This is a genomic window from Bacteroidota bacterium (assembly GCA_016722375.1).
In the GTDB taxonomy this organism is placed as follows: Bacteria; Bacteroidota; Bacteroidia; order Chitinophagales; family LD1; genus Bog-950.
Genome location: JADKJG010000004.1, coordinates 115,344 through 230,686, shown reverse-complemented (window position 1 = coordinate 230,686; position 115,343 = coordinate 115,344). Strand labels below are relative to the sequence as shown.

Here is a 115,343-nt window from a genome sequence, read left to right as displayed (position 1 = left end):
TCTTTGCAGACTGGGTATTTGCTGCGGGGTTTCCGCATTTTACGGTAGATACTTTTGTCACCAAACCGAATGGTTCCAACTATGATGTGACGGTTTATATCCGTCAGCGGTCGTATCATGCTCCTCATTTCTATAATAACGTTCCTCTTGAAATCACTTTTATGGATGCCGACAGGAACAGTGTGACGAAGACAGCGAATGTAAGCGGCGCTTGCACGGTGTTTAATACGACGATTCCGATCAATCCGGTGTTTGCCGGTTCTGATTTAGAAGAAAAACTTTCGGATGCTATCACCGAGAATGCGTACACGCTGACGGCTCCAAGCACCGTTGGTTTTAAACATGGAAAGATGAGCGTGCGAGTGAATGCCATCAGCGACAGTTCGTTCTTGCGTATTGAACATAACTTCATTCCGGCTGACCCGATGAAAAATCCCATACCCGGTTTGCATCTTTCGCAAGAAAGATTTTGGAAAGTAGATGGCGTATTCAAGTCTGATTTTGATGCCAACGCTACGCTGACTTATGATGGTCGGGTGTATTCGCCCCCTACTTCTACGGGCACTTTTTATTCTGATGCTTTGTTGCTTACTAATTCAGAAGATAGTTTGGTGATGATGTATCGCCCTTCCTATTCTGCAGATTGGGCAATTGATACCGGCTGTAAAATTAATATCGCGAGTTCTACAACTGATAAATATGGTTCGGTGAATATCAACCACCTTAGAAAAGGAGAGTATGTACTGGCTATTTTCCAGGCCGACAAGGCAGATTCGGCTTTTGCGCTCAACTCTCCCGACACCTGCGCTCCGGTATTTTTAGCAAATGGCATTCAGACAATGGCAGACTTTGCTCCTATTCAAATATATCCCAACCCGGCCCGTGAACAATTTACTTTGGATGGCTATATGTCTGCCGCCGGAACGGTTGAGGTATTTAACCTGAATGGGCAGCAGATTTTTGAAGCGAATCTTCCAGCAGGTTTGTTAAACAAACAAATTCAAAGCAAGCATTGGGGTAATGGAGTATTCCTAGTGCGCATTCAAGATTCGAAACACCAAAGCCTGATGGAAAAGAAGATAGTAGTATTAGGCATGTAATCTTTTACCGGCCTTCCGGATTTGAAAAATCAAAAGCCCTTGCGAACATTTTCTGCAAGGGCTTTTGATTTTAAGGAGTAGGTTGTTGGTCTTCCGGTGTTGGTTCAATATAAAGAAAGTCCGGCAAAGGATGCAAAGGATGCAACTCAGTAAACTTTCTGACTTCCTTCCGGAAATGAGCAGGAGTTTTTCCGTCATATTTCTTAAAGAATCGCCCAAAGTAACTGTTGTCTTCAAAGTTCAACTCGAATGCGATCTCAGCAACCGTCAAGTCGGAATGAGCCAAAAGCCTTTTTGCTTCAATCATAATCCGGTCTCGAATCAGTTCTCCGGCGACCTTCCCTTTTGTTTTCTTGCAAATGGCATTAAGATAGTTTGGGGTAATAAAAAGTAGTTCTGCATATTCTGAAACAGCCTTCTTGGTCTTATAATGCTCCCGTACCAACTTTTCAAATTCGCTCACTCTATAATCAACCGATTCTGTACTTTTTTCGATAGGAAATGTCTGCTCATAAATTCTGGTGAGCTGAAATAAAATGATATTGAGCAAAGAGCGAATAATATTCAGGCTATAATTGGCAGGATTATTTTGTTCGTCCTCGATTCTTTTAAACAGCCCTATAAAGTATTTTGATTCTTCCTCATTAAGGTCTAAGTAGGATTGCTTTTCAAGGGTGTTATAAAACAAATAGTCGCGCAACTCAATATACTGAAGTGCTGCGGTAAAAAAATCGTTAGAGAACAAAAGTATAAACCCACTTACATCCTCCAATTCTCCCCAAGCATGTACCTGTCCGGGACTAATAAAAAATAGCCGATTGGGTTTTAATTCGAAAGATTCAAAATCTATTACATGATTACCCTTCCCGGCAGAAATGAGAAAAAGGGCAAAGTGATCATGACGGTGAAGTTCTCTGAGATGACCAATATTATTGTCGAAATATTCAAATCGGTGTAAAGAGTAATTTCCTTCACCACCTGAATCCTTTATATCGTTAATGCAATAGATAGGGATATCCTTTTCTGTCATTACACGTAACTAATTTTAAAATTAAACGGAAATCTAAATTGATTATCGTAGGGCGGGGGCATGGGCGAATTTAGAAATATTTAATGATAAATTCTACAGTTAACGTCGAACATACAGGGAGAAAAAGGATTCCTAACAAAAAAAAGGATGAGCGCGCGCGTTCCTGTTGATTATTTGGAGAAAAAACCCTTTGGAAACAAAAAACAGACGAGATCAATCAAAAAACATGATAATCCAACACTAATTTGATCACCTTCGATTAAAGATTTAGCACTCTTGTATTTGATGTTTCGGATTGGCGTCTAATTTATTCGGATGCGATGAAAGATATAGTTTCTTTTAGCGTGAATACCGAAACCCTATATCTGTATTTTGGAGGTAGTGAAAAGCGACTGATGTTTAGAAGGTAAGATTGCTCCTACGCATATTTCATTTCCCAAAAATCAAATAAAAATGCCCTGAAACAAATCTGTTTCAGGGCATTTATTTGAGGTCGGGAGCGGATTTGAACCGCTGTAGGAGCTTTTGCAGAGCTCAGCCTAACCGCTCGGCCACCCGACCATTTTTTTTAAGAGCGGCAAATGTAAAAAAATTACCGATGATAATGTCGCCTCGTAAGCAGATTATACCGATACTTCCGGCACACCTTTTTCCAGAGTTACAAAGACCCTATCCACGTGTCCTTTCAACGGGGGATTGTGTTTGCTGATCCGAACCTTTAGGTAATAGAGATGAGGATATTGGAGGCTCAACTTATCTATAATCCTTTGGCACACATGTTCTATCAAACGAGCAGGAACTCCCATTTCTTCTTTGACCGTTTTATAGACCTCTTCATAGTTGATCGTCTTTTTCAAATCGTCGTTGGCGGCAGCCTGGCTGTAATCTAATTGCATATATACATCTACCGAATATTTACCACCCAACACCTGCTCTTCTTTATGATAGCCGTGGTGCGAATAAAACTGGAGTCCTTCGAGCGCAATCAATCCCATTTTCAAAAATTTCGGCTAAAGTAATCAAGAGCAGACTATGAGCAATTCTTTTATTTTCGCCCGAAGACCAAAATCACGATTTTATGGAAGACAAATACCAGTTTCACGACTATTATCAGGTAGATGATTTGCTAACCACCGAGCATAAACTCATCCGCGAAACCATTCGCAACTATGTGAAGAAAAAACTTAGCCCCATTATCGAGGATTATGCGCAGCGCGCCGAATTCCCGAAACATATTGTGAAGGAATTGGGAGATATTGGTGCCTTTGGTCCCAATATTCCTGCCGAATATGGCGGAGGAGGAATGGATGAAATTTCGTATGGAATCATCATGCAGGAATTAGAGCGCTGTGATTCAGGCATTCGCTCTACCGCATCCGTACAAGGTTCGCTAGTGATGTATCCAATCTATAAATATGGTAGCGAGGAACAGAAGAAAAAGTATTTGCCGAAGTTGGCTAAAGGTGAACTCTTGGGTTGTTTTGGTTTGACCGAACCCAACCACGGCTCGAACCCCGGCGGCATGGAAACAAAATTTGAAGACAAAGGCGACCATTATTTATTGAATGGAGCTAAGTTGTGGATCAGCAATTCGCCCTTTGCAGATTTAGCGATTGTTTGGGCTAAAAATGAAGCGGGCAAAATTCAGGGACTGATAGTAGAGCGGGGCGATAAAGGATTCACCACTCCTACCACTCATGGCAAATGGAGCCTGCGAGCTTCGGCCACCGGCGAGTTGGTCTTTAATAATGTAAAAGTTCCAAAAGAAAATTTACTTCCCAATGTTTCGGGATTGAAAGGACCTTTGGGTTGTCTTTCTTCCGCACGCTATGGAATAGCCTGGGGAGCGATTGGCGCAGCGCTCGATTGTTATGACACAGCACTGAGATATTCTAAAGAAAGAATACAGTTTGGTAAACCAATTGGACAATTTCAGTTGCAACAAAAGAAATTAGCCGAGATGATTACCGAAATCACCAAAGCACAACTAATGGTTTGGCGTTTGGGGGTTTTGAAGAATGAAGGAAAGGCGACGGCGGCTCAAATCAGCATGGCGAAAAGAAACAGTTGTGAAATAGCATTGGATATTGCGCGCAACGCCCGCCAGATGCTGGGTGGCATGGGAATTACAGGAGAATATCCCATCATGCGCCATTCGATGAATCTCGAATCGGTTATCACCTATGAAGGAACACATGACATCCACCTCCTGATTACGGGTAACGACGTAACCGGATTGGACGCATTCAAATAAGCGGCGCTTATCGGAAATAAATAGGAAACGCACAAGGGGTGCGTAAGGATATTTTCATTTCGTTTATCTTCATGGAAATTTTGTTGTTGAAAAAATGCGGGGAACTGTTTGTGGAACGTTTGGAAATTAAGATACAAAAAGGCTTTGTATTTGATTTTGAAAAGTGAATTTTTGTGGCCCCCCAAGAAAGAAAAAAATTAAAGAATCCCAACCCAGAAGATTGACAAGAAATGGCTGAACCGGTAGAAATAATAAAGAAATCCATCCTGCGGAAAAGTTCCGTAGAATCCAATGTTTTAGACTATGGCAAACTTCCGCCACAAGCGAAAGAGTTGGAAGAAGCCGTATTGGGTGCCGTGATGATTGAGGAGAGCGCAATCGATCCAATTATTGACATCCTAAAAGAAGACTCATTTTATGTAGATGCGCATCAAAGAATCTGGCGCGCCATCCGAACACTATTTAACAATCAATCGCCGATTGATTTATTGACGGTTACGGAGCAACTTAAAAAGAATGGTGAGTTGGATGCCGCCGGAGGGCCTTTCTTTGTAGCGCAACTTACCAATAAAATAGGCTCCGCCGCCAACGTGGAATATCACGCCCGGTTGATTGCAGAAAAATACATACAAAGACAACTGATTTCTACCTCTACGGATATTATTAAGGATGCTTATGAAGACACAACCGATGTTTTTGAATTGCTTGATAAGGCTGAAAAAAATCTTTTCAGCATTGCAGAAAACAATCTGAAGCGTAATTCGGAAAAGATTGGCGATTTGTTAATGACGGAGTTGAAGGAGATTGATGTGCGCATGCACAACAGCGAAGACCACCTGAATGGTGTTCCCTCCGGCTTCTTCGATTTAGACCGGGCAACCGGTGGCTGGCAGAAATCGGATTTGATTATTGTCGCTGCTCGTCCGGCTATGGGTAAAACGGCCTTCACGCTGGCTCTGGCGCGCAACGCAGCGATAGATCACAAAAAGCCTGTGGCTATTTTCTCATTAGAAATGTCCTCGGCACAATTAGTGCAGCGTATGATCTCGATGGAAACACATATTCCTTCGGATAAACTGCGCCGCGGCAATCTGGAGGAATATGAATACCAGATTCTCACTTCCAAAATTGACCACCTGAGAAGTGCCCCTTTATTTATTGACGACACCCCGGCTATCAACGTTTTTGAACTTCGCTCCAAGTGTCGCCGCCTGAAACAGCAACATGATATTCAGATGGTTATCATTGATTATCTTCAGTTGATGAGTGGCAGCATTGATGGTAAAACCGGAAATCGTGAACAAGAAATCAGTCAGATTTCCCGCTCGTTAAAAGGACTGGCAAAAGAATTAGCTATCCCGGTCATTGCACTCTCTCAGCTTTCGCGTGCCGTTGAAACCAGAGGCGGTGATAAGAAACCCATCCTTTCTGACTTGCGTGAATCAGGAGCAATTGAGCAAGATGCAGATATTGTCATATTTCTTTACAGAGGTGAATATTATGGCTTAACTGAAGATACGAGCGGACAAAGTATCAAAGATGTGGCAGAGGTCATTATCGCAAAACATCGGAATGGTCCAGTGAAAACGGTGAGAACCCGATTCATCAATAAGTTTGCGAAGTTTGAAAACATAGATGAAATAGGCACTGCCGACCAATATATGGAAATTCAGGACGGTCAAGAAAAGAGAAAATTCAAACGGCTCCCCTCTCGAATGAATGAAGAATCCGAAGATGATACTACTTTTGAAAAACGGCACAAACCGGATGATTTTAAAGGAGATGAAGAAGTTCCATTTTAATCACTCTCGCTAACGATTAATAAACAAAAGTCTATTTTCTCTTGTGCTATTCTTTTCTACTTTTATACGAAACAACAGAGAGTGAAAGTAGTGCACCGGTCCATTCTATTGTTCTTGCTGATTTTGGTTTCTGCTTGCAAGCCTACCAAGTTTGTGATAAAAGACGGAAAGACAGCCGTAGAACTTAAACTCTTCAACGAAAGTCTTGATTTTTTGTTGAAGGAATTCAACGCGGAAAAAGATCCTATTAAACAACAGCCTAAAGCCTTTGCCGTTGCTGAGTCCTATCGAAAGTTTAATGATTTGGCGAACGCGGAAAAGTGGTATCAAAAATGCTTAGACCTGAATGGCGGGTCTCAGGCACTTTTCATGTTGGCAATGATGCAGAAACAGCAGGAGAAGTATGCAGAGGCTTATAATAATTTCGAAAAATTCCAACGCATCTCTTCCGGAGGTTTTGAGGGACGCAAACAAGCCAATCAATGTCGCGAAGCCTTAGAATGGAAAAAGGAATTTTCGCGTATATCAGTTACTAATATCGAAGCAATCAATTCTTCTGCTAGTGATTATTCTTTGCGTCCGTTTAAACCAAACCAATTTGTATTCTCTTCTTCAAGAGACCAAGCTACCGGCTCTGGTAGAGACGGCTGGACAGGAGAAAAGTTCAGTGATATCTTTGTCACCGAGTTAAAGGCAGGGAGTTTCACTCCTCCTACTTCTTTTGCAACCACGCTTAATACGGACGCTCATGAAAGTTCACCGACTTTCAGTAAAGACTTCAAAGAGATCTACTTTATCCGATGCAAGCCGGAGGATCAGAGCAATCAATTCTGTCATCTCTATTACAGTGCATTTAATAACGAACACTGGAACGAACCGGTACGTGTAGATGTGTTTCCCGATACGGTAAACGTATATGATCCATTCCTCTCTCCCGATGGAAATCTGCTGCTGTTGTCATCTGACGCACCTGGTGGTTTTGGAGGAACCGACTTGTATCTTTTCAATAAAATAGATACCGGTTGGAGCGCTCCCATCAATTTAGGCGGAAGTATCAACACTCCTGAAAGTGAGCGCTTTCCCTGGCTAGACGAAAAGTATAATCTCTATTTCTCTTCCAACGGTTTGCCGGGTATGGGTGGCTTAGATATTTTCAAATCTGCCAGAGTAAAAAACTCCTTCCGGGAACCTATCAATTTGAAATATCCCATCAACAGTGGTGCTGACGATTTCGCTTTTTATATTGATAAGTATAAACCGGATACTGAGAACGATACTATTCTTTTTTCTGGATATTTCTCTTCGTCCAGAGCGGGTGGAAAAGGAAAGGATGACCTATACCGCTTTGAGGAAAGGTGGTTAAATCTGTTTGTACTTAGGGGTAAGGTATTGGAAAAAAAATACGAAAATCCAGAGAACCCAGATAGCAAAGTATTGGGTTTGAAAACCCTTCCTAAAGCCAAGGTTGAATTAAAAATGGCTGATGAACGAATCCTAAATGCTGCTTTTTCAGATACAGGAGGCAATTTCATTTTTAGATTAGAAGCGGAAACAGACTACAAAATAACCGCTGGGAAGAATGGCTACTTCAGCAACAATACTTTAATCACCACCAAGGGAAAACGTAATAAGGATTCCACATACATTAATTTGTATACCCAGATTGAACTCGATAAAATTTTTACACAGAAGATGATTGTCATCCCCAATATCTATTACGATTATGACAAGGCCACTCTGCGCCCGGAATCAAAACTTGTGTTAGACTCCATCATGATTTTCTTCAAAGACAACCCGGACCTCACTATCGAGATAGGATCACATACCGACAGTCGGGGAAGTGATGAATACAATCAGAAACTATCGCAGGCGCGCGCACAAAGCGTGGTTGACTATCTAGTTGAAAAACAAATTCCAAAAGACCGATTGATTGCGAAGGGATATGGGGAGACTGCTCCTGTCAATCAATGCAGAAATGGCGTGAACTGTACAGAAGATGAGCACCAAAAAAATCGGCGCACCACCTTCAGGGTGGCGTCGGCTAAACTTAATCTGGAATCTATCGAACCCGAAGACATTAAAGTAGTACCAAAAGAATAAAACAAGTACTTATCCATAATATTTACTGGTGCTTTACTTAATCCTCTCTATTCTTTCTTCGTCGCTGTTGGTACTCGCCTTTAAGGTATTTGAGCGAACACGAACTCCAATTTTTCAAGCAATTGTTTTCAATTATTTGTCTGCCACTCTCTGTGCCTATCTTTTTCTCCCCAATAAATCATCTTTTGCCACCGGAGAAATCTGGACAAATTCTTGGTTGTCTTTCTCGCTGCTGCTAGGAAGTCTTTTCATCACTGTTTTCAATCTGATCAGTATTGCTACTGTCCGGTACGGAGTTTCAACGGCTTCGGTTGCAATGAAGCTTGGTTTGGTGTTTCCCGTGCTTCTTGCTTTTACTATTTACGGAGAAGAATTTAACTGGATGAAACTGGTAGGTATTTTGCTAGCCTTTGTGGCGGTTGTATTGTCATCCATTCGAGATGCTCCAATGCATCAAACGCACAAATCGTCCTTTGCAGTATTGCCATTTTTCATTTTTGCAGGAAGCGGATTATGTGACAGTTTAACCCAATTGGCTAATAAGAAATATGTGGCTCAAACCGGAATGGAGGAATTTTCATTTTTCCTCTTCGCCGCCGCTGCCACATTAGGTACGCTAATCTTCGCTTTTCAGTTATCCAGAAAAAAAACCTCTTTTCATTGGAAGAGCCTTGTTGGCGGAGTTGTATTGGGAATTGTTAACTACTTCTCTTTTCTTTTCATGCTCAAAGCATTGGCAACTGTTTCTTGGGGAAGTTCTGTGGTGTTTCCTCTAAGCAACTTAGGAACAGTCGCCTGTGCTTCGCTAGCTGGAATTCTAATATTCCGCGAGAAAATATCACTTACAAATGCCGTCGGATTGATATTCGCAGTTCTTGCTATTGCGCTGATAGTTGGAGCGCATTATCTATAGGGTACTATACCGCCTATGTTTTCATTATCTTTGTACAACGCTGCATGAAATACTTCGCACTGATTGTTTCTCTTATTGTTGGTCTAAATCTAAGCTCACAAAAAAATACACCATCGGGAACAATGACTGCCTATCGTCAACTTCCCTGTAAAAGCTCATTCGATCAAATTCATTTTGAGGGAAAAAATACTACTGAAACCATCCATCAGTTCCTACTTTCCTATTTGGCTACACTAAACGACGCTAGAAGTAATCTTGTTTTGAATTACCGTCACGAAAGCCTCGGTGGATATCACTATTCTTTCCACCAAACATTTTCAGGTGTTCCGGTCTATCAATCCGAAGTAAAGGTGAATACGAATAAGCAAAATCTAATCCTCTCAATTTTCGACAATTCATATTCTACACAAGGCTGGAGACTAAATACTGAAACAGCAAATGAACAATCCATTATAGCATTTCATCCTCGCTCTGGGGAACCAGTACTAGCCTATATACACCCTACAAGTCCATTTAAGGAAATCATTCAAACTGCTAATGAAATATTATACGAACGAGACACACGCATGTACAGCAGTGCCGTACCTGACTCAACCGTAAGCGGTAGAGTATTTAACCCCGACCCATTGACAACTGCCGGGAAGTTATACGACACCAATACAATATATAAGCATAATAACAATGCCAATGCCCCCTGGATTGAATCTCAATTACAAACCGTAAACTTCAAAACAAACTTTGACGGAGTAAAATTTACACTTGAAGGTCCTTATGTAATCATCAGCGATTTTGATACGCCAAATGTAGCACCAGCTACCAGTACACTTCCTCAATTTAATTATAGCCGACCCAATACAGGATTAGAAGACGTCAATGCCTTCTACCATGCCAACCGCTTCAGAGATTATGTAGCCGGCATGGGATTTACTTGTGCCAATGTACGTGTGAACATGGATACTCATGCTGCTTACGGTGCCGACCAGTCCTTTTTCTCATCCAGTCAGAGTCCGCCGCGTATTTACTTTGGAACCGGAGGCGTGCCTGATGCGCAGGATGCCGATGTGATTATTCATGAATATGGACACTTCATATCAGACAATGCTTCTCCGGCGAGCAATGTGGGATATGAACGCACGTCGCTTGATGAAGGTTTAGGAGATTATCTTGCTGCTGCATATTCCCGTAGCATCAATACTTTCAAAGAAGAGTGGGTATTCAACTGGGATGGTCATAATGAATTTTGGAATGGGCGTTTGGTAAATTCAACAAAGCATTATCCCAACGATATGAGTTATTCTAGTATTTACCGGGATGCGGAAATTTGGTCTTCTACTTTATTCCAACTGAACACAGATCTTGGTCGAGACATCATGGATAGGCTGATTCTAGAATCGCATTATAATTATGCCCAAAATATCTCCATGACTGATGCCGCACAACTGCTCATCAGCATGGATACCATTCTAAACAATGGCGCAAACTATTGTGCAATATTCAAAAGGTTGTATGAACGAGGACTTCTGGCTTTCCGTTCTAACCCTTGCGGTATTTCATCTGTCGGTGAATCTACCGATGGTTCCTCTGGTGGATTTCATTTCATTCAGGATGGATATTCTTTCACCCTTACTTCTTCTTCAGATGCTGGAGAACCCGTTCAAGTAGATATTTATTCGCTGGACGGCGCAAAACAATTATCTCATTCAAAGGATGCTTTCTTCTCAAACACTTATACCTATTCCAATCCCTTTTTATCTGCCGGGATGTATGTGGTCTATGTCCGCAACAAATATATTTCCGGTACTTTCAAATGGGTTAAAACCTTTTAATTATTTATGAGAATTCCTGATTCAGAACTACTAATAAACCCGGATGGCAGCATTTACCATCTAGATTTAAAGCCTGATGAACTGGCAGATACCATTATCACTGTGGGCGACCCCGCACGTGTAAAAGATGTAAGCAAGCATTTTGACTCTATTCAATATAAAGGCCACCACCGCGAGTTTGTAACGCATACCGGACTCCTCAACAACAAAAGATTGACGGTGCTTTCCACTGGAATGGGTACAGACAACATAGATATTGCCTTGAATGAATTAGACGCGTTGGTCAATATTGATTTTGAAAACCGCACCGTTAAGGAAGCCCTAACTTCATTAAATATCATCCGCCTCGGCACATCAGGTTCAGTAAATGAGGAAATAGAAGTGGGCAGCATTCTTATTTCCGAAGCAGCCATTGGCATGGACAATCTGATGCACTTCTATCCTCTTGAAAATTCTATTCAGGAAACCGTGTATCTCGAAGCCTTTGCAAGTTACATAAACCCGTACTTTGGAAAGATTAAACCCTATTTCGCCGGTGCAGGTACTAAACTGTTACAACGTTTTGAAAAGTATTTTCCAAAAGGCACTACCGTTACTGCTTCCGGGTTTTATGCGCCACAAGGAAGAAGATTGAGATTAGAGCCGGAGTTCGCTGATTTTGTATATACTCTCAACCGCTTTCATCATCCACATTTTCGTATTACAAATCTCGAAATGGAAACCGCAGGTATATACGGGTTGGGTAAGTTACTCGGGCATGAATGTCTTTCAGTCAACGCAATTATTGCCAACCGTATTAATCAGAAGTTCGCGCACAATCATAAAAAGTTAATAAACCGGATGATTGAGGAAGCACTGGAGATTATCACTACGGAGATTGCTTAACCTCCATATTGTTACTATTAATGGCTTCATTAACCATGTCGTAGAAAAGGCAGACAATAAAAGAGCCCGTGAATCATTATTTTTCACGGGCTCTTTATTTAATAAAATATAGAATAACTATTCAGCAGCTTCTGTTTCCGTGCTTTCTTCAGCATCGGCCTTAGTTTTAGTTGTCTTCTTCGTAACAGCTGCCTTCTTGGTAGTTCCGGCGCGACGAGTTCTTTTCTTAGGTTCTGCAGCTTTACCGGCGTTCTTGTTCTGCGTATATATCTCGTTGAAATCAACTAGTTCAATCATAGCCATTTCAGCCGCATCACCTGGACGAAAACCTGTCTTAATAATACGGGTGTATCCTCCGGGACGCTCGCCAACTTTAGGTCCAATGACATTGAACAGTTCTGTAATGGCATTCTTATCTTCCAACGAACTGAAAACCGTACGGCGGTTATGCGTGGTGTTTTCTCTGCTACGCGTAATCATCGGCTCTACATATCCTCTCAAAGCCTTGGCCTTAGCTAATGTAGTGAAGATTCTTTTGTGGGTTATAAGCGCCACTCCCAAATTCATCATCAGGGCATGACGATGGGCTGTTTTTCTGCCTAGGTTATTTACTTTATCTCCGTGTCTCATGACGTTCTAATTTCTATATTCTATTCAATGATTAATTCTCGTGGAGTTTGTATTTCTCCAAGTGCATTCCAAAACTCAATCCTTTTTCATGCAATAATGCTTCAATTTCCACCAAACTCTTCTTGCCAAAGTTGCGGAATTTCAACAAGTCGTTGGTATTAAATTGAACTAACTCTTCCAACGACTCTATTTTTGCCGCTTTCAAACAGTTGAAGGCACGAACCGAAAGATCTAAATCTTCAAGAGGAGTTTTAAGCAACTTGCGCATGTGTAGTAAATGCTCGTCCACCATTTCAGTTTGACCAGATGTTGGAGAATCAAAAGAAATATATTCATCCGTAATCAACATCAAGTGCTGAATTAAAATACGTGATGCTTGCTTCACCGCATCCTCCGGATGAATCGTTCCATCAGTGCTCACTTCAAGTACCAACTTTTCAAAATCCACGCGCTGTTCTACACGGAAAGGCTCTACAGCATATTTCACGTTCTTTACTGGAGTATAAATAGCATCTACCGGAATAAATCCAATAGGATGCTCTTTAGAGTTTTCATCAGCCGGTACATATCCGCGACCTTTGCTGATCGTCAATTCCAACTCTAGATTCACATTTCCTTCCATGTTGCAAATCACTAAGTCAGGATTTAATACCTGATAAACATTGGTATGTTTCTCAATATGCTCAGCACGGAAAGACTGTTGGTTTTTCAGTGCAATATATATTTTGTCGGTAGGGTTTTCATCATCCATCACCTTTTTCAAACGCACCTGCTTTAGGTTCAGCACGATTTCGGTCACGTCTTCAATAACTCCTTTGATGGTAGAGAACTCATGATTCACACCAGAGATTTTGATTCCGCTAATCGCATATCCTTCTAAAGAAGAAAGTAATACTCTGCGAAGCGCATTACCAATAGTTACCCCAAAGCCGGGCTCGAGAGGTTTGAATTCAAAAATTCCTTCAAAATCATTTGCCTTTTGGAGCGTGATTTTTTCCGGCTTTTGAAAATTTAAAATGGTCATAGTTTATCTGGATTTATTTTTTGAAAAATGATTAGCAAAAATCGGGTCAAAAATGCTTACTTGGAATACAACTCTACGATTAGCTGTTCATTGATGTTTTCCGGTATTTGTTCTCTTTCAGGAAATTCCAAAAAGGTTCCTTGTACATTTTTTTCGTCCACTACCAACCAGTTAAATTTCTTACCTTTTTTAGCAATGGCTTCCTGAACCACGCTCAGGTTCTTAGATCTTTCGCGAAGGCCTACTTTATCGCCGGGCTTTAAAGTGAAAGACGGGATACTTACCACCTGATCGTTTACCACCACGTGTTTGTGAGTGACTAACTGACGGGCCTGTGAACGAGAGGCAGCAAAGCCTAAACGATACAGCGTATTGTCTAGTCTGGCTTCCAACAACTTAAACAAATTGGTACCGGTTACCCCCTTCTTACGGGCTGCTTTTTCAAACAAGTTGCGGAACTGGCGCTCCAATAAACCATAAGTATATTTTGCCTTTTGCTTCTCCAACAACTGAATAGCATATTCAGAAGCTGTTTTTCGCTTCTTCGAAACACCGTGCTGCCCAGGAGGATAACTTCTCTTATCAAAGTACTTATCGCTACCAAAAATCGCATCCCCGAATTTACGGGCTATTTTGGTGGTAGGTCCTATATATCTTGCCATAATTGCTTACTCAATTTTCTTTTTAATTATTTATTCTGCGAACTGTCAACCGCTATCCGCCTACTTTTATACTCTTCTCTTCTTAGGAGGACGACAGCCGTTGTGAGGTATCGGTGTGGTATCATTAATAATGGTTACTTCAATACCACTAGTGAAGATGGTCCTCATAGCTGATTCGCGACCGCCACCTGGCCCCTTAACAAATACCTCTACTTTTCTTAAGCCTGCTTCATGGGCTACCTTGGCCGCTTCTGTACAAGCCATCTGCGCCGCATAAGGTGTGTTTTTCTTAGAACCTCTGAAGCCCACACGACCGGCAGACCCCCAACTGATGGTTTGTCCGCTCATGTTGGTAAAGGTGATGATGATGTTATTGAAAGTAGCATTGATAAAGACTTTGCCTTCAGAATCTACTTTTACAATCCTTTTTTTGGCTTTTGCCTTAGCTACAGCCGATTGTTGTTGTGGTGTTTGTTGTTTTGCCATCTTTAATGATCTGTCCTTTATTTATTATTTAGTAACCATCTTTTTGTTAGCGACGGTCTTTCTCTTACCCTTTCTTGTTCTAGCGTTCGTCTTGGTTCTTTGACCGCGAAGAGGTAATCCTTTTCTATGGCGAATGCCACGATAAGCACCTATATCCTGCAAACGTTTGATGTTTTGTTGAACATCTCCCCTCAATTCACCCTCCAGCTTCAGGTTATCGCCTATAAAGCGGATAATTCCGTTAACCTGCTCGTCATTCCAGTCCTTCACCTTAATGTTAATGTCGATACCATTAGACGTAAGGATTTTTTCTGCTGTGGTTCTTCCGACACCATATATATACGTAAGAGCTATTACTCCTCTTTTATTCTTCGGAAGATCTACACCTGATATTCTAGCCATTCTTTAATTTATTGGTTTGATTTAATGAATTATCCCTGACGTTGTTTGAACTTGGGGTTCTTTTTATTGATAACAAAAACTACCCCCTTGCGTCTAACAATCTTGCAGTCCACACTTCTTTTCTTTACTGATGCTCTTACTTTCATGACCCCTTTTTTTGTACTCTTTATTTATATCTGAACGTTATTCTTCCTTTATTCAAATCGTAAGCACTCATCTCCAACTTCACTTTGTCATCGGGAAGTATTTTGATATAGTGCATTCTCATCTTTCCCGAAATATGTGCTATCAATTCGTGTCCATTCTCTAATTTCACACGGAACATCGCATTGCTTAATGCTTCAATGATGGTTCCGTCTTACTCTATTAGGTCCTGTTTTGCCATTTAATCTTTGGGAATTCACGTACCCCTCCTAAAAAGGGAACGCAAAAATAGTAGTTACTAAGAGAGTTCCAAATATTTATTGACTATTTTTTAGCATTTTAAAGCCTTTTGTTGGAACTCACTATCCCTCTTGCTCATAATCTTATATGATAGATGGAAAATATATCGGGCATCTGCCTCCATCCCTCTCCAATTTCCTATTCCGAGGCACAAACATAAAAAAAAGGCGCTCCCCGAAATTGGGAGCGCCCGCAGCATGAAACAAATAAAAAGTGCTGCTACTCGATGCAAACGGCATCTACAGTCTCGCTGAAATCGCCAAAGTCAACATGGTTCCAGCCGCGCAAACGGAAATAGTACTTCTCTTGCGATTCAAGAAAAACATACTCTGCACCTGCCCGAAATCCCTCGATTACGATAAAGATGTTGTCTGAAATACCGCATTGGTACCAAATACCCGAACCAGGGTTAGTATTCACCTCCAGCAACATCACTTTAGCACCAGTCAACTTGGTCCAGGTCAGCTTCACCTTGGCACCGTGCAGCGCGGTGATCTTCTTGACCAAGGCCTGATCTGGAGCCACCGTTGGAGTGCCGGGTTTACGGGTTTCAAAACCCGCGCTCTCAATCATCTCCCGATTGCCATTGCTTTGCTTCTGGATGTCATAGCCAAGCAGGCGAATCATTTCGATGACCTCTGCCTCCACCACATCGCGTTGAAGAATCAGCAGATGATCTCCGCCTTTTGCGGCATCAATCAAAGCTTGCAACTGGTCTGCCTTCAATTGCAGATCTGCCAAGGTAGGATTCACCGTCGGAAAATTGACATTACCCGCCAGCTTCAAGAGGTGGAAGCGAACGCGCGCCAGCGTTTTTTCCGGACTGGTCAACTTTCTGAATGCATAAGTAATAGATACCAAGATGAATATAGGGCTAGACATTAAACCAAACATCGCCCCTTGTTTGCGTAATCTGTTTACGCGACATTTATTGCGCTCACGTCTCATTTTTAGTGAGCGCTTTTTTACCGTTTTCATAAAACATGTATTTAAAGATTAAAAATGAATGCCATCGAAGGCTGTGATTACTAGGTGCCTTTATCCTCCCACGTTTACAGTCGGAGAGCCATTAACCCGTTCCGGAGAATCCTATCGGAAGAATTAGTCCGGAAAATTTATTTGCTTCTCTGTTTCATAATCATTCATTTTGCGTTTAACCATTTGGCTCTTTCGTAGCTTACTGTATAAACGAAAAGCGTATTCAGATTATTGCATCCCTTGTGTCATTTAATTGTCATTTTTTTCGGGCTTATCCACCATGACAATTGCAATGCCAATTATGCAATTGCAACTACTTGAAATGTTTGGAGAGATGGGGGAATTTGTTTTATTGTCAGGTAATTGGGTTTGCAAACTCAAGCAAACACTTCAAAGGTGGTTGGATTTAGTTGGAAACTTAATCCAGTATCATAAATTGAACTTAGTCAAGCTTAACCGGAAGTTGATGCTTATCTCTGTATCGGGATATTTTGGTCGTGGTGCCGTCCTGATTCTCCCGCACTATCCAGCCGTGTTTTGCGTTGATGACATACCCGGCAATGCTCAATGCCTGTGCTGCGGCTAGGCGCACGGCGATACGAGACCTGCGCAACATTATTCTTGTGGTAAGGTACGCTTTAAAAACCTTTACTCTCATGTGGCTAAACTAGATAATTCTCTACAGCTGGATATTCTCCATAATCCATTCCTACAGAAATTAGCGCAACAAGTATGGAACTATAAGAGGGCTATAAGAGATTAATTGGCCGTTTTGGGATTTTGCCGACTAAATATGCACTTCAAGAAGTCCAAAATGCAATATTTGCATTTTACAGTCCAAATGTAATTTCTTCCAAAATGTATAATACAATACCCGAAGAGCTTAGAAAAATTGCGGTTGAGAAGTTATTTGCAACAAGTAACCTGCAAAATATTAGACAGGCATGGCAACCCGAAATAATGAACCTACTTGGCCCGAATTACAAAGAAAATGATATTCTAAACTTAGGAGATAATTTATCATATATCTTTCAGACAACAGGAGGGACTGGAAGGGGTCAAAGTTCTTTGTCCGGTGGAGGAAATGCGTGGGAATCGCTAGTTTGTTGGTATATAAATCTTTGTACTGTGGGAAGCAGAATTGTTGCTATAAAAAAAATGAGCTTGGTTCCTAAACCCATTCAAGACGCTATCACCGTAAACTATGGCAACATTGCCTGCAATACAGAATCAGATATAACACTGATTGTATTCCCAAACAGTGTCGAATACAATACTGAAATAGCTCAGTTGCAAGTAAGTGGGAATAATGGCCAGATAATACCACCTACGAAAAAAGGGAAGATAAATTTTGATTTGATCAACTATTTAACTGAAAGAGATTTCAATCAGCTTGAAATTGGCATTATTCAATGTAAGACAAATTGGAATGATAATGCACAGGTACCGATGTTGTGGGATATGATCTATTCTGCCAATGGTTTTCCAGGAAGAAATATTTCAATAGGGCGAAATGGATTTGCCATATCCAATGCTAATAGATTTACTTATTCTTTTGTTACAGTACCTTCAAATAAGAAAACAAATTTCAAAACAACATCGGTTTCGGTAAAACGAGTTACAAACCTATCAGGAGGAAATTATTGGGGCAAACCCACATCACCCAGTATAGCAAGGTCGTTAAAAGAGATTTTCACTAACAACTTTACTAACGGCTTCAGAACTGGAATTAGAACAGATATTAGAAGTGCCATTCCATTTTTGAACCCTACTGGTGTCCTTTCTTATTTTGGCCTTTAGGAAATATTTTTCAGAATTTCAGTGGCTACAGCTCTCGCCATCAAAGGCGGCACCGCATTTCCAACCAGTGTGAATTGCGGAACTTCTGTTTTGCGTTTATTGCCCCCGGTGGAACGTTTCCCCTGAAAAACAAAAGAATCATCAAAAGATTGTAGCCTAGCCATTTCACGAACGGTTAAAGCCCGTGGGCTGGAGTAGTGAATGTAATCATCAGGGATTGTCATAACCGTAGGACTTTGGCCACTAGGATTTAAGACATTGTAATTTCTCTTTTCCGAATCTAGACCTATTTGCTTCAATTTTTTCTTGGCAGCATCATAGTCCCCTTCTTTCAAAATCACTTCCAGCCGTCTAACGACATCTTCATTTTGCTTACTTGTTTTGTGGTTATGCAAGGGAACAATAAAGTGGGCTAACTGGCTATCTAACTCTTCAAAATTTCTTACATAAAATGGTTTTTTAGCATTAGCAAATCTGCCGTTTAATCTCCCTTGCTTCGACCATTCTGCGTAAGTCAGACCTTTGCGCTCATCCACTCTTCCGTCAGCAGTTCGCTTTTTTAACAGTGACAACATCTTCCCCGTTGTTCCATTATATTTTACCTTGAGGTCTACTTCTTCGTAATACTTTCTTTCATCGTCATTGTTTATAAAATCTAAGTCGTACAAAGCTTCAAAAACTGAAACCTTCTCGATTCCATTTACCGTGACGGGGATTTCCCTAATTAAACTCTGGTCTTTACGACAGCCGATAAAAAAAACTCGTTCACGGTTTTGAGGAACTCCATAGTTAGAGGCAAGGGCAACAAATGGTTTTTCAATATTGTAAAGACGGATATGCGATAAAATTTCTTTCAGTTCCCCCTCCTTTTTAGCCTTTGCTGCAAAAAACTGCAAGCCCTCCATACTTTCATCAAAAGATGAAACATAAATTTCTAACGCGTTAATTATTTCGTTGATTTCATTCTTGTATTGTACGGGGGGATTAAGGCTCTTAAAGGCCTGATTTATTTCCTCTATGATGCTCCCGGTTCGATTGACGTGAGGAAATTATCAAAGTATCCTACGAAAGAATCATTATCTAAATCGCAAAACGCCTTTTCCTGAATAGTTTTTTTCCTGATATATGCCAATTCCTTTGTTCGCTTCAATAAATTGAAGCCGTGTCTAATGGTGCTGATATGAACATCAGTTTTGCTCGTTTTATAATCTACTATTTGGGGTGTCAAAACCCTGAATTTGTTTTCGACATTTTGGATATATCGTTCTTTGTAACTTTCAATTTCTTTTTCCCCAGCGGTCTCAAATTGCAACCGTAAGCTATAGCATTCCAAAATAAAGGATTGCTTTTTCTCCGCTATTCTTAGACCAGCAACAAAGGAAATTATTTGATGAAATTCTTTGAGGTCGACAATTGACCGAATTTCCTGCAGAATCATTTCTTGAATCTTCCCTTCTTCCTTCGTTAGGATTCCCTTGACATTTTCCATGACAAAGTACTTGGGTCTTAACTGTCGAATGACTTTTAAGTAATGGGCGAACAAGTCATCCTTCTTGTCGAATTTTTTTCTCTTGCCAGCCAAACTAAAGCTCTGGCAAGGTGGACCTCCACAAACAACATCTACTGATTTGCCTTTTATTTTTGCTAAAAGGTTATCAAGAAAATCTGGCTCCGTAATATCTTGCCTTAAAAACTCAGCATCTAACCCCAATTGAAAATTATACCGGGCTAAATGGGTTAATTCGCAGTTTTCATTAATATCGCTGGCGAATAAAAAATCGTACAATTTGTGATTTGATTCCGCTTGTAAGAATCCTTCACTAAACCCTCCCGCCCCGGCAAACAAATCAATAAAAGTGACCAATTCTTTACCCTTTAGATAGTTGCTATCTTCCGAGACGATATTTACACTTGTGTTAACCTTCCTATCATTTACAAGGGACTGAATTTTTTCCTTTAATTTTTTATCCGTCAACTGGCTGTGAGGCGCGGTTTCTAAATGTCTTTCAATTTCTTGCTTTAAGAAACCCAAGAATTTATTTATTGATTTATGCCGATACTCAGTTTCTTTAACACATTGGTTCTTAATGCTCCAGTCCTTTTTCTTGATTTTTTCGCCAATAGCCACTTTTATTTGTACCTCCTTTTCACGCATAAACAAATGAATTGGGTACTGCCTGTTTTTATCGGCTTTATCGAGGTAGAATTTTACATTTATCATATTGCGGACATTTTTACGGACACGGACAAATTTACGGACAGATCTGATATATCCAAAAATTTGGAAAAAAATTATTTTTATAACAACCTAAATGCAAAAAGTTCTTAGTGATAATTCCCTACTTTCTCCTCATGAAAAAACAATTTACCATCCTTCTTTTTATCCTTTTCACCACCGACGCTCTTTTTGCGCAATCAGCCCCGCACTTAGTCAGGACAGTTAAAAGAAGCGACAGCACCATTTTCACTTATATGGAAGAGATGCCCGAATTTCTGGCCCGGATGCATTCTCATTGAACCACCTCACCTTTAGTCAAAACCACCCCTACTTATATTATTCCCCCCATTACTTATGGTAAACCAATGCTTATGCAATTGCACCACCCTCTTCCGCAATCAGCATCAATACCATTGTTATAATACAATGCCATCGCCGCAATGAGAACCAATGCCATTGTAATATATAACCGATACCGATGCAATCAGCATCAATGCCATTGTTATATGACATCGAGGTCAATGCAATCAGCATCAGTACCATTGTTATATGACTTCGATACCGATGCAATCAGCATCAATGCCATTTTTATATGACTTCGATACCGATGCGATCAGCATCAATACCATTGATATATGCATCTGCCCTTGGTGCAATTGCATGAAGGGCAGAGCAAATTGCATATAGGATGAAGTGATTTCAGGAGCTTATAAATCTCCTACTTTGTCTAATCCGTGAAAAAAGATTTCTTGCAGAGGTCACAGAGATGCAGCGCACGCTGATTATCGAATCTGTTTATAGTATATTCTATTTTCTCCGAGTGCTCGGTTACTCCGCGCAACTGAGTGAAACTGTATTTGGTTTTCTTGTTTTATATCCTTCTGAGAATTAAGAATACACAAATGAAGATTGCCTCAGATTTTCCATACTAGACTTCTTCGGAAAATCGGGTTTGTTTAATTTCCTCCCTCTACACTCCCTCCAGAGGGAGACAAATGGACGATTTTCCGAAGAAGTCTACTAATTGCTATGGTAAAAACTTGGCAATAACAGGCACAAAAAAAAGGCACCCTTTGCAGGGTGCCTTTTTAAGATTATTGTAATGAAATATTACTTGATGATTTCAGTTACCTGACCGGCACCTACGGTTCTGCCACCTTCACGGATAGCGAAACGAAGACCCTTTTCCATCGCGATAGGATAGATTAGTTTGGTAGTCAAGGTTACGTTGTCACCAGGCATCACCATTTCTACACCTGCAGGCATGGTGATTTCACCGGTAACGTCCGTAGTACGGAAATAGAACTGAGGACGGTATTGGTTGAAGAATGGAGTATGACGTCCACCTTCTTCTTTGCTCAATACGTACACTTCGCATTTGAATTCAGTGTGTGGAGTTACAGAGCCTGCCTTGCAGACAACCATTCCACGCTTGATTTGTTCTTTTTCAATTCCACGAAGCAGCAAACCAACGTTATCGCCAGCTTCACCTCTATCCAAAATCTTACGGAACATTTCAACACCTGTAACAGTAGAGGTTAGCGCTTTTTCGCCTTCTTTAGCCAATCCGATGATTTCAACCGGATCGTTTGAATTGATTACACCTCTTTCGATACGACCAGTAGCCACTGTTCCACGACCTGTGATAGAGAATACATCCTCTACAGGCATCAAGAACGGAAGGTCCACCATCCGCGGAGGAACCGGAATCCAGTTATCAACAGCATCCATCAACTCTTCAATCTTAGCCACCCACTTTGGTTCGCCATTCAAAGCACCTAAGGCAGAACCTTGGATGATAGGAATGTTAGCGCCGTCGAATTTGTAGAAAGTCAAAAGGTCACGGATTTCCATTTCTCCTAATTCAAGGAATTCCGGATCGTCCACCAAGTCAACTTTATTCATGAAAACAACAACTTGAGGCACCCCTACCTGACGAGCCAACAAGATGTGCTCGCGAGTTTGAGGCATTGGTCCATCGGTAGCAGCAACTACCAAGATAGCTCCATCCATTTGAGCAGCACCGGTCACCATGTTCTTGATGTAATCGGCGTGGCCCGGACAATCTACGTGTGCATAGTGACGTTTTGTCGTCGAATATTCCACGTGTGCCGTGTTAATCGTGATACCTCTTTCTTTTTCCTCGGGAGCATTGTCAATAGAAGAATAGTCTCTTACTTCTGCCAGTCCTTTTTTGGATAATACTGTAGTAATAGCAGCAGTCAAAGTGGTTTTTCCATGGTCAACGTGTCCGATGGTTCCGATGTTAACGTGCGGCTTGTCTTTAATGAATTTTTCTTTAGCCATTGTTATTGTTTTTAATTGTTGTTTTTAAAATTGTTTATTGTTGTTTACTAATACACTTTCCACTTATAGAGCCGTTGAAGGGAATCGAACCCGCGACCTCTTCCTTACCAAGGAAGTGCTCTACCACTGAGCTACAACGGCAGGCCCATTTTGAGTTTAGAATTTTGAAAAATGAATGTTTCATTCAACATTCAAAATCCTTAACTCATCTCTTCCTCTTGAGCGGGAGACCAGGTTCGAACCGGCGACCTACAGCTTGGAAGGCTGTCGCTCTACCAACTGAGCTACTCCCGCATTGTTAATTATGAATTGATGAGTTCTGAATGATAAATTTTATTCAGCACTCATCATTCAACATTCAGCATTCATCAAGTGGGGAGATCAGGATTCGAACCTGAGAACTCGTAAGAGGACAGATTTACAGTCTGTTGTCGTTGGCCACTTGACTATCTCCCCATTTAGGGTGAACTTATCAAAGAACTATTTTCTACTTCAATCCTTCTTTCCTCTTCCAAAAAAGAGGAAAGATTTTTATTTCAGAGCCAGCGGAGGGAGTCGAACCCCCGACCTGCTGATTACAAATCAGCTGCTCTACCAACTGAGCTACGCGGGCTTGTTTTAATCCCCAACCTTCCCGATTCACATCGGGATGCTCACTAAAGAGCTTCGCGGGGCTTGTTTTAACCTGCCTAAGCCCAACTTCAGGCTTCAAGTCTGATATATGAATGAACAACCGTTCTAAAAACGGAGCGCAAATCTAAACAGTTAATTGAATTATCAACAGGGAGGAAAAATATTTGAGTGATTTCAATTGTCAGGACTGTGGGGTAAAAAAAACGGCGCTTTCGGCGCCGTTTCTAATTATCTAATGTGCTTTTACTTTTTGTTTTTGCTTTTTGAGTTGTTGCGCGATGGTTTGCAAGGCTAAATCAGTGCTTTCTTCAAAGGTTTTTGAAGTTTTTGAGACAAACAATGTTTTGCCCGGTACATGCAGTTTAATTTCAACAATCTTATCCTTAATGCTTTGGTTGCTTTCCATCTTCAAAAAGACCTCTGCTTCGATGATTCGGTCGAAATAGGTTTCCAACTTGTCAAGTTTTTTGTTTACAAAATCTACGAGTTGTGTAGAGGCATCAAAGTGTACGGGACGAATTACTACGTTCATAATACATGGATTTAATTAGGTTAGAAAATACATTGACGATACTAAGATAACGAATAGCTCCTTATCATCTTGTATGTTCTACGTAAAAATTTAAAAAAATGTTACCACCAAGACGAAAATATTTAACTCAATAAAAAAAGGATGTCTTCCATTTGCTGGAAACATCCTTTTTTTAAAAAGTCAATAATCAGGTAGTTAGCTTTGCCTAATGCTTGGCTAATCTTTGAAGTTCTTCTTCTAAAATATATTCATCTCCATCTACATAGCCGGAATGGGAGTAAACTATTTTTCCGGTCGAGTCGGCCACCATTGTAAAGGGGACGCTTTGAATATTCATTTGCCTCTTTAGTTCTTGATTCACATCAAGCAAAACCTCATAAGGCAGGCGTTGCCCTTCAATATAGGGTTTAACTTTGGAGGCATTTCTGGAATCGTCAATGGAAACTGCAATAATCTGTACATTGTATTTCTTCTTCCAGTCGTCATACAGGTCGCTCATATTGTTCAGTTCCTTTTTACAGGGAACGCACCAAGTAGCCCAGAAACTCAATACAGTGATTTTTCCCGAATGGGCATAGTCGGCTACATTCACCTTTTTGCCATTGATGTCTGTGAGCGTTACCTCCGGCAGGGTCTTTGCTCCAATCACCTTCTCTATACCCTTTTTCGTGTCCTGTGCCTGAACAGAAAGACTCAAAATAAGTATGAAAAGAACTGCTATTTGTTTAAACATTGATTTGGTTTAGTTGCAAGGTTAGTCAACCTTTGTGTCAAAGGTAATATTGCAGGCGGAACTGTAACATTTTTTGTAAAATCATTCATTCGTATAATTTTACAGCCGTTACCTATTATATCGCTGATGCAATTTTATAAAATATTCGCACTTATCTTTTTTCTGGCCACGTGTTTGCCAAGCTATAGCCAATGGGGATATTTCTCAGGTTCTTTTCAGTCAAACACTAACTTTTTTATTCGTGATGAAAAAATCGGTGCTGCCAACATGCCTCATTATGATAACCTGAAAGTAGGAACCGATGCTTGGTTTAATCTGAACTACAATAACGATAAATTTGATCTTCAAACCGGCGTCCGCCTTGACTTCTTCTATAATTCTATTCTCCGGGTCCCAACTACTCCATATACCGGAGTAGGCGTCGGTAATTTCTTTATAAAGAAGAAAATCAAAGATCTGAGCATTACAGGCGGCTATATATATGACCAGATTGGCAGCGGCATTATCTATCGCACTTTTGAGGAAAGATCGCTAGGGATAGATAACGCTTTGGTAGGCGCCAAACTAGACTATGATGTAAAGGGTAAATTGAACCTAAAAGCATTTGCCGGTGTGCAGCGGTTGAAGTTTTCTTTTCAAAAACCCATCATTGTAGGGTTCAATGCCGACGGAAATTTTGCCATAAAGGATAAAGTCATTTTTCAGCCCGGTGTAGGCATTGTGAACCGCAGCATGAATCAGGAGAACATCAACTTGGTGGTTGCTACCATTGAAAGTTATGATACTATTGGAAGGTTTGTTCCTAAGTATAATACGTACGCTTTTACAGCTTATAACACGCTGACGTTTGGTAATTTTAGCTGGTATTTTGAAGGGGCTTATAAAACATCGGAAGCAATTAAGAAAGATCAGATTTATGCCGCCACCGATTCTTTGATTAACTCGCCGGGCAATTGTTTTTTCACCTCTTTAAATTATTCCCGCAAAGGTATCGGCGTTACCTTGCAAGTCAAGCGCACCGAAAACTTTTATTTGCACACAAATCCCAACCCTACAGAGGCGCTTTTTGATGGTATGATGAATTTTCTGCCACCGGTTTCACGACAAAATTCCTTGAGGCTTCCAGCACGATATTTCTCTCCTTCTCTTGAAAATCACGAACTTGCCTTTTCGGGAGAAGTAACCTATTCTCCTATCAATCAACTTAATCTGACTTTCAGTGGGTCTTTTATCCGAGATTTCGTTTTTAAAAAATATAATCCTTCAAAAGAGGTATTTTGGGGAGAGGGATTTTTTGCAGCGATTTATCGCCCTAACAAGAAGATTGAAGCGGAGATTGGCTTCCAATATGTTCGGTATAACAAATTCATCTACCGAAAAGAAGGGAAACATGACATCAACTGCTACACCCCCTTTGCTGAGTTCACCTATAAATTCACCAGAAAATCTTCACTGCGAGTTGAGTTGCAATACCAAAATGTGAAGAAGGATTATGGGCAATGGATGTATGGTTTAGTGGAGTTTAATATCGCACCGCATTTCTCATTTTCAGTTTCGGATATGTGGAACTTTCAACCCAACCCGGAAATCAATCCTTATGCTAACCATTATTATTCTGTTTTTGCAGGTTACACTATTGGCGCGCACCGCTTCACATTGAACTATGTGAAGCAAGTAGAAGGAATAGTTTGCACCGGCGGTGTGTGCCGTATTGAGCCGGCTTTCAGCGGAGTTAAGTTTGGAGTAAATTCAACTTTTTAAATCAATATCATGCTGAAAGCATTTTCTAAGGCTTCTATTTTTTCTCTGATTCTAATCATCTTGTTCCCTTCTTGTAAGGAAATAGGTCCCAATATTAATCTCCGTGGAAACGAAAATTCAATTTCGGATACTACTTATCTGGAGTCTCCGTCCCCATCGGCTGAAGATAAAAACGTGGTATTGGAAGAATTTACCGGAGTACGCTGCCCTAATTGCCCACAGGGACATCAAATCATTGAAACAATTAAATCTTCAAATCTGGGTAGAGTTATTTCCGTCAGTTTTCACCCTGTTAATTCTTTGGGAAACCCTTATCCTTTTAGTCCACAAAACTTTCAAAGTCAGAAAGCACAGACGATTTTTGACTATCTGGGACAAATCGGCTTGGAACCAGCAGCTTCAGTGGATCGTAAAGTCTATTCCGGTGAATCAAATATACTGACAGGCGCATCAAAATGGCCGGGCTATACCTCTTCTCAATTAGCTTTACCTACACCGGTCAATATTTCACTTGATAAGCTATACGATTCAGTTAAGAATGAATTGACCGTCATTGCAGAGTTGCATTATACCCAAACCATAACTGAATCCAACCGACTCACCATTCTTGTAACCGAAAGTGGAATGATAGCTCCGCAATTAAATGGCTCAACTATTGATACTTTTTATAGTCACCGGGACGTGATGCGCGATTTCATCACCAATATTCAGGGCGATGACTTGCCCGTGACACTTGAAAAGGGAAGGGTCATTCGTAAGGTATATAGTAAAACGTTAGACGCACTCTGGAAACCGGAGAATATGCGCATCGTTGCTTTTGTTCATGAGTTCCAAAACAGCAAAATAATTTACCAAGGAAAGGAAGTTGATATCAAATAAGGCTCTTTAATCCTTCTGATGCATTCCTTTCAATTTTCCTTTAGGAATGTATTATCCAAGCAGAGAAAATCCAAACCCTTAAGTTTTACAGTTAATCTTGATATAGACATTGGTCATTAAAGAAAGATATCCTTACGGGATACAAAAGAAGTTGTTGACAGAAGAGTTCCCGTAGTGGGTGAAGAGAAAGCGGTAGAAATAAAAAAAGCTCCGAAATCAATTTCGGAGCTTTTTTGTTTATGCTTTTCGGCAGAATTATTTCGCCTTAGCGAAACGCTTCATCAAACCTGATTTCAGGTTGGCTGCTTTGTTTTGATGGATATATCCTCTTTTTGCCATTTTATCAATAGCAGAAAACACGGTAGGAAGCGTTTTGATTGCTTCCGCATCTTTCTTCTCTGCGCGAATGTCTCGGATAGCATTACGCATGCTCTTAGCATAATAACGATTAAAAAGTCTGCGCTTTACGGTCTGACGGGCGCGTTTTTCTGCTGATTTGTGATTGGCCATTTCTTGTTTCTGTTTAAAAAAGGAGTGCAAATATAGATTTAACAGGCTATTTTCCAAAAACCACACAATTGTTTTGGCAAATATCAATCTACAAGGGTTTTGTGAGATTTTAATAATTAAACCTTTGCTTTTCACTCCTTATCTATCAAAAATCCAATTTTACATTGTTAGGTTTGCACGCTAAATAATCATAGACTTAACTATGGATACTTATTCCTTTTTGAGCAATGCTACTCCTGAATATATAGAGAACCTCTATCTCAAGTTCCAAAGCAATCCTACTTCGGTAGATCCAGAATTCAAAAAATTCTTTGAAGGCTTTGATTTTGCCACGCTCAATTATAACGGAAAGAAATCCTCCGTTTCGGCGGATGAACTGAAAGTATATCGGCTGATTGCTGCTTATCGCTGTAAAGGGCACTTGATAGCAGATACCAATCCTCTGAGGCCTCGTAAAAACCGCCGGGCAGAGTTAGATCTTTCTTATTTCGGATTAACGGAAAGCGACCTCGAAAGAAAATTTTCCGTAGGTGCTGAAATAGGTTTGCTCAATGCTACACTTGGAGAAATCCTCGGAAAGTTGAAGGCTCTTTATTGTAGCACTATTGGCTTTGAAATAGGTTACATCCGCCTGAAAGAGGAGATGGATTTTTTCCGCGAAAAAATAGAGCAGCGCGAAAAAATGATTCACTATTCAGTCGAGAAAAAGGAGCATATTCTTCGGATGTTGAACAAAGCAGTGTTGTTTGAAAAGTTTTTAGGCACCAAATATATCGGAGAGAAGAGGTTTTCGCTTGAAGGAGGAGAAGCAACTATACCGGCACTGGATGCCATTATTCGGTATTCTTCTTCTATGGGTGTCAAGGAAGTAATTTTTGGCATGGCTCACCGGGGCAGATTGAATGTATTAGCCAATATCATGTCTAAAACATACGAGGAGATATTTAATGAGTTTGAAGGAAACCAACAATTTGACATTACTACCGGTGACGGTGATGTTAAATATCACCTTGGTTTTGCTACCCAATATCCTGTCGGAGAAAATAAATCGGTATATCTAAAACTAATGCCGAACCCCTCACACCTTGAAGCTGTGAGTCCTATTGTCACCGGGTTTACCCGTGCCAAGGGAGACGTTATCTATAAATCCGACTTCAAAAAAATATTGCCTATCCTGATTCATGGAGATTCCGCTATAGCCGGACAGGGTGTAGTTTATGAAATATTGCAGATGGCCAAGTTGGAAGGGTACTGTACCGGCGGAACCATTCATTACGTAATCAATAATCAGATTGGATTCACCACCGATTTTGATGAAGCTCGGTCTTCTGACTATTGTACCTCAGTCGCAGCGGCATTTGAAGCCCCCGTGTTTCACGTGAACGGCGATGATATTGAGGCGGTAGTGTTTATTGCTGAATTGGCGGCTGAATACCGGCAGAAATTTGGCAAAGATGTCTTTGTGGATATGGTTTGTTACCGGAAATGGGGACACAACGAAAGCGATGACCCTAAGTTTACCCAACCGCTCATGTATAAGTTGATTGAAAAACATCTGAATCCTCGCGACATCTACTCTAAAAAGTTGGAAGATGATGAAACGGTAGATACTGAGATGGTTAAACGTCTGGAAAAGGAATTCTGGAGCGAGTTACAACAGAAGCTTGATGCAGTGAAGGAGCATCCCCTTCCTTACCAACATCAAATGAATGAAATAGCCTGGAAAAAACTTCGCCCGGCGAAAATTGAAGACTTTTTCGAATCACCTAATACTTCCATTACAAAAGAGGCTGTAAAGAAACTGATAATAGGATTAAATAAATTCCCGGATGGATTCACTCCTTTAAAAAAAGTAAAGAAGTATCTCGATGAGCGTAACCACCTAATGCAGGACGAAGGAAAGCTCGATTGGGCGGCGGCTGAACTACTCGCCTATGGAAGCATCCTTTTAGATGGGAATGATATTCGATTGAGTGGTGAGGATGTAAAGCGGGGAACATTTTCGCACCGCCACGCAGTGCTTTCTGATGAAAACACCGCCGAAGAGTATTGTCGCTTACGCGATCTCGCCGAGGATCAGGGGCATTTCTTCGTTTACAATTCTCATCTGAGCGAATATGGCGTGCTCGGTTTTGAGTATGGTTACTCTATGCCCAGTCCTGAACCTTTGGTCATCTGGGAAGCGCAGTTTGGCGATTTTGTGAACGGTGCCCAAATTGTAATTGACCAGTTCATCACTTCCGGAGAGAGCAAATGGCAGCGGAGTTCAGGATTGGTACTTTTATTGCCACATGGTTATGAGGGGCAAGGACCGGAGCATTCTTCGGCACGCCTAGAAAGATTTTTACAGCAGTGTGCCGAAATGAATATTGTCGTAGTCAATATCACCGACCCGGCCAACTTCTTTCATGCTTTGCGAAGACAACTGGCTTGGCCATTCCGAAAGCCGTTGGTTGTGATGAGTCCTAAATCATTGCTTCGCCATCCACGTTGTATTTCGCCAATTGAAAATGTATTGACTGGCGGATTCCAAGAATTAATCGTGGACAAGGCCGAAAGTGAAAAGGTGCGGAAAGTATTGTTTTGCACCGGCAAAATATATTATGACTTGCTGGCGAAGAAAGAGAAGGAAGACATAAAGGATGTAATCATTGCGCGTGTGGAGCAACTGTATCCAACCCCTCAAGACAAAATGATTGCACTGACTAACCAATATCCGGATGCGCAAGTTTGCTGGGTGCAGGAAGAACCGGAAAATATGGGAGCCTGGTATTTCATTCATGCCCGCCTTCACGACAAAATGAACATAAAGGGCATTGCCCGAAAAAATTCTGCTTCTCCAGCCACCGGGTTTAAAAAGGTACATGCGCAGGAGCAAGAAACTATTTTGAAAAGAGCATTTGAATAATTGACTCACCACTGAATAACAGAAAAGAAAATGACAGAAGTTAAAGTTCCCTCCGTAGCCGAAACTATTACAGAAGTAACCCTTTCGCGATATTTGGTGAAGGAAGGTGAATATGTTGAAATGGATCAACCTCTTTGCGAACTGGAAACAGATAAGGCATCACAGGAGATCCCCTCACCGATTGCCGGTACTGTGAAATTCGTAGCGAAAGAAGGAGCAGATTTAAAAATTGGTGCCGTGATTTGCAATATAGATGAAACTGCTGCCAAACCTGCTTCTGCACCAAAGGCGGAACCTGAACAGAAAAAAACCACTGCTCCAAAGAAAGAAGAGCCAATTAAATCAGAAGTCAAAATACAGCAATCAGAAAGTGTGAGCGGCTTTCCTTCGCCCGCTGCTAAAAAAATATTAGCTGAAGACGGACTGAAATCATCCGACGTGAAAGGAACAGGAATCAAAGGAAGAATTACCAAAGAAGATGCCATAGCTGCCGTCAGGAATAAAGCCAACCGCCCACAGCGCGAAGCGTTTAGCAGAAACGAAAGAACAGAAAAGATGAGCCGCCTCAGAAAAACAATTTCTGATCGTCTGGTGTATTCTAAGAATTCGACAGCAATGCTGACCACATTCAACGAAGTGGACATGAGCGCCATCAATAAGATTCGTGAAAAGTACGGTGACAAATTCAAAAAGCAGAATGAGGTGAGTTTGGGAATCATGAGCTTTTTTACTAAGGCTGCATGCCTGGCATTAGAAGCCTTCCCGGCGGTAAATGGCTATATCGAAGAGGGCAACCTTATCTACCATGACTACTGCGACATTTCTATTGCCGTTTCCACGCCCAAGGGATTGGTAGTGCCGGTGATTCGCAACGCTGAATCGCTTTCGATGGCAGAAACTGAAAAGAAAATAAAGGAGCTGGCTATCAAAGGTCGCGATGGAAATCTTTCTATGGATGACATGACCGGTGGCACTTTCACTATATCCAACGGCGGTGTTTTCGGTTCATTGATGTCCACCCCTATTATCAACCCGCCACAATCTGCAATACTTGGAATGCACAAGGTAGAAGACAGGCCCGTTGCGATAGCTGGCCGGGTAGAGATTCGTCCGATGATGTATTTGGCGCTATCTTATGATCACCGGATTATTGATGGAAAAGAAAGTGTCAGTTTCTTGGTAGCTGTAAAGGATTTCCTAGAAAACCCTTACAAAATGCTCCTTGGCGCAGACCCTGTTGATTTGTTATTAGAACTATAAACCATTTTTGATGTCAAAATATAACGTCGTTGTTATCGGCTCCGGTCCCGGAGGGTATGTAGCAGCTATTCGCTGTGCGCAATTAGGTATGAAGGTAGCTATCATTGAGAAATATGATGTGTTGGGGGGCACTTGTACAAATGTAGGATGTATTCCTTCCAAAGCGCTGCTTGATTCATCGGAACATTACGAAGCAGCCATGCACAAATTCAAAGAGCATGGATTGAATGTGAAAGGAATCGAAATTGATTTTGCACAAATGATAAAACGGAAGACAGATGTGGTTCGTCAAAACAACGACGGCATTGGTTTCCTGATGAGAAAGAATAAGATAGATGCCTATAAAGGAATCGGTTCTTTTGCTTCTGCCAATAAAATTTCGATCACCAACACTAAAGGTGAAAAAACAGAAATCGAAACGGAGAAAACTATTATAGCTACGGGTAGTAAACCTACCCAACTTCCATTTATTACGGTTGACAAAAAGAGAATCATCACCTCCACAGAGGCCCTGACTTTGACCGAGATTCCAGAGCACTTAGTCATCATTGGCGGTGGGATAATTGGTGTAGAATTAGGTTCTGTTTATATGCGCTTGGGTTCAAAGGTGACAGTGGTTGAGTTTCTCGACAAGATTGTTCCTTCTATGGATGAAGAAATCAGCAAAGAGCTATTGCGGATATTGAGAAAACAGGGAATGGAATTCCTAATTTCCACCAAGGTTACCGGTGCGACAGTGAATGGCAATGAAGTGACCGTCACCGCAGAAAACAAAGCTGGAGAAAAAGTAGAATTGAAAGGAGATTATTGCTTGGTTGCTGTTGGTAGGGTTCCTTACACAGCAGGGCTTGACTTGGATAAAGCCGGATTAAAAGCTGACGAAAAAGGAAGGATTCCTGTGAATGAGCAATTAGAAACCTCCGTTCCCGGTATCTATGCCGTCGGAGATGTCATTCAAGGTGCTATGCTAGCTCATAAAGCAGAGGAAGAAGGGATATTCGTAGCGGAAACCATCGCCGGACAGAAACCACATATCAATTACAACATGATTCCCGGCGTGGCTTATACTTGGCCCGAAGCTGCCAGCGTGGGGGCTACCGAAAAAGAATTAAAGGACAAAGGCATTGAGTACAAAACCGGTAAATTTCAGTTCCGCGCTTTGGGGCGTTCGCGCGCCAGCGGTGATATAGATGGTTTTGTAAAGATTCTTGCTTCTAAGGAAACCGATGAAATTCTCGGCGTTCATATTGTTGGCGCACGCGCTGCTGATTTAATTATCGAAGGCGTAGTAGCGATGGAATATCGCGCCAGCGCAGAAGATATTGCCCGCATGAGCCATCCACATCCTACTTACACTGAGGCATTCAAGGAAGCCTGTCTTATGGCCACCGATAACCGGTCCATTCATAGTTAGAATATCGTGAAGAAGAAGCTGCTCATCACCGGTGCTTCTGGGTTTCTCGGCTATCATTTATTGAAAGCCGCTTCCAAAGATCGGGAGGTATATGGTATTTATCATTCTCGAAGTCTAAATTCGAGAAGTGCCATAACGATTCACTGCGATATCACCGATTACATTTCACTCGGCAATTATTTTGACGACATTGAACCGGATGCCGTCATCCACGCTGCCGCCAAGGCCGATGCTAACTTCTGTCAGCAAAATAAAGAACAGAGTTATCTAGTGAACGTCGAAGCCACAAAAAATATTGCCGGAATTTGTTCTGATTATCATATTCCTTTAGCCTTCACTTCCACCGACTTGGTTTTTGATGGCACCAAAGGAATGTATCGCGAAGACGATGTTAAGAATCCGGTTAGTGCTTATGGGGAACAAAAATCTATTGCCGAAGATGAAGTGCTGCGCATCTATCCAGACACAACGGTCTTTCGTTTGCCTTTGATGTTTGGTTATCCCGAAGCCAGCGCAACCAATTATATGCAGCAGTTTATCGGGCAAATGAGGAATGGAGAAACGCTCCACCTGTTCCATGATGAATACCGCAGTGTTTGCGGCGCCGGTAGCATCAGTGAAGGGATTTTAACCCTGTTTGAGAAAACCTCCGGCATCATTCATTTAGCCGGAAAAGAAAGATTGTCACGGCTTGACTTTGGCAATATGGTAGTCAAGGCATTTGAAATCGCTACCGAAAAAATCCATGCCTGTTCGCAAAAAGATGTAAAGATGTCCGTCGCACGTCCTGCCGATGTGTCGCTTGATATTTCAAAAGCAATCTTATTGGGCTATAATCCATTAAAAGTGGAAGAAGAACTCGGACTCATTGCGCAGTCCTCTATGCTCGGCTCATAAGCCATAAATATTTCACACAGGATATTCAAAATAGTTGCGCTCGGTTTCCCAAAGCCTTATCTGCAAATCATACTTCTTATCCAACGCCTTTCGTACACGATTATAAATGACCACAACAATATTCTCACCGGTCGGATTCAGATTTTTAAAATCCTCCACATCCAGATTTAGGTTTTGATGGTCTAAGTATTCAATCACTTCTTTCCGGATGAGTTCAGTCAATTCGCTCAGGTCAATCACATAACCGGTTTCGGGGTCTATCTCTCCTACTACTTTCACATCCAGCCGATAGTTATGGCCGTGATAATGCTCGTTGGCACAAAGCCCGAATACTTCTTTATTCTTCTCATCGCTCCAATCTTTCCGATACAGGCGATGGGCAGCGTTGAAGGTTAGTTTACGGTAGGCAGCTACTCTCATAAGATCATTTGACGGCAAAGTAAGTTCTTCCTCTGAAAAACACAGGCCGCATAGATATTATTTACCTCTTGCCTCGATCAACATTTTAAAAAGAAGAATATCTGCCTTGTGAAAAATGAGCTGTGATAAGCTGCCTATCGTTGGTTCCTGTGCTTCCTAAATACGCTCTACCTTACCCACATCGAGGTTCTTGAACAATATTCTTGAGCGCTTATCTCTGGTGCGGCACATAGAAATTTTCATTGCCGATATTTATTCCACCTATCTCTTAATACAAAGGAAGTTTTGGTCTGAAAGCATAGCCAGTACGATAACCATCAAATCCTTTAGAACTCAAAGTTGCTATGCGGAGATTGTACCTCACTCCGGGCTTTAGTTTACGAACAGTGATGGACGCTTTTTTTGTTATTAATACTCTTTTCCAACCCTTCACAAGTTCATCTGTTATTTCAATTCTATAACCCGAAGCCTTTTTCACTACCTTCCATCTTAACTCGTATGACCCATCTTCGGCGCCATCTTTTCCCTTTATCCATTCTGTAAAAGGCAAATAGCCTATGGGGCTTCTTTGATCGCGCAGATTCATACCACTACTCAGTACAATCTCGGGATTGCCATCGGCCACTGCTTCTACATAAGCCTGAAGTTGTGCCATCTTCTTATTGAGTGCTTTCTCCTTCTGATTGCGTATAATAGTAAGCTCCTTGCTGCCCGGTAGTTTGGCCTGTGCCTGTCTCAATTCACTAATCGCTGTACTGACAGATGCCAAAGTAGGCATCGGGTTTAGGAAGTAAGAATTATCGGTCATCTTTCTAACAATTTTATCACTCAGTGATGTTTTTTTCGTTATGCTTAAATCTTTGAAACCCAGCTTAACAATACAAAGAACCATTAAGCCAATTTCCTCTTTACTATCTGTGTTTTTCCGTTTCATTATTACCGTTTTTCTAATCTTATACGAAGACCTTTTTAAAAAGGTTTCAGAAAGCGAGCAACCGGTGATAAAAAACTAAGAATGGAGCAATACGTTCCCTGCTTTCATTTAGAATCATTAGAAAGTTTAGGTAAAACGACCAGAATCCTCCGTAGGATAGCTCCTATCCCGGGCAGGACAAGCACTCGCCTATGTAGGATAGAGGCTGTCCTAGGTAGGATTGGTGTTATCCTGGGTAGGATTATGTCATCCTATGGAGGATTAGAGCAATCCTCTGAAGGATGGGGGCTGTCCTGCGGAGGATGGGCGCTGTCTTATGGAGGATAGATGTTATCCTATGTAGGGCAGTTTGTGACCTACAGAGGATTGTTTCTATCCTACATTGGAATGTCTGAATTTTATTCAGCAAATCTTCCGAAGCACCATGACCTCGCCTCGAAATATAACAGCAACGGGCCGTGTGGTTTGCATTGCTAATTCAATAGTCTATGGGCAGAGAAAAAGATAATCACTTTGTATTAAACGCTACACAAAACGATTATCGGCCATCTAATATTTAATTTACAGTACAGGGGGTTTATAAATAGTAGGTAGGAGATACCTTTTGGGTAGATATTACGTTATAATATTGCATACAGCCAAAGGCACAATGAGAACTATCGTTGATTTATATCCTCAATACAAGGACCAGAGCTATGGCGACCGGATACTGGTTAGCATTTACTACTTGCGTGTAATGATTGAACGCCATCTGGAAACGCGACTGGCTCCCTTCGGTATTACAGCCACACAATTCCGAACACTCTATGTTATTCGCGAGGCAAAGGAAGAAGGCATTGCTGTTTATAATCTGCGCCAGTTTGTATCTGAACCCAGCAGCAGCGACGTTTCTCGTTTGGTGGCCCGAATGGAAAAGGCCGGATGGGTGAAACGAGGTAAAAACAAGATAGATAAACGACAGGTATTGATTTTTGCCACCAAGTCCGGAGAGGAATTAATTGCCCAATTAACAAGCGACCGAAAAACATTAGAGTTGGATATGCCAGAATTGAACGAAGAGGTAGGCGAAGAATTATATCAGCATTTACAAATCTTGGTAGATTCTTTTACCAAAGCACCTAAGTAAATCAGTAAGGGGCAATCTGGCTACGTTTGCATCATGGAGAAATTGAACCTCGTTCTGAATGATTTAAGCAAACTGCCAAAAGTTGCTGAACAACTTATTTCGTTTGCTAAAGGATCAAAGGTCTTTGCCCTTCATGGTGAAATGGGCGTAGGCAAAACCACGCTGGTGAAGGAACTTTGCAGGCAATTAGGTTCCGATGATCATTTTTCCAGCCCTACATTCAGCTTGGTCAATAAATATGAAATCAAACCAGCAAAATCAGAAACCGAAAATCAGAACGCTGACCAGGCTATTCATGATTCACACTTCATTTATCATATAGATTTATACCGAATAAAATCACTGGAAGAAGCCTTGGCAGCAGGAATAGATGAATATATCACCGGTGAGGAATATTGTTTTATAGAATGGCCGAAACTTATCATTCAATTATTGCCCCATGATGCAGTGCAGGTTCATATAATCAGTGATGGTGAGGAGCGCAAAATCACTATCTTTAAAAGTTGAAAAAATAACCCCAGATGGCAGGAAAGCAAAAAGAATTTGAAGGCATCGTATCCAAATTAGGCTTAGAGCCTATGGAATCGCCGGTGATGGTGGCGCATAAAAAGGAAAAACTATTTATCGGGATTCCCAAAGAGCGCGCCTTTCAAGAGTACCGCATTGGATTGACCCCGGATTCTGTACGAACGCTCGTCGCCAACGGGCATCGTATTCTGATTGAAACCGGTGCCGGCACCGATTCGCACTTATTTGACACGGACTATTCCGAAGCCGGTGCAGAAATAACGGACAGTGCGGCAGAGGTTTTCAAGGCCGATACGATTATCAAAATATCGCCGCCAAGTATGGAAGAGATTGACATGATGCAAATGAGGCAGACGCTCATCTCTCCTATTCATCTGCCGATGCTCAAAAAAGAATATCTGCAAGCGTTGATGAAGAAAAAGATAACCGCACTGGCTTTTGAATATACGAACGATGAAACCGGGCGCTACCCTTTTGTGCGCGCCATGAGTGAAATTGCGGGGAACAGCGTCATTCTGCTGGCGGGAGAATATCTCAGCAACGCCAATCATGGAAAAGGTATTCTGTTGGGAGGCATATCGGGTGTTCCACCTGCCAAAGTGGTGATTTTGGGTTCGGGCATTGTCGGAACCTTTGCAGCCAGAGCCTGTATGGGCTTAGGCGCGATAGTTTCAGTGTTTGATAATAATGTTTATAAACTACAGCGGCTTCAGGAAAAAATTGGCGCGCGAATCTTCACCTCTACCATTGCTCCCGGCATTTTGGAGCAAGAATTACAAACAGCCGATGTAGCCATCGGAGCCATTCATTCCAAGCACGGCAGAACGCCGGTGATTGTAAGTGAAGAGATGGTGGCCAAAATGAAAGCCGGTAGTTTGATTATTGATGTGAGTATAGACCAAGGGGGCTGTTTTGAAACCTCGGAGGTGACCTCTCATGCCGAGCCGACTTTTAAAAAGTATGATGTAACCCATTATTGTGTGCCTAATATTACTTCTCGTGTCGCGCACTGCTTCACACGCTTTTTCAAATATTCTGACACCTATCCTTCTTCGTTGCGGAGAAATGAGCGGCATCAAAAATCTGATTTACGAAGACAGCGGAATTCGCAGTGGCATCTATATCTACATCGGTCATTTGACGAACGATAACCTTTCCAGAATGTTTGATATTAAAAGCAGCAATCTCGATTTGCTATTTGCAAAAAACCTTTAGTACCGCTTGGGAATAAGTTGCGCTGAACTTGTGGGAAAGAGATTTTACTCCTTTTCAGCAAAATAGCTGTGCAATATCACGGACAACAGAATTAATCCTGCTCCTACAAAAAATCCGAAGTTCAGGTTTTGATTTTCTCCAAAAATGAAGAAAGCCAATGCAATTCCGTACATCGGTTCCAGATTGATAGACAGATTGAGAGTGAATGCAGAAAGATGTTTCAGCGCATTGAGTGAAAGCGTCAATGCAATATGAGTGCAGACGATTGCAAGAATGAATAAGAGTACCCAATCTTGTGTATCCGGGTACAATTTCTCGGGTTGGAAATATTGAATATAGAAAGGCAAAATGAGTGTGAGCACCACCAGGCCTGCCGCAATTTCGTAGAAGGAAACAACATCGCTTCTTACTTCGTTCACAATGTTTTTATTAAGAATATTGAAGAACGCACCGACAAAAGCCGATAGTAGTGCGAGCACTATCCCAATAGTATAGGAATGTGTATCGGTATAAAACATAACAAAAATGCCTGCCATCGCCATCAGGCTGTAAAGCAGTTCCATCCGGTTGAATCTTTTGGGCGTAATTACCGGTTCTATTAAAGCAGTAAAAAGTGTAGTGGATGCAAAAACGCTTAGCGTGATGCTGACATTGGAATATTTGATAGCTCCATAAAATAACAACCAATGAAACATCAGCAGCACCCCGACAAAAGCTAATCGCCGAAAGGCCGTCATGGAGACACGGAAACTTCTACCGGTGAACCAAATAAATCCAGCCAGAGACAGGGTGGTAATAATCAAACGATACCAGACCAACATCCCTTCGCTTAGGTCAATTGCCTTGCCTATTACGCCCGTTGCCCCCCACAGGATGATGGACAAGTGCATCTGTATATGCGCCTTGGTGATGTCGGACTTTGAGCGGTAGGCTTGGAGCATAAAAAGAAGCGGCGCAAAAATATTCTTTTGACCTGTTTGTAAACCTACCAGGTGATAAATCTTATATTTTTACCGCGATGGCGAAAGTGGAATTATATACGGATGGCTCTGCCCGGGGCAATCCGGGTCGGGGGGGATATGGGGTAATCCTTAAATGGAATCACCATGAAAAAGAACTTTCGCAGGGTTTTCGGAAAACCACCAACAACCGCATGGAACTGCTTGCCGTAATAGTGGGCCTGGAAAGCCTGACGCGCGAAGGCATGGAAGTGGAGGTTTATTCCGATTCCAAATATGTTATAGAGCCCGTGAAAGAGCGCTGGCTATTTGGATGGGAGAAAACGGGTTTTAAGAAAAAGAAGAACCCCGACCTATGGCAGAGGTTCCTAATTGTATATCGAAAACATACCGTTCGCTTTCATTGGGTAAAAGGTCATAATGACCATCCCTTCAACGAGCGATGCGACGTGTTAGCCACCGAAGCAGCCGACAGCCGCCATCTGTTGATAGACGAGGTGTATGAACAGGTAAATTCCTAAAGGGAATCTAAAACCTTTCGAGTCCGCTGAAATGGAAAGCAGCTTCAATCGCCGCGTTTTCATCACTATCGCTACCGTGAACGGCGTTGCGTTCAATATTGGCTGCAAATAGTTTGCGAATAGTTCCGGCATCTGCATTTGCAGGATTCGTAGCTCCAATTATTTTGCGAAAATCTTCTACTGCATTGTCTTTCTCAAGAATGGCAGCGATGATGGGGCCCTCGGTCATAAAAGCAACCAATTCGCCGAAGAAGGGTCTTTCTTTGTGCACCGCATAAAACTCTTCAGCCTTTCTTTTAGGTAGTCTTGTCAGTTTCATTGCTTGGATTTTATATCCGGCAGCGATAATCATGTCTAATATTTTCCCGGTGTGACCATCTGCTACCGCATCTGGTTTTATCATAGTCAACGTAATTCTTCCAGCCATATATTTTGATTTATAGTTTTTTGCGTTTAGCCTCTATAAATGCGGGGGCGAAAATATATTTGTGGCGTGAACTTTGCAACTATTAGCTACAGAAGCGTGTAACGAAAGCCTACAAAGGCTTTGATGCCCTCCATAGTGGTGAACCCGTAGGTGGTATCAAACCGGTAGTTGAGCGGATTATCGGTTTGCACATTCCGGTTGAAAGGATCAAAGGGCCGCAGAATCGGATCTTTCTGAATAAAATTGAATAGGTTTTTGATTCCTACATAAATTTCCATGCCTTTCCTGAACTTCTTAGTTAATTGCACATTCTGTATCGTGTACCAAGGAGATTTTGTTGGCCGGAAATCATCCAGTACAGTGGCCAGCAACATAGGACTTATCAAAGTACCCGTCCAATCCAGAGATAGTTGTGGCGCCGGGAAAAGATAACTGAAAAAGAAGTTGGCCGTGAATGGGGGCGAATGTTCCGGCACTTGACGTTCTCTCTTGCCACTCTCATCCTCTTCAATCTCAAACACATAAGCATAGGTAAATCCAATGCCAATCTTAAGCGGGTAATTAAATGTAAAGCCTGCATTGGCAGAAAAACCCGTGGACATAGCGCCCCGTTTGTTGTTGGAATAAACAATGAATTTAGGATCCTCATTGTAATCAGGTTCGATAAAGTTGGTGAAATAGGTAAGAAAAACACTCGCATCCAAGTCGAGAACACCACCTTTTAACTCCTGTACCCGCGTATAGTTAGCATTACCACTGATAGTGTATTCTGGTTTGAGCGGTTCAGCGACCTTGATTTGTCGAGAACCATTCATTGCTCCAAATCCTTCGTTCAATAAGTTTGCCACCCGGTATCCAGTTCCTACGCCAATCCTTACCACATGCTTCTCATCTTTTGAATTCCACTTATAGTTGATGCGGGGAGTAAATACAGGTCCAGCATTTTGACTATACTCAAACCGAACTCCTGCCACTAACTTGTGATACTTTCCGAAAGACATTTCATCCTCAATAAAAACACCCCCGATATGATTATATCTTTTGGGGATGCTACCTGAGTCAATGGAAACACCAGTATTATCAGTATAATAATTCAGGCGGTATAAGGCTCCCATCAATAAATCATTTACTCGATCTATCTTTTTATTCCAGGTAAGTTGTGAGAAACCAGTGCGTTGTCGCCCGTTAAAACGGCTTATCCCATAAATAGCTTTTTGATAATGTTCGCTATAATCCACCCGAAGCACCATTTGGTCTTTTACAGGGAGTTGATAATGAAACCCGACTTGCCATTGGTTAGTCTTAATCCATTCTGAATAATAGTCGGGGTTTCCCGCTATTCGCCCGGGAATATCTTTCTGTCCTCCAAACCGGTCTTCATACAAGAATCGTCCGTAGATATAAGTCAAGCCGCTATCCTTTCGATCAAACTGCCACTTATTAAAGACAGAAATACGATTCGTGAGTGGGATGTCCATAAAGTTATCCTTATTCAAATCCCACCTGTACTGCGAAGTTTGCCCGCTAACAGATACCATAGAGGTTGCCCGATGAATTCTGAAAGAAGTCGTGATATCAGCATTTGCATCTAAATAGGAATCCAAAGACGCATTTACATGAAGTTTGGGAGTGTTCGTTGGTGATTTTGTTTTGATGTTAATTACACCGGCTATAGCCTCCGAGCCGTAAAGCGCCGAAGCGGAACCCTTCAAAATCTCAATTTTCTCCACCATGCTCATAGGTATCGCGTTCAAAGCATATATCCCTGCTAAACCATTCATTGCCGGAACACCATCAATCAAAATCATAGAATAATTCCCTTCTAATCCGTTTATCTGGATGTCGGTAGTATTGGTAACCCCATTATCTATATCAGGGAAAATGCCGTTGACGTTTCGTAGTGCATCCCAAATATTATTTACCGGATTTCGTTGAAAGTATTTAGTGGTATAGACATCCACTGGAGTAACACTTTGCAGTTTGGTTACTTCTTTCAAACTACCGGTAATGACAATTTCTTTGAGATGTGAAGTCAGTTCAATCAATGTTACCTTCACCTCAGTGATTTCACCCAACTTAACTTCTACCTCATCCTGAAAAAACTCGTATCCGATAAAACTTATTCGGAGTTGGTATTTCCCAACCGGAACCTGTTTTAGTTCAAAATACCCTTGCTTATCGGTATTAGTTCCTATATCTGTTCTTAGGAGAACCACAGATGCAAATTCCAATTTTTCATCGTCACCACTTACCATACCAATCAAAGTGCCCACGGACTGTGGAAAGGAAAAAAGTGGAGTGAGTAATAAAGGAATAAGTAACCTTTTCATCAAGGATATAAATATAAGGAATGTGCTAATATGCTGGCTATCAAGAAAGAATTTGCATCACCAGAAAGGCTAATTGTACTACTTGTCCAAGTAGAAAGTGTAAAAAGCAAAATGCGGAGAATTCGTATGAAACGTATTCTCCGCATTTTTGAGTAGCGCGTAGGGGAATCGAACCCCTCTTCCCTCCGTGAAAGGGAGATGTCCTAACCGATAGACGAACGCGCCCTTTCCAAAGAGGCGGCAAAAATATTATTTTTTCTAAGGCATAAAAATTTAGGATAATAATATTCGGATAAAATTGTAGGATACCGATAACAGAGAAGACTTATATGGTTAGGTCTAATTACTTGGTTATCCATGCTTTTGGCTTCGTATTCAGGGCAATCTGCCTTTCTAATCTGCCATTAGCCGATTCATCTTCGATATGTTTTGGCTAAAAATCATAAAAGATGAAATCTATCCAAAATTACGTTTTCGTCCTTTTTCTCGTTCAAGATATAAAGACTTTCCGAAACTTGATTAAAGTGGGGACAATGTATATCAGGTAGTTCTCCCTTTGTGATAATTATGATGAAAGTCATAAACGATAAATGTTGTTTATCATGTTAATAGACTCTACAAGCAAATACATTTGCGCAAGCTATAATTGAAAGAAACAATTAGGAGAAGCGGAAGTATAATTCATTCATGTAATTAGAGGTTTGCAATAAAGGAGTTACAGAAGGAGGTAGGACGATTTAGTTTTTCAAAAAAAGGTGTAGCGCATTAATTAAAAAAAAGAGAGAGAAAACAGAGGTTTATGACTATGGAAATACTAATCAAAGATTCAAGAACCATTTTGGATATTCAAAAGGAGTTTAACCTTGAGTTTCCATTTTTGAAACTTGAATTTTTCAATACTCCTCATTCTGTAGCTGCCCCCTCAGCAAAATCAACCATCTATTCTTCGGAACGAACACTTGGAACCTGTCGTAAAGTTCATAACGAGGGGGCCTTGTATATCAGTCCAGAAAATACCGTGGCGCAAGTGGAATCCGAACTTTGGGAAAAATTCGGTTTATCCACTCAGATATTTCGCAAATCGGGCAGACTCTGGATTGAAACCAGTTTAACCGATTCATGGACTTTAGAGCGACAAAACCGCGAAGGTCTTGAAATGAACGAAAAGCAGCGCAATCCATATTTGGATGCTGCCGAAGATGACCGCACTGACCGCGACAAGTGGGACTAAATTCTATTATCCTTTTCGGTTAATAACTTATAGCAGTTTAACGATTCAGCTCTCAGTAAGCGTTGCTTCTTTGCTCTTGGGTAACGTGAAATAGAAAGTGGTACCCACCCCTTTTTCAGATTCAGCCCAAATTTCACCTCCATGCTTTTCCACTACCTTTTGGCAGACTGCCAAGCCTATTCCGGTTCCCTGAAATTCACTATCGGTATGTAGTCGTTTGAAAATCTTAAATATCTGTGAAGCATACTGTTGATCAAAGCCAATACCGTTATCTCGAGCAGAGGAATTTCCAAAAATCACCATTATCTTCCACTCGAAGGTTAACAGTCTTTTTCTCAGACCGATTGTACTTAATCCCATTTTCAACTAGGTTTTGGAATAATTCTGTCAGCATCGTTTCATTACCGCTCACCATTGGAAGTTCATCGAACGTAACCGTAGCATTATTGGACACAATATTTTCATGAAGGCCTTTCAATACTTTATTTACAATAGAGTTAAGCGGAATGTTACCGCTTATCAGTTCGATCTGCTGGTCAAGACGAGAATATTGTAAAATGTCACGAATCAGGTCGCTCATTTTGTTTGCTCCGTCTATAGAGAAGTTGACAAATTCCTGCGCTTCCGGAGTTAGCTGGTCCAAATGCTTTCTCTTCAACAGAGATAGATAAGAAATAACCGTGCGAATGGGTTGCTTCATATCATGACTCACGATATAGGCAAACTCTTCCAATTCCTTGTTGGATTTCGCCAGATTTTTGGCTTTTGTAATTAACTCCTCCTGCGCCTCTTTCAATTCAGTAATATCACGGATAATAATCAGATACTCCTTGACTTTGAACGGTGCAATGATCACCTTGAAGAATCGCCCTTGATGGATGGTTTTATCCTGATATTCAAACGAGGAAGCAATTTCGGTATCTATCACTTCATTCAATGCAGAACTAAATTGCTGCGCAATAGCATCGGGCATCAGCTCACTAAAGGTTCTTCCTATCAAACCATAGTCCGGGATATAATCAGGAAGTGTGGAATAGTTATTGGTTCCGGTAAATGCCCCTTCCTTGTTGATAATATAAAGCCAGTCAGGTAACGCCCGAAGAATAGATTCATTGGTCATTTGCGCCTCGTGCAAACGGATTTCAGTTCGTAGGCGCGTAAAGGCATTTGACACCATGTTGCCAATCAATCCAAAGAAACTCGACTGATTCTCATAGGTACTTTCATCAAATACAAATATCACGAAGCCATTCACGATGTTGCCACTTTGCAATGGAATGATATAAAACCGTTTATCCGAAACATCTAGTTGCTTGAGTGCTTGTATTTCATATAATTTATCTGTGGAAAAATAACTTCCATGTGACGACTTATCTCCGCGAAGTGAGCGAAGGAAAATCAATAATTGCTGGTGAATTCTAATGGTAAGATTAAAATGATCTTTCAGTTCCTGACTACTATCAGAAAACCACTGGTTGGTGGAAAGAAACTCATCCTGTAGTTTTCCGTGAGTATGGTAAACCAATACCGCATCGGCGTGCAGCATATGACCAAATTCACCCAGCGCTGAATTGATACTCCGCTGTATTTCAGATCTTTCTACATTAATAAACTGGTTAGAAAATTTAATGAGCATTTCTTCCACTTCCAACTGTTGGTGAATTTCAGCCTCGAGTTTCTTGCGCACTTCAATATCACGGGTTTCAATGAAGATGAGTTTAATCGTATCACTCTTCTCTTGCCGGAAACTGCTGAAAATACTTTCAACCCATATATCAATTCCTCCGATAGAAGTAATCCGGTATTCAATACTTTGTTTCACTTCGGGGCTTAATTTTATCGCTTCTAAAGCCTTTAAAACCTTTTCATGATCCTCCGTATTTACCAATGTTTGAAAGTTTTTACCGCTCAAATCTGAAAACTTAAATCCGCTCAACTCTTGAATGGATGGGTTGATGTAAACCAAATTAAAATCGGTATCCACGATACTTTGAATATCTCGTGCACTTTCGCTGATAGATTTAAACTGGATCGCGCTGCCACCCGAAATTTGGGTCAGCCGCATTCGATATAAACCGTTACTGAAATTTCCAATCAACACAAACACGAACATCAGGATCTGTTCCGGATGTAAAAGTATCGGTTTGTAATCTCGGTTTATATATACTGCAATAGCAAAGATGGAAAACTCAAAAATTGAAATAGCAATCAATTCCCTGCGGGAGTCCAGCATCTGGCTGGTTACAAAAAAGACGGCATAACAGACAAATAGGTAGAAGGATTCTTGATATACTTTAGATGCCTCATCAGGAATACGAGCACTGGCGGCAAATCCCAGCACTAGGTTGAAGTTGACAAAATAAACCAACACGTTGAAAACTAACGAAGTGTATTTCCGGTATTTGGTAAAAGAGATAATCAAGAGAACGATGCTCAACACCGTACCGGTGCCCCAGACTATCGGCGGGTCAGTAGTAGTATGCGTAGGAGAGTTGATAATCTCTATCAGATTACCAACGGCATACATCATGAACGTCAGGGAAGCCAATGATCCTTTCATTCCAATATGCATCCAACCGAAAGAAACGTATAATCCTTTTAACCAGAAGATTCTTTTGGTTCAAATATAAATAGAATGCAAGCACAATTTAGTGGACAATGCAAACATCTCTGTGATTATTTATCACTTCCGGCTTTATATAAATGTAACTCATCGTTACATCTTTGGATTCGTAAGGCAACGTTCTTTAAAAAAAATCAACCGGTAGCCTCCGTTCAAAAAAAGAGTTATAACTAAACCGTTTATCTATTAATAATCATTTAACCCCTCATTCATTATGAAAAAAGAGTTCATCGAAATCATCAACCAACATGCTTCCAAAGGAAAGGAACTAGGCTTCTATCATTTAATGACAGAAGATGAGCAGTTTGATGGCAGAATAATTACCGTGAAGGGTAAGCCATACAAATTCTTCAGTTCATGCAGCTACCTTGGTTTAGAGACCAACGAAAAGATGAAAGAGGCAGCGATAGATGCTGTAAAAAGATACGGAACTCAATTCTCTAGCTCGCGCATGACGGTGTCTATGGGTATGTATGAAGAGATCGAGGGTTTGTTGGGCGACATCATGGGTAAACCGGTTTATCTGGCACCAACTACCAGCTTGGGGCATATTGCTATCATCCCCACCATCATGGATGAAAACGATGCCATCATCATGGATCAACAGGTGCATAATAGCGTGAAGAATGCTGTGCAAATGGTGAAACCGGATGGAGTGCATACCGAAATCATCAAACACAACCGTCTTGATTATTTAGAAACACGCATCCAGATACTTCGTCAGAATTATAACCGCGTATGGTATATGGCCGACAGTGTTTATTCCATGTATGGTGATGTCGCCCCTTTCGGCGAGATTTATGAACTACTGAATAAATACGAACAGTTCCATTTATACGTTGACGACGCTCACGGCATGAGTTGGAGTGGCAAGCACGGACGCGGATATGTTTTATCTAAAATCCCTTACCACCCGCGCATGATTGTAACCTCCTCGCTCGCCAAGGGTTTTGGAAGTTGCGGTGGCCTACTCTCCTTCTATGACGAAGAACAAAAAGTATTAGTGCGCAATGCCAGCAGCCCGAGTATTTTCTCCGGTCCGCTACAACCTGCCATTCTGGGCGCCAGCATAGCATCTGCCAAAATTCACCTGAGCGATGAAATCGAAACACTTCAAGATAATTTGTTTGAACGCATCTTCTACTTCACTCAAACAGCCGCTCGATTTGGTATCCCGGTGATACAGAAAGAAATGACCCCTATCTTCTTCGTAGCCATCGGCAAAAAAGAAGTGAACTACAAACTCTCTCACGTGTTGATGGATGCTGGATATTATTGTATGAATACAGTATTTCCTGCGGTGCCAATGAAAAATTCCGGTTTGCGCATTACCGTCACCAACCACAATACATTGAAAGATATAGAAGGCATTCTCGGAACTATTGCCGAAGCCCTTCCACGTATTTTGGAAGAAGAGAACTATTCTCTGGAAGAGATTTATAAAGACTTTGGTATCTCGACTCCAAACCAAGATATTCTTGCTCAACCTTACGAGCGCAGAAAAATTGCGTAGCATCCATTCCCCTAATCCTAACCAGAGAATCCTGCCCTTATCCGGCGGGATTTTTTTTGTCCCTATGTCAGTAGCCCTTATATCATAAGTCTGAAACATTACTTTTAACGCTTCAAAACATCTTATGAAAAATCCGATTCGCACTCTTGCCCTGCTTTTCCTGTTTATAAATTTCACTCATTTCCTCACAGCACAAACTACGGAAGATGATCAGGAAAATCCGCGACCTAAACTGGTCGTCGGCTTGGTGGTGGACCAGATGCGCTGGGATTATCTTTATCGTTATGCTGAAAAGTATGGCAACGATGGGTTTAAAAGATTGCTTCGCGAAGGTTTGAGTTGCGAAAACACCCACATCAATTACTTCCCCAGCTACACCGCCGTAGGCCATACCAGTATCTACACCGGCTCCGTGCCCGCCATACACGGCATCGTGGGCAACGATTGGTACGACCGCCCTTCTAAAAAACGGATTTATTGTGTATTAGATAATTCAGAATCCATCATCGGTACCGGTCAGATAAAAGGAAACGTTTCGCCGCGAAATTTACTAACCACTACTATTACCGACGAGTTGAAACTCGCCACCAATTTCAAATCCAAGACCATCGCTATTGCGCTGAAAGATCGAAGTTCCATCTTGCCCGGCGGCCATACTGCCGATGCCGCATATATGCTCGATGGCTCTTCCGGCAATTTTGTTTCTTCTTCTTATTACATGAAATCCCTACCATCTTGGGTCAAGGATTTTAACGCAAAAAAAATGGCAGCCACCTATATTCAGCAAAACTGGAGTACGGTTCTCCCCATCGCACGTTATTGGGAAAGCACCGGTGATGATGAATTGTTTGAACGCCCCTACAAAGGCGAATCCAAACCAGTCTTTACCCATAATCTGAAAGAACTGGTCAAATCCACTCCGGGAATTATTTCTGCTACTCCTTTCGGAAACAATTTAACCTTGGACTTTGCCAAAGCCGCCATCGAAGCAGAACTTATGGGGCACGGTGCCGCAACAGATTTTCTGGCGGTCAGCCTTTCTTCAACGGATTATATCGGTCATCAATTTGGCCCAAATAGTATTGAGGCAGAAGACTGCTACATCCGTCTGGATCGGGAGCTCGCTTCGTTTCTCAAATTTTTGGATGATAAAGTGGGCGAGGATAATTACCTGCTCTTTCTGACCGCCGACCACGGCGCTGCTCATGCTGCTGATTTCGCTAAAAGCAAAAAAATTCCCGCAGGCGTGCTCATTCCCGATTCCGTAAAGCAAGAAGTCAATCAGGCGCTGCGCGCCGAGTTGGGTGAGGGCAACTGGGTAGAATATTTTGAGAATATGCAGGTCTATCTCAACCACGCCCTCATCAAAGAAAAAGGTATTTCTCGCGAAAAAATCTATACCATTATTAAAGACGATTTGATGAAGTGGCAATCTGTGGCCAACGTGGTGGATCTCGATAACCTCGCCGCGTCCAACCTTCAACCCGACCTCAAAAGCATTGTCGCCAACGGAGTTAATCCCAAACGCTGTGGCGATATACAAATCATTTATCAGCCCGCGTGGCTCGATGATTTCCCCCAAGGCACTACCCACGGAACGGTCTATCCTTATGACACCCACATCCCTTTGCTTTGGTACGGATGGAACGTTTCCCAAGGCAAAACATTTGTACCGGTCAACATGACCGACATCGCCCCCACCCTGGCCGCCCTGTTGCATATCCAAGAACCAAACGGCTCTATCGGAAAGGTAATTTTACCGTTGTTGGAGCGGTAATTTTCAGGTTTTCATCCTTCATCCTTTGCAAGATAAGTTAGATGGATAATTGGTTTTCAACCAAAGGCTATAACCCTGATGGCATTGAAACAAGACAACGTCACCCACATTCGCTAAACACATTCCCTTCCTAATTCTTTAAAATTATTTGGGCGGCAGCCGGGCTTTCACTCCAATCTTTTCCCGCTGATAAAGGCGGAAAAAGGATTTCCGTTCTATCCCTGCCGCACCCTCCCGTCCACGCTTCGTCCAACCTAGAACGGTGACACAGTTCTAATCCTTTTTGCCGCTTCAATCATCGTTCATCCCTACGGGATTAGGTAAATGGATGCTTGTTTTTCTACCAAAGGTATCAACCCTACGGGTTGAAAACCAGAACTGCGTATCATTCATAAATAGCGCACATCAAGTTCCGCAGGAACTATCTTTTGGCAGGAAAGATAAGCCCCCTCTTTTCTAAACTACAAAAGTTTCTAAAACTTTTGTAGTCTTCTTCGTTCTACCAAAGGCATCAACTTACGGGTTGAAACACAAGATAAAGCAACATTCATTAATGGCAGCTATCAAGTTCCGTAGGAACTACCCTTTGGTAGAAAAGGATAATCCCCCTGTTACAAGCCCCATCGGGGCGGACGGCAAGTACCTGATCGGAAGATATATTCTCTTCGTTCATCCCTACGGGATTTGAAATTCTGAAGGTTATCGTATCTACCAAAAGCATCAACCCTACGGGTTGAAACACAAGATAAAGCAACATTCATTAATGGCAGCTATCAAGTTCCGTAGGAACTACCCTTTGGTAGAAAAGGATAATCCCACTGTTACAAGCCCCATCGGGGCGGACGGCAAGTACCTGATCCGAAGATATATTCTCATCGTTCATCCCTACGAGATTTGAAATTCTGAAGGCCATCGTATCTACCAAAGGCATCAACCCTACGAGTTGAAGACCAAGATAGCGTATCATTCATGAAGAACGCACATCAAGTTCCGTAGGAACTATCTTTTGGTAGAAGAAACTCTCCCCCTTCTTTTCCTCTTCTATCTATTATCCCGACAAACAATTAAGGGATTTTGAAGAGGATGAAACAAGCTTTCCCAAAGCCCCGACATGTTTCCCAATAATTAAACCCTATAATTACACATCCCCCTATGCCATATACACAATTAGATAAGACCTATACACATTTATAGAAGATATTTACACAATCAAATAATACAAATACACTTTTAGATTGTACATATACACACATCAAATAGCCTACTACACAATATTTAAATACACATACACACTATTAAAAGTGCATTACACTGTATTATCAGATAGATACACATTATTGAGATACAAGTATACAATGTATTCAGACAGATTAACAATCGAATCAGACCAACACACAATAGCCTAAGATATGTTCAAAGTGCCCTCCTCTCCCATCAAAACACGCCCAAGGCTGGGCGATTAAGCCATTCGCTTGAACCTTTTAATCCTGATTTTGGTCACCAACCTGGCTTCGTCGGTCTTTGGGCCGAAAACGCTGCGCACATAGTTCTTCACCTTGAGCGAAATATCTACCATGCCCGTATCCTTCTCATACAATAGATGGTTTCTCCTTATCCGAGCATTCTGTATGGGAGCGATGACGGTCAAACCAATATTGTCATTCAAGCCTTTGAGCTGAATTAAGAGCGCTTCCAAACTCGCCACCTTCAAATCGGTTTCGTTAGGCGCATATTCAGGAACCACTTTCAGCAGTTCAATATATTGATCAAAATAATTCACCTGCTGCACAAAACTACGATGGCTGTTGCTCACCCAATCTTTATCTGCGGGAGCCGTTTCGTCGGTTTCGGTTTGCTTTTTCTTTTTCCGGTGCTGCGGTTTGAACCGTTTGGCCAATCCCTTGCCATCGCGGATGACCTCCTCATTTGCCCCAGAAGCATTTAAAGAATTCTGAACACGCGTAATCAACTTAGACAATGGTTGAAAGGCAATCTCGCGTTGGTTGATATGTGCTTTGCTAGTCGCCAGCACCGAACTGACCACCTCATTTTGTGCATCGGCGGCCAACCATAAATTATGAAGACTCACAATCGAAATGTTGGGATTGGTGGGTTGATAACGCACCCCGTAACTCACGCAACAATCATAAATCCTTTTGAAATTGTAGATATTGATGACATGACCGGTCTCTGATTTGCTCGTCGTAGCCGATGGTTTATTTGGATAATCCAAAAATAACTGATGCGCCATAAAAAGACAATAATAGTTTTAGCCTAAATCCATCAAAAATTGTACCGTATCTACTCCATCTGCATAATCCCACAGTTCCGGGTGTTGCGACTGCCCAAAGGCAACCGAAGATTGGCTCTTCCACCTAGCCGGTTCACCCGAAACAACGCACTGAATTCTTTCGGCATGTAAATCAAGCAATTCCTGTAATTGCTTTTCTTCCGAATAAAATTCATAATTCAATGTAGCAATGGGAGAAGGGATAGCCGGATTTTCGCAAAGCATTATGAACTCGTTGGCCAAGTGCGGCAGCTTGTTGAGCATCAAGATAGTGCGCTGATAATCATAATTATTCATGAACTTATTGTGTTCATGCATCCATTTATAGTCGGCGAAATGAGGAAAAAGTACGCGCACGTCATAGCTGGTGGGCACATAGAGTTTGGAAACATTGCGGCAGCCAAAGCCAAAGTACAGAAAGAGGTCCTGAGCCAAGTCATGCAGTTGGGCATCGGTTTCTTTGCCGTTCAAAATAGCTACCGAGTTACGATTGCGCCGAAGAATTTTTGGATAAGGACGAAAGTAATATTCAAAATAGCGGTTGGTATTATCGCTTCCCGTAGCAATCACGGCATCAAAGCCTTTCAGGGTTTCAACAAATTCCACTTTAGCTTTCAAACCCGTATCTATTTCTGCCAACAGATTGAAAACCACCGGAAAAAGCTCATCATCTTTCGACGACAGTTTAATTTTCATTCCGCAACCAGCCACATAGCAACAAAGGAAATCGTGAAAGCCCACCAGAGGCAGATTGCCCGCCATAATCAGGCCGATGGTTTTGCTGCTATCCTTCATTTGATATGCCGAAAGCCACTGACGAAGTTTTTGTTCGTCAAGCATTTGATGAATAATGGCATCCAGACTTTGTTGAACAAATCGAGGAACGAACCAAGTGTTCTTTTGCCCGGCGGTTTGTATCAGTCCTTTGATTTGACCCGAAGATTGGAGGCGCTGGGCGAGTTGTACTAAATATTTGATGCGGTCGTTCATATTGATAAATGGGCGAAGGATGGCGGTTGTCTAAAATTCCATGCACGAAAATAGGATTGTTCGCTTTGTTGAAAAGATAATCGCCCGCCAACCGTTGGAAAGAATTTTCTTTATCTAATCAAATCTAAACCATACATCAATCAATATGAAAAAGAATATCGCCGTCATTACGGGTGGGGAAGCCAGCGAAAGGGGTATATCGCTCAAGAGCGCCGAGGTAGTTTGTAAGCACCTCGATAAGGATAAATACAACGTCTATAAAATCATCATCGAGGGAGGTGATTGGATGGTAGAGCGCGATAATCCTACACGCATTTTGATTGATAAAAATGATTTCAGCTTTTCGATAAGCGGCAATAAGGTTAAGTTCGATGCGGTGTTCATCGCATTGCACGGAACTCCGGCAGAAGATGGAAAGTTGCAAGGCTATTTTGACATGCAGCACATTCCTTATAACGCTTGTGGCGTGTTGCAAGCAGCCCTGACTTTTGACAAACTTCGGTGTAAGGATTATCTCGCGCAATTTGGAATAAAGACCGCCAAAGCCATGCTGCTTCGGAAGAACGAAAAGAATCCGGAGGCTGCACAAATCATTTCTTCTCTTTCGCTTCCGCTCTTTGTGAAACCAAATCAAAATGGTTCGAGCTATGGCGCCGCCAAGGTGGAGAAAGAAGCAGAACTAAGTCCCGCAATCGAAAACGCCTTTAAATATGATACCGAGGTTTTGATTGAAGAATTCATTGCAGGAACCGAGGTTACTTGCGGCCTCATCACCCACAAAGGAGAGGTGATTGCTTTTCCGCTAACGGAAATCAGAAGTAAGAATTCTTTTTTTGATTATCAGGCGAAATATGAAGGGCTTTCACAAGAAGTTACTCCTGCAGAGATTGATGATAAATTGGGAAAGGAGATTCAGCAAACCTCTATAGCCATCTATCGCCGCTTGAGTTTTAAAGGAATGGCGCGAATAGATTACATCATCCGAAAGGGCGAATATTTTATGTTAGAGGTAAACTCTGTTCCGGGCCTCAGCGAAGAGAGCATTGTGCCGCAACAAGCGCGTGCTGCGGGCATCAGTTTGAAGGAATTATTTGAAATTTCGGTGGAAGAAGCAATAGGGAGGGATTAAGTCAAAACAAAAAAGCAACCCATAAAGGGTTGCTTTTTGTACCGAAGGTGGGAATCGAACCCACACACCTTGCGATACACGATTTTGAGTCGTGCGCGTCTACCAATTCCGCCACTTCGGCAAGTGATCGTCTTTAAAACGGAGCGCAAATCTATATCAAAACTATACTTCTCCAAAAAAACTATACAATGACACGCAATTTGTGAATAAAAAGACGTTGTATAACATAGGCGCAACAAGGGTTCTTTAGACCTTAGTACGCAATATTAAACCATGAAAGAAAAAAAAGCGGCTCCAGACGTATCTACGGAGAAGGAGGAACCTGTTCAGGAAGAAAATACTACTATTAAACCTATCCGCGAAAAGAAGGGCAAGAAGGCAAAAGAAGAAAAAGAGTCAACACCCCGCTTTTGGAATGATGGCCGTTTATCAAAGGTCGGAGGCTTGCTGCTCCTCTCCTTTTCACTTATTACAGCCTTCGCCTTCACCTCCTATCTCTTCACCGTTTCCGATGATCAGAGCGAAATGCTCAATAGCGGAATCTCTACGCTAGCGGACAATTCGGTAAAGACTGAAAATGCTCTGGGAAGATTAGGGGCTTGGCTGTCACATCTTTTTATTCATAACCTTTTCGGGCTATCCTCCTATCTACTCATAGTAGTAACTTTTGTTGCCGGAGTCAATTTGCTGATGCAGAAAAAGGTTTTCCCGGCATGGAAGATTTCTATTTATTCTTTCATCGGGATTATATGGTTCTCCTCCGCATTTGCTTTCCTCAATAATCTGATCTATGCCGAAAGCGTATTGAGTTGGGGAGGAGGTTTTGGAAATTATCTGACCGGAGAAACAGGCTACCTAACCGGCTTGCTTAAACCGGCGGGCGTAGCGATGCTATTGCTCGTTAGTGCGCTCTTTTTTGTAGTGATGGTGTATAATATCAATTTTGATTTCTTGATGAAGGGCTTGAATATGTTTAAGAAAGAGGAAACGCCGGCAGAGTCCAATATGGTTCCGGCATCTGCTATTCCCGCCTTCAGAGATACCGATGAAAACATCTTCGGTAAGGACAATATCGGTGAAGTTAAAGAACCACTTACCCTTGAAATAACTCAAGACGGACTATTGGACGAAGGATTTAAAGTGATTGACATGAATACCGGAGAAGAACTGACCGGCAATAAAAAAGATGATGAAGACCTGGAACTAGAAGTTGGGGAAATACTGCAAGAAACAATGGTTGAAGCAAATACGGGCGGTCTGGGTACCAACTATGACCCGACCTTAGACTTGTCGAATTATAAATTCCCAGGACTGGATTTGCTAGAAGAACATGGCAGCGATAAAGTGAAGATAGATGGAGAAGAACTAGAACGAAATAAGAAACAGATCATTTCCACGCTGAATAATTATCAGATAGAAATATCAAAGATTAAAGCCACGATCGGCCCGACCGTTACGCTGTATGAAATAGTTCCGGCACCGGGGGTCAGAATTTCTAAGATCAAGAACCTGGAAGATGATATTGCATTGAGCCTTGCCGCTTTAGGCATCCGTATTATTGCTCCAATCCCCGGCAAGGGGACTATTGGTATCGAAGTTCCGAATGCACACAAAGAGATTGTCTCTATGCGTTCCTTGCTCGCATCCGAAAAGTTCCAAAACACTACGGCCGATTTACCGATTTGCCTAGGAAAATCTATCAGCAATGAAATTTATGTAGCTGACTTAGCCAAAATGCCGCACCTGCTCATGGCGGGTGCCACAGGTCAGGGAAAATCAGTCGGAATTAATTCTATACTGGTTTCGCTGCTTTATAAGAAGCATCCCTCTCAGTTGAAATTCATTCTCGTAGATCCGAAGAAAGTCGAACTGAGCTTATACGAAGCTTTGGAAAAACATTTTCTCGCCAAACTTCCCGGTGAAGTTGATTCTATCATCACGGATACCAAGAAGGTGGTCACTACGCTGAATGCACTCTGTATAGAAATGGATCAGCGTTATGATTTGTTAAAGAAAGCACAGTGTAGAAACTTAAAAGAGTACAACCATAAGTTCGTAAACCGGCAATTAAACCCACAAAATGGTCACAAGTTTTTACCGTATATCGTATTGGTTATTGATGAGTTTGCCGACCTGATTATGACCGCTGGAAAAGAAGTGGAAATGCCCATTGCACGTTTGGCTCAGTTAGCTCGCGCCATCGGAATTCACCTTATATTAGCTACACAAAGACCTTCTGTGAATATCATTACCGGTACAATCAAAGCAAACTTTCCAGCTAGGATAGCGTTTAAAACCACTTCAAAAATTGACTCCAGAACTATTCTCGACACTGGTGGCGCTGAACAGTTGATTGGCCGTGGGGATATGCTTCTTTCTGTCGGTAGCGATACCCTTCGCTTGCAGTGCGGATTTGTTGACACTCCAGAAGTTGAACATGTTCGTGACTTTATTTCTAATCAACAAGGCTACGCCACTGCTTTTGAACTGCCGGAATATATTGATCCAAACTCTAAAGAAGAAGGCGATGAATTCTTTTTGGAAGGAGAGCGTGATCAACTGTTTGAAGATGCTGCCCGGGTGATAGTTCAGAACCAGATGGGTTCTACTTCGCTGATTCAAAGAAGATTAAAATTAGGCTATAATCGTGCCGGAAGATTAATGGACCAATTACAAGAAGCTGGTATTGTGGGTGATAACCTCGGCACGAAGTCACGGGAAGTGAAATTCCGAACGGAATCAGAATTGGAACAGTATTTGCAGAAGTTGAAGGAATAAACATCTAAATCATACATGCGCCTTATTTTTTTTGCTTCACTCCTATTTCTTTCTTCATTTATTTCCGCACAGAATTCAAATCCGGCTAATGACCCGGAGGCGGGTGAACTATTAAAAAAGGCCAGCAACAAATACGAGGCTTATAAGAACATCTCCGCCGACTTTCGCTTGATTATTGCTCATCCAAAGCTAAAACCACAAGACGACGATCGAAAATATACCGACACCATATCCGGTACTGTATTGCTTCAGCAAAAGAAGTTTAAGATTGAAATGAAAGGTCAAGAGATTACTTGTGATGGCATTAACCTCTGGACATACATAATTAAAGACAAAGAAGTTCAGTTAAACTACTTTGAGGAAAGTGACGATATGCTTTCTCCATCTAAAATCTTCAGCCTGTATAAAGAAGGTTTTCTGTATAGCATCCGAGAGAAAAAAACTGTTGGTGGCAAGGCCACAACGGTGATTGAAATGAGCCCCTCAGGAAAGAAACTAAGTTATTTTAAGATTGATGTAACGATTGACGAAACCTCGCTTCAGGTGCTGGAAACAAAAATCTATGAGAAGAACGGCACCCGCTACATCTATAAACTAACTCATCAAACACCTAACACACCAATCAAGGATGGCACCTTCGTTTTTGATGCCAAAAACTATCCCGGGATTAAGGTGGTTGATTTGCGCTAATCCGTTTTCTATTTCATCATTCTTTCCTTTTATTTGCGCCCCGATTCAGTTGGGCGTTCGAATCAAATACTATTCTTCTTTGTTTCATCCTGAACTGTTAACCGTTAACCAAAATAGAAAAACATGAATTACGATTTGATAGTGATAGGAAGTGGCCCCGGTGGATATGTAGCAGCCATCCGCGCTTCACAACTGGGTTTGAAAACAGCGATTGTAGAAAAAGAACATCTGGGAGGCATTTGCCTCAACTGGGGTTGTATTCCTACCAAAGCCCTACTAAAGTCTGCCCAAGTATTTGAATACCTCAACCATGCCGCTGATTATGGAATTACGCTCAGCGAAGCAAAAGCCGACTTCGGTGCTATAGTTAAGCGAAGCCGCGGAGTGGCCGATGGCATGAGCAAAGGTGTTCAGTTCTTGATGAAGAAGAATAAAATTGATGTCATCATGGGAGCCGGTAAGTTGAAAAAAGGCGGGAAGGTGGACGTGACCGATGCTGCCGGAAAGAAAACAGAATACGCAGCCAAGCATATTATTTTAGCAACCGGCGCACGAAGTCGTGAACTACCTAACATTAAGCAAGATGGCAAAAAAATTATTGGTTATCGCGAAGCCATGAATCTTCCAAAACTACCGGATAGCATGGTCGTAGTAGGCAGTGGAGCAATCGGCATGGAGTTCGCTTATTTTTATGCAACACTCGGAACCAAAGTGACAGTCGTAGAATTTTTGGATGCCATCCTGCCGCGTGAGGACAAAGACATTTCTAAAGAAGCTGAAAGAATTTTTAAAAAGAAAGGCATTACCCTCATGACCGGCACCTCGGTGGAGAGCGTAGATACCAAAGGTGCAAAGTGCGTCGCCACTGTCAAAGCTAAAGATGGAAAGACCGAGAAGATAGAATGTGACATCGTTCTTTCTGCTGTCGGCATTTCAACCAATATAGAAGGAATTGGTTTGGAAGATGTAGGGGTGAAAACCGAAAAAGGACTGGTTGTAGTAGATGATTTCTATAAGACAAACGTGTCGGGTGTTTATGCTATTGGTGACATTGTCAAGGGACCTGCACTAGCACACGTGGCTTCTGCTGAGGGCATCACTTGTGTAGAAAAAATAGCCGGAAAAAATCCTGAAGCTATAGATTACAACAACATACCATCTTGCACCTATTGCATCCCCGAAGTGGCTTCTGTCGGTCTTACCGAAGAAGAGGCCAAGGCTAAAGGTTTATCAGTGAAGGTGGGCAAGTTCCCTTTCTCTGCTTCCGGCAAGGCGAGCGCGGCTGGTGCGAAGGAAGGCTTTGTCAAGGTCATCTTCGATGCTAAATACGGCGAATGGTTAGGCTGCCACATGATAGGAGCCAATGTTACGGAGATGATTGCTGAAGTAGTAGTGGCGCGTAAACTCGAAGCCACAGGCCACTCCATTATCAAGTCCATTCACCCACACCCCACTATGAGCGAAGCGATCATGGAAGCCGCAGCGGCAGCATACGGTGAGGTGATTCATATTTAATCTGGAATAGCAGGAAGCCAGTTCTAATTAACCAGTTTCTAATCCGAACTCAAGACGAGCGGACACAAATTCGGTTGGTTTGAATACAAATACAATAGGTCCAGCTTCAAACCGCTTATTTTTTGTAACAAAAATGACAAAATAAGTGTTTTTGTCATTTTACTGGCGATAGATAGTTCATCATAAATCTCTCATTTTGTCGTCATTTTGCTCCAAATAGCTGGTTTTTGCATTAATAAAATCCTCCTATTCCTTAAGGAATAGCAGCAATTCCTTAAGAGAAAGTCTCTTTTGCTTAAGGAAAAATGATTTTCTCTTAAGGATTCATTCACAATTCGTATAAGTAAAGCATCTTTTCTTTAAGGAATTGTAGGAATTGCTTAAGGAAAAAGGAGATTCTCTGAAAGAATGACATCAAAAGCTGTAAGGTTTGTGTTTATCCTTTAAAGAAATGATTCAATTCCTTAAATGATTTTGGCCGGTATAACAAGGTTATGTTTATTAGAATTCTATCATCATTAAGATAAAGACTATAGCTGGAATCCTATCTAATGCTTAATATGAAGCCTACCTCACAGCAGACAAGGATTCAAATACTTGTAGTTTACATCAGATGGCATCTACTCGCCCCTCAAGAACAATTCTAATAAGTTAAGGTAAACACAGAATAATAGATATAGTTGCTGAAACCGGAAAGTAGATACTAATTTCGAAGTATAAACTCATTAACGGAAGCACCTGCTATCTCACCATTATTCCAAAACTATCTTGCCCCTATTCAATACTTTATCAACTCTTTCCAATTGCCAAAAATAAATTCCCCGGTTCAATGTTCCCCGTTGAATATGCGTTGAAACTTCATTTACCATCTTTTGCATCACTATTCTTCCCAATGCATCGTAAACTACAAAGTGAGTATCCGTTTGGGGCAGTTCACTAAGTTTTATTTGAAAACCGGAAGACGCAGGATTAGGATAAACATCCATTCTGTAATTCTCCGTTACTTCCTCTGTTGAACTGATGACAGAACAATAACTTTTAAAGAAGTTCCAGATCGTAGTGCTTGCACTAAAATCCATATTGGTGGAGCCGACAAATGGAACCACAAGGGTTCCACCTGGCCAGGTGTGACCTCCGTTATTTACCCGGTAATGAACCACCTCGCTGTTATCTTTGCCATTCAAATACCGAAACACTTCTACTGTACTGCCATCGGTAGTATTAATATCCGGAAGGGAAGAAACGATTGCGGTCGTGTCGCATAGATTATTATCTACCCACCACTTCACTGTTTCTGGAGTAGAGAGGATACCATTACCACCGTTATAGGAAACAACCGGATCGCTAGTTCCGTGAATTTCCATCACCGGCATTCCTTTCACCGGTGTGCAATTGCTTTCAAAATTCGCTAGCATATTTCCGGTTATGGAGGCTATAGCAGCCAATTTGTGCGACAGCCGACAAGCTAATAGATACGAAAAAAAGCCGCCATTCGACATGCCGCAGGCATAAACACAAGCTGGGTTTATAGAATATTTGGCGGACAGGCTATCAATGAGTGACGAGGTAAAATCTATGTCATGTGGCGTTGTAGCTTCATTCACATTCCAAGAACTGTTAATCCCATTAGGGTAAACCAAGATAAACCCACCGGTGTCTGCCACTGCATCCATACCGGTGTAAAGCTGTTGTTGAAAAGCATTGGAAGTCAGCCCGTGAAAGCTAAGCACCAAGGGATAGGAAACAGAGGGATTGTACCCCGTTGGAAGATGAACAATAAAATTCCGGTATCCACCTTCAAAAAGAATAGAGTCCGATTGAGCATGAATAGATGCACTCATCCACAATCCCATAACACAAAGGCTCATCCGAAGTAAACTATTTCTCATCTGCTTTTCAATTTGTCGGATAAAAATAAAAACCTTCTCTATACAAAAGGTCAATTCACTCATCTTTCCACCTGCATTTTAGGAATAACGCATAGTTTTTGATGAATTCAAGTTACACCTGAAAGATTAAATTCAAAATACTACTAACACCTTTGTAGCCTCAAAATATTTTTCCGGGATTGAGCACTCCGTTAGGGTCAAAAACCTTTTTAATATTTCGCATCAACTCTAATTGTGAAGGTTTGAACTTAATATCCATGTAAGGAATTTGGATCCACCCTATTCCGTGCTCCCCGGAGATGGTACCGCCTAATTGTACCACCTTCTCAAATATTTCGCGGATGCCTTTGGGCACTTCATTTTTCCAAGCCTCGTCACTTAACTGATCCTTCAGAATGCGCACATGCACATTGCCGTCTCCTGCATGACCGTAACAAACGGTTCTGAAATCATATTTCTTGCCTACCTCTTTGATATGCTTCAATAGTTCAGGCAAATCAGCACGCGGCACCACCGTGTCCTCTTCCACCGTAACATTGGTCTTTTTCACGGCGTAAGCAATATTCCTTCTCATCCGCCAGAGGTCTGCCTTCTGGGCTTCGTTATCGGCAAATAATATATCTCCTACTTCAAACTGTGAAAGCACTTCATAAATCTTTTCGCAGTCTTTTTGAATCACTTCCATATCGTTACCATCCACTTCAATCAACAATGTCGCTTTTGTTTCATCCGATAAAGGAACCGTTACGTCGCCCAGAAAATTCATCACATATTCAATGGCTTCCCGCTCCATAAATTCGATACTAGAAGGAACGATCCCGGCACGGAACACCGCACTTACTGCCGCGCTAGCTTCGTCCATTGATTTGAAGGGAGCAAGCATGAGGTTGTTGAACTTGGGATAAGACAAGAGTTTTAAAACGATTTTGGTGATGATACCGAGGGTTCCTTCGCTGCCCACCATCAGTTGAGTAATATTATATCCGGTGGAGTTTTTAAGTGTATTAGCACCAGTCCAGATAATTTCACCGTTAGCAAGCACCACTTCCAGATTTAATACAAAATCTTTCACCACGCCATACTTTACTGCGCGAGGCCCGCCGCTGTTGCAAGCTACGTTGCCACCGATAAAAGAAGTACCACGACTCGAGGGATCCACCGGATAGAAAAGTCCTTTTTCTTGTAGGGTATTTTGAAGTACTTCGGTGATTACACCCGGTTCGGTAATTACTTGCAAGTTTCTTTCATCTATTTTCAGAACTTGATTCAATCGTTCGATAGAAAGCATCACACCACCATAAACAGATAAACTGTTCGCTGAAAGTCCGGTACCGGCGGCGCGGGGCGAAACAGGAATAAGTTGTTCGTTGCAGTATTTCAGGATGGCAGAAATTTCTTTCGCGTTCGCAGGTTTTAAAACTACCTCAGGCGGAAATTGAACACCGTCTGTTTCATCTCGACCGTATTTTTCAATGTTTACAGCATCCGTCAAAACAAATTCCTTGCCGATAATAGAAGTAAAATAGATTAAGTCCTCAGTCGCGATTTTCTTATAGCTCATCATAGCAAAGATGCTATGTTTTTTGAAGAATAAAATATAATGGATATGACCAATTATAAAGATTGTACACAGGGAAATCGGTAAAGAAGTGTTAAGAAGATAGGTGGAGATAAAACTTCCTTCCCTATTTTCCGTTTAACTAAGTACATAAGCTATGGAAACATTGAACCAAAACTGGCTGACCGAAGGGATGATGGATTTTGAATACAAAAAATATCTCCTGCTCGCCTATTTACAACAGGTGAGCAAAAACTTCGACGAAAAGAAACTCTATCCCCGTCTTTCTGAACTTGTTGACCACTATCAGAACATTCGGATACTGCGCGATCAAAAGTTATCTGTAGCTAAAGAATTTCCAAAAGAAATTTCCAGACTCGATTTCGAAAAATTCAAGGTAGAGTATAAAGAATCAATGAAGGATTCAGACCTGATTAAAGAGATTGATTCCATCGTAGAGTTTGCGCTCCCCGAAATTGAGGGAAAGATTGGTATTGGTAAAGAACTCTATGAAGAAGTGCAAGAACAGCTAGAGGTTTTTCCGGTGGGTATCATTCCGATCAGAAATGACGAAGGGTACTTTTTCCTATCTGATTACCTGAAAAAGATGGTAAACGTTTACTATTACCAGATTTCAATTTTTGAAAATGTACAGGAAAAGTTTCGGGGTATTCATACCAGCTTTCTGTTTCATTATCAAACCAGCATTACCGACACCTATGAAAAAGTGAAATACCAACTCTTGGGACAGCATACGCATTTGCCGAATCCTGCTACTTACGCTATCGAGTTTAAGCAATCTTTCCCTCTCTCTGAAACCATGCTCCCGATAGCCCAACGCAGCTTGGTAAAATATATTTCTACGGGTGAGGGGAAATAAAGAACCTACCTCTAGCAAATTATTAGCATTTTCTCTCACTACGATTACATTTGTAGCAAATAAACGGATGCTCGCTATTTTGGCAATAGCATCCGTTTCAGGTTTCATTTATGATTCAATTAGAAAAAGGCCATTATCATATTGGCGGGATAGACGTAGAAGATTTATGCAAGAAGTATGATACCCCTTTGTATGTCTATGACGCGGGTATTATTGAAAATCAATACAATAGCCTGAAGAATGCTTTCAGCGGAACCAATACCAAGATTAAGTTCGCCTGCAAGGCACTGAATAATATCAATGTCATGCGCTTTTTAAAAAACCTCGGTGCAGGGCTTGATACGGTTTCGATTCAGGAGGTATGGTTGGGGCTTCGTGCGGGATTTGAGCCAAAGGATATCTTATACACGCCGAATTGTGTTTCGCTGGAAGAAATTGAAATGGCGGTGAAGGAAGGAGTGCAGATCAATATTGATAACATTTCTATTCTGGAGCAGTTCGGCCATAAGTATGGTTCATCGGTTCCGGTGTGTATTCGGATCAATCCGCATGTGATGGGTGGTGGAAACATCAATATCTCTACCGGGCATATAGATTCCAAATTCGGTATTTCTATTTATCAGATGCGCCACTTGGAGCGGGTGATTAAGAGCGAGAAGATTCATGTCAACGGCATTCACATGCACACCGGCTCAGACATTCTGGATGTAGATGTGTTTCTGCGTGCTGCACAAATTCTATTTGAAGCCGCCGAGCATTTTCCTGATTTAGAGTTCATTGATTTCGGAAGCGGATTCAAAGTGCCCTACAAGTCGGATGATTATTTCACGGATGTAAAAGAACTGGGAGCCAAACTCACAGAAGGATTTAAAGATTTCTGTAAAAAATATGGTCGTGAATTAGAGTTGTGGTTTGAACCGGGGAAATTCTTGGTGAGCCAGAGTGGAACCTTTCTGACGAAAGTAAACGTCATCAAACAGACAACAGCCACCGTTTTCGTAGGCGTTGATTCGGGCATGAACCATTTGATTCGCCCGATGTTTTATAATTCCTATCACCACATCACCAACGTATCGAACCCCGAAGGGAAATTAAGGATTTACACCGTGGTAGGTTATATCTGCGAGACCGACACTTTCGGCTGGGACCGCAAACTAAATGAGGTGAGCGAAGGGGATATTGTCGCTTTCCAAAATGCAGGAGCTTATGGATTCACGATGAGTTCCAACTATAACTCACGATTCCGTCCTGCGGAGGTGATGATCTATCAAGGCAAGGATTACTTGATAAGACAAAGGGAAAACTTAGACGATTTACTGAGGAATCAGATAGAAGTACCTGAATTTGGTTTGGCAGCAGTGTAGCAGAGCCCAGCGATGTCCCGTTAAAACCTTTAATTAGCAGTCTAAATATTTTCGTTGGATAGTTTCTCCTTCAAACAATATTCTACCAACCTACGCGCACTAGTTTTATTATTTGCGCTCATCGCTATTTGCGTCTTCTTCAATTCTGCCACCGACGGAATTTTTCTTTCTGCCAAGAACATCACCAACCTGACTCGCCAAAGCTCTATTGTGGGCGTATTGGCTATAGGAATGGTGCTGGTCATCGTTTCCGGCAATATTGATTTATCGGTCGGCTCGCTTACAGGTTTGATGGGCGGGCTATCTGCTATTTTTGGATTTTGGATGGGATGGAGTTTGCCTATCATTATTCTTTCCACAATTCTTATTGGTATGCTGGCCGGTTTGCTGCAAGGATGGGTGGTTGCTTATCTCCGCGTGCCTTCCTTTATTGTGACGCTCGGTGGAATGATGATATTTCGAGGAATCATTAAAGGGGCTACACATGGAGAAACGATTAGCGTGGATTCGGCGTATCAGTTTTTCGGCAGTGGATTTTTGACAGAACTTCAAGGCTGGCTGGTGGCTGGTGTGGCTATTTTAGGAATTGCCTTCCTTTCTTGGAGAAGCTATTCCTCAAAACGGAAACATGGCTTGCAACAAGACCCTGCCTGGCTTCTTATTACCTACATTCTTGTTTACGCATCGGTCATTATTGGCTTTTTGTTGGTATTCAATAGCAACGATGTTAAGTTCCCAAGTTCTCTGGAAGAAAACGACAAGAGCATTCCGGTGCGGTGATGATTTTATTGTTTGTAGCGCTGGTCGTCCATTTTATAGCCGTTAAGACTGTCTTCGGAAGGCGAATCTTCGCCATTGGTGGAAATTCAGAAGCCTCCTTCTATTCAGGAATCAATATCAAATGGAACACGATGATGGTTTTTGCGCTGACCGGTTTGCTGAGTGCGGTGGCGGGAATTATTTACACAGCGCGGGTGGGCAGTGCGGCGGCAGATGCCGGAAGAAATTTAGAGTTAGATGCCATCGCAGCCTGTGTGATTGGAGGAACCAGCCTGATGGGCGGAAGAGGCTCTGTGCCCGGAGCAATTATAGGGGCACTAATTATGGCTAGCATTGACAACGGTATGAGCATCATGAACATTGAAGATTTTTATCAAAACATTATCAAGGGGACGGTGTTGGTGCTGGCTGTTTACCTTGATGTGGCAAGCAAGAAAAAATAATGGCGAGAATTAAAGTGGACCTCCATGACATTTACAACAATAGCAAAGCTATTGACAAAGCGCTGCTCGATGCTTTTGAAGAAGCCATTGAGTATAAGATTCGAGAAGTGGAAATCATTCCGGGCAAAGGGAGCGGGCAACTGAAAAAGAAAGTGCAGCGCTTTCTGCAATTACCTCATATTAAACCACTCTATCACCGTATTGAAAACGACAGCAAGAACTTCGGGCGGCTGTTTGTTTATTTCAAGTTCTAAACTTTATACAAAAGTCGCCACCCGATTCGGACAGAGAAGATAAGGCGAATAATAAGCCGGTATATTACTCAGTGGCAACACTTCTGGTTTTAGATTGATCCCCAACTGATTCATCATAAAGTCTCTTCGTTGCTGAATTCGCTTCCATGATTCAGGAAATTCTTTCTCCCATCGCCCTCTCAACTCTTCATCGGCCAAGGCAATTCCATCTTCTGCGTTGGCAACAACAAATTCCCTCATGTTCGCCGGAATAATATCCATTTGTATCGCATGGTATGACCGGCGTTGAGCGCAAAATCAAATATAGATTGGTCTCGTACATTTTCTACTTGCTGCATCACCACACCGCCGCCTACGCCAATTCCGATGGATTCATACCAAGTCGCAACGACGAGAAAATAGTTTCTCCAGAATCTCTCAAAATAATCAGCGACCGGTGGCTGCAAATCTTCCGGACCATTCGCTATCATTCCTGCCCTACAGGTCAGCGCACCCCATAAACCAAAAGCAGAAGTAAAGGCATCGCCCATTTCCACCACATTATCCGAAGGGCTGCTAAGTCCATACCTCGCCTTGGCTCCGGTAGAAAGCATGGGATGGCAGGAATAAGGAATACCGTCGTTTTGAAATTGATTCGCCAGTTCATATTCTTTTACCTCCGGTTTGATGGCGCGAATCATCCGCTTCATGCTTTCGGAAGTGCGCACAGAAGCCCATTCAAAGCGCACTAACTCTTCCAAACAATTTTGATTTCGCAAGCCCTTATCCGAATCCATGAAAATATCGTTCGCATTGACCACAGCCGTTTTATCTCCACACAAGTCGCGAAGCGCATCGCTCAAATAGGTCGGGATATCCAACTTGTGAGCAATCAGTTGATGCTGCTTGTCGGTATAGTATTTATAATAAGCGCCACCTACTTTACTCTTCTCTCCTATTCTAAATTCCTTCAAAATATCTTCCAGTGATTTTGATTTGGAGCGGTCTTGACCCAAGAGGCTGAAATCTTGAAAGAGTTCATATTCAAAAGTGATGGCGGTGGCTGTTGCCCAAGCCATGCACTCATTTCCGAAAAGAATTTTTCGTCTGCCGTTCTTGTCGAGCAACAGCAAGGCTTCTTCAAAACGCGGATCGAGATTGGTGAGAAAGCTGAAATTGGCGAAGTGCTCGCGGTCGGCGAAGACGAGGAGAAAGTCCAATCCTCTCTCTTTCATTGCCAACAATGTTTTCTTTATTCTCGATTCAAATTCAAAGACCGGAATAGCAGGCATTTCGCCACTGTTGTCGAAAGCGGGCAAGGCAATAGTTTTTAGGGCTATGGTTTTCATCTGTCAATTATATTTTTCTCGATGGCGTAAAGAAATAAAAAGCGTGAAAGTATAGAAGATGAATTCATGAATCCTCTCTGACTCAATTTTTCAGACAATCCGGCGCGCATCATGCCGTTGGTTGTGCCGAATAACTTAACAATCGTTACACCGTTTATTATCAACCGCTACATACTTTTGTGTAACTTTAAGCGTTACCATAAAAAATTTATACGCCGTGAAATTCCAAGACCGTAAATCATTCATCAAAACCTTAGGCCTGCTGAGTGCGGGGGCTGTGCTTCCTAATCATGCCTCAGCCGGGGGCCGTGCTTCGGACAAAAGAATCCAAACCAATAAACCCATTGATCGCAAAAAAGACGTGAAGCGGTCTATCCGCATGGCGCATCTCACCGATATACATATCAAGAATGAGCGTATTGCCGAATACGGTATGGCAGCAGCGCTGCGCGAAGCGAATAGCCATCCCGACAAAGTGGACTTTATCATGAACGGCGGCGACTCTATTATGAACGCCATCGGCCACACCAGATTGAATATTAAAAACCAGTGGCAGGCTTTTCACAGCATTGTGAAAAGCGACAGCAGCTTGCCGATGTATCATTGCATCGGCAATCACGACATCATCGGGTGGGTGATGCCGGATAAAGACCACCGAGAGGCCAAAAAATGGGTGATGGATGAATATAAAATCGTGAGGCCGTACTATAGCTTTTCAAAAAACAACTGGAAGTTTATTGTGTTGGACAGCATTCATGGTCGCAAATCTATTCCGGGCTATTATGGTAAATTGGATGTGGAGCAGATGCAGTGGCTGAAAGATGAATTGGCCACCACACCGGCAGATACATTTGTCTGCATCGTTTCTCATATTCCGATATTGGCTATCTGTTGCATTTTTGATAATGGGATGGGGGAGATCAAAGAAAACAACCGGAAGATTTCGGATAATAATATGCACGCCGATGCGGGCGACTTGATTGAAATATTTTATGAGCACAAGAATATCCGTGCCTGTCTGAGCGGCCACATACATTTGATTGATTATGTAAATTATCAGGGGGTGGACTATTACTGTAATGGAGCCGTGGCGGGCGGCTGGTGGAAAGGCCCCCTGCGCCATTTTGCCCCTTCTTATTCCGTCATGAACTTTTATGAAGACGGTTCTACTTCGCGCGAAGTGAATTATTATAAGTGGAAGGCCTGAGCCGGTCTCTCCACCCACCCTCTGCAAAATCAGAAAGTCTCGCTTCGGCGGGGCTTCATCCCCCTTCCAATCTTTCGAGTTAGTGGTGTTTATATGAATAGATAAACAACGTACACGATAGTTTACTCCACAACATTACAGCTTGCCCAAGTCTTGAAAACGCTTTATAAAACACACACTTTGTGTTGTACTAAACGCAGATTTATTCTCCACCTTATATCCATCATATAGTACCGGTTGGAGCTAAAAAAATACCTTTTGACACGGATTATGGAAAAGACTCTTTACAAATGCCATTTGTATGCCTAACTGTGGACAATCTCCAAGTGACTGTGGCAAGTCACCAAGTACCTTGGGTAAGTCACCAAGTGACTGTGGTAAGTCACCAAGTGACTGTGGACAGTCACCAAGTAACTGTGGTAAGTCACCAAGTGACTGTGGCAAGTCACCAAGTGACTGTGGTAAGTCACCAAGTGACTGTGGACAGTCACCAAGTGACTGTGGTAAGTCACCAAGTGACTGTGGTAAGTCACGAAGCAACTTGGGTAAGTTAGCTCGTGTTTTGGGGCAATTTGGTGGTAATTTGCTTGTTTTGAAGGGAAAACCTGTTGCCCCCACAGGGCGCAGGCTGTGCCCATAAGTAATTGTTGGGCGGAGTTTGTCCTCGGTTAGGAAGGCGCGGGGGTTTCTGAGGTAGCAGGAAAAGAGGGAGATGGTAGGTCGAAGACTACAAAAGTCTTGAAGACTTTTGTAGTTTAACTTATGTTGAGCTGTGGAAAAGCGAAGGTTTGATAGATTTGTTTCGCATAATAAATGTTAGCGGCAACCCTTGGACAACAGACATTACAAATAAAAACAACAAACAGAAAATGAATAGCATCTCAGAAATTTGGGCAAAAAGCACAGGGACATTTGACTCTAAAACACTTTCCCAAATTCTTGCATTTGCAGGTGACGGTAAACTCAAAGACAACAATGTAACCTCAATAGAATTCCGTGACCTTCTCGACCAAGTTCCTTCAACTCTTCTAAAACAATTTGGCGACAACTGTTTAACAGACGGCTTCACTGATAGCGGACTCGCATTACAAGATATAATTAATCAAATTGGAACAAGACTTGGTTTTTCAATAGAACATGGACTTTATCGCGGAAAACAAAATGATATTGGATTTGACGGTATTTGGACTTCAACAGAAGGACATAGTTTGGTTCTTGAGGTAAAGACCACTGATGCTTACAGAATTAATCTTGACACTATTGCCGAATACCGCAGAAAACTAATTGAACAAAACAGAATAAGCAAAACACAATCTTCAATTTTAATAGTAGTTGGACGACAAGACACGGGCGACCTTGAAGCTCAAATTAGAGGTTCGCAACACGCTTGGGACATTCGTTTATTAAGCACAGATTCTTTAATAAAACTTTTGAGTTTAAAGGAATCATTGAATGACAACAAAACAATTCAACAAATCAATGAGCTTTTAAAACCAAGAGAATACACAAGAATTGACAAACTAATTGAATTGATATTCTTGACTTCAAAAGACCTTCAACTTGCCGAACAGACAGAAGAAGACATTGAAGAAATAGAAGAACTTCCAATAGAGAAGAAAAAAAGAAAATCATCTGATGACAAGGCAACTCCAGTAAACTTTCACGAACAATGTTTGACAAGAATTGCCTCAAAGTTGAACATCAATTTTATTAAGCAAACAAGAATTTCATACACAAACAAAGACAAAACAATCGGACTAATTTGTGCTATTTCAAAACCACATAAACAAGGACAACATGAAAAGTTTTGGTTTGCTTTTCATCCTCATCAAAATGACTTTTTAAAAACTTTAGATAATGCTTATGTTGCATTCGGCTGTGGTTCACCAAACAAACTATTCTTAATTCCATACAAGGACTTTGAACCTTTAGTTAAAAACTTTTGGACAACAGAAAATGAAGACAGAATGTATTGGCACGTAGTTATTCATAATCGTGACAACAAATATTTATTGGCTCAACCGCAAGTTGAAAAAGGCTCAATGGTTGACATAACAAAGTATAAAGTATAACTTCTCCTGCAACAGAGTTTCCTTCGGGACTCTCCTATGAATCAAAATAGCACAGCATCCTTTTTACGTTTATATATATTGAAAAAGAGACCCGCAACTGCGCATAGGCTTTCAGCTTATAGCTGCTATTCAGATAGCTAGATGCTATGAACATATTTCGACATAGACATAGCCTGATGACTGATGTCCGACTTCAAAAACAATGTCTTTAAGCATTTTGAAGGATATAATGGCATGAAATTTCGAATAATCGCATTTCCATTGTTTGCTATCCACATGCAACATCCTGTTAATTAACGCGGTCATTATAAGGAATGATTATTTTCGAGTACGGGAATTTCAAAATTTTACATTTACGGGTTAATACTTTTGTCAGGGATGAAAACGCTATACACTTCTTTGTTTCTTTTGCTTTCGCTTTTTTCGTTTTGTCAAAATCAGCAAGGCATAGAGCAACCTAACGAGGCTCAGAAGAAATTGAATGCTTTGAAGGGAACTTACGAAATCAAGAGGCTGAGCAGGGAGAGGTATCTGTTGCCTTCTAATTTGGCCGACGTGATTATCAAAAACCGAAAGGCGAAAGAGTTGACTGTGGTTAAATTGAATGAAGGGACTGAGTTGGTAATTTATCCGTTTGCTTCTTTGGAGAAGGCGGCGAAAAATAAAACGAGGGGGACGAAGCATGAGTAGGAAATCCATTTTGATATTTGCGGCTTCGTTGTTGCTATTTTGTTTGGCCACCAAAGCCCAACCGCTGAACGATGATTGTTTCAGTGCATCGCCTATTACGATTTCTGCCTCGGGGGTTACGTGCGTGAATGGAACCCTGGCGGGAGCGACGGATGATGGGCAGTTTTCGACCTGTGAAAATGCAGGCAGCAAAGAAGTTTGGTTCACCTATATCGCTACGGGAAGTAATAATCAGGTAGTGGTTCGTCCGACCGGGACCTCTCCTGCTTCAAATTTAGTGGTGAACATAACCAATACTACTTGTGGGTTTGCCTCATTGAATGATTGCGATGCGGCTACTACTTCGGGCGGCACGGCTACGGTGAATTGGGGTTATAGTCCCGGATCGCAAATTTGGGTTTCGGTATCTTCGAATAGCGGTTCAGTCGGCAGCTTTGAGATTTGTATTACTTCGGTCACCACTCCGCCATCGGATGGCAAAGACTGTAGCACGGCCGTACCGGTATGCAGCCAGAACTCTTTTACTGCACCGGTTACGGTTGGGGCAAACGGTTATACTCCACCGTGTTTTACCAGTGCGCTTCAACAGCCGATTATTTTCAAGTTTACCGTAGGCCAAACCGGCCTATTGAACTGGAAGGCGACCCCCACCTGCACGGGTGTGGATGCTGCGTTTACAGAGTTTGATTGGGTGATGACGGACATCACCGGCGGATGCCCGGGAACGCTGGTGGCTTGTAATTATAATTTTACGGCATCGGGTGTTTTATATCTATCCACCACCAGCCCTCAGGGAATGCAGGGCGGGCCAGCAGCGGGTTGCAGCCGAACGGCTGTGACCGGCGATCCGGCGTTGGAAATTTGTCCGGGTGTGACGGTTACGGCTGGTAGAACTTATTCGATTATTCTCGATCAGTTTACGACCACCTCTACTTGCGATCTTAATTTTGATTTCTCAGGAAGTACGTTTCAGTTGGCTCCTACTGCGGCTTTCACGGTTACTCCTGCATCGGGCTGTCAGAATCTAAACGTTACTTTTAATAACAGCAGCGTGGCAGCCAGTTCATACGCCTGGACTTTTGGCGATGGCACAACGTCCGGTGTTCAGAATCCGCCATCTAAAATATATTCTGCTACGGGAACTTATCTGGTATCGTTGGCTACTACCGCCGCGTCAGGATGTACCAGCGTGGCATCGCAATCGGTACAGGTGATACCGGACCCGGTGGTGAGTTTGAGTGATACTACTATTTGTCCCGGCGATAGCGCCGTACTTATGGCGATGCCTGATATTAGCGGCGGAACCTATTCTTGGTCGCCGGGCGGAATGAGTACTCAATCTATTAAAGTTTCACCTGCGTCCACTACTGCTTACACGGTGACTTATAATTTACTTAGCTGTACCGCTACAGCAACAGCTACTGTGAACGTGGCGATTGTGGTGTTCACCGTTAATGCGGGAAATGATACAGCGTTTTGTGCCGGTCGCTCGACGGTACTTCATGGCGCCGTTCAACCTCCGGGAGTTTATACTTATCAGTGGTCTCCGGCTGGAACGCTGGTAGGTGCCGGTACCTTGACACCGACAGCCACTCCGGCAATAACTACAGTTTATACGCTAACCGTTGCGGATACTTTGGGTTGTAGAAAGACGGATGGTGTTCAGGTAAGGATAGATGCCATTCCAACCATCAGTGCCTCAGTTGACTTAAACACTATTTGTCCCGGTCAACAGGTTCAGTTGAATGCAGTGGTCAATCCGGTAATGACCCCTATTACTTGGTCGCCTTCTACAGGTTCTAACGCGGTATCTAATCCGGGTATTATCAATCCGGTCGCGTCGCCGAGAAGTGACCAGAAGTATGTGGTCGTTGCTTTAAATAATAGTTGTGCTGCTGCTGATTCATTAGTTGTTAGGGTGGACACTTCGCGCCTTGATGCCGGTCCGAATATATCTGCTTGCGTTGGTTCAGGGGCCGACTTGACTGCTAATGTGATAGGAAACGTTTTGCCCGGTCCTGCATCGTTTGACTGGACCATTCTTGGAGGTACCAGTATAGGAGCTACGCAAACGATACATGTGAACCCGTCTTCGCTCACTACCTATGTTGTAACTTTGAACGGAGGGGCTTGCGTTAAGCGAGATACTATTACCGTGACCATAGGCAATTTGAGCCCGAACACAATAGCTACAAATGTTACCTGCAATGGTGCTGCAACCGGGAAAGTCAAAACAATCATCAGTGGTACCCCGCCGTATAGTTTCGTATGGAGCGCCAATGCAAATACGGGAAACGTGGACTCTGCCATCAACTTATTGGCTGGGACTTATCAGGTTACTGTTACGGATGGTAGCAGTTGTAGCGGCACAGCTTCCTCGATAATTACAGAACCAACGGCATTGACTTTTACTAATTCCGGCACACCGGTCTCCTGTTTTGGGGGAAATGATGGCACTCTTTCGGTGACGCCTTCCGGTGGAACCGGTGCTTATAGTTATGTATGGAGTAATACAGACACCACCTCAGATATTACCGCCCTTTCTGCCGGTAACTATTCGGTGACCGTGACCGATGCCAATGGTTGTTCTTCATCGGCTTCGATTCCGGTAGATGAACCTTTAGCTCCTCTTGCTTCGGGTACTACAGTGGTTACCAATTTGTTATGTCATGGTTCGGGAACCGGATCTATTGTTTTAAGTATTAGCGGTGGCACCGTTCCTTATACTTATTCGTGGAGCCATAATACTTCTTTGAATAATGCAACGGCTTCTTCGCTTTCTGCGGGCACCTATACGGTTACAATAACGGATGCAAGAAACTGTTCTCTTACAGAGACCAATTCAATAACAGAGCCTAGCAAAATTACTTTTAATCCACCTACTATTACTCACTCCAGTTGTGGCGGCGTTGCTGATGGAAGTATAGATATAAATGCAGTTGGAGGAGTCGGCTCCTATACCTATACGTGGAACGGAGTATCGGGAGGAAATCCGCGCACGAACCTTGCAGGTGGAAACTATACCATTGTAGCAACCGACGCTAATAATTGCACGGCTTCTACTTCAGTTACTATCAATCAACCGGCACCAATTTTAGTGGTAACGAATATTACCCATGCCAGTTGCTATCTATCCAGTGATGGAAGTATTTCTCTTACAGTTTCCGGTGGTTTACCTCCCTATAGATTCAATTGGCTTGGATTGGGAAATTCCAAAGATATCAATACACTAAGTGGAGGCACTTATCATTGCTCGATATCTGACAGCAACGGTTGCAGTGTGGAAGTGGACGCTGTCATTAATGAGCCGGAACCGCTCACAATGAGTTTGCAATCAACCGGAATTAATTGCACCGATGATTGGAACGGAACAATTTCCGTTTTCCCTTCGGGCGGTACAGCACCATATTCATACTCTGCGACACAAGACGGCTCATACTTTTTCTTTTCTGAAGAGGTGGCCATTCAAGGTTTGCCCAATGGCCTGTTCCAAGTTATTCTGGCCGATGATAATGGCTGCGTTTATAGGGATACTATTTCTGTTGCAGATGCTATCCCCGATGGATTTATTTTTGCGACGGATTCTACTTCATGCTTTGGCGATCAATATAATGACGGCGCGATTTATATTACCGAAACAACTTTGGCAAATAGACCCTATCAGTACTCGGTTGATAGCGGTGAACTTCAGCTCAGCAGCGACTTTTATAATCTCAGTTCGGGAGCGCATATATTATTAGCTGTCAATCAATATGGCTGTGAGACGAAACATACCATAGTAGTTCCTGAACCGGTTGATGCCTTTGCCAGTATTCTTCCCTCAGATACTATTATTCAATTGGGTCAATCCGTTGAGTTGCAAACCGTCTTCGGCCCCTATTCTTCATCTGCTGTTACCTCCTACTCTTGGACACCTTCCCTGGGTTTGAATTGTACGGACTGCGCTAATCCGTACGCTACTCCTTACACAAGTAACAATGAATATAAACTGCTGATTACTTACAACAAGATTTGTACAGTAAGCGCCTCAGTGAAGGTGAATATGGAGAGCCGTCCTGAGATATTTATACCGAATTCCTTTTCGCCAAATGGGGATGGGAATAATGATGTATTCCAGATCTATGGTGCGGCGATTAAGACCACCGACTTGAAGATATTTAACCGGTGGGGTGAACTGGTGTTTCAAAGTACTAACCAGTTCTATGGTTGGGATGGAACCTACAAGGACAGATTCAAAACCCCGGTGTGTATTCATACACCGCAGTGATTACCTATCTTGACAATAAAGAGATAGAGAGAAACGGAACACTGACTTTGCTTAAGTAGCACAGTTACTACTGCTCACATTTTTACTGATCTTTTTCTGTAGAAAAATCAATCTTATAGCTATTTGATTCTAAATGCCATAGAAGCAGAACGAATGGCAAGTAATATAATCAGCGGTAAGAAGGCGATGTTCAGTGGTTGGGGAAGCCAATTCCAGCCAAGGAGTAGAAAGATTTGGATAAAGAATGTTGCAAGGAAATAATAACGCAGGCTATGAGGGACTTGCTTTTTCAGAAGAAGAAAAGCGATGGGCAGATGGGTAGGCAGCAGCCAAAAAAGATTTAAGTTAAATGGTGGCGCATAGTGCGAAGTGAAAAGCCAAAGAGCTACCAATATTACACCCAGCAGCCCGGTGATGGAATAGAGGATAAAATCAAACCATCGGAACCAGCGCGAGCGAATTCTTTCTATAGAAAGCAGAACTATCCCAATGAGTAAAAAAATCAAAGCGAGATACAATGGCTGAAACGCAACGTGAATTTCAGGACTCGGATATTTCAATAAATATTCTGAGTTGGTAATGAACGGCGAGCCATCAATGGTTGTGCAGTTGAAATATTTGATAAGGTAATCGGGCAGGAAGGTTTGAAACTTTGGGGTAGCGATAATTTCGCATGGCATACCGAGCAGCAGGTCAAAACTCGCCATGGTCCACTTTCGTTCGCCTACATAAATACGGAGCATGTCGTGCATGGTCTTGTTGCTCAAACCCACAGGACGAATCCACATTTACCTTGAGCCTTCCTTTCAGTTCTTTTTCAAACACATCGCGCGGACGAGTGGCGCAGTTGTCCCAAAAGAAATCATACAGGTATTCACGGTTTTCAGGAAGTGCATTATTATATAAGAAGGCGAAAATCTTCTTCCGATCCTCAGAGTTCAGTCTCAATTGTTGTTCCAGGATGCTTCTTTTCTCATAGCGATATTGGGAAATGAAGTCGCTAAAGCGATCTGTGGAAAGCATATACCGCATTCGCCCACGAACAAAATTTACGTAGAACCCAGGCTGGTCAAAATCAAATGTGCCGTAATTAAAGACCACATCGAATCCTTGTTTATAATCAGTTACTCTGATTCCGTTATGGCCAAATGCCGAGTATAGGTCTGCTCCCGGAGAGCAGGTAAGCAAGGTAATATTGGCAGAATCTGAAAGCTCGATATCCGAGGCAAATATTGAAACAGGAAGAATTGATATTAGCAATAGCAAGGCTGTGCGCAATACAAAACCTGCTCTACTGTAGCGGCGAACTCTTACCATTAATAAATCAGTTGAACATTGGATTTTCAGGATAGCCTGACATAGTGTTATATACGCCTCCCATATCCTTCATAATGTCTTTCCAGAGGGATTCTATAGGGGTCTGAAAAACATATTTGTAAGAAGCCTTCGCCACAATCCACGAATTGCTTTTCATTTCCTCCTCCAACTGCCCCACAGACCAGCCAGAATAGCCGAGATAAAAGCGAACATCATTGACTCCTACTTTCCCTTCCTTAATAAGTAATTTAAGCTGCTCAAAATTACCTCCCCAATATAAATGTTCCGAAAGACGAATCGTCCCTTCCAACTCATCACCCAGAGAGTGGAGAAATTGTAAGGTGTCGGTAGCCACCGGTCCCCCAAACCATACCTTTCCCTTAAACATGGGGAAATCATTATCCAGTTCATTCAAAGCAACTTGAAGACCTCTGTTGAGAATAAGACCTACGGTGCCATTCTCTGAATCATTTTCACATAGCAGTATGACACTTCGTCTGAAATTATCATCATCCATAAAGGGTTCAGAAAGCAGCATTTGCCCGGGTTGGAGCGATTTGTTCTTTTCGAATTCGTAGTTCCAGGTCTTTTTATTTTCTAGCATAACAGATTCTATTTGAAAACGATTATAAAAATAAAACTTTCAGGCTAACCGATTCATCCTCAAATAGCCCGCTATCCATTCTTGCTCCTCCCCTTCCGTCCGTCATTGCAAAACAGGTTCTTACATGTTTGTTATTATTTTCGTCTTCTTTAGAACTAATCAGGAAGATATAAATGAAGAAAGTTGCTTTAGTAATTCTTACGCTTGCATGTTTTAGCTTTGTTCAGGCAGAAAGCTGGACCATTGTTTCCTTTGGTTTTGGCTTCTCTCCTGATTCTATTACTGTACAATATGGCGACACCATCCTGTTTCAACTGGATTCAGCGTTCAATGCTCAAGAAGTGAATCAGGCTACATGGATGGCTAACGACAGTACTCCGGTTCTTGGCTTTAGAACTTCTCAAGGTGGCGGAACCGTTACGGGACTTTCTGCGGGAACACATTACTACGTGAGCGATTCAAATGCGTATATGGGAATGAAAGGAAGGATCTTTGTGACACCGGCTCCCACAGTAAGATTTAGGAAGTCAGCGGATACAATTGTTGAGAGCAATTTGATAGTTCCTGTTTTTGTGGAGACGAATAACACAACGAATCAGCCAATTCAATTCATGGTCTCGCTTCAAACCTCCCTGACTACGGCCAGTGCCAATCTTGATTTTACTTTCATCAATCGGGTCTTTATTAAGCCTCCGGGGTTGAGCGTTGATACCGTATTTATTAACGTGCTAGATGATCAACTGATTGAGAACGACGAGAACATAGTATTGCAGTTCAGCAATACTTCGCCAAATCTTGAGGTAACAGCAGATTCTTTATACACTCTTCAAATTTTGGATAATGACACGCTGTCTGTTTCTTTTGTTGGCGCTGCATTTACCTATCAGGAAAGCGCCGGTATCGTTCCGGTGAAGGTGGCGCTCTCGTCACCTGTCGCGTATGACAATTCTATTACCGTAACTTTGGACACTGGAAATGCAGAGAAGGGCTTGGACTTTATTTGTCTGGACGCTACGACATTGAACTTCCCGGCTTATAGTATAGATACCCAGATTGTATGGGTGGAACTGATCAACGACTCGCTCCCCGAAGGGGTTGAGCAAATAAACTTCAGTTTGGGAAACCCCATCGGTGGCGCTCGATTGGGGATTTCGGCCTATACTATTTTTATAATTGATGACGACATGGTAAATGAAGTTCCCAATGACCAATGGAGTGTCGCAGTGAAACTTTTTCCTAATCCTGCTCACAATGAAATGACCCTACAATCAGAAGTTCCCTTGGAAAATGTACGGATATTTGATGCAACCGGGCGAACGCTGGTTCAGCCTTTTAGCATAGACAAGGGAAATAATAGAATAGACATTTCTTCACTTGCACCCGGAATCTACTTTCTCTCTTCTGATTTCGGAGCCAACATTTTAAGGCATCGGTTTATCAAGAATGAGTAACCCTCTTTAAAATAAAAGAGCGACTATTTTCCTCGTCCGTGCAATACGGTGAGCACCGTAAAAATCATAATTTTAAAATCGAGGACTACACTCATGTTCTCAATGTAAACAATGTCATACTTCAGTCGTTTCACCATTTCTTCTACGGTGGAGGCATAGCCATATTTCACCATACCCAAGGAAGTGATGCCCGGTTGAACTCGAAAGAGGTGACGATAATGAGGAGCTACGCGAATGATTTGATCAGCGAAGAACCTTCTTTCCGCGCGCGGGCCTACCACACTCATTTCTCCTTTCAACACGTTGATGAACTGTGGCAGTTCATCTATTCTGTATTTGCGGATGTCTTTACCAATCCGTGTAATCCGATCATCGTTTTCTTTCGTCAACTGCGGGCCGCTGTGCTCGGCATCCATCTTCATGGAGCGGAACTTATAGATGAAGAAGGGCTTGCCATAGTGTCCTAATCTTTCCTGCTTATAAAAGAATGGCCCGCCGTCTTCCAGTTTAATCCGAATAGCCACCAACAGCAGCACCGGCGAAATCAACACCAAAGAGAGCAGCGAGAACAACACATCAAACCATCGCTTCGTAATTTTCTCCCATTCGCTCAACATCACCGGAGGGATTTCTATAAAGGCCTCACCAATCGCGTGGTTCATGCGCACCGTGCCCGAAAGAATATCATACATATCCGGGATGATCCGAATGGTAATATTTTTATCAGCCAAACGATTGATGATGTCATTCAATTTCGGATGTTCCGATGTTTCCATGGCAATCATCACCTCTTCAATGTCGGGGTGCGATTCAATCACTTTCTCTAAATCAGCGAGCTTCCCCAACTCTTTCAGTTCAGAGGTCAGTGTATTTTTTTCATAGCCGTTCAATTCTAAATAGCCGCAGAACTGAAAACCCGAGAAGGCTTTTTCTTTCTTCAAATCTTCATACAATTCATTTGCTTTCTGGCTGCTGCCAATCATCAGGGTTTGGAAAGCCACTTGGCCCGCTCTGATATTTTTCTTCGCCCGATTTAATATTATGATTCGGAAGATCATGGTAAATATGAATTGGAAAAGCAGCAGTACGGTGAAGGTGAGGTAGTAGTCTGAATAGCGGCGCACATAATCATCGAGCAGCAGGATGAAAAAGATGATGATGCTTCCGAAAAAAGTAACCACGAGCGTTTTGCCCAGTTCCTGTAGTCTCGATTTCTTATACAAGTCGGTATAGGTACCGGTGATGTAATGAAACAGGAGCCATACAAAAGGCACGATGATGATGGCGACAAAAAAGTTTCGGTCGTCGAAGGGCAGTGTGAGGTTGAGCTGGTTTCCTTCAATGGTCACCTTTCTGAAAAGAAAGAGCGAGTACCAAGCCAGCATGGAGGCGAAATAATCACCGGCCACATACCACCCAATAATGCCCCGCCGCTTTTTCATCTCTATAAACTAAGCAGTTTAATATTATCGAGATAAACACTGCCGCCTTCGGTGCCGAAAATGCGCAACGCTTCAAAATATAAAGTATAGCTATTGGCGGCTCTGTATCCAACCGGTATGGTCAGGTTCACATAAATTTTATTCCATCCCTCTTTAGGATTCACAAACAATACCGGCACCGGTTCATTGCCCGCCGAATAGGTGGCATTAAAGCCCACGTAGAACGGAACGGCTGCTTTATAATCCAATTCAACCCACACTTCTTTGCCGGCAGTTAGTGTGACACTTTGTATCAGCGTCCCCATTTCGTTAGAGTCCAGCGCACTGACGCTTATTTTTCCGCAGGCATTGCCATACCGGATATTCGTGTCGGTCGTTATCCGATTGATTCCGTTAAAAGAATTTCCGCTTTCAAAATCTTCCAGCACAGGAAATACAGTACCTGATTTATATCGAAAAGTAGGGACATGCGAATAGGATACTCCCTTTTGCGCCATGAGCGTAAAGGTATCGGGTTGATAAAAGGGATAAATCACGCGCACGTTTGATTGTCCGCTTTCTTTAATCCCTGCATTAATCACAAAACGGATTTCGTTTTCCATCAACACCGGAAAATTGACCGGCAGTTCAAAAGCGCCCAGATTTGCCGCATCGGCTTCTGCCCAAACATCCGTAATGGCGTTGGTATTCGGCCCTTCGTTAGCGGGGTTGGTAACCAAAGTGACTGAATCTATGCTCATATAAAAAGGAATCCCATCGTTGGGAATCTGCTTACAGGAATAAAGAAATCCCGAAAGCAGCAACAGGGGAAGAATGAATCGAACCATATTAATAGAATGTATCCTGAACGCCTTTTTTGAAAAAGATTGCAAATATACTATCCGAGGGCAGGTTTTGAAGGGAAAGTAAAATACCTCAATAGCACCGGTGCCGAAGCCGGCAAAACATGAAGTGATTTGGATGAAAAAAGAGCTAACCAGAGGCTGGAAATACATGATGCCGATCCAAAACCATCTATTGTCTGAAAAAAAGTACCTACTTCTATTAGAAAAGCATCTACTCCCTGCTCAGAAGGACGTACTCTCGGAGAAAAAATAGCTACTTTCTACCAAAAAGGAGCTGCTTTCTGGTGGAAAGGACGTACTCCCGCCCAAAAAGGTGCTACTCCCAGTAGAAAAGGTGCTACTCTCCAGAAAAAAGGTGGTGCTTTTGGCTGGAAAGGAGGTACTCCCAGAGAAAAAGTAGCTACTTTCTGACAAAAAGGACGTGCTCCCAGAAAAAAAGGAGCTCCTTTCTGACGAAAAGCATCTACTTTTTGGAAAATGGTAACACTTTTAGGCCGTTTTCCCCTATTTTTTAACAATTCGCGAGGAGCCTTACCGCAGGGATGAGGTGAGGAATCGAGTGTTTGAGCCGTTTTTTCTATTTTCTATGGCTCATCTGCTGTTCAATCTTGTCCAGAATTTGGTGAGCCACGTCCATGGCGTTGTATCCATCCTGAATGCTTACCGGAACGGGCTTGTTTTCGATAATAGCCTTTAGAAACAGTTCCAGTTCCATCTTTATAGCATTGTTATCCTCCGTTTCGGGTGCTTCATAAACAATATATTTCTTGGTATGGTCTGCCAGTTCAATCTCTAAAGGCTGGACGACATCGGTAGGCAGTTCATCTTCTATGCGGATGATTTCACTTTTCTTAGCCAGAAAATCCATGCTGACATAGGCCCCTGGTTGGAAGATGCGTATCTTTCGCATACTCTTTAGCGAGATGCGGCTGGCGGTCACATTCGCCACACAGCCGTTGTCAAATTCAATCCGCGCACTGGCAATGTCCGGCGATTTACTGACAATAGCCACTCCGCTGGCGCTGATTCTTTTGATGTTGGCTTTCACCAAACTCAGAATGATGTCAATATCATGAATCATCAGATCGAGCACTACCGAAACATCCGTTCCACGTGGATTGAACTGCGCCAACCGATGCACCTCGATAAAAACCGGCTGTAGCAATTTCTTATTCACACTGAGCAAGGCCGGATTGAAACGCTCTACGTGCCCCACCATCGCTTTGACACCCGCTTCTTCCACCAACTTCACCAAATGTTTTGCGTCTTTCAGACTTTCGGTCATTGGCTTCTCAACAAAAATGTGTTTCGACATTTTCACCGCTTCCTGTGCGATAGAATAGTGCGTGATGGTGGGCGAAATAATATCAATCGCATCGCAGGAAGCCATCAACTTCTTGGGAGAATCGAAACGGGTGAGGCCAAATTCTTCCTCTGCCTTGGATGAATTGTCATCGTCGGGGTCATAAAACCCCACGATTTCATATCCGGGAATTTCCTTCAATAACTTGACGTGAATCTTACCCAAATGGCCCACACCAAAAACTCCTATCCGTACTATCTTCTTCATGAAGAGCGAAGAGAGAAAAAATTTTGATTTTAGATTTTAGAAGGGAGATTTAGATATGAACGCTAAGGTGTTTTTATTCTGAAATCTGGCTTCTAAAATCTAAAATCATCCTGCCAACTGATTTTCTATCTTCGCCACCCGATGTATTATAACCGCAAAATAGCGCTGCATACCCTCGGTTGCAAGCTCAATTTCTCCGAAACTTCCAGCATTGGAAGAAGTTTGGTTGAAAAAGGATTCCAAAAAGTGGAATTCAGCGACCGTGCCGATTATTACATCATCAATACCTGTTCGGTTACTCAGAATGCCGACAAAGAAACCCGCTATGTGGTGAAAACAGCTTTGCGAACCAACCCCGGTGCTAAGATTATTGTGGTGGGATGCTTTGCGCAGTTGAAGCCGGATGAAATAGCGGCGATTCCGGGGGTGAATCTGGTTTTGGGTGCGAATGAAAAATTCAAGATTCATGAATATCTGGAGCAGTTAGAAGAACAAGAGCAAACGCTGGTGGTGAGCGGCGACATCAACGATGTCCGTTTCTATGCCGATGCTTTTTCGAGCGAGCGAACCCGCAGCTTTTTGAAAGTGCAGGACGGTTGTGATTATTTCTGCTCCTTCTGCACCATCCCGATGGCGCGCGGAAAGAGCCGTGGCCATTCGATTGAACATACCGTTGAAGTGGCGCAGAAGGTGGCCGCCACCGGCGTGAAAGAGATTGTTTTGACGGGTGTCAATATTGGTGACTACGGAAAATCAAGCGATGGGAACGAACGCAACGACGAAGATTTCTTTCAACTGATTCAGGCCTTAGATAAAAAGGTAGAAGTAGAACGATTCAGAATTTCTTCCATCGAGCCTAATTTACTTTCCAATGACATCATCCGCTTTGTCGGAGCTTCGGAAAAATTCACCCCGCACTTTCATATTCCGCTTCAGTCCGGTTCAGATAAAATTTTAAAGCTGATGCGGCGGAAATACCTCAGTAAACTTTACCACGAACGAGTGGCCCAAATCAAAACCGTGATGCCTCATGCTTGCATTGGCGTAGATGTGATTGTGGGATTTCCCGCGAAACAGAAGAACATTTTCTGGAAACCTATAACCTCATAAAAGAGTTGGATGTTTCTTATCTGCATGTGTTTACTTACAGCGAACGGGCGAATACCCGTGCGTTGAATATCTCTCCGGTTGTCCCTATCAACGAGCGCAAAGAGCGCAACAAAATGCTCCGCATACTTTCTGAAAAGAAGAAAAGAAAATTCTACAGCGAACATCTTGGCACCAACCGCCAAGTGCTGTTTGAGTCCGAAAACGACAACGGTATCACCTATGGCTTCACCGATAACTATATCAAAGTCGCTGTACCTTTTGATGAAAAATTAGTCAACACCATTCATACTGTTTCGCTGGATGAGGTTTCGGATTTTGGGTATGTAAAAGGTAGAATTTTGTTGAATGAGTCGGTTTTGGTTTAATAATATTTCACGCAGAGAACACAGGGAAGCAGAGACAAACAGGGGATGATTATTAATCAAATTACTTCCGCGATTATTGACCACAGTATTCATATTCATAGAGAATTAGGGCCGGGGTTATTTGAATCTGTTTATGAAGAAATATTGTGTCATGCACTTACCAGACACGGGTTGCAAGTAGAGCGTCAAAAAGAAATACCTATCGTATTTCAGGGAATTAAAATCAATTCAGCCTTTCGTGCAGACCTGATAATAGAAAGCAAAGTTTTGGTAGAACTTAAATCTGTAGAATTCCTTAGCCACGTTCATAAGAAGCAGGTAGTTACTTATTTACGCCTCACTGGACTACAAATAGGATTACTGATTAATTTCAACGAATCAAAACTGGTAGATGGAATCCAGCGCATCGCCAATAGATATGTAGATGGTAATTAATTTCTTGTTTCATACAAAGCATTGGATATTACAGAGAACGACCAGCCTGCGTTTCCTGCTTCTCTGTTTATCTCTGCGTGAAACGATATTTATTTTTCACAGCGAGAAACCAATTGTACTATGCTCTTAATCCTCCTCCGCTCTTTCGCCAAAATCACCGACTGGCTCTATTTTGCCCTCGGTGAATCTCCCTCTTTAGATTTTCGGTTTCTACCGGTATATAGTTATGGATTTTTTGTGGCGATTGGCTTCCTCGTTGGTGCACAGATTGCTACCATCGAATTGCGCCGTCGCGAAAAATTAGGCTTGTTAACCGGCAATGAAAGCGAAATAACTGTTGGTGAAGGGATTACCCCTTTTGAGTTGGTCTTCTATTTCCTCTTCGGGTTTGTATTGGGATTCAAGATAATCGGCTTCTTCTCTTACTTCACCGAACTCAGCACCTACATACTCCCGCTCAAGGAATACATGCTTTCTATGAGTCATGGCAGTTGGATAGGTGGGATATTGGTTGGCGCCGGCTTATGCTATTACTACTATTACGCTAAAAACAAAGAGAAACTACCGCAACCAATTAAAAAGAAGATTACCATTTTCCCCTCTGACACAATGGGCGATCTCGTGGTGATTGCAGCGGTGCTGGGGGTGCTGGGGTCCAATCTCTTCAACTATTTTGAAGACCCTTCGGACTATGAAACCTTTTGGCAAGACCCGGTCGGTTCTCTCTTCAGCGGACTTTCTATTTACGGCGGACTAATTTGTGCAGCCATTGGCTTTGCTATCTACGCACGGATTAAGAAATTTAACCTGCTTCACTTTTTTGATTGTATTGCTCCCGCTTTTATCGTTGCCAACGGTATCGGTCGTTTGGGTTGTCAGGTTTCGGGAGATGGTGATTGGGGTGTAGCAAACCTACACGCCAAACCTTCTTTCATACCGCAATTTCTGTGGAGCAGCCACTACGAGCATAACATCATAGATGCAGACCCTCATAATTATATCCCCGGTTGTGTAGAAGAGCATTGTCACCTTCTCAGCCAAGCGGCTTATCCTACTCCCATCTATGAGTTCCTGATGTGTCTGGTCATCTTTGCCATACTCTGGGGCATTCGCAAACGATTTACAAACCGGCCTGGAATCGTCGTCACAGCTTTCATGGTGCTTATAGGACTTCAGCGATATTCCATAGAGCAACTGCGCGACATCGGCGAACGTGAATTGACTTATCTTTTTGGAATAGGATTTCGTCAATCTGAACTGATTTCGATTGTGTTGTTTGTTGGTGGTATTGTCGGCACCATTTATTTATGGAGATATTATCAGAGAAAGGGAGCGGAAATCAAAAAAGAGAATAGTTAAACCCTTTTTTAGGGTTTACTAAACCAGTGGTCAGTTAAATATTCTGTCGTCATCAGAGGTTTTCTTCTGTTCTCTGTCCATAATGGATACTACTTGTTTCGGGAAAGGCAGGGAAATATTATTCTCTCTAAAGGAGTGAAGAATCAGCAAGCGGATTTCGCCTAACATTCTTCCTACTGCAAAAACCTCTTCAGACCAAAACAAGACTTTTAATTCCACTGCATATTCTGCAAACTGTTCGATGCGAACATAAGGCTCCGGTTTGGCTAATACTTTGGGATGCTTCTGGACGATTTGCTTCATGGCGGCCATAGCCCGCTCGACATCTTCAATGGCGACCCTAACATCAATAGAATGGCGGTTCAAGTTTCTTTGATTCGACCAATTGATGATTTCATTTTTAGTCAGGTAGGAATTGGGGACGACAATTTCTTTTTCATCTCTCGTCTTTACTACCGAAGTCCTGAACTTGATTTCTAAAACTTCCACCCGTTTCTCTCCAATCTGAATTACACTTCCTGCTTTGATTGTCCCTTCCACCAAAAGAATAATACCCGAAACAAAATCATGGAACAAGCCTTGCAAGCCTAGGCCTATACCTACAAAAAGTCCTGCTGAACTCACCACAATAACGGAAATGTCTATACCTAGTAGCCTTAAAGAAGCAGAAAAAACGACGATGTAGGCAAAGTATTTGGTCATGGTGTACACCGTAAATCTCTGTCCGTCATCAAACTTTTTATATCGGTTCAAGACTCCTCTTAGGATTTGCAGCAATAGGTACGTGACCGCTATTAGAATCACTACATAAACCAATTGTGAAACGGTCAGAGAAAAGGCACCTACTCTGAACAAGGAATAACTCAAAAAATCTTTCATAATAAACCGGTCTTAAGTTGTAATTCAAAGATAGCCTTCCACATCGGAATACTTGTAAGAATAGAAGTCATTGTTCCTTTGGAATCCTCTCCACAAAAAAAACTGTTCCATCCCTCTTTATCAAAGATTCTGAAAAAATAAAACTATCAGCGGGTAAGGGCGAGGCTGCTTATTGCCTCCTTCAACTTCTTCTTTAGCCCATCCGATGCCACTACTAATGGTAGGCGCAAATTATCTTCACAGATATTTTGAATGGCCAACGCACATTTTACCCCCACAGGATTTCCCTCCTCAAAAAGCATATCTGTAATGTCGCTTAGCTGGTAGTGCAGCATTCTGGCAGCAGCGAAATCACCTTTCAGGCATTGCCGCACCATCTCCGTAAATATTTTAGGAAACGACTGACCTGCTACCGAAATCACGCCATCCATTCCATAAGCCATTAATCCCAAAGTGATATTATCATCGCCCGATACCACTAAGAAATTATCAGGGCGGTATTTTAAAACCTTCATACACTGAATGAAATCACCCGATGCTTCCTTTATACCGATAATGTTCTTGACTTCGTTAGCCAACCGCAAAGTAGTCTCTGCTTTCATATTGGAGGAGGTTCTGCCCGGAACGTTATAAAGAATTATAGGGCGAGGAGAAGCAGCCGCAATTATCTTGTAGTGTTGAAAAATACCCTCCTGCGAAGGCTTATTATAATAAGGACTGACGGAAAGAACCGCATCCACTCCTTTGAAATGAAAATTTTCCAATTCCTTAGCCACTGCTCTGGTGTCATTACCACCAAAGCCGGCCACAATAGGTACTCTTCCTGAATTCTTTTCAATGGTAAACTCCAGCACTTTGATTTTTTCCTCTTTAGTCAGCGTCGCTGATTCCCCTGTGGTGCCAAGTGAAACGAGATATTCCACCCCGCCTGTGATACAATGGTTGACCAAGTTCTCAAGCCCTTTAAAATCTACTTCCCCTTTAGAATTAAAAGGCGTAACCAAAGCGACTCCCGTGCCTTTAAGTCTAGTTTGAATCATAATTTATTTGGTTTAAAAAATGTTCGATCTGTTCTATTAAAGACGCTAAATCTTTCCCTGCCTCTAAATGAACCATCAGATCATAATAATCTGTTTTGTCCGGTGAATATATCCCCACTCGCCACTTGGCATGACTTATCCGGGCGATGTACTCCAATGTCGGGTTACTTTGAATAAAGCAGCACAATAACAAGTCAAAGTCTTTGCGAATGAATGAATCCGTCACTTCGCCTTCTGGTATCTGTGCCCAATTTACGTCTGCCTTATTTAGCAATTGCACCCCTGATGCCGGAACCGTCTCTTTATTATTGGAAAAAGCAAAAATCTCTACTTGCTTTCCTCTGCTCTTTAGCTCCTCTGCAAATTTTATCACCACCCTTTCGTTTTCAGGAGAAGAGTAATCAAATAGAATTCCAATCTCCTTTGCATTACTCAAGTTAGTCACACTTCTTGTTACTTGAAGGTGAGCAATTTGTTCACGTAAGCTCCTTTTATAAAAAAAATTACGGAAGCTATCCCAGAGTTTCATGCCTCACTTGCTTGTCCAAGCGTTTCATAAACCCCCATTTGGGCATACTTATCAATCCGATGCTGGATTCTTTCTGCAACAGTCATAGCTTCCAGTTCGCCGATATGTTTAATGATGGTCTTTTTTACGGTTGTAGCTGCTGCCTCCGGATTAGCATGTGCCCCTCCTACCGGCTCTTTCACAATACCATCAATGATTTTGAACTTTAGCAAATCATCGGGAGTTGGTTTTAAGGCAATAGCGGCTTTTTCTTTAAAGTTCCAACTCCGCCAAAGGATAGATGAGCATGACTCGGGGGAAATCACCGAATACCAAGTGTTTTCCAGCATCAGCAACCGGTCCCCTAATCCTATCCCCAACGCACCTCCCGAAGCACCTTCACCAATAACAATACACAACACCGGTACCTTGAGCCCAGCCATTTCAATCAGGTTCCTAGCAATAGCTTCTCCTTGACCGCGTTGTTCAGCTTCTTCTCCCGGATATGCACCGGGTGTATCAATGAGGGTTACTATCGGCTTGTTAAATTTTTCCGCCAGTTTCATGAGACGAAGTGCCTTCCGGTAACCCTCAGGATTTGGCATCCCAAAGTTTCTATACTGCCTCATCTTGGTATTGATTCCTTTTTGATGCCCTATAAACATGTAGGTTTTCCCCTCTATGCTTCCCAATCCTCCGACAATGGCCTTGTCGTCTTTAAAGTTCCGATCACCGAACAATTCAATGAACTGCTCACAGATGTTTTCAATATAAAATAGCGAATAGGGGCGATCAGGGTGTCGAGATACCTGAATACGCTGCCAAACAGTGAGAGTTGAATAGATTTCCTTCTTTCTTTCTAATACTTCCTTTTCTAATACCAGAATTTTCTTATCGGCACTAGAAGCTTTTTTCTCCCCGACATGCTTCAGTTTTTCTATTCTTTTATGCAACTCCTCAATCGGTTTCTCAAAATCCAAGTAATTCATAGCAGTAATTTGGGCCAAAGAAATAAAAAAATCAGGAGCCGGGCTTATAAGTATAAAACGAAGAAGTTAGCACACTACTTCTGCAAAGTAATTATTAAAGATTCGTTTGTTACGTCTATTTTCCAAAATGGAATTAGACGCGCTTCGACCTTGACCGATTGATTTCATGAAGAATAATTCCGGCACTGACCGAAACATTTAAGGAAGCAGTGCTGCCTCTCATTGGGATACAAATTTTTTCATCACACAATCTCGCAACCTCTTTGGAAATACCATCCCCTTCGGAACCTAAAACAATGGCACAAGGGACCGAAAAGTCTTCGTTAGAGAGATCATTGGAATGTTTCATATCAGCTCCAAAGACACGAATCCCGTTTACCTGAAGGAATTTGATGGCGGTTACAAGACTTTTCTCTCTGCAAACCAGAATCTTATTCAAAGCACCCGCGCTTGCTTTCATCGCCTCTGAGTTGATTTGAGCGGAACCTTGTGACGGAACAATCAAGGCGTGAGCGCCCAAACATTCAGCCGATCGGGCAATGGCACCAAAATTTCCGACATCTGTAATGCCATCCAGCACAACTAGCAAAGGAGTATCGCCCTTAGCATAGATATTATGGAGTACATCCTCCAAGGAATAATATTCAATAATAGATCGAAAACCGATAACTCCTTGATGATTTGCCTCCTTGAATTTAGAGTATTTACGAGCTACACTTTCCAGTTTTTCTTTCGGAACTAGTTGCAGTGGTGTTTCCGTGTCTCTGGCGAATTGTTGAATCTGTCGGATTTCATCCGACATTATATTCTTCAACAAAAGAATTTTATCAAAGCGCTTACCTGCTTTGAATGCTTCAATTACAGGTAAGCGCCCAAAAATGCAAAAGTGTTGCTGTGTATCTTCCATTATTCAACTACTCGTTTCATAGAACCGCTTCATTATCTGTTTTGCGATTGTGTAAATGCCATCCGCGAGTCATTAAAATCCTTCTCCACTTTGGCAATAAATTCAGGGTCTTCGTTTCTCTTTGCGGTGGCGGCCAATTCCTGCATGATATATAATTGTTCCCGAACCTCTCGTCTTTCGGTGAACTGCCCCTGCTGCAACTGAGAATAATAGCCCATGTCGCCAGATTTACGTGCTTCCTCCAAAACAAATTTGTAAACCGTTTGATAATAGCGAAGTTCATCTTTGGCCTTATCCATAATTTCGGTGAGTAGTTTTCTTCCTTTTTCCTTTTGACCAGCCTGATAATAGACTTCAGGATATGAATAGTTGAAAACAGAATGAGGTACTCTACTTGGAGGCATAGATTTTAAGGAGTAATCAATGACCCCGGCCGCTTTTTCCTTCTCTCCTTTGGCAAGAAGGGCATCTGCCAATCTTCCATAATTGCCACGAATATTCACGGTCATTCGAAGAATATTTTCATCTAAATAGATGTGTGGGTTTTCCGTGATTCCACCGAACTTAAATTTCTTCATCATGTTCTCATACATCACGTCTGTTCTTGGTGGTGCACTATACGGAGAGCCGCTCGGATTTACTTTGGGCACTACGCGGTAGGTTAAGCCCTCCAATTGAAAATATTTTTCTAATCCAAGATAAGCATCGGGAGAAACTGAAACAGCAAAATAAATGGGTCGTTCAGCGATATTGCTGGCGACAATATCCAGAGTCATCCAATCATTTTTAAGTAAATCATTATTATCAATACTCCACTGCATTCTGGAAACCATTTGAGATTCATCTTCCGTTGCCAACATGTTCATTTCTTTTACCCGGTTGGTATCCATATCTAAATAGAAATCCTTTGTAGGGAGATAATTTTCTAATTCGCCATTCTGATAAGTTGGAACCCTGTCCTGCGACTGTTCGCTGGCGATAAATTTCATTACATGCTTTAAATTTTCAGGTTTACCCTGAGGTATACTTGGATGCTGCCGATATCGAATTCTATCTCTTTTACTGCCACTGTATTGGTCAGGGGTAAAAGACATTTTAAGCGCGGGCGCGTCATTCATTTTATAGCGCAGTTGGTCAATGTACCAATCCACACCTAACAAGGAAAGATTAATAATACGGATATCTGTTCTAATGCCCTCTACTTCCTGAGCATACCATAATGGATAGGTGTCATTATCTCCTTGTGTAAACAAGACTGCATTTGGCGCACAAGACTCTAAATAGTCAATCGCAAAATCCCGTGCCGTGTATCGGTGATGACGAGTATGATCATCCCAACCCTGCGAACCCATCAAAAAGGGAGCTGAAGCACAAAGCAAAATAGTTCCTAACGCAGCAGGAACATCAGGCAGTTTTAACCGTGTTCTCAGAAATTCTATAATGGCAATCACGCCGTATCCTATCCAGATAGTAAAGGTCAGGAACGAAGATGCAATGGCATAATCCCGCTCCCTTGGTTCAATCGGCGGTTCATTTTGATAAATGATTTGCAGGAAGCCGGTGGTTCCGAACAACACCAAAACCACCCAAAAGGTCTTTTCATCTTTGTAGAAAAGATAAATCAGTCCAATCATTCCGATAACAAATGGAATCATGTAGAACTTATTTCGTGCCTTGTTTTTCAGCATGGACTGTGAAAGATTTTCCTGAGGCCAGTCTGGCGTAAAAAATCTACCCGAATTGTCAATAAACGGAATACCGCTTATCCATCGTCCGTCGTCATTGCCATAAGTACCTTGAATGTCATTCTGTCTTCCGGCTAAATTCCAGAAAAAATAACGGAAATACATATAGCCAACCTGATACTTGAAAAAGAAGCGAAGGTTATCGCCGAACGAAATATCATCTTTCACATAAAATTGATTTCCTCCATCTTTGTTCAGATTGTTGGCATAATCAGTAGCCTGACGCATATTATTAGGTGGAAAAGATTTTACTATTTCATTTGACTGACGATTAATAACGTTATAATCAGGATTCAGCCAGGCACGGTAAGCATTCTTCTTGGCATCTTCCTGCCAAAAGCCTAAACGAGGGAAAAGCATCTGCACCGAACTGCGAAATTTGTAATCCTGTTTGTTTCCGTCAAAAACATAAGATTGGCTCTTCGCATCCTTTCTCCAGCGTTCACCCGTCGTGATATAATCTTCAATATCGTAATAACTTACGGTATAATCCGGGCCTCTTAATAAAGGTCTGTCTCCGTATTGTTCGCGATCTACATAGCTTTTGAGCGTAAAAGGATCGGTAGGGCGATTCATATTTATTGGCGGATTAGCCATAGACCTAATAGGAACCATCAGATACGAGATATAGCCTATGTAAGAAAAGGCAATACTTAAAATACCAATATTCAAAATTCTCCTTGCCTCATATCCATATTTATGCGCTGCCCATAAGCCCGCTATAAAAAACAACTTAACAAAACGTGCCATCGCACTGTCGTTGATAACTAAGCCCATCAAAACATAAAACGCAGCTATACCCATAGCTATTCTATAATCTTTTTCCGTGCCCGTATGGGTATAGCGAATGATGGCGACGATGAGCGCCAACAATAAAACAACACCAAATATGACTCCACTGTTAAAACTCAGATGTAGCGTATTGACGAAAAACAAATCCATTCCGGCAAGGTACGACTGCGTGAAAGAGATAATGAACTTCATATAAAATCCCAATATCCCGAAACCAATCGCGGCGGTAGTCAGCCATCCGGTTAAGGTAGTCTTGAATTTTTTGTAATAATAAATCATGGCTAGAGCCGGCAATGCCAACAAACTCAACAAGTGGACCCCAATAGAAACCCCGGTCATGTAGGCAATCAGCACCAGCCAATGATCGGCATATTTGCTGTCGTCCGATTCCCATTTCATCATTGCCCAAACGATAAAAGACATAAAGAACTGTGAAAGCGCATAAACTTCCCCTTCCACTGCACTGAACCATAAAGAATCCAAAAAAGTACAGGAAGTAGCAGCTATCAATCCAGCACCTATCACAGTGATAATCCTACCGGTCGTATATTCTCCATCTTTGAAAACTAGTTTTTTTGCCAATGCGGTCACCGTCCAGTATAGAAACATTACCGAAGCCGCCGTAGCCAATGCGCTCATTAGATTGACCGTCAGTGCCACGTTACTAGGGTTTCCGCCCGTTAATGGGTCAGCACCTGAAAATAGTGTGAAAATTCGTCCCAATATAAGGAAGAAAGGGGCTCCAGGTGGGTGAACCACCTGTAACTTATAGCAACCGGAAACAAATTCTCCGCAATCCCAAAAGCTACCGCTGCTCTCCATGGTCATAGTATAGACCACCGCGGCAAAAATGAAGGAGACAACTCCGAAGATGTTGTTCAGTAATTTATATTTCTGCATTCAAAATTATTTTATCCCAAACAAGCGTTTTCTGGGCGCGTAAAAATAGATTTTTTGATGAAGAAACCACTCCGTTGGTTCTCGCGCTTGTAAAAGATAGCGAGATGTTTATTTTTGCGCCCTCATTTTGGCCCATCGTCTAATGGCAGGACTACAGATTTTGGTTCTGTGTATGTAGGTTCGAATCCTGCTGGGCCAACTGATAACGCTCCGAAACCCTTGCCCAGCAAGGGTTTCGTCGTTTATAGGGTAAAAGTGCACGCACTATTGGCACGCACTTCTAAAAAATAATCTTCCAGCGAACGAGCCTTTCTTACTCCTTTCACGCCTATACTGGTCTTGAACAAACCACAGGAAGGAAGACATGGCAGATAAAATCGGAGTGATAGGAATCGAACTGGGACAACTCGAAGAACTACTCAGGGGCGTTGTCCGCCAGGAGATGGCCGAAGTAAGGGAAGACATATTGAAGACACTCGTCGCCAAGCGTGACACACTACTCATGGAGGAGCGTCTAAGTGTAGACCAGGTGGCCGAGATTCTCGGAGTAAGCCGACACACACCATCTACAATTACAGAAAGAGCGGTGACCTGCCCGAACCGCAGCGCGGCATGTCGGGACGTCCATACTGGACGCCAGATCAATTGAACCTTGCCATGAGGCGTCGGGGAATCAAGGCGAACTTCCCGGTTTGAATGGCCGCTTCCCATTATAAACCTGATTCTAAATTGCGTACAAGACAACAAAAAAAGAGACGATGAGAGAAATAAAGAAACACGTCAGGTACTACGTGCAAAAACGAAATACATGGGAAGATCAGAGCCCAACTAGGGCAAGGAACATCGTGATGATGTTCAACTACGACGGTAAGCGACTCTGCACTCTGACAGGTATGAAGTCCGCTTTGGTTGACTTCGACGAGAAGAGGCAGCGGGTTAAGTTGAATGTGAAGCGCTCGGCGGAGGTAAACCGGTTCTTAGACCTACTGGAACAGAAGGTGAACGACATTTACTTCACCGCAAAGGCAGACGGCAAGATACCAGACAACGCCCACATATTGAAAGAGATGAGGAAGGACATCAGGCAGGCAAAAGCCAACTTCTTCGACGAGTGGTTGAAGTTTGTGGAGCTAAACAGGAACCGATTCGCGACCGGAACCGTCAAGAGCATGATGACGGCCTACCACCGGTTCAAAGAATTCACCAAAGGCAAGGTGACGTTTGATGACGTAACCCCAGAGTTACTGGCGAAGTACGCCGAGTTCCTGTTGAGCGTCGGCAATGTTAATATCACAGTGCATGGCAATATAAAGCGGATGAAGATATTCCTAAACTACGCCAAGGACAGAGGCATGCACAACAACGACCAGTACAAAAAGTTCACGGTGTCGGTTAAGGAGTCCCGCATCGTGTTCCTGGAGTGGGAAGAGGTTAAGAAGCTCTACGATTACAAACCCGAATCGGAATTCGAGCGGAAAGTCCTCGATAAATTCCTGGTAGGCGCGTTGACAACCCTACGGTTCTCTGACTACGATGCGTTGACCAAAGATGCAATCCGCACCATATCATTTGAAGGTGACAACCGGATATACCACGCTGCCTACGTTCGCCACAAGAAGACGGACAACATCACAGTAGTTCCGCTGCTCCCAGAGGCGATGAAAATATTAAACAGATATAAAGACCAGCCGGGCGACCTTGCCCTTCCGAAGTTAGGCTGTCACGTATTGAACCGGCACATCAAACTGATAGCGAAGAAGGCCGGTATCAATGCGAAGACACCGGTTGACTACTTCCGCGGCAACACCAAAGAGACCAAGTACTATGAGAAGTGGGAACTCATCGGCACCCACACCGGTAGAAAAAGTTTCATTTCACACGCAATCGGCCCGAGGAAAATAGCGGCTACAACGGTAGCAGAAATTGCTGGGCAAAATGTGAAAACTACACAGAAATTCTACGCCGGTGTGGTCGACAGGGACAAATTCGTTCAGGTGATGAAGGATATGCGGCTAACGACAGATGAACTGGGCGGCGAGACCTTTGTCTCTGGAGACAAAAAGTAAGTCATAGATATATTGGGTTTCTTAACCTGTGTTCGTTTGAACACAAGTTGACGGCCAGATTCTTAACCAGATTTGAACAGCAAGCACACTTTTGTCTTTAGAGACAGAAGTGAATCACATATAATGTTGTATTTCTCAACCTGTGTTCATTTGAACACAGGTTGATTCCCACATCCTTTAGCGTCTCTTAGCGATTTACCAGATAATTCTCCGCTTTCTTCACCCACGATTTAAGGCTACAGCCTGAATTGTGAAGCCGTCAGTCGGTGTCGGAAGGCGAATACCTCACCCAGGAGCGACCGGATTCACAATATTAGACTCAAAGCCCGGCCAACCTAAAAACGTGAGCAAATGAACGTACTATATGTAAGAGTATCTACGGTGGATCAGCACACCGACCGCCAATTGGTGAAGGCGAAAGACTATAACCTGATTGTAGAAGACCGGTGCTCCGGCGCCGTGCCTTTCTTCGAGCGGCCAGGCGGCAAAGAAATACTCAGCTATATGGAGAAGAACCTGCTTACAACCTTGTCCGTCTGGCAGATAGACCGGTTGGGCCGGAACCTGCGCGACGTCGTCAATACGATTCACTTCTTTTCAGAGCGCGGTATCTGCATACACTTCGTAGCACAAGGTCTCCGAACGTTAGAATCCAATGGTTCAGAGAATCCGGTTACGAAGATGATAATCAGCATCCTGGGTGTGGTGGGCGAGATGGAGCGCAATCAGATACGCGAACGACAAAAGGAGGGGATCAAACTAGCGAAGGCCAAAGGCACTTATAAAGGCAGGCAAGCCGATACAAAGGAAGATGCGGTGAAGTTTCTGTCAAAAGAGAAGAATAAGAAGGCCGTGGAGTATCTAAAGAAGGGATACAAAGCAGCAGAGGCGGCCAAGCTGGCCGGTGTTCATTACAATACGGTTCATAAAATCAAGGGGTACATGAGCCGGTTGAACACCGCACCGTAGGCTCGGTTAATTATTTGTCAATTCCTCCGGCAGATTCATTTTCTGTGTCGTATGCTTCCAGAGGTACAGGGGACGGCTGATTCCATATTATTGATTCGTCCGTTGGAGTACCATCAAGTAAATTACTATAAATTTTTACCAGATCAGACATCTTCGCCTTGACCGCAGCTTTCAAGATTTTTCGAAGTTCAGCTTTGGTTAAGTAAATGAAGTCCATCTTCGAAGTTGCTATCATAGCCCCAATGTCACCTCTAAAACCCATTAATGAGGCCCTGACCATTTTAGAAACAGGCAAGACATTGGAGGAGAAAATATTGACCACATAAAATTCATGGTCTTCTGTTTCCGCCACACCGCCTCCTTCATACCTAGATGTTATGCTTTCTGCCACGATGAAACACGCCGCTCTTATTACCAACTCCACTTCTTCGGAATGCGGTGGTCTTCCTTTCAACCATTTACGTAGTTTCATTATAAGTTCATCATAGGATGTAAAATTAGACTGATCTATGCCCGTGATGTGCGTAAACGATTTGCGCATCACTGATTGACTTTTTACAAATCTCATCCTTTGAGAACCGCCTTTATTAAATTTAACCTTGACTTCTTTAATTATGATTTTCATGTCGTTATGTTTTGTTTTACCTGTAAAATGTTGTACCTGAGTATAATCTGTCCGGCAATACCCTGTGATGCCCAGATGTTTTTTTCCCAGCGATGGCTTGTACAAGACAACTGAACTTAGCCCGATGACTTCAACCCATAAGAAACAGTCAATCCTTGTGTTTATTTACAGATTTGACGGGGTACAACTTCACCGGTTCCTTGCTCAGCATTTCCTCGGTCAGCTTGTTGTTCACGGCTCGGTAGATAACGTTCTGCTCCCGCAGCAGTTGAATTCTTTCATTCAACTCTTCGATGTATTCCAACTGCCGGTAAAGCAGTTCTTCAATCTGTTTCTTGGTGTACGGTCGCATTCGGGCTCGGTGTGGGTGCAAAGATGCTTTCAGGAGTATAAAGGCTAAGCTTGGAAATAAATCTTTTGCCGCGGCATCCGAATCTGATCCGGTCATCTGAACATGGCTAGGGGCAGTGATTCTATGAATCATTATTAGGCTAGGCCTGGTGAAGGAGCTGTATCTATCTCTTTCTCTTTGATTACTTAGCTTCTATTCAGGCCTTGCCGTACGCCGATGTCAATGAAGTATCATTGAACTGGGTTAACTTCTTTACCGGCTTAGCCGTGAATAGGGTCCCGGTACACATCATCCCAAGCATACACAGTCATTAGGCATGACCATAGGACAAGTCCTTTAACCTGGCATAGCCTGGTAAAGGGTCTGTATCCATCTCTATCTCTCCCTTTACTATGTTTCCCTGATGACCTTAGCCGTGCGCTGAGGTGCGCTGAAGTCCTCTATCCCCCTTAATCTATGTTACCGTCTGCTGAGATGGCTAATATATGGAGCCCTATATAGGCGCTATTATGTGTCGTCCCGCCCGCCCGCCTTATTATATGTGTCGCTTTTTGCTTCCTCTGACATATATAGTGTATGGAAACATTGGGGCATTTTGGAGACAGGAAGTTGCAGAAGTTATTGAACGTGCGCATTCCCGCATGGATTGATTCGGTCGAAGACATCACCGGTGAAGGGCTGTGCCCGGACGTGATGCGCATCACACTTCACCAGTTCTTTCTTTCTTACCTGAAGAATCATAAACTGCGAAAGTCGAAGAAAGCGAAGAACTTTCTACCTGACTTCTTTCCAGTCAGTTCCACCTTACTTCGCCAGACGTGCACAGATAATTATTTGAAGTATGTAAATGCCTTGATTGATTTTGGCGTCGTTGAGAGGCATGTCAGCAGCACCGGTGGGAAAAGTTATGTGGTGGGCGGACATGCCCAACTCTATAAGTGGAGAATACCTCCAGATTATGAAGGCGGGTATCGTTTTAGAAGGGAGACCGTGTCTAAAGGCTGGCTGGTAAAGGCCGTGCTGCGAACCAGAGACAGGCACATGAAGGAATGTGAAAGGACGGCCTATGAACTATCATTGGATCAGCCGGTCTATTCCAAGTTATTTGATTTCTACAACGACATTGAGTTTGACCGGAGCCTGGCCGGGGCATCAGGAGAGTATCAAACAACGGATGATATTAAATTCTTAGAGGCGGAGGCGATAATGAATCATGAATTTGTCTGGTTCAAAACAGACAGCTACGGACATCGTCTACACACACCCATTACGACCATGCCGAAGGAATACCGGAAATATCTGCGTTTCAAAGGACACCCAGATACGCCGTTCATGTCGTTGGACATCAAAAACTCACAGCCTTACTTTTCAGCCGTGTTCATGAACAGTCGCTTAATAAATGACTACCTGCCTGAGTTCATTCCCTTGTTACACATCGCTGAACCATACACCCGGAACGCGGACTTTCTACTATATAGAAGATTGTGTGTGGAAGGCAGGTTATATGAGTTCATTATGGGGGGTATGGGCTTAGATACCAAAGACAAGGAAGCGAGAGATAAGATAAAGAAGTTGTTTTTCTCTTCTGTATTATTCTCTAAAACCCGCGTTTACGGAGAAAATAGCAGGTTCCGCGAGATGTTTCGGCACGCATTTTCCAGCGTTCACAAGATGTTTCAGGATATAAAACATGCGGATGAAATGTTACTTCCCAAGTTAAGAGATATAATCCGGCCTCCCGGAAAGAAGTTCCGGTATGCGAAAAGCAACAATGCCTATACACTTGTCGCCTGCCTCATGCAGCGGAGCGAAGCGGCGCTGATGTATCAGGTTGTGGCGCCTCGGCTCATAGAGAAGGGAATCAGATTTGTGACGATTCATGATTCAATAATGTGCTTACCAGATGACGCGGCGCTAGCTAACAAGATTTTCATAGAGGCTTTTGACACACTGTCGATACCACCACCGACTATTTCCGTAAATTGGGCTTAGATATAAATGTTTCTTTCATTTCTCTTTAATGATTTCGGAAAGCACCTTTCCCAGACTTCTCGGAAACAAAGATACCCGGATCCCTTTATCATATAAGTATTTGGGTAAAAAATCTTTGAAGGATATAAACCAATGGAATGGAATTTCATCCCACTTATTTAGCCTAGTAACGAAGTCGATATAGGCATTGAAAAGATGTGCGACCGGGATTTTCTTATCATGTATTATATCCTGATATTGAATTATTGTATCAATATGGATTAAAATAGGGTCATTAACTTTTGCAGGAATAGAATGAGAACGCAACATAGTTCGAAACTCGGTTGTAAGAATTCGATTTACTCCGAATGCATTTAAAGAATCATCGGTGCAAATCAAAATAGGATAGATATTCGCGTCCACAATATTAAGTTTATCAAAGAAAAACCCGTCTTTTTTAAAGGTTGTAATGAAGTTAACCAGTTGAGTTATCCCTTTCGGTTTCCCTCTTTCGTTTACCATCAACTTTCTAAGTATTTCATCTTTGACTACATCAAAATCAAGCGACCATTTTACTTTAGCTGAAATCAATATATCCTTTAATTCAATGACAAATATTTTGGTGCCACACCTTAAATAATAATCCGGCCCTTTAGCACCCAACTGATTAGCTAATTTATCTCCATTTAATGAAATAACCCTATCTCGTTTCCCAATTAGATAAGGCACCACTTCGTTGAGAAAATATTTTTCCGCGAATTCTTCAGAGTAGTAAGTGGTTTTAAACTCGTCTAAGCCTTTTACTACTCCTTTATTTTTCAATATTGTGGCAAAGTCAAATTGGATTGATTGAAATATTTTGTCGACCAAAAAATTGAAATTGAAAAACGAAAAGTGCCGATTACTCAACTTGTATACCGGTTTAAGTCTGAGTTTAAGAAAGTCTTGCTCTTTCTTAAACTCAGAAACTTCAATCACTATATTTTCAAGAAATTTGTCCGTCTCGTCATCTTTATCATCAACAATCAAAACAGATTTTCTCCCCAATATAAAAGGTTGAATGTACATTGAGGTTAAACGAAAAAGATATTCCTCCCAAGTTGCTACTTTCTGAACTGTTAAGAAATCGTTGAGATAGGGGCCTAATTTATTATCACGTTCAATAAATTTGAAGAAATAAATCGCTTTAGCTAACTCTATCCAAAAGGTTTTGAACTTTCGAAATTCATAGTAAGGCAAATATGCAGGTAGTATAAGTTTGATAAAATCCTCCGTATCCTTGATTGCCTTCACATTCATCGAAGCATGCTGAGCCTCCGTCCATTCTTGTGTAGCTTTTAAATATGCTCGGAATAGCTGGTACTCTTCTTTAGGAGTTAGGTCATCAATTTCTCTGTGGGGCTGAAAATTAAGTAACGCATGTTCAATGAAAAATAGAGATGATACGTTGTTGAAAAAAATGAAATCGAATTCTGATAATTTTTCCAAGATTTCATTCCTATCTTGGTTTGGAAATCTTTCAATCCAGTTTTTTACTATTTCTTCTTGATGAATAGCACTGGTCTCTTCTGTATGGATTTTAGCCATGAAGTTTGAGACAATTTCAATTACAACATTTGTAGGAATATCTTTAAATAAATCTGCAAATTGCTCGGACACAATTTCCCCGTAAATGTCCTTATAGGATATAACCGGATGACCTGAAAATTTCACACCTCGGTCCATAGTAGTATCAATTCAGGTCTTTTTCAAAATTGCTCATCACAAAACTTTCAAAGGAATTATAAATTTTAGTTACAACGTAGTCTCTTGAAATGAGTGATACGAGATTCTTCTTTACAGATTCTGGCTCAGGGTCAACTTTAATTACTTTTTTGACCTTTCGAGCATGCTGTAATAGTTGTTCGACGAACGATGCCTCATTACCTTTCCACCCTATAACGATAAGTGTTTCAATGGAACTAAAGTAAAATTGCATCTTATAGAAATGTGGCAAAGGCATTGTAAATTCATCCTTGTCGCGGTAAGGCAATAAATGAGCTGGAAAATATTTATTAAGGTTCTCACCTGAAATAATCTTGAGTTTAGATTTATCAACTAGCATCTCAAACCATAAGCAAAAAAAGGCATCACCTCCTTCTAAATTTTAACATGAAAGAGTTCCAGTCTCTTAATTCACGACGTTCTTTCAGTAGGATACCATCAAATGGTAAATTCATTATATCAAATTCCGTTTTTGGCGATTCAATAAATAAGCTGAATAACTGTTCGATTGTGACCTCAGTGTCGAATTATTCTGTAACTCTAATTTTGCTCTTTTATATCCGTTCATTCTAAGAACACGCAATATAAAATAGATTTTACCTGATGAGGGTTTCTAATTTTCTTATCTCTATTTTCATGCAATGAATCACAATAAAACGAACCACATCCTCTCTAAATCCACCTTTATCCGCGGTAGTATTTGTAAAAAGAGCCTATGGCTTTACAAGAACAGAAGGGACCTAATTCCCGCTATTTCTGAAAGCAAGCAGTTCATTTTCGATCAGGGACATCAGGTCGGTGAACTCGCGCATCAATTATTCCCCGGTGGCGTTGATGCAAGTCCGGCCACACCCTACAACTATCAGCCTTCCATAGAAATGACGGTGAAGTTAGTGGCGGAAGGTGCACCCGTGATTTACGAGGCGGCTTTTCAGTACGACGGCGTTCTAGCGGCGCTGGATATACTGGTTAAGAAAGAAGACGGATGGTATGCCTACGAGGTAAAATCATCCACTAGAGTTCATGACATCAATATCACAGACGCTGCACTGCAATTTTGGGTCATGACTAATTGCGGGATTGAATTGAAGGATATTTCCATCATCCACCTCAATAATGAATATGAACGGCACGGTGAAATAGAAGTTGAGAAGCTGTTCACGATTGAATCGGTATACCCACTTGCGGTGGCCTTGCAGGACGAGATAAGCGAGATGGTGGCCGAGCTAAAAAACGTAGTGATCGGTAGTAACTGCCCTGAAACCCTCATAGGCAAACAATGTACCAGCCCTTGGACTTGTGATTTCAAAGAACATTGCTGGAAGGATGTACCGGATGAATCCATTCTGGATCTTGGTTATTATAGAAAAACGGAAGAACGATTCCGGCAGTACCACTCAGGTGTCCGTAAGATTTCTGATGTAAAGGAATGGAAGCAGTTTAAGCCGCCATATAACTATGTGGTTGAAGCGCATATCAATCGCGGGATATACCTGAACAAGGAACCACTGAGAGAGTTTCTTGACAAGATTGTTTACCCGATTCACTTCCTTGATTTTGAGACCATCCGGTTCGCCGTCCCGAAATTCCAGCGTACAAATCCTTACGAACAGACGCCTTTTCAGTATTCACTTCACACCATTGAATCGAAAAACTATGAACCGGTCAGCCGCGCTTACCTTGCCGAACCCGGTAAAGATTTCAGGGAAGACTTTTTGATTACTCTGCTTCGCGACTTAGGCACAGATGGGACAATTCTGGTTTGGAACGTCGGCTTTGAGCGCTCCAAGTTGCGGCACCTGTCAATTTTGTTTCCAAAGTATGAATCACAAATTGAGGCGGTAATTGAACGCTTGATTGACCTTGCCCTCCCTTTCTACAAGAAGTGGTTCTATCATTACAAATTCAGCGGCTCGTATAGCATCAAGCAGGTGTTGCCGGTGGTCGCACCTAAGCTCAGTTATAAGAATCTTACTGTGAATAACGGCGATGATGCCAGTGTCTTGTTCATGAAGATGATGGCCGAACCTGATAAAGACTGGTCAACCGAAAGAAAGAACCTCGTCGAATACTGTGGACTGGATACCTGGGCGATGGTGGTGATATACCGGTTCCTCAAAACACTTGCTTAAGCAGATTGTCGTGGAATACCCGCCCACCCACGACTGACTTATTTCTGCTCCTCTATGCGATTTATCTCATCCCTCAGCTTTGCTGCGAGTTCAAAGTTTTCGGCGGCCAGAGCGTCGTCTAACTGAATTTTCAGATTCGATATTCTGACTCCATTGTCGGATGACGGTTGAGTACCAGGCGACTCGTCTGGATTGTCGTGGTATCTTTCCAAGATACTTTGTGAATCGTTATTCGGTTTGAACACCCTAAAATTGGAGCCCAGAGGTTTGAACCGGTTCTTGGTAGTAACCGCCATTCCATTAGTCACTTTGACAGCTACATCCGAGTCGTGTACGATTTCGTAGGAACCCCTCATCTCTCCGCCCTTAGTGGATTGTGAAATGGTGACCCATGCGGTATTTTCAAACATGGTGCGTAACTCCTTTAGTTTGTTCACGTCAATCTTCATCGTATTAAGGCTATCGATGAAAATGAAGTTGTATGCGGAACGTGGCACGTGCTGGATTATATCATCATAGCTCCGTAGGTCGGCTACGTCAAGCGCCTCCGACCCGGCGCCGTTATTCACAAACTTGTCTTTGAACGTCATGGAGAATCCTTCCTCGCCGCTGATATAAATGACGCGTCCGAAATAGTCAGCGAGATATTTGGCGAACTGAATTGCAAAGGTGCTCTTACCGTGACCGGAGAGTCCGTGAATAAGGCAATGGAAGTTTATGGATGGATAACCGAAGAATTCGTTCCAAAGGCCATCAAAGTTGAGTGACTGAAACTGCATCTGTTCTAGCGACGTGCTGCTGATGATTTTTGGTGGTTCAATCTTATTGTGATTCGCGTCTGTCGTTATGATGTTACGAAGCACCGTGGGAGGAGTAGTTTCTTCCTTGACTTCCTCTTCAATAGGAGTTGGGTCGGTTGCCGGTGCGGCATCGAGTGGATCAGCGACAGCAGTATCTCCATCCGGTGCAGGATTCGTTGGTGGCACCTCCACCAGCATCAGGTCTGGATTATCTGGCGAAGAATCGATAGGAATAAAATAACCGTCACCATCTGGCTTTAGACGCAATACCTCACTGATAACCGTCTTACCCAAAGCATAGGCCACACTGACACATACACCATTACCTATTGCTTTCCGTTTCTGCTGAAAGGGTATGCCTTCAGGTATTGGATAACCACCCCGTGGGACATCAAAGCAATCCAGGAGTTCATCTATAGTTGGTGGTCGTTTTATTTCACCTTTAAAGAAGTCCGTAGGATTCCCGGATGTCACTGTCAGCATGTATTGGTTTGGATGCCGCATCACCCGGTCGTAACCTCCCATCACAAAGTAGTCAATGTCCAGAAAGTCCTTAACCAATACCGTATTGTTTAATTCTGGTTTCGGGAATACAGGTTTGGTGTTGTAACTCTTATGAACGAACTGGAATACCCTTCGCCACCGAAGCTGTCTACCGTGATAGTGGATTGAACACATCTCGCAGTCCATGATTTCATAGGGTAGCTTGAACGTATCTTCAAGAAAGGAATTATATATCTCTTCGAACTTTCCACTGGGACCAAAGTCCGGAACCTGTTCCATCAGGGCTACATCCGGCTTCAACTCTTCCACAATCCGCAGGAACTCAAATACTAATTGGTTACGGCTGTCTTCGCCGGTATTTTTGGCGGAGTTAAGGTTGGTGAAATCCTGACAAGGGGGGCCGCCTATGACAACGATGATGATGTCCTTCCCATACCTCTTCTCCAGGGCCGCCCGGATAGTTCCTCCATTTATTTCCTGGATGAGCTTCGTCCGGTAATAAACACCATTGATCTGGCCCACCTCATCTTCCATATCCTTCTTACCGTTCTTGTCGCGGTGGTTCTTCTTGAATGTGTACTCCTCCTTAGTTATTATAACAAAAGGTTCCATTACCGGTGTGCCGTCGGGGTGCTTGAATACGCCTTTGTGCATCAGGCACGCGTAGAAGTTCTTTTCTACAGCGTATCCCGGCTGCATCCCTGCTTTGACCATGCCCAATAAGAACAAATCCATCCCAGAGAAAAGTGAAACGACGATAATTCGTTTCCTCAGTGGTTTGTTATTAGGTGTACTCATAGTAGTTGACTTTTGGAAATGATTAAAAAAGTTGGGTTGCTGCAGCACTGACATATCGCCTGAACGGTAATGCAATCGCCGTCCTGTTTGATTATTCCTCCAATAGGCGTTTCCCGCTTGGTGCTGCTCGCCTGATCTGAATCCGCATGGACTTTATTTGTTCCGGTGCTGTTTGACGTGTGGGTTACAACATTCGCTTCGGGTGTCGGAGTAGTGAAGACAGGCACCGGAGTTGCGTTCGAGTGATAAACCGGCGTTTTATAGGCAGGTAATGCAGGAGCATCACCGCTCTGCTCACTGACGCATGCTTTATACAGTTTATACAAACTGGGCCGCTCGCTATCCATTTGAATAAACTGACGCTTGTTGACCTGCCCAATCTTGCGGAGATATTTGACCTTATGAGGTTTAAGATTCAGCTCCCTTCCTATGCGGTCGTAGATTGTTTCTTTCTTGCCATCTGCTCCTTCAACCGGATTGTCCAACTCATTCTCCTGAAGGTCACTGCGGTATCCCTTACCAAGGTAGTGCTTTTCCCAAAGCGCCTCAATCATGTAATACAGCGCTAAGTAGGATTGATGGTTTGTGCGCTGCAACTGAATCATAATTGCAATCAAATCCTCCTGATTCTCGACGGTTAGCTCGCAGGCGTATATCTCGGATATACCATTTGCACGAGCAAACACTACGTACTTCCATCCATCAACCACGACCTTTACCGGTACGTCGTTGATATTCATAATAACATACACTACCGGAAAAATTCGCTTGAATTTTTTGTAGGAATCATTGGTGCCCTCGAACTCGGTTGTGTCCGTGTAGGGAAATGTAGTTTCATGGTCTTTCGCTCTTGTCAACTCGTCCACGTTTACGAGTCCATACTCTGTGATTTCTGTTTTTTCGCTAGACATAACTTTTTTGTTTTGAGCGGTGAAGCTCGAGATATGCTACTGTCGCTTTTGTCGCAAGACAGCGACAATACTGCGACACAGTTTAAGCAAGGGAGCGACAAAAAAAGTAGGCTACAGGTGCGACAGGCGACAGGCGCGTATCGGGAAGGATTTATACAAAAATGGAAAGTTCCGGTTCGAGAATATGCAGCAGGTTGTGATTTGTGTTTCCGGCGCGCAGCGTGTCATATTGCTTCTCAGTTCCCGCTTTATCAAATTTGCGTCTGATTCTTAGCCATTCATCTTTGACCGACTTAACCGGAATCTCTTCTTCCACTCCCTGTTTGTTATATCGCATGAAGTTTCTGCACACAAAATTGATTATCCAGGAATCCGGTGGTGAGAAAGCCGGCTTGTCTTTTCCTTTCATTTTCTTCTCAGACAGATAAAATAATAACCTGAGAAAAGATACCATCTGCCCGTTGTAAATCAGGCGACTATTCTTGTCCGGATAATTCACTTTTTGTTTCGTGTCGGAGAATTCAAAATTTCGTTCAATTAACTTTTGTATTTCTGTCGGTTTCGCAACAAGCGTTAATCTGCCATCTTCTGTTAGCGTTTGCCTTGCCAATTTTCCAAAAATGGATTCAAGATGTTTTCGGTCAACACGCCACTTCATTCTATTAGAACTATTTTCCGGCTTGTATTCATGCTTCGTGTTTTCTGGCTCAATAGAACTTGAGCTATCTTCAGCGAGTTCGTTCTTGAAATTCTCCCTGAATTTCAAATATGCCAGCACCCATGCTGCATTTGTCATGACCGACTTTAGGTATTCAAAGGCAAAAGCAATTTCTTTCTCTTTTTTGCCTTTCCTCGCTGTTGCTACAACAAGCACTTTTCCGAAATTCTTCCCCGGCTTGTAATCAAATTTATAATTGACATCGAATTTATTTTCATAGAGCTTCATCAAGCCCCTAATCTGGGGATGTTCAAAATATGTTCCGCCATCAGGGCCTAAACTATGGAAGCTCTTTAAGATGTATTTTTTCAGGAACCGGGCAGTGTCAAAAGAGCCGTACTGCCAATGTTTTTCTACCAAGGTGTATTTGTCTTTGACGAACTTTATTAACTCCTTTTTGTATTCTTCATCTATCGGATATTCGTCCCGGAGCACTTCGACAGAATCCATGAAACCTGTATATACAAGATCAGAATATTCTCGCACCGGTTCCGTTAATGTTTTTGCCAGGGTATAAGCTAATCTCTCTAAAGTCATAGACCCAAACTTAGGAAAAGACATTTATCCTTGCAAATGGGTTCATGGTACACAGGTGATAGGCCCCTTTTATCCTCAGCCAGTATTCAATCAAATTCGTGTACATGATTGAATCGGATCAACTGGAAAACTGGACACCTTAAAAAAGAAATGCAGAAGCAGGGAATGCAGCGACGTCATTAGGAGCCCACGTTCAATGCCTAGTCATAAAACTGAGCAGAACTGCTATAAATGAAAACGGACGCCTTTGGAGCGCCCGTTTCAACCATGGAGAGAGACAACAAAAAAGAATGCTACTTGATTTTGAACCCGAGGGCCTTGGCCGCTTTTAAGAAAGGCTGGATATTCTGAGCCGTGAACTGGTTACACACAACCACCACTGTTTTGTCCTTTAGCAAGATTTGGTGCAGCTCACTGAAAAAGTACCTTTCTCTCGCACCCGAAAGTGAACGAGCCTCATTTTCTGACTTTGCAATACCAAAGCGGGTTAGCAGGGTGTCAGGGAAGATTTCCTTCAATTGCTTGTAAGTTGTTTTAGGATGTCCGGCCACATACTGCCTGACTACTTCAAGAACAAGTTTTCCCTTGCCATAGCTGTTCCCGTTGAACTGATACTTGTCATTGTTCCGGCCTTTCTTAGCAGGAAGTTGCTCATCTTCAACCGGTATTTCGGTTTCATTCGTGACAGTTTCTGTCTGCTCTTCGGTTTTGATAGAGAAGGTAGGCACTTCCCCATCAGGAAATTCTTCGACCAGCTGCTCTTCTTTTCGCAAGCGCTTTATAACATTGGTCAATTCGATACCCTTTACATTGGTGGCTTTACCTATGGCCTCTTTTGTAGAGCCAGGATTGCTTGCAAGGAATTCTGCAACCTTCTTTACTGCTGTTTCCAGTTTCATGCTGTGTTTTTTGTTTAGAAAATAATGACAACACGAGAGTGCGGGAAACCGTGGAAAAGGGGAAATCTGTGATGGAAAACTTTCCTTACGCTTGCGAATTTTAGCGATTGGATGTAGCTATAATGGATTGAGAAAAGGCGAAAGCCTCGGAAGAATCCAGATAGCCACCGTGAGTGGCATCACTTCCATTTCCAAGAAGTGATGTTCCGCCTTTCATTAGAAAATGAACGATTTGAAATTCGCTATCCCGATACCGTATTAACGAACTTGGGTATCAAATCGAGAACCGGTTGCACATTCTTTAACTCATGCCCTTCATAAGGCAGAAATATGAACCGAGCATTGTTTCCAAGCACTTTTTTAGTCTCCTGATAGTTCACCACCTTATCCTGCAATCCGATGAATACAACTCTTGGATAAATTCTAATCGAAATATCGCTTGGTCGCAGAGAGGGATTGATAAGAATCGTCTGAATGCCAAAGACAGAGCAAAATAAATTCGCCCAATAACCACCAAGACCAGAACCGATGAAAACGGTCTGGAGATCATCCAGCGTCTGATTTCGCAGAAATGATTCAACCTCCTTGTATGCTTTATCATACTCCAAGAAGTTAAACTTCAATAGTTGTGTATTAGAAAATACTTCCTTGATCCGGTTAAATGTAGGGGATAGTTCCCCGCTGTTGACGTCCCAGAAATAAAATATTTGTATGTCTTTGACCAGCTCCATAAAAATTAAGTGCAAGTTAATTCTTGATACTGAGCGGATAGAGCTTGAACGAAATGAACTGCGATTGAAGTCAATCAATTTTATGGCACTTTGACCTGCTACGTCCCACGCCGGTGAGCATTACCCGCTTACCTTCTTTGCTCTGCTGTGAAAAGAAGAAGAACTCGGAAGAATACAGGTGGTCGGCGTGTTTGGTATCGCTTAAATTTCCAAGCAGTGATGTTCCACAACTTGCTAAAAAATGCTAGAAGACATTTTCTGGACTGGCTCATTACACCACTCCTGGGACACGCCGGTGAACCGTCAAGCTATTTAGCCTCTTTGGATAAAAAGTGAGCCCAGGAGCGAAAAGGAGCGCAAAAGGAAGTGAACGGATAAGCCGGTAGTATGTTCACTTGCAACCGGGACACGAAATGGTCCCGTTTTTGACACCTTCTTCAAATTCCCTTACCACTTTGTCGTGCCATCGGTTATAACGGCGATCAACGAACCTTTCCCATGTAGGTACCCCTGTAATATCATCAGTTAAAGCAACAGAGCTAACAGGCAATCCGGACGTGAGCAGGGGATTAATGAATTCCGACATACCTTCCTGAATACCTGCCAGGAATCCCCAGGCATCTTCCTTTTGCTGAAAAGTCACTACCCAAGCACCCGGATACAAACTTTCAAGAAAAAACTGACCGTTACCCAGCCGAACTTCATAAACTTCTTCGCCTTCTAACTCGGAAAGAAAGCTCAGAAGTTCTTTCATGCTGATATGCTGTTTACAAAAACTAAGCTTACCATCATTCACTTTTACTCTGTCATCATATCCGGTATATCTTCCGTCGATGTAGATGGATAGTAAGTAGATATTGAATGATTCATCCAGCAGTTGTTTGGTCAAGGTTTGCCAGGATAGACCTTCTACATAGACTTTGTAGCCGGTGTCGGTATGGCTGATAGCGATTTCCATCTTTTATGTTTATTGTATTTATCAAAACAATTCCATCCACTCTGTTGCGGACAAATCTTCTTTATTCTTCAGACGCAGCAGAGATTCCAGACGTGTAGGCAGGTGCAGTTTAGCAATGTTGATGTCTGTAATCTCACCTACATTTTGATTTCTGCTCAGTACATAATGTATATACGCCGTCCTGAAATTTTCAGTCTGATACTCTTCCCTTAATGGGATGGTATGCAACACCCGGCCTACTTTCACTTGAACTATTTCTATCCTGCCTTCTCTTTTATAAAGGATGGAAGTTTGCTGGTACTTCTCTGCGATTAGCATTATCTCATATAGGTCTGCCTTCGGCACGAAGAAGGATTTCTCTTCTGCACCCATTGGTTGCCCATGATTCAGATAAAAATAGGTACACCTGAGTTCAATTATACTCAGGTGAAGATCCTTAAGCCGGATTCTTAGGTCTTCGTGCTGGGTGCCGTTCACTTCATCAGACTGTTCACCGCGCCAGGCAGATACAACACAAAACCGTTGACCGGACAAAACCGGCAACAGCAATATCTGATTTGTGACCGCCCTCATGCTTTCTTGTTTTTGAAATACTCCAGGATATGGTTCTCAATCGTTTGCCAGTTTATTCCGAACTCCGCATCGAATTCTTTCTCTATCCGGGTCAATATAGCGTGAGCATCTTGCTTGCTACAACGAATTTTCAACTCGTTAGCCTTGTCTATTATATCTTCAATACACCACAGCCCAACTGATTGGATGCCATTCTCAGCGAGGAGGTTCTTGGCGGCGTCAACCTTAGTTTGCAGTTCTTCTTTTGAATCTTTGCCAGTGTCAGGTAGAGATTTTAATTTCTTCTGGAATAGGGTGAAGACTAGGCCGATTGCCTCTGCCTCGCTGTTAAAGTAGTGCTGTGGCTCTACTATGTCGTGCGGGTCGAGGTCTCTAAGGGTTGTTATGATAAAGTGGTATTCCGGCTTCACCACTCTTTTGAGTTGGGCTAGATACACCGGATAACGGCGGATGAATTCGATGGCGTCCATACTTTTTGGACGCAAGTTGTTGTGTGGAGCGAGAGGGGAGTAATGTTGGGACTATTGCTTTGCAAATTTTGAAGTTGCTATGGTGGTGTTGTTGCGCTTGATATGCGCGAGGTAAAAGCCAACCGGAAACTTTGAAACATCAATGCGCTGAAAGACTGAATACATCGGCAATTTTTCATGATGAATAATTTGACCTAAACTATTCATCAATACAATGCTTAACTCACCTTGCTGAGCCCAATCAATAGATGTGTAATCAAGTGTTATTTCCGTAGAGGCTGGATTCGGGTATACTTTTATCCCACTAATTTCAGGCTTGACTACTTCGTCTATTCCCACCCCACAATTCTCCACTTCACACCCATTGCTATCCACTTTCAGTAGCCATCCAAACTGTCCATTATCTCCATTTGCTTCCCCGCAGGCTATAAAACCACCATCTGACAATACATCAACGTCATATAAATAATTAATTGCCCCATACGTGGCAAAGCCCTCATAATTCTTTTGCCAGATCATCTCTCCTGTAGAGGATAATTTAATAATCCATCCGCTAGTAATGGTAGAGTCAGGATGAGCATAACTTGTATTTCCACAAGCGATAAAAGTACCCTCTTCTAATTCCTCTATATCAAAAATTCCGGTTTCAGGTGTCACTCCTCCCCCCCTAAAAGTCCACTGCTTATTAAATGCGCTATCCATTTTTACGATGGTAGCTACGCAAAATGCATTGTTTATCGTTTGCCATTCCGCTTTTTGCGCAGCATAAACATAACCTCCATCCTTGGTCTGCCTAAGACTATACGCGCCATAGGTACTGTCATTTGGGTCGAACCATTGCCGCTTCAAAACTCCATTTGTATCTACTTCTAACAGCCATGTCTGTGATACTGCATAAGGTCGGTTTTCATAGCTTTTGCTACTGCCAATTAGTATCCGTCCATTTTTCAACTTTGCCATACTAGAGGCATATTCATACCATGTACCCGTTCCAAATTCTTTCTGAAAAATCAGGTTTCCGCTAATATCCGTCTTTAATAATAGAGTATTGCTATTCCCATTAGCATGCTGAATAATTCCGCTTATGAAAAATGTTGAACTGTCATACCTTAAAACTTTCATTCCTTTGTAGGAAAGCAAAGACGTATCAGTATTGAAAATCTCTTTAAGAAGAGTTGGATTGAAATTCTCATCCAATGTTAGTAATAGGACCCCCTCTCTCTCTCTGTATATATAACCGGTAGCACTATAGCCATTCGAAATTTTATCTCTCGACAAAGAGTTGTACCAGGCAGCATAATCTACTGGTTGGGAATCAATAAATACTTCAGCATTTAAACTATCTGGTTCATACAGCGGTACCTTTCCTAAAAGTAATCGGAAATTAAAACCGACGGGTTGTGCTTTTGCTGTAAGTCCAAGAATGTATACCGTATCATTGTTAGTTACAACATTGTCAAAAACCATAGCCGGTCTATCTTTCTGATAGACCGATGAAAATAATTGAGAATTAGCATCAAGGCAAATTACAAGGTATAGCAACAATAGCGCTCCTTTCAAAACCTTTCTACTGTCACTTCGCAACATTAAATTTTCCATCCTTTATTTTTTCGCCCTCGCGGATTATCTTGACAAGATACATGCCGGTCGCCCATTCGTTGGTTGAAATTGTAATCTTATATTGCTCTCCAATAATTTCCTTTAGAAGCAATCTGCCAAATACATCAATAATTTCAACAGTACAACCCTCACAAACCGGATTCATTTCAATATTAACCATTTCAGTTGCGGGATTAGGGTAAATTTTTAACATTGGTACATCTTCTTGTTCCAAAGACTTTACCACATAAGGATTCGGATTTTGTGCCGATTCATTCATATCCCTTTTACCCATGAATGGTAATACCTCGTCCGGTAATCTTATCGGAGTAAAGTAACTGCTATCAGTAAAGAAATTTAACAAATTTCTCGCTAATGCAGAGCCGGGAAGGTAATCATCTGCCTGCGCGTGTTCATTCAGCGCTTCGATATGCGTTGCTGACATTCGCATGACGGAAGAGTCCTCCGTCAACCAATCAATCATATCCACCAAGTAATTTTTGAAACTGGAAAAGGAAATACTGTCATGTTCACCGCTGATTTGCAAAGCAGTGCTGTCTAACAACTGGATAACGGTATCCAGCTTCCCTTCATGCAGATAGCTATTTATTTTTTCACACTTCGCCCACGAACCGCCTAGGCTGTCCAACCATTGGCGGTACAAATTCATATCCAAATCGCCGGTATCCTTCACGATTAAACTCAGGGCGTTGAAAGCCGCATAATCTTTAGCTTCGGAGTGAAAGCTGAGCGTATCATACAAAAACGTTCTGTAGGTCAGGCTGTCCATCCGCATCCTAATGCTATCAATCATATATTCAGGCATTTCCGTGTAAAGTTCGTTATACTTAACTATAAATCGGCTGATTACACTATCGTTCACCGCTTCCGCATTATCACGTAAAATTCGATAAACACCAATGCTGCCCAGCAACGACATACTTTGAATGCTACTCTCTAAAACCTCCTGGCTCAGGTTCGGAGCTAAGCCTGAAAGATATGTTTTCAATGCCGCACCATTGGTGGCATTTTCTATTTCGTCCAATAAATTTCTTCCGGCTTTATTAGCGGAAGGGGTTCATTTTTTATGTCAAATTATTTGCGACGTGTTCGTGTGCAAATCCGCTAATTGTGATTCAAACCTACGATTCATTCTTAATAAAAAAAATTTGTTAATTATTTTGTGTGTTATAACCTAGAACATCTGTTTTCGTAATCCGATTTGTGGTTCCTGCGACGCCCGTTTAGCCCATAGAATATGCTGTCTGCCAACTACCACCTACACACACTCTTTACATACACTTTTTTCCACAGGATTCACCATCGTTGCACATGGCTTTCCTCACTTTATGTATTTAATGGAGGCCGGGGAGCAAGGCCGGCAAGCGTTTCGCGGCCTCATTACACAACTCTATATACAGCGATGTGAAAACTCCTCGCCTTTCTGCTGTCCTGCTGGGCCAACTTAGAAAAGCCGAAACGCCTTGATTCTCAAGGCGTTTCGCTTTTTTATAGCACCTCTGTTCTTGTTTATCCCAGATTACGGATTAGAAAAATGAAAAGGAATTTTAAGTGGATAATTCCATAAACAG

At 42.3% G+C, this 115,343-nt stretch carries 99 protein-coding genes, 8 tRNA genes and 4 pseudogenes (2 of these 111 cut by a window edge); 46 read left to right on the top strand and 65 right to left on the bottom strand.

What is annotated here, in order from left to right:
* Positions 1-1,100, top strand: the final stretch of a protein-coding gene (locus IPP77_06460; protein ID MBL0309310.1) for a T9SS type A sorting domain-containing protein. The gene continues 1,408 nt to the left of window position 1, outside the view; 1,100 of the gene's 2,508 nt are visible here — the last part of the coding sequence; the start codon falls outside the window, past its left edge; the stop codon is at positions 1,098-1,100.
* Positions 1,101-1,170: 70 nt separating this feature from the next.
* Here IPP77_06460 and IPP77_06455 read toward each other — a convergent pair whose 3' ends face one another.
* From IPP77_06455 to folB, 3 genes are all read right to left on the bottom strand, one after another.
* Positions 1,171-2,130, bottom strand: coding sequence for a helix-turn-helix domain-containing protein (locus tag IPP77_06455; GenBank protein ID MBL0309309.1), 960 nt, complete (start codon positions 2,128-2,130; stop codon positions 1,171-1,173).
* Between the two features lie 490 nt (positions 2,131-2,620).
* Positions 2,621-2,691: transfer RNA gene (locus IPP77_06450), tRNA-Cys, on the bottom strand.
* 62 nt (positions 2,692-2,753) lie between these two features.
* Positions 2,754-3,125 (bottom strand): dihydroneopterin aldolase, encoded by a 372-nt coding sequence (folB, locus tag IPP77_06445; protein MBL0309308.1) that lies wholly within the window; start codon positions 3,123-3,125, stop codon positions 2,754-2,756.
* 83 nt (positions 3,126-3,208) lie between these two features.
* On the opposite strand from folB, the gene IPP77_06440 reads away from it, so the two are divergent.
* From IPP77_06440 to IPP77_06415, 6 genes are all read left to right on the top strand, one after another.
* Positions 3,209-4,384, top strand: coding sequence for an acyl-CoA dehydrogenase family protein (locus tag IPP77_06440; GenBank protein ID MBL0309307.1), 1,176 nt, complete (start codon positions 3,209-3,211; stop codon positions 4,382-4,384).
* A 230-nt stretch (positions 4,385-4,614) separates the two neighbouring features.
* Positions 4,615-6,186 (top strand): replicative DNA helicase, encoded by a 1,572-nt coding sequence (gene dnaB / locus IPP77_06435; GenBank protein ID MBL0309306.1) that lies wholly within the window; start codon positions 4,615-4,617, stop codon positions 6,184-6,186.
* An 81-nt stretch (positions 6,187-6,267) separates the two neighbouring features.
* Positions 6,268-8,286: an OmpA family protein gene (locus IPP77_06430; GenBank protein MBL0309305.1), complete on the top strand. Its 2,019-nt coding sequence runs from the start codon at positions 6,268-6,270 to the stop codon at positions 8,284-8,286.
* A gap of 28 nt (positions 8,287-8,314) precedes the next feature.
* Positions 8,315-9,199, top strand: a complete 885-nt coding sequence (locus tag IPP77_06425) for an EamA family transporter (GenBank protein ID MBL0309304.1) — start codon at positions 8,315-8,317, stop codon at positions 9,197-9,199.
* 44 nt (positions 9,200-9,243) lie between these two features.
* On the top strand, positions 9,244-11,025 hold the full coding sequence (locus IPP77_06420; GenBank protein MBL0309303.1) for a M36 family metallopeptidase: 1,782 nt from the start codon (positions 9,244-9,246) through the stop codon (positions 11,023-11,025).
* 6 nt (positions 11,026-11,031) lie between these two features.
* Positions 11,032-11,910 (top strand): nucleoside phosphorylase, encoded by an 879-nt coding sequence (locus IPP77_06415; protein ID MBL0309302.1) that lies wholly within the window; start codon positions 11,032-11,034, stop codon positions 11,908-11,910.
* Between the two features lie 117 nt (positions 11,911-12,027).
* Here the strand turns inward: IPP77_06415 and rplQ are convergent, their stop codons facing one another.
* The 9 genes and pseudogenes from rplQ to IPP77_06370 all read right to left on the bottom strand — a co-directional run bounded on the left by rplQ (position 12,028) and on the right by IPP77_06370 (position 17,152).
* On the bottom strand, positions 12,028-12,540 hold the full coding sequence (gene rplQ / locus IPP77_06410; protein ID MBL0309301.1) for a 50S ribosomal protein L17: 513 nt from the start codon (positions 12,538-12,540) through the stop codon (positions 12,028-12,030).
* Positions 12,541-12,571: 31 nt separating this feature from the next.
* Complete coding sequence (locus tag IPP77_06405) at positions 12,572-13,564, bottom strand: DNA-directed RNA polymerase subunit alpha (GenBank protein ID MBL0309300.1); 993 nt, start codon at positions 13,562-13,564, stop codon at positions 12,572-12,574.
* Between the two features lie 56 nt (positions 13,565-13,620).
* Complete coding sequence (gene rpsD / locus IPP77_06400; protein ID MBL0309299.1) at positions 13,621-14,226, bottom strand: 30S ribosomal protein S4; 606 nt, start codon at positions 14,224-14,226, stop codon at positions 13,621-13,623.
* A gap of 66 nt (positions 14,227-14,292) precedes the next feature.
* Positions 14,293-14,712, bottom strand: a complete 420-nt coding sequence (rpsK, locus tag IPP77_06395) for a 30S ribosomal protein S11 (protein MBL0309298.1) — start codon at positions 14,710-14,712, stop codon at positions 14,293-14,295.
* Between the two features lie 24 nt (positions 14,713-14,736).
* Positions 14,737-15,114 carry a 30S ribosomal protein S13 gene (rpsM, locus tag IPP77_06390; GenBank protein MBL0309297.1) on the bottom strand — a complete coding sequence of 126 codons (378 nt, stop codon included), beginning with the start codon at positions 15,112-15,114 and terminating at the stop codon, positions 14,737-14,739.
* Positions 15,115-15,143: 29 nt separating this feature from the next.
* The gene (rpmJ, locus tag IPP77_06385; GenBank protein ID MBL0309296.1) at positions 15,144-15,260 is read right to left on the bottom strand and encodes a 50S ribosomal protein L36; all 117 of its coding nucleotides are present in this window, start codon (positions 15,258-15,260) and stop codon (positions 15,144-15,146) included.
* A gap of 20 nt (positions 15,261-15,280) precedes the next feature.
* Positions 15,281-15,499 (bottom strand): annotated as a pseudogene (gene infA / locus IPP77_06380) (translation initiation factor IF-1).
* 278 nt (positions 15,500-15,777) lie between these two features.
* Positions 15,778-16,536, bottom strand: coding sequence for a hypothetical protein (locus tag IPP77_06375; protein MBL0309295.1), 759 nt, complete (start codon positions 16,534-16,536; stop codon positions 15,778-15,780).
* Between the two features lie 442 nt (positions 16,537-16,978).
* Positions 16,979-17,152, bottom strand: coding sequence for a hypothetical protein (locus IPP77_06370; protein ID MBL0309294.1), 174 nt, complete (start codon positions 17,150-17,152; stop codon positions 16,979-16,981).
* Between the two features lie 175 nt (positions 17,153-17,327).
* Between IPP77_06370 and IPP77_06365 the strand changes: the two genes are divergently transcribed.
* Both IPP77_06365 and IPP77_06360 read left to right on the top strand, forming a co-directional pair.
* The gene (locus IPP77_06365) at positions 17,328-17,402 is read left to right on the top strand and encodes a hypothetical protein (protein ID MBL0309293.1); all 75 of its coding nucleotides are present in this window, start codon (positions 17,328-17,330) and stop codon (positions 17,400-17,402) included.
* A gap of 583 nt (positions 17,403-17,985) precedes the next feature.
* Positions 17,986-18,336: a hypothetical protein gene (locus tag IPP77_06360; protein ID MBL0309292.1), complete on the top strand. Its 351-nt coding sequence runs from the start codon at positions 17,986-17,988 to the stop codon at positions 18,334-18,336.
* On the opposite strand, the pseudogene IPP77_06355 reads toward IPP77_06360, so the two are convergent.
* Positions 18,333-20,557: pseudogene (locus IPP77_06355) on the bottom strand (DNA cytosine methyltransferase). The gene IPP77_06360 and the pseudogene IPP77_06355 sit on opposite strands and share 4 nt — an antisense overlap.
* Before the next feature lie 131 nt (positions 20,558-20,688).
* Between IPP77_06355 and IPP77_06350 the strand changes: the two are divergent.
* Entirely contained in the window at positions 20,689-20,853 is a 165-nt protein-coding gene (locus tag IPP77_06350) for a hypothetical protein (GenBank protein ID MBL0309291.1), read from the top strand.
* Between the two features lie 811 nt (positions 20,854-21,664).
* On the opposite strand, the gene tuf is transcribed toward IPP77_06350, so the two are convergent.
* The 7 genes from tuf to IPP77_06315 all read right to left on the bottom strand — a co-directional run bounded on the left by tuf (position 21,665) and on the right by IPP77_06315 (position 24,759).
* Positions 21,665-22,861 (bottom strand): elongation factor Tu, encoded by a 1,197-nt coding sequence (gene tuf, locus IPP77_06345; GenBank protein ID MBL0309290.1) that lies wholly within the window; start codon positions 22,859-22,861, stop codon positions 21,665-21,667.
* 69 nt (positions 22,862-22,930) lie between these two features.
* Positions 22,931-23,002 (bottom strand) — tRNA-Thr (locus IPP77_06340).
* Positions 23,003-23,082: 80 nt separating this feature from the next.
* Positions 23,083-23,155 (bottom strand) — tRNA-Gly (locus IPP77_06335).
* A gap of 79 nt (positions 23,156-23,234) precedes the next feature.
* Positions 23,235-23,317 (bottom strand) — tRNA-Tyr (locus tag IPP77_06330).
* Positions 23,318-23,401: 84 nt separating this feature from the next.
* A tRNA-Thr gene (locus tag IPP77_06325) sits at positions 23,402-23,474 on the bottom strand.
* A 252-nt stretch (positions 23,475-23,726) separates the two neighbouring features.
* Positions 23,727-24,026, bottom strand: coding sequence for a ribosome-associated translation inhibitor RaiA (gene raiA / locus IPP77_06320; protein MBL0309289.1), 300 nt, complete (start codon positions 24,024-24,026; stop codon positions 23,727-23,729).
* A 205-nt stretch (positions 24,027-24,231) separates the two neighbouring features.
* Complete coding sequence (locus IPP77_06315; GenBank protein ID MBL0309288.1) at positions 24,232-24,759, bottom strand: TlpA family protein disulfide reductase; 528 nt, start codon at positions 24,757-24,759, stop codon at positions 24,232-24,234.
* Between the two features lie 126 nt (positions 24,760-24,885).
* On the opposite strand from IPP77_06315, the gene IPP77_06310 reads away from it, so the two are divergent.
* Together IPP77_06310 and IPP77_06305 are read left to right on the top strand one after the other, a co-directional pair.
* Positions 24,886-26,520 carry a hypothetical protein gene (locus tag IPP77_06310; protein ID MBL0309287.1) on the top strand — a complete coding sequence of 545 codons (1,635 nt, stop codon included), beginning with the start codon at positions 24,886-24,888 and terminating at the stop codon, positions 26,518-26,520.
* 9 nt (positions 26,521-26,529) lie between these two features.
* The gene (locus IPP77_06305) at positions 26,530-27,399 is read left to right on the top strand and encodes an Omp28-related outer membrane protein (GenBank protein MBL0309286.1); all 870 of its coding nucleotides are present in this window, start codon (positions 26,530-26,532) and stop codon (positions 27,397-27,399) included.
* 255 nt (positions 27,400-27,654) lie between these two features.
* Here IPP77_06305 and IPP77_06300 read toward each other — a convergent pair whose 3' ends face one another.
* Positions 27,655-27,909, bottom strand: coding sequence for a 30S ribosomal protein S20 (locus IPP77_06300; protein ID MBL0309285.1), 255 nt, complete (start codon positions 27,907-27,909; stop codon positions 27,655-27,657).
* A 202-nt stretch (positions 27,910-28,111) separates the two neighbouring features.
* Between IPP77_06300 and IPP77_06295 the strand changes: the two genes are divergently transcribed.
* Genes IPP77_06295 through IPP77_06280 form a run of 4 tightly spaced genes read left to right on the top strand, consistent with a single transcriptional unit; the run spans position 28,112 to position 34,388 of the window.
* The gene (locus IPP77_06295; GenBank protein ID MBL0309284.1) at positions 28,112-30,817 is read left to right on the top strand and encodes a 2-oxoglutarate dehydrogenase E1 component; all 2,706 of its coding nucleotides are present in this window, start codon (positions 28,112-28,114) and stop codon (positions 30,815-30,817) included.
* A gap of 30 nt (positions 30,818-30,847) precedes the next feature.
* Positions 30,848-32,077, top strand: a complete 1,230-nt coding sequence (gene odhB / locus IPP77_06290) for a 2-oxoglutarate dehydrogenase complex dihydrolipoyllysine-residue succinyltransferase (GenBank protein MBL0309283.1) — start codon at positions 30,848-30,850, stop codon at positions 32,075-32,077.
* Between the two features lie 10 nt (positions 32,078-32,087).
* Positions 32,088-33,491 carry a dihydrolipoyl dehydrogenase gene (lpdA, locus tag IPP77_06285; protein MBL0309282.1) on the top strand — a complete coding sequence of 468 codons (1,404 nt, stop codon included), beginning with the start codon at positions 32,088-32,090 and terminating at the stop codon, positions 33,489-33,491.
* A gap of 6 nt (positions 33,492-33,497) precedes the next feature.
* A complete protein-coding gene (locus IPP77_06280) occupies positions 33,498-34,388 on the top strand; it encodes an NAD(P)-dependent oxidoreductase (protein MBL0309281.1) in 891 nt (296 codons plus the stop codon).
* A gap of 12 nt (positions 34,389-34,400) precedes the next feature.
* Here the strand turns inward: IPP77_06280 and IPP77_06275 are convergent, their stop codons facing one another.
* Together IPP77_06275 and IPP77_06270 are read right to left on the bottom strand one after the other, a co-directional pair.
* Positions 34,401-34,808 carry a 6-carboxytetrahydropterin synthase gene (locus IPP77_06275; GenBank protein ID MBL0309280.1) on the bottom strand — a complete coding sequence of 136 codons (408 nt, stop codon included), beginning with the start codon at positions 34,806-34,808 and terminating at the stop codon, positions 34,401-34,403.
* Between the two features lie 268 nt (positions 34,809-35,076).
* Positions 35,077-35,742 (bottom strand): fibronectin type III domain-containing protein, encoded by a 666-nt coding sequence (locus IPP77_06270; protein MBL0309279.1) that lies wholly within the window; start codon positions 35,740-35,742, stop codon positions 35,077-35,079.
* Positions 35,743-36,391: 649 nt separating this feature from the next.
* Here IPP77_06270 and IPP77_06265 point away from each other — a divergent pair.
* The 3 genes and pseudogenes from IPP77_06265 to IPP77_06255 all read left to right on the top strand — a co-directional run bounded on the left by IPP77_06265 (position 36,392) and on the right by IPP77_06255 (position 38,611).
* On the top strand, positions 36,392-36,868 hold the full coding sequence (locus IPP77_06265) for a MarR family transcriptional regulator (GenBank protein MBL0309278.1): 477 nt from the start codon (positions 36,392-36,394) through the stop codon (positions 36,866-36,868).
* A 33-nt stretch (positions 36,869-36,901) separates the two neighbouring features.
* Complete coding sequence (locus tag IPP77_06260) at positions 36,902-37,375, top strand: tRNA (adenosine(37)-N6)-threonylcarbamoyltransferase complex ATPase subunit type 1 TsaE (protein MBL0309277.1); 474 nt, start codon at positions 36,902-36,904, stop codon at positions 37,373-37,375.
* Between the two features lie 14 nt (positions 37,376-37,389).
* A pseudogene (locus tag IPP77_06255) lies at positions 37,390-38,611 on the top strand (alanine dehydrogenase).
* A gap of 44 nt (positions 38,612-38,655) precedes the next feature.
* Here the strand turns inward: IPP77_06255 and IPP77_06250 are convergent.
* Complete coding sequence (locus tag IPP77_06250; protein ID MBL0309276.1) at positions 38,656-39,552, bottom strand: EamA family transporter; 897 nt, start codon at positions 39,550-39,552, stop codon at positions 38,656-38,658.
* Positions 39,553-39,629: 77 nt separating this feature from the next.
* On the opposite strand from IPP77_06250, the gene rnhA reads away from it, so the two are divergent.
* Positions 39,630-40,091, top strand: coding sequence for a ribonuclease HI (rnhA, locus tag IPP77_06245; GenBank protein MBL0309275.1), 462 nt, complete (start codon positions 39,630-39,632; stop codon positions 40,089-40,091).
* 7 nt (positions 40,092-40,098) lie between these two features.
* Here rnhA and IPP77_06240 read toward each other — a convergent pair whose 3' ends face one another.
* The 3 genes from IPP77_06240 to IPP77_06230 all read right to left on the bottom strand — a co-directional run bounded on the left by IPP77_06240 (position 40,099) and on the right by IPP77_06230 (position 43,073).
* On the bottom strand, positions 40,099-40,518 hold the full coding sequence (locus IPP77_06240) for a nucleoside-diphosphate kinase (protein MBL0309274.1): 420 nt from the start codon (positions 40,516-40,518) through the stop codon (positions 40,099-40,101).
* A gap of 86 nt (positions 40,519-40,604) precedes the next feature.
* On the bottom strand, positions 40,605-42,848 hold the full coding sequence (locus IPP77_06235) for a TonB-dependent receptor (GenBank protein ID MBL0309273.1): 2,244 nt from the start codon (positions 42,846-42,848) through the stop codon (positions 40,605-40,607).
* A gap of 153 nt (positions 42,849-43,001) precedes the next feature.
* A tRNA-Glu gene (locus IPP77_06230) sits at positions 43,002-43,073 on the bottom strand.
* A gap of 580 nt (positions 43,074-43,653) precedes the next feature.
* Here IPP77_06230 and IPP77_06225 point away from each other — a divergent pair.
* Positions 43,654-44,079, top strand: a complete 426-nt coding sequence (locus IPP77_06225) for a hypothetical protein (GenBank protein MBL0309272.1) — start codon at positions 43,654-43,656, stop codon at positions 44,077-44,079.
* Positions 44,080-44,124: 45 nt separating this feature from the next.
* Here IPP77_06225 and IPP77_06220 read toward each other — a convergent pair whose 3' ends face one another.
* A complete protein-coding gene (locus IPP77_06220) occupies positions 44,125-44,382 on the bottom strand; it encodes a hypothetical protein (GenBank protein MBL0309271.1) in 258 nt (85 codons plus the stop codon).
* The gene (locus IPP77_06215) at positions 44,348-46,639 is read right to left on the bottom strand and encodes a PAS domain S-box protein (protein ID MBL0309270.1); all 2,292 of its coding nucleotides are present in this window, start codon (positions 46,637-46,639) and stop codon (positions 44,348-44,350) included. The genes IPP77_06220 and IPP77_06215 overlap by 35 nt, the downstream gene beginning before the upstream one ends.
* A gap of 277 nt (positions 46,640-46,916) precedes the next feature.
* On the opposite strand from IPP77_06215, the gene IPP77_06210 reads away from it, so the two are divergent.
* Both IPP77_06210 and IPP77_06205 read left to right on the top strand, forming a co-directional pair.
* Complete coding sequence (locus IPP77_06210; GenBank protein ID MBL0309269.1) at positions 46,917-48,215, top strand: aminotransferase class I/II-fold pyridoxal phosphate-dependent enzyme; 1,299 nt, start codon at positions 46,917-46,919, stop codon at positions 48,213-48,215.
* A gap of 124 nt (positions 48,216-48,339) precedes the next feature.
* A complete protein-coding gene (locus tag IPP77_06205; protein MBL0309268.1) occupies positions 48,340-49,992 on the top strand; it encodes an alkaline phosphatase family protein in 1,653 nt (550 codons plus the stop codon).
* 550 nt (positions 49,993-50,542) lie between these two features.
* On the opposite strand, the gene IPP77_06200 is transcribed toward IPP77_06205, so the two are convergent.
* From IPP77_06200 to IPP77_06185, 4 genes are all read right to left on the bottom strand, one after another.
* Positions 50,543-50,749 (bottom strand): hypothetical protein, encoded by a 207-nt coding sequence (locus tag IPP77_06200; protein MBL0309267.1) that lies wholly within the window; start codon positions 50,747-50,749, stop codon positions 50,543-50,545.
* 3 nt (positions 50,750-50,752) lie between these two features.
* Complete coding sequence (locus IPP77_06195; protein MBL0309266.1) at positions 50,753-50,959, bottom strand: hypothetical protein; 207 nt, start codon at positions 50,957-50,959, stop codon at positions 50,753-50,755.
* Positions 50,960-51,451: 492 nt separating this feature from the next.
* Positions 51,452-52,243 (bottom strand): hypothetical protein, encoded by a 792-nt coding sequence (locus IPP77_06190; GenBank protein MBL0309265.1) that lies wholly within the window; start codon positions 52,241-52,243, stop codon positions 51,452-51,454.
* Between the two features lie 18 nt (positions 52,244-52,261).
* Positions 52,262-53,272, bottom strand: a complete 1,011-nt coding sequence (locus tag IPP77_06185; GenBank protein MBL0309264.1) for an acyl-CoA reductase — start codon at positions 53,270-53,272, stop codon at positions 52,262-52,264.
* Positions 53,273-53,417: 145 nt separating this feature from the next.
* On the opposite strand from IPP77_06185, the gene IPP77_06180 reads away from it, so the two are divergent.
* Positions 53,418-54,401: a D-alanine--D-alanine ligase gene (locus IPP77_06180; GenBank protein ID MBL0309263.1), complete on the top strand. Its 984-nt coding sequence runs from the start codon at positions 53,418-53,420 to the stop codon at positions 54,399-54,401.
* A 39-nt stretch (positions 54,402-54,440) separates the two neighbouring features.
* Here the strand turns inward: IPP77_06180 and IPP77_06175 are convergent.
* A tRNA-Leu gene (locus tag IPP77_06175) sits at positions 54,441-54,522 on the bottom strand.
* A 152-nt stretch (positions 54,523-54,674) separates the two neighbouring features.
* Here IPP77_06175 and IPP77_06170 point away from each other — a divergent pair.
* The 3 genes from IPP77_06170 to lpdA (IPP77_06160) all read left to right on the top strand — a co-directional run bounded on the left by IPP77_06170 (position 54,675) and on the right by lpdA (IPP77_06160) (position 59,384).
* Positions 54,675-57,179 (top strand): DNA translocase FtsK 4TM domain-containing protein, encoded by a 2,505-nt coding sequence (locus IPP77_06170; protein ID MBL0309262.1) that lies wholly within the window; start codon positions 54,675-54,677, stop codon positions 57,177-57,179.
* 15 nt (positions 57,180-57,194) lie between these two features.
* Entirely contained in the window at positions 57,195-57,869 is a 675-nt protein-coding gene (locus IPP77_06165) for an outer membrane lipoprotein carrier protein LolA (protein MBL0309261.1), read from the top strand.
* Positions 57,870-57,992: 123 nt separating this feature from the next.
* Positions 57,993-59,384, top strand: a complete 1,392-nt coding sequence (gene lpdA / locus IPP77_06160; GenBank protein ID MBL0309260.1) for a dihydrolipoyl dehydrogenase — start codon at positions 57,993-57,995, stop codon at positions 59,382-59,384.
* 752 nt (positions 59,385-60,136) lie between these two features.
* Here lpdA (IPP77_06160) and IPP77_06155 read toward each other — a convergent pair.
* A complete protein-coding gene (locus IPP77_06155; GenBank protein MBL0309259.1) occupies positions 60,137-61,273 on the bottom strand; it encodes a T9SS type A sorting domain-containing protein in 1,137 nt (378 codons plus the stop codon).
* A 160-nt stretch (positions 61,274-61,433) separates the two neighbouring features.
* Positions 61,434-62,834, bottom strand: coding sequence for an FAD-binding protein (locus IPP77_06150; protein ID MBL0309258.1), 1,401 nt, complete (start codon positions 62,832-62,834; stop codon positions 61,434-61,436).
* 154 nt (positions 62,835-62,988) lie between these two features.
* Here IPP77_06150 and IPP77_06145 point away from each other — a divergent pair, with 154 nt between their 5' ends.
* The 5 genes from IPP77_06145 (at position 62,989) to IPP77_06125 (ending at position 66,552) form a co-directional block, all read left to right on the top strand.
* Complete coding sequence (locus tag IPP77_06145) at positions 62,989-63,711, top strand: hypothetical protein (GenBank protein ID MBL0309257.1); 723 nt, start codon at positions 62,989-62,991, stop codon at positions 63,709-63,711.
* Positions 63,712-63,821: 110 nt separating this feature from the next.
* Positions 63,822-65,075, top strand: a complete 1,254-nt coding sequence (gene lysA, locus IPP77_06140) for a diaminopimelate decarboxylase (protein ID MBL0309256.1) — start codon at positions 63,822-63,824, stop codon at positions 65,073-65,075.
* A gap of 54 nt (positions 65,076-65,129) precedes the next feature.
* A complete protein-coding gene (locus IPP77_06135) occupies positions 65,130-65,855 on the top strand; it encodes a hypothetical protein (GenBank protein ID MBL0309255.1) in 726 nt (241 codons plus the stop codon).
* Positions 65,855-66,298: a hypothetical protein gene (locus tag IPP77_06130; protein MBL0309254.1), complete on the top strand. Its 444-nt coding sequence runs from the start codon at positions 65,855-65,857 to the stop codon at positions 66,296-66,298. The genes IPP77_06135 and IPP77_06130 overlap by 1 nt, the downstream gene beginning before the upstream one ends.
* Positions 66,298-66,552, top strand: coding sequence for a Smr/MutS family protein (locus IPP77_06125; GenBank protein MBL0309253.1), 255 nt, complete (start codon positions 66,298-66,300; stop codon positions 66,550-66,552). The genes IPP77_06130 and IPP77_06125 overlap by 1 nt, the downstream gene beginning before the upstream one ends.
* 3 nt (positions 66,553-66,555) lie before the next feature.
* On the opposite strand, the gene IPP77_06120 is transcribed toward IPP77_06125, so the two are convergent.
* Both IPP77_06120 and IPP77_06115 read right to left on the bottom strand, forming a co-directional pair.
* A complete protein-coding gene (locus IPP77_06120) occupies positions 66,556-66,792 on the bottom strand; it encodes a hypothetical protein (protein MBL0309252.1) in 237 nt (78 codons plus the stop codon).
* Entirely contained in the window at positions 66,789-67,880 is a 1,092-nt protein-coding gene (locus IPP77_06115; GenBank protein ID MBL0309251.1) for a hypothetical protein, read from the bottom strand. The genes IPP77_06120 and IPP77_06115 overlap by 4 nt, the downstream gene beginning before the upstream one ends.
* 217 nt (positions 67,881-68,097) lie before the next feature.
* Here IPP77_06115 and IPP77_06110 point away from each other — a divergent pair, with 217 nt between their 5' ends.
* The 5 genes from IPP77_06110 (at position 68,098) to IPP77_06090 (ending at position 76,116) form a co-directional block, all read left to right on the top strand.
* The gene (locus tag IPP77_06110) at positions 68,098-69,087 is read left to right on the top strand and encodes a metallophosphoesterase (GenBank protein ID MBL0309250.1); all 990 of its coding nucleotides are present in this window, start codon (positions 68,098-68,100) and stop codon (positions 69,085-69,087) included.
* Between the two features lie 290 nt (positions 69,088-69,377).
* On the top strand, positions 69,378-69,641 hold the full coding sequence (locus IPP77_06105) for a hypothetical protein (GenBank protein MBL0309249.1): 264 nt from the start codon (positions 69,378-69,380) through the stop codon (positions 69,639-69,641).
* Between the two features lie 315 nt (positions 69,642-69,956).
* On the top strand, positions 69,957-71,159 hold the full coding sequence (locus IPP77_06100; protein ID MBL0309248.1) for a hypothetical protein: 1,203 nt from the start codon (positions 69,957-69,959) through the stop codon (positions 71,157-71,159).
* 378 nt (positions 71,160-71,537) lie between these two features.
* On the top strand, positions 71,538-71,849 hold the full coding sequence (locus tag IPP77_06095) for a hypothetical protein (GenBank protein MBL0309247.1): 312 nt from the start codon (positions 71,538-71,540) through the stop codon (positions 71,847-71,849).
* Positions 71,842-76,116, top strand: a complete 4,275-nt coding sequence (locus IPP77_06090) for a gliding motility-associated C-terminal domain-containing protein (protein MBL0309246.1) — start codon at positions 71,842-71,844, stop codon at positions 76,114-76,116. Before IPP77_06095 ends, IPP77_06090 begins: the two co-directional genes overlap by 8 nt.
* A gap of 119 nt (positions 76,117-76,235) precedes the next feature.
* Here IPP77_06090 and IPP77_06085 read toward each other — a convergent pair whose 3' ends face one another.
* From IPP77_06085 to IPP77_06075, 3 genes are read right to left on the bottom strand one after another with little or no spacing between them, the layout of a single operon-like run.
* Positions 76,236-76,868, bottom strand: coding sequence for a hypothetical protein (locus IPP77_06085; GenBank protein MBL0309245.1), 633 nt, complete (start codon positions 76,866-76,868; stop codon positions 76,236-76,238).
* A complete protein-coding gene (locus tag IPP77_06080) occupies positions 76,810-77,433 on the bottom strand; it encodes a DUF4105 domain-containing protein (GenBank protein MBL0309244.1) in 624 nt (207 codons plus the stop codon). The genes IPP77_06085 and IPP77_06080 overlap by 59 nt, the downstream gene beginning before the upstream one ends.
* Before the next feature lie 7 nt (positions 77,434-77,440).
* Positions 77,441-78,037: a YqgE/AlgH family protein gene (locus IPP77_06075; GenBank protein MBL0309243.1), complete on the bottom strand. Its 597-nt coding sequence runs from the start codon at positions 78,035-78,037 to the stop codon at positions 77,441-77,443.
* 173 nt (positions 78,038-78,210) lie between these two features.
* On the opposite strand from IPP77_06075, the gene IPP77_06070 reads away from it, so the two are divergent.
* A complete protein-coding gene (locus IPP77_06070) occupies positions 78,211-79,488 on the top strand; it encodes a T9SS type A sorting domain-containing protein (GenBank protein ID MBL0309242.1) in 1,278 nt (425 codons plus the stop codon).
* 23 nt (positions 79,489-79,511) lie between these two features.
* On the opposite strand, the gene IPP77_06065 is transcribed toward IPP77_06070, so the two are convergent.
* From IPP77_06065 to IPP77_06055, 3 genes are all read right to left on the bottom strand, one after another.
* Complete coding sequence (locus tag IPP77_06065; GenBank protein MBL0309241.1) at positions 79,512-80,930, bottom strand: sugar transferase; 1,419 nt, start codon at positions 80,928-80,930, stop codon at positions 79,512-79,514.
* Positions 80,931-80,932: 2 nt separating this feature from the next.
* A complete protein-coding gene (locus tag IPP77_06060; GenBank protein MBL0309240.1) occupies positions 80,933-81,757 on the bottom strand; it encodes a hypothetical protein in 825 nt (274 codons plus the stop codon).
* Between the two features lie 595 nt (positions 81,758-82,352).
* Positions 82,353-83,336 carry a Gfo/Idh/MocA family oxidoreductase gene (locus IPP77_06055; GenBank protein ID MBL0309239.1) on the bottom strand — a complete coding sequence of 328 codons (984 nt, stop codon included), beginning with the start codon at positions 83,334-83,336 and terminating at the stop codon, positions 82,353-82,355.
* Positions 83,337-83,486: 150 nt separating this feature from the next.
* On the opposite strand from IPP77_06055, the pseudogene mtaB reads away from it, so the two are divergent.
* The 3 genes and pseudogenes from mtaB to IPP77_06040 all read left to right on the top strand — a co-directional run bounded on the left by mtaB (position 83,487) and on the right by IPP77_06040 (position 86,614).
* Positions 83,487-84,820, top strand: a pseudogene (mtaB, locus tag IPP77_06050) (tRNA (N(6)-L-threonylcarbamoyladenosine(37)-C(2))-methylthiotransferase MtaB).
* 45 nt (positions 84,821-84,865) lie between these two features.
* Positions 84,866-85,255 carry a GxxExxY protein gene (locus tag IPP77_06045; protein ID MBL0309238.1) on the top strand — a complete coding sequence of 130 codons (390 nt, stop codon included), beginning with the start codon at positions 84,866-84,868 and terminating at the stop codon, positions 85,253-85,255.
* A gap of 120 nt (positions 85,256-85,375) precedes the next feature.
* A complete protein-coding gene (locus tag IPP77_06040) occupies positions 85,376-86,614 on the top strand; it encodes a prolipoprotein diacylglyceryl transferase (protein ID MBL0309237.1) in 1,239 nt (412 codons plus the stop codon).
* 30 nt (positions 86,615-86,644) lie between these two features.
* Here the strand turns inward: IPP77_06040 and IPP77_06035 are convergent, their stop codons facing one another.
* The 6 genes from IPP77_06035 to IPP77_06010 form a co-directional block, all read right to left on the bottom strand.
* On the bottom strand, positions 86,645-87,493 hold the full coding sequence (locus tag IPP77_06035) for a mechanosensitive ion channel (GenBank protein MBL0309236.1): 849 nt from the start codon (positions 87,491-87,493) through the stop codon (positions 86,645-86,647).
* A gap of 146 nt (positions 87,494-87,639) precedes the next feature.
* Entirely contained in the window at positions 87,640-88,533 is an 894-nt protein-coding gene (locus IPP77_06030; GenBank protein ID MBL0309235.1) for a 4-hydroxy-tetrahydrodipicolinate synthase, read from the bottom strand.
* On the bottom strand, positions 88,520-88,969 hold the full coding sequence (locus IPP77_06025) for a hypothetical protein (protein ID MBL0309234.1): 450 nt from the start codon (positions 88,967-88,969) through the stop codon (positions 88,520-88,522). The genes IPP77_06030 and IPP77_06025 overlap by 14 nt, the downstream gene beginning before the upstream one ends.
* 89 nt (positions 88,970-89,058) lie before the next feature.
* Positions 89,059-90,030 (bottom strand): acetyl-CoA carboxylase carboxyltransferase subunit alpha, encoded by a 972-nt coding sequence (locus tag IPP77_06020; protein ID MBL0309233.1) that lies wholly within the window; start codon positions 90,028-90,030, stop codon positions 89,059-89,061.
* A gap of 133 nt (positions 90,031-90,163) precedes the next feature.
* Positions 90,164-90,937: a 23S rRNA (guanosine(2251)-2'-O)-methyltransferase RlmB gene (rlmB, locus tag IPP77_06015; GenBank protein MBL0309232.1), complete on the bottom strand. Its 774-nt coding sequence runs from the start codon at positions 90,935-90,937 to the stop codon at positions 90,164-90,166.
* A gap of 32 nt (positions 90,938-90,969) precedes the next feature.
* Entirely contained in the window at positions 90,970-94,374 is a 3,405-nt protein-coding gene (locus tag IPP77_06010) for a DUF2723 domain-containing protein (GenBank protein ID MBL0309231.1), read from the bottom strand.
* 128 nt (positions 94,375-94,502) lie between these two features.
* Here IPP77_06010 and IPP77_06005 point away from each other — a divergent pair.
* From IPP77_06005 to IPP77_05995, 3 genes are all read left to right on the top strand, one after another.
* Positions 94,503-94,573 (top strand) — tRNA-Gln (locus tag IPP77_06005).
* Between the two features lie 559 nt (positions 94,574-95,132).
* Positions 95,133-96,440, top strand: coding sequence for a site-specific integrase (locus IPP77_06000; protein MBL0309230.1), 1,308 nt, complete (start codon positions 95,133-95,135; stop codon positions 96,438-96,440).
* 351 nt (positions 96,441-96,791) lie between these two features.
* Positions 96,792-97,409: a recombinase family protein gene (locus IPP77_05995; GenBank protein MBL0309229.1), complete on the top strand. Its 618-nt coding sequence runs from the start codon at positions 96,792-96,794 to the stop codon at positions 97,407-97,409.
* A 10-nt stretch (positions 97,410-97,419) separates the two neighbouring features.
* Here IPP77_05995 and IPP77_05990 read toward each other — a convergent pair whose 3' ends face one another.
* The gene (locus tag IPP77_05990) at positions 97,420-98,034 is read right to left on the bottom strand and encodes a hypothetical protein (protein MBL0309228.1); all 615 of its coding nucleotides are present in this window, start codon (positions 98,032-98,034) and stop codon (positions 97,420-97,422) included.
* A 148-nt stretch (positions 98,035-98,182) separates the two neighbouring features.
* A complete protein-coding gene (locus IPP77_05985) occupies positions 98,183-98,518 on the bottom strand; it encodes a hypothetical protein (GenBank protein MBL0309227.1) in 336 nt (111 codons plus the stop codon).
* A 444-nt stretch (positions 98,519-98,962) separates the two neighbouring features.
* Between IPP77_05985 and IPP77_05980 the strand changes: the two genes are divergently transcribed.
* The gene (locus tag IPP77_05980; protein ID MBL0309226.1) at positions 98,963-100,378 is read left to right on the top strand and encodes a hypothetical protein; all 1,416 of its coding nucleotides are present in this window, start codon (positions 98,963-98,965) and stop codon (positions 100,376-100,378) included.
* A 15-nt stretch (positions 100,379-100,393) separates the two neighbouring features.
* Here IPP77_05980 and IPP77_05975 read toward each other — a convergent pair whose 3' ends face one another.
* Positions 100,394-102,070, bottom strand: a complete 1,677-nt coding sequence (locus IPP77_05975; GenBank protein MBL0309225.1) for a hypothetical protein — start codon at positions 102,068-102,070, stop codon at positions 100,394-100,396.
* Positions 102,071-102,089: 19 nt separating this feature from the next.
* The gene (locus tag IPP77_05970; protein ID MBL0309224.1) at positions 102,090-102,461 is read right to left on the bottom strand and encodes a hypothetical protein; all 372 of its coding nucleotides are present in this window, start codon (positions 102,459-102,461) and stop codon (positions 102,090-102,092) included.
* Positions 102,462-102,762: 301 nt separating this feature from the next.
* Here IPP77_05970 and IPP77_05965 point away from each other — a divergent pair, with 301 nt between their 5' ends.
* On the top strand, positions 102,763-104,253 hold the full coding sequence (locus IPP77_05965; protein ID MBL0309223.1) for a DUF2779 domain-containing protein: 1,491 nt from the start codon (positions 102,763-102,765) through the stop codon (positions 104,251-104,253).
* A gap of 38 nt (positions 104,254-104,291) precedes the next feature.
* Here IPP77_05965 and IPP77_05960 read toward each other — a convergent pair whose 3' ends face one another.
* The 11 genes from IPP77_05960 to IPP77_05910 all read right to left on the bottom strand — a co-directional run.
* Complete coding sequence (locus IPP77_05960; protein MBL0309222.1) at positions 104,292-106,355, bottom strand: DNA cytosine methyltransferase; 2,064 nt, start codon at positions 106,353-106,355, stop codon at positions 104,292-104,294.
* Positions 106,352-107,266: a hypothetical protein gene (locus tag IPP77_05955; GenBank protein ID MBL0309221.1), complete on the bottom strand. Its 915-nt coding sequence runs from the start codon at positions 107,264-107,266 to the stop codon at positions 106,352-106,354. Before IPP77_05955 ends, IPP77_05960 begins: the two co-directional genes overlap by 4 nt.
* A 151-nt stretch (positions 107,267-107,417) precedes the next feature.
* Positions 107,418-108,434 carry a hypothetical protein gene (locus IPP77_05950; GenBank protein MBL0309220.1) on the bottom strand — a complete coding sequence of 339 codons (1,017 nt, stop codon included), beginning with the start codon at positions 108,432-108,434 and terminating at the stop codon, positions 107,418-107,420.
* Positions 108,435-108,814: 380 nt separating this feature from the next.
* On the bottom strand, positions 108,815-109,420 hold the full coding sequence (locus tag IPP77_05945; protein ID MBL0309219.1) for a hypothetical protein: 606 nt from the start codon (positions 109,418-109,420) through the stop codon (positions 108,815-108,817).
* 242 nt (positions 109,421-109,662) lie between these two features.
* On the bottom strand, positions 109,663-110,151 hold the full coding sequence (locus tag IPP77_05940; GenBank protein ID MBL0309218.1) for a hypothetical protein: 489 nt from the start codon (positions 110,149-110,151) through the stop codon (positions 109,663-109,665).
* Between the two features lie 391 nt (positions 110,152-110,542).
* Positions 110,543-111,109, bottom strand: a complete 567-nt coding sequence (locus IPP77_05935) for a hypothetical protein (GenBank protein ID MBL0309217.1) — start codon at positions 111,107-111,109, stop codon at positions 110,543-110,545.
* A 21-nt stretch (positions 111,110-111,130) separates the two neighbouring features.
* On the bottom strand, positions 111,131-111,682 hold the full coding sequence (locus tag IPP77_05930) for a hypothetical protein (protein ID MBL0309216.1): 552 nt from the start codon (positions 111,680-111,682) through the stop codon (positions 111,131-111,133).
* The gene (locus IPP77_05925) at positions 111,679-112,152 is read right to left on the bottom strand and encodes a hypothetical protein (protein MBL0309215.1); all 474 of its coding nucleotides are present in this window, start codon (positions 112,150-112,152) and stop codon (positions 111,679-111,681) included. The genes IPP77_05930 and IPP77_05925 overlap by 4 nt, the downstream gene beginning before the upstream one ends.
* Before the next feature lie 51 nt (positions 112,153-112,203).
* Positions 112,204-113,751, bottom strand: coding sequence for a T9SS type A sorting domain-containing protein (locus tag IPP77_05920; GenBank protein ID MBL0309214.1), 1,548 nt, complete (start codon positions 113,749-113,751; stop codon positions 112,204-112,206).
* Entirely contained in the window at positions 113,726-114,796 is a 1,071-nt protein-coding gene (locus IPP77_05915) for a T9SS type A sorting domain-containing protein (protein MBL0309213.1), read from the bottom strand. Before IPP77_05915 ends, IPP77_05920 begins: the two co-directional genes overlap by 26 nt.
* Before the next feature lie 495 nt (positions 114,797-115,291).
* Positions 115,292-115,343, bottom strand: the 3' portion of a protein-coding gene (locus IPP77_05910; GenBank protein MBL0309212.1) for a transposase. It continues 314 nt past the right edge of the window; 52 of the gene's 366 nt are visible here — the last part of the coding sequence; its start codon lies beyond the right edge, outside the window; its stop codon occupies positions 115,292-115,294.

What these genes read in the sequence shown, in the direction of transcription:
- tuf (MBL0309290.1), bottom strand. Translation starts at nt 22,861, where the DNA reads ATGGCTAAAGAAAAATTCATTAAAGACAAGCCGCACGTTAACATCGGA.
- IPP77_06405 (MBL0309300.1), bottom strand. Translation starts at nt 13,564, where the DNA reads ATGACCATTTTAAATTTTCAAAAGCCGGAAAAAATCACGCTCCAAAAG.
- IPP77_06235 (MBL0309273.1), bottom strand. Translation starts at nt 42,848, where the DNA reads ATGAAAAGGTTACTTATTCCTTTATTACTCACTCCACTTTTTTCCTTT.
- IPP77_06415 (MBL0309302.1), top strand. Translation starts at nt 11,032, where the DNA reads ATGAGAATTCCTGATTCAGAACTACTAATAAACCCGGATGGCAGCATT.
- IPP77_05985 (MBL0309227.1), bottom strand. Translation starts at nt 98,518, where the DNA reads ATGATTCATAGAATCACTGCCCCTAGCCATGTTCAGATGACCGGATCA.
- IPP77_06150 (MBL0309258.1), bottom strand. Translation starts at nt 62,834, where the DNA reads ATGAGCTATAAGAAAATCGCGACTGAGGACTTAATCTATTTTACTTCT.
- IPP77_06440 (MBL0309307.1), top strand. Translation starts at nt 3,209, where the DNA reads ATGGAAGACAAATACCAGTTTCACGACTATTATCAGGTAGATGATTTG.
- IPP77_06215 (MBL0309270.1), bottom strand. Translation starts at nt 46,639, where the DNA reads ATGAAAGGATCATTGGCTTCCCTGACGTTCATGATGTATGCCGTTGGT.
- rpmJ (MBL0309296.1), bottom strand. Translation starts at nt 15,260, where the DNA reads ATGAAAGTAAGAGCATCAGTAAAGAAAAGAAGTGTGGACTGCAAGATT.
- rlmB (MBL0309232.1), bottom strand. Translation starts at nt 90,937, where the DNA reads ATGGAAGATACACAGCAACACTTTTGCATTTTTGGGCGCTTACCTGTA.
- IPP77_06075 (MBL0309243.1), bottom strand. Translation starts at nt 78,037, where the DNA reads ATGCTAGAAAATAAAAAGACCTGGAACTACGAATTCGAAAAGAACAAA.
- IPP77_06105 (MBL0309249.1), top strand. Translation starts at nt 69,378, where the DNA reads ATGCCATTTGTATGCCTAACTGTGGACAATCTCCAAGTGACTGTGGCA.
- IPP77_05950 (MBL0309220.1), bottom strand. Translation starts at nt 108,434, where the DNA reads ATGGATTCTGTCGAAGTGCTCCGGGACGAATATCCGATAGATGAAGAA.
- IPP77_06370 (MBL0309294.1), bottom strand. Translation starts at nt 17,152, where the DNA reads ATGTTGCGCAGGTCTCGTATCGCCGTGCGCCTAGCCGCAGCACAGGCA.
- IPP77_05990 (MBL0309228.1), bottom strand. Translation starts at nt 98,034, where the DNA reads ATGAAAATCATAATTAAAGAAGTCAAGGTTAAATTTAATAAAGGCGGT.
- IPP77_06095 (MBL0309247.1), top strand. Translation starts at nt 71,538, where the DNA reads ATGAAAACGCTATACACTTCTTTGTTTCTTTTGCTTTCGCTTTTTTCG.
- rplQ (MBL0309301.1), bottom strand. Translation starts at nt 12,540, where the DNA reads ATGAGACACGGAGATAAAGTAAATAACCTAGGCAGAAAAACAGCCCAT.
- IPP77_06000 (MBL0309230.1), top strand. Translation starts at nt 95,133, where the DNA reads ATGAGAGAAATAAAGAAACACGTCAGGTACTACGTGCAAAAACGAAAT.
- IPP77_06420 (MBL0309303.1), top strand. Translation starts at nt 9,244, where the DNA reads ATGAAATACTTCGCACTGATTGTTTCTCTTATTGTTGGTCTAAATCTA.
- odhB (MBL0309283.1), top strand. Translation starts at nt 30,848, where the DNA reads ATGACAGAAGTTAAAGTTCCCTCCGTAGCCGAAACTATTACAGAAGTA.
- IPP77_06240 (MBL0309274.1), bottom strand. Translation starts at nt 40,518, where the DNA reads ATGGCTGGAAGAATTACGTTGACTATGATAAAACCAGATGCGGTAGCA.
- IPP77_06270 (MBL0309279.1), bottom strand. Translation starts at nt 35,742, where the DNA reads ATGAAACGGAAAAACACAGATAGTAAAGAGGAAATTGGCTTAATGGTT.
- IPP77_06455 (MBL0309309.1), bottom strand. Translation starts at nt 2,130, where the DNA reads ATGACAGAAAAGGATATCCCTATCTATTGCATTAACGATATAAAGGAT.
- IPP77_06210 (MBL0309269.1), top strand. Translation starts at nt 46,917, where the DNA reads ATGAAAAAAGAGTTCATCGAAATCATCAACCAACATGCTTCCAAAGGA.
- IPP77_06070 (MBL0309242.1), top strand. Translation starts at nt 78,211, where the DNA reads ATGAAGAAAGTTGCTTTAGTAATTCTTACGCTTGCATGTTTTAGCTTT.
- IPP77_06190 (MBL0309265.1), bottom strand. Translation starts at nt 52,243, where the DNA reads ATGGCGCATCAGTTATTTTTGGATTATCCAAATAAACCATCGGCTACG.
- IPP77_06125 (MBL0309253.1), top strand. Translation starts at nt 66,298, where the DNA reads ATGGCGAGAATTAAAGTGGACCTCCATGACATTTACAACAATAGCAAA.
- IPP77_06375 (MBL0309295.1), bottom strand. Translation starts at nt 16,536, where the DNA reads ATGAAAACGGTAAAAAAGCGCTCACTAAAAATGAGACGTGAGCGCAAT.
- rpsM (MBL0309297.1), bottom strand. Translation starts at nt 15,114, where the DNA reads ATGGCTAGAATATCAGGTGTAGATCTTCCGAAGAATAAAAGAGGAGTA.
- IPP77_06225 (MBL0309272.1), top strand. Translation starts at nt 43,654, where the DNA reads ATGGAAATACTAATCAAAGATTCAAGAACCATTTTGGATATTCAAAAG.
- IPP77_06180 (MBL0309263.1), top strand. Translation starts at nt 53,418, where the DNA reads ATGAAAAAGAATATCGCCGTCATTACGGGTGGGGAAGCCAGCGAAAGG.
- IPP77_06350 (MBL0309291.1), top strand. Translation starts at nt 20,689, where the DNA reads ATGAAAAAACAATTTACCATCCTTCTTTTTATCCTTTTCACCACCGAC.
- IPP77_06090 (MBL0309246.1), top strand. Translation starts at nt 71,842, where the DNA reads ATGAGTAGGAAATCCATTTTGATATTTGCGGCTTCGTTGTTGCTATTT.
- IPP77_06310 (MBL0309287.1), top strand. Translation starts at nt 24,886, where the DNA reads ATGCAATTTTATAAAATATTCGCACTTATCTTTTTTCTGGCCACGTGT.
- IPP77_06130 (MBL0309254.1), top strand. Translation starts at nt 65,855, where the DNA reads ATGATTTTATTGTTTGTAGCGCTGGTCGTCCATTTTATAGCCGTTAAG.
- IPP77_06315 (MBL0309288.1), bottom strand. Translation starts at nt 24,759, where the DNA reads ATGTTTAAACAAATAGCAGTTCTTTTCATACTTATTTTGAGTCTTTCT.
- IPP77_06115 (MBL0309251.1), bottom strand. Translation starts at nt 67,880, where the DNA reads ATGAAAACCATAGCCCTAAAAACTATTGCCTTGCCCGCTTTCGACAAC.
- IPP77_06305 (MBL0309286.1), top strand. Translation starts at nt 26,530, where the DNA reads ATGCTGAAAGCATTTTCTAAGGCTTCTATTTTTTCTCTGATTCTAATC.
- IPP77_05955 (MBL0309221.1), bottom strand. Translation starts at nt 107,266, where the DNA reads ATGTCTAGCGAAAAAACAGAAATCACAGAGTATGGACTCGTAAACGTG.
- IPP77_05965 (MBL0309223.1), top strand. Translation starts at nt 102,763, where the DNA reads ATGAATCACAATAAAACGAACCACATCCTCTCTAAATCCACCTTTATC.
- IPP77_06045 (MBL0309238.1), top strand. Translation starts at nt 84,866, where the DNA reads ATGATTATTAATCAAATTACTTCCGCGATTATTGACCACAGTATTCAT.
- rnhA (MBL0309275.1), top strand. Translation starts at nt 39,630, where the DNA reads ATGGCGAAAGTGGAATTATATACGGATGGCTCTGCCCGGGGCAATCCG.
- IPP77_06120 (MBL0309252.1), bottom strand. Translation starts at nt 66,792, where the DNA reads ATGAGGGAATTTGTTGTTGCCAACGCAGAAGATGGAATTGCCTTGGCC.
- IPP77_06295 (MBL0309284.1), top strand. Translation starts at nt 28,112, where the DNA reads ATGGATACTTATTCCTTTTTGAGCAATGCTACTCCTGAATATATAGAG.
- IPP77_05960 (MBL0309222.1), bottom strand. Translation starts at nt 106,355, where the DNA reads ATGAGTACACCTAATAACAAACCACTGAGGAAACGAATTATCGTCGTT.
- IPP77_06300 (MBL0309285.1), bottom strand. Translation starts at nt 27,909, where the DNA reads ATGGCCAATCACAAATCAGCAGAAAAACGCGCCCGTCAGACCGTAAAG.
- IPP77_06265 (MBL0309278.1), top strand. Translation starts at nt 36,392, where the DNA reads ATGAGAACTATCGTTGATTTATATCCTCAATACAAGGACCAGAGCTAT.
- IPP77_06035 (MBL0309236.1), bottom strand. Translation starts at nt 87,493, where the DNA reads ATGAAAGATTTTTTGAGTTATTCCTTGTTCAGAGTAGGTGCCTTTTCT.
- IPP77_05980 (MBL0309226.1), top strand. Translation starts at nt 98,963, where the DNA reads ATGGAAACATTGGGGCATTTTGGAGACAGGAAGTTGCAGAAGTTATTG.
- IPP77_06195 (MBL0309266.1), bottom strand. Translation starts at nt 50,959, where the DNA reads ATGATACGCTATCTTGGTCTTCAACTCGTAGGGTTGATGCCTTTGGTA.
- IPP77_06170 (MBL0309262.1), top strand. Translation starts at nt 54,675, where the DNA reads ATGAAAGAAAAAAAAGCGGCTCCAGACGTATCTACGGAGAAGGAGGAA.
- IPP77_06065 (MBL0309241.1), bottom strand. Translation starts at nt 80,930, where the DNA reads ATGAAAAAGCGGCGGGGCATTATTGGGTGGTATGTGGCCGGTGATTAT.
- IPP77_05920 (MBL0309214.1), bottom strand. Translation starts at nt 113,751, where the DNA reads ATGGAAAATTTAATGTTGCGAAGTGACAGTAGAAAGGTTTTGAAAGGA.
- IPP77_05995 (MBL0309229.1), top strand. Translation starts at nt 96,792, where the DNA reads ATGAACGTACTATATGTAAGAGTATCTACGGTGGATCAGCACACCGAC.
- IPP77_06250 (MBL0309276.1), bottom strand. Translation starts at nt 39,552, where the DNA reads ATGCTCCAAGCCTACCGCTCAAAGTCCGACATCACCAAGGCGCATATA.
- IPP77_06260 (MBL0309277.1), top strand. Translation starts at nt 36,902, where the DNA reads ATGGAGAAATTGAACCTCGTTCTGAATGATTTAAGCAAACTGCCAAAA.
- lysA (MBL0309256.1), top strand. Translation starts at nt 63,822, where the DNA reads ATGATTCAATTAGAAAAAGGCCATTATCATATTGGCGGGATAGACGTA.
- IPP77_05925 (MBL0309215.1), bottom strand. Translation starts at nt 112,152, where the DNA reads ATGGACGCCATCGAATTCATCCGCCGTTATCCGGTGTATCTAGCCCAA.
- dnaB (MBL0309306.1), top strand. Translation starts at nt 4,615, where the DNA reads ATGGCTGAACCGGTAGAAATAATAAAGAAATCCATCCTGCGGAAAAGT.
- IPP77_05940 (MBL0309218.1), bottom strand. Translation starts at nt 110,151, where the DNA reads ATGGAGCTGGTCAAAGACATACAAATATTTTATTTCTGGGACGTCAAC.
- IPP77_06275 (MBL0309280.1), bottom strand. Translation starts at nt 34,808, where the DNA reads ATGAGAGTAGCTGCCTACCGTAAACTAACCTTCAACGCTGCCCATCGC.
- IPP77_06020 (MBL0309233.1), bottom strand. Translation starts at nt 90,030, where the DNA reads ATGAATTACTTGGATTTTGAGAAACCGATTGAGGAGTTGCATAAAAGA.
- IPP77_06080 (MBL0309244.1), bottom strand. Translation starts at nt 77,433, where the DNA reads ATGGTAAGAGTTCGCCGCTACAGTAGAGCAGGTTTTGTATTGCGCACA.
- IPP77_06165 (MBL0309261.1), top strand. Translation starts at nt 57,195, where the DNA reads ATGCGCCTTATTTTTTTTGCTTCACTCCTATTTCTTTCTTCATTTATT.
- IPP77_06060 (MBL0309240.1), bottom strand. Translation starts at nt 81,757, where the DNA reads ATGGTTCGATTCATTCTTCCCCTGTTGCTGCTTTCGGGATTTCTTTAT.
- rpsD (MBL0309299.1), bottom strand. Translation starts at nt 14,226, where the DNA reads ATGGCAAGATATATAGGACCTACCACCAAAATAGCCCGTAAATTCGGG.
- IPP77_06085 (MBL0309245.1), bottom strand. Translation starts at nt 76,868, where the DNA reads ATGCACGACATGCTCCGTATTTATGTAGGCGAACGAAAGTGGACCATG.
- IPP77_06220 (MBL0309271.1), bottom strand. Translation starts at nt 44,382, where the DNA reads ATGGTGATTTTTGGAAATTCCTCTGCTCGAGATAACGGTATTGGCTTT.
- IPP77_05970 (MBL0309224.1), bottom strand. Translation starts at nt 102,461, where the DNA reads ATGCTAGTTGATAAATCTAAACTCAAGATTATTTCAGGTGAGAACCTT.
- IPP77_06360 (MBL0309292.1), top strand. Translation starts at nt 17,986, where the DNA reads ATGTTGTGGGATATGATCTATTCTGCCAATGGTTTTCCAGGAAGAAAT.
- folB (MBL0309308.1), bottom strand. Translation starts at nt 3,125, where the DNA reads ATGGGATTGATTGCGCTCGAAGGACTCCAGTTTTATTCGCACCACGGC.
- IPP77_06200 (MBL0309267.1), bottom strand. Translation starts at nt 50,749, where the DNA reads ATGTTGCTTTATCTTGTGTTTCAACCCGTAGGGTTGATGCTTTTGGTA.
- IPP77_06010 (MBL0309231.1), bottom strand. Translation starts at nt 94,374, where the DNA reads ATGCAGAAATATAAATTACTGAACAACATCTTCGGAGTTGTCTCCTTC.
- IPP77_05935 (MBL0309217.1), bottom strand. Translation starts at nt 111,109, where the DNA reads ATGGAAATCGCTATCAGCCATACCGACACCGGCTACAAAGTCTATGTA.
- IPP77_06205 (MBL0309268.1), top strand. Translation starts at nt 48,340, where the DNA reads ATGAAAAATCCGATTCGCACTCTTGCCCTGCTTTTCCTGTTTATAAAT.
- raiA (MBL0309289.1), bottom strand. Translation starts at nt 24,026, where the DNA reads ATGAACGTAGTAATTCGTCCCGTACACTTTGATGCCTCTACACAACTC.
- rpsK (MBL0309298.1), bottom strand. Translation starts at nt 14,712, where the DNA reads ATGGCAAAACAACAAACACCACAACAACAATCGGCTGTAGCTAAGGCA.
- IPP77_06100 (MBL0309248.1), top strand. Translation starts at nt 69,957, where the DNA reads ATGAATAGCATCTCAGAAATTTGGGCAAAAAGCACAGGGACATTTGAC.
- lpdA (MBL0309282.1), top strand. Translation starts at nt 32,088, where the DNA reads ATGTCAAAATATAACGTCGTTGTTATCGGCTCCGGTCCCGGAGGGTAT.
- IPP77_05945 (MBL0309219.1), bottom strand. Translation starts at nt 109,420, where the DNA reads ATGAAACTGGAAACAGCAGTAAAGAAGGTTGCAGAATTCCTTGCAAGC.
- IPP77_06030 (MBL0309235.1), bottom strand. Translation starts at nt 88,533, where the DNA reads ATGATTCAAACTAGACTTAAAGGCACGGGAGTCGCTTTGGTTACGCCT.
- IPP77_05930 (MBL0309216.1), bottom strand. Translation starts at nt 111,682, where the DNA reads ATGAGGGCGGTCACAAATCAGATATTGCTGTTGCCGGTTTTGTCCGGT.
- IPP77_06145 (MBL0309257.1), top strand. Translation starts at nt 62,989, where the DNA reads ATGGAAACATTGAACCAAAACTGGCTGACCGAAGGGATGATGGATTTT.
- IPP77_06185 (MBL0309264.1), bottom strand. Translation starts at nt 53,272, where the DNA reads ATGAACGACCGCATCAAATATTTAGTACAACTCGCCCAGCGCCTCCAA.
- IPP77_06040 (MBL0309237.1), top strand. Translation starts at nt 85,376, where the DNA reads ATGCTCTTAATCCTCCTCCGCTCTTTCGCCAAAATCACCGACTGGCTC.
- lpdA (MBL0309260.1), top strand. Translation starts at nt 57,993, where the DNA reads ATGAATTACGATTTGATAGTGATAGGAAGTGGCCCCGGTGGATATGTA.
- IPP77_06155 (MBL0309259.1), bottom strand. Translation starts at nt 61,273, where the DNA reads ATGAGAAATAGTTTACTTCGGATGAGCCTTTGTGTTATGGGATTGTGG.